The sequence below is a fragment of the Streptomyces sp. NPDC007872 genome (assembly GCF_042868165.1).
In the GTDB taxonomy this organism is placed as follows: domain Bacteria; phylum Actinomycetota; class Actinomycetes; order Streptomycetales; family Streptomycetaceae; genus Streptomyces.
This window is the reverse complement of the sequence record NZ_JBIAEA010000001.1, coordinates 111,622-214,438: the sequence shown is the minus strand read 5'-3', so window position 1 is coordinate 214,438 and position 102,817 is coordinate 111,622. Positions and strand designations below refer to the sequence as shown.

Genomic DNA, 102,817 nt, shown 5'->3' with positions numbered 1-102,817 from the left:
GCTGTGTCTCCTTGCCCCACCCCACCCCCCCCGCCGCGCCCCCCTCCGCGGCCCCCCCCCCCCGGGCCCCCCGGGGGGGGCCCGGGGGCGGGGGGGGGGGCCCCGGCGGGGGGCGGCCCCACCCCTCTCGTCCCGTTCCCGTCCCGTCCTCCGCCGTGTCCGGCGGGACGGACGCCCCTCACCGGTCCACCGTCACCGCCGCGTGGATGGTCTTGCCGTCCGGCCGGGCGTCCACGGTGACCTCCCGGCACAACCGCAGCACGATCGGCCAGCCGAAGCCGCCGGGGCGCAGCTCGTCGTGGAGCTCGTGGCGCGGCGCCTCCCCGCTGGCGTCCGCCACGGACACGGTCACGCGGTCGGGGCCGACGGCGATGCCGAAGTCGGTGACCCCGCCGCCGTGCCGGTGCGCGTTCGTGACCAGCTCCGACGTGACGAGCAGCAGGTCGTCGACCTGGCCCGGCGGCAGCGGACCGAGGGCCGCGAGCGTGTGGCAGACCAACTCCCGCGCCTGCGCGGGCGTACCGACCGGCGACGGCCCGTACGATCCGGCGCCGGGGCGGCCCGTCGGGGCCGCCGGCGTACGGGACCGGGTGTCGCTCCGAATGTTCATCACATGGTCCCTTTCTTACCGATTCCTCAACAGGTGACGGAATTCGCCTGCCCGTTCGCACAGAAGTGATGCACGCCACTCCGACCGGAGCGGAAGTCGCGTTTCGGGGAGTGCGCCCGGGAAGTGGGGGTACGAGAACCGGAACTGCTGAACGGACCGTGAGAAAGAGGAGGTTGTCGCGTGCGGACCGAGACGGCCGAAGTGATGGCGACGTACGTGACGAGCGGTACGTGCGAGGACCTGCCCGTCCTGGAGGCCCCCCACGAGGTGGCACCCCAGGACGCCCGCACCCTGACGAAGGTGTTCCTCCGCGAACTGGCGGAACGGGAGGAGGGCACCGAGGCGTACCAGTACGTCCGGAACACCCTGATCGAGATCAACATGTCGCTCGTGCGGTACGCCGCGGGGCGGTTCCGCGCGCGGGCCGACGAGATGGAGGACATCGTCCAGGTCGGCATGATCGGCCTGATCAAGGCGATCGACCGCTTCGACCTCTCGCGCGAGGTGGAGTTCGCGACCTTCGCCGTGCCGTACATCGTGGGCGAGATCAAGCGCTTCTTCCGGGACACCACCTGGGCGGTGCACGTGCCCCGCCGGCTCCAGGAGGCGCGCGTCGAGCTGGCGAAGGCGACCGACGAGCTGAGCTCGCGGCTCGGCCGGGCCCCCCGGGTCGCGGAGCTGGCGATGCTGATGGGACTTCCCGAGGAGGAGGTGGTCGAGGCCCAGATCGCCTCGAACGGATACAACTCGACCTCGCTGGACGCCGCGATCAGCGGCGGCGACGAGGAGGACGAGGCGGCCCTGGCCGACTTCATCGGCGAGGAGGACCCGGCCCTCGCGCTCTTCGAGGACTTCCACACCCTCGCCCCGCTCGTGGTGGCCCTCGACGAACGCGACCGGCTGCTGCTCCACCTCCGCTTCGTCGAGGAGCTGACGCAGGCGCAGATCGGCGAGCGGCTCGGCGTCTCCCAGATGCATGTCTCGCGGCTCCTGGCCCGCAGCCTCAACCGCCTGCGCGAGGGCATGTTCGAACAGCCGCGCGCCACTCGCTGAGCGCCCGGCGCCCACCGACGACAGGGCTCCCGCTCCGATTCCTCCGGAGCGGGAGCCCTGTTCCGTACGCGGGCGTCCGGCGGCTACGGACGCGCGGCGATGAAGGAGGGGCGCCGGACCGGGGCCGCGAAGGGCGCCTCCGGCAGGTTCTCCACGCTGTTGAAGACCAGGAACACGTTGCTCCGGGGGTACGGGGTGATGTTGTCGCCCGACCCGTGCAGGGCGTTGCAGTCGAACCAGGTGGCCGAGCCGGCGGCGCCCGTGAAGTGCCGGATGCCGCACGCCTCGGCGAAGGTGGTGAGCGCCTCGTTCGAGGGTGTCCCCGCGTCCTGCATCTGGAGCGACCTCTTGTAGTTGTCCCGGGGGGTCTCCCCGGCACAGCCCAGGAAGGTGCGGTGCGAACCGGGCATGATCATCAGGCTGCCGTTGGTGGTGAAGTTCGGCGTGAGCGCGATCGACACCGAGACCGTCCGCATCTGCGGCAGACCGTCCTCGGCGTGCCAGGTCTCGAAGTCGGAGTGCCAGTAGAAGCCGCTGGCGCCGAAGCCCGGCTTCACGTTGACCCGCGACTGGTGCACGTAGACGTCCGAGCCGAGGATCTGGCGGGCGCGGCCGACGACCCGCGGGTCCTCGGCGAGCCGGCCGAAGACCTCGCTGATCCGGTGCACCTCGAAGACGGAGCGGATCTCCTGGGAGCGGGGCTCGACGACCGCCCGCTCGTCGGCCCGGACGGCGGGGTCGGTGACGAGCCGGTCCAGCTCCGCCCGGAGCTCGCCGACCTCGTCCGGGGTGACGAGCTCGTCCACCGTGACGAACCCGTCGCGGTCGTAGTCCTCCAGCTCGCGCGCCCAGAAGGGGCCGGGTGTGCCGGGCTCGGACCACACGACGGGGTCCTTGCGGCCGATCAGCTCCTCCCCGGGGCCGCGGGTGGGGTAGAGGTCGACGGGGCGGGTGGGTGCGGAGGCCATGGGGCGGTGTGCCTTCCTTTCGTGCGTCTGGTGCGTCTGGTGCGTCTGGCGCGGGGGAGTGCGCCGGGTCAGGCGGCGTCGTCCGCGGCGTCGGCGTCGGTCGGCTCGGACTCGGGCTCGGTGAGCAGGGGGTAGACGCCGTTCTCGTCATGGTCCTCGCGCCCCGTCACGGGCGGGTTGAAGACGCACAGGCAGCGGAAGTCCCGCTTGACCTTGAGGGTGTGGCGCTCGTGCCCGTCGAGCAGGTACATCGTCCCGGGCACGATCGTGTGGGTGAGGCCCGTCTCGTGGTCGGTGAGCTCGGCTTCGCCCTCCGTGCAGACGACGGCCTCGACGTGGTGCGCGTACCACATGGACGTCTCGGTCCCGGCGTACAGCACCGTCTCGTGGAGGGAGAAGCCGACCCGCTCGCGGGCCAGGACGATGCGCTTGCTCTCCCAGGTGCCCGAGGCGGCCTTCACGTGCCGCTCGGTGTTCTCCAGCTCGTCGAAGGAACGGACGATCACGGGGATCTCCTTTCGCGGATGTCGCGGATGTCGCGGATGTCGCGTGTTTCGCGGTGTGGGGTGCAGGGCGGTCTCAGGCGGTGTGGCGGACGGAGCGGGCCAGGATGCCGAGGCCCTCGTCGAGTTCGTCGTCCGTCGCGGTCAGCGGCGGGAGCAGCTTGACCACCTCGCCGTGCGGTCCGGACGTCTCCAGGAGCAGGCCGGTCTCGAAGGCGCGCCGGCACACGGCGTCGGCACGCTCCCCGTCGGCGAACTCCAGGCCCCACACGAGGCCGCGTCCGCGCACCGCGACGCCCGACCGCTCGTCGTCCCCGCACAGGTCGAGCAGGGCGCGCTCCACCCGGTCGGCCCGGTGCAGGGTGCGCTCGCGCAGGGCGCCGTCGCGCCAGTACGCGTCGAGGGCGGCGGTGGCGGTGACGAAGGCCGGGTTGTTGCCGCGGAAGGTGCCGTTGTGCTCGCCCGGCTCCCACACGTCGAGCTCCGGGCGGAACAGGCAGAGGGCCATGGGCAGGCCGTAGCCGCTGATGGACTTGGACAGGGTGACGATGTCGGGCGTGATGCCCGCCTCCTCGAAGGAGAAGAAGTCACCGGTGCGCCCGCAGCCCATCTGGACGTCGTCCACGATCAGGAGCATGTCGTGGCGGCGGCAGAGGTCCGCGAGGGCGCGCAGCCACTCGGCGCGGGCCACGTTGATCCCGCCCTCGCCCTGAACGGTCTCGACGATGACGGCCGCCGGGTGGTCGAGGCCGGAGCCCGGGTCCTCCAGGAGCCGTTCGAACCACAGGAAGTCGGGGACCTGCCCGTCGAAGTAGTGGTCGAAGGGCATCCGGGTGGCGTGGGGGAGCGTCACGCCCGCCCCGGCCCGCTTGGCGGAGTTGCCGGTGACGGCGAGCGAGCCGAGCGACATGCCGTGGAAGGCGTTGGTGAAGGAGACGACGGTCTCCCGGCCGGTGACCTTGCGGGCGAGCTTCAGGGCCGCCTCCACCGCGTTGGTGCCGGTGGGGCCGGGGAACATCACCTTGTAGGGCAGGGCGCGGGGCTCCAGGACCGTCGAGCGGAAGGTCTCCAGGAAGTCGCGTTTGGCGGTCGTCGACATGTCGAGGCCGTGGGTGATGCCGTCGTCGGCGAGGTAGTCGAGGAGGGCGCGCTTGAGGACCGGGTTGTTGTGCCCGTAGTTCAGCGAGCCGGCTCCGGCGAAGAAGTCGAGGTACGGCCGCCCCTGCTCGTCGTACAGCCTGCTGCCGGAGGCGCGCTCGAAGACGACGGGCCAGGCGCGGCAGTAGCTGCGGACCTCCGATTCGACGGTCTCGAAGACGGAGGAGGGGGCGAGGTCGGTCAGGGTCACGGAGTCTCTTCTCCAAAGGGGGTGCGGGTGCGGGCGGGAAGGGCTGCCTGGCGGCTCAGGGGGCCGCGGAGCCCAGGGGGCCGATGCGGTAGAGCACCTCGGCCTCGTGTCCCGCCGTGGGGAAGGAGGCGGCCGGGAAGAGGATCTCGCGCGTCACCTCGGCGCCGTGACGGCGCGCGTAGGACCGGAACATCCGGTCGGACGCCAGGTTTCCCGGCGTGACGGTCGCCTCCACGCGATCGAGTCCGTGCCCGGCCGCCACGCGGGCGGACAGGGCGTCGAGCAGGGCCCCGGCTACCCCGCTTCCGCGGTGCGAATCCTCCACGGCGACCTGCCAGACGAAGAGCGTGCCCGGCGCTTCGGGCCGCAGGTATCCGGTGACGAAGCCCACCGGGCGTCCGGAGGCGTCACGGGCGACGGCGGTCGTGTCGGCGAAGTCGCGGCACCACAGCAGGTAGCTGTACGGGGAGTTGAGGTCCAGCTCTCCCGAGCCGCGGGCGATCCGCCAGAGGTGGGCGCCGTCCTCGATCCCGGCCGGACCGATGGAGAGGCCTTCGTTTCCGCACGTCGTAGGGGCGATGGTCTGAGCAGTGGTCATGGGCGCCGAAGGTACCCAGCGGATCCGAGAACTTCCTGGGGCTGGGGTGTTGTTCGAGCAAGGAGTACGTGATAGGTGCACTTACCGGGCTCGTGAGGTGAATCCCACCTTCCCCCTACGGCGAATCGACTCGAAGGCCGACAAACTGACCGTTTATAACGGATGGATAACGGCTCTGATGTTTGAGATTCACTCCCTCAAAGAGCGTGAGACGATTCCGAGTTTCGCGTTTGAAGCCGTGAAGAGCGGTGATGTGTAGGGGTCACCCCGTGCCGCGCCGTCCTCGTGACGCGGCACGGGTGATCCGGTCGGCCTACCAGATCGCCTCGACCCACTCCGGGTGGTCGACGAACGGGTTCCGGTTGCCCTGGTAGGTGCCGAAGATGAGGTCGTTGCGGCGCTTCTCGAAGGCGCTCGGCGGATCCAGCTCGTTCCACTGCTTCAGGACCGAGAGCCGGCCGTGGTACGGGACGCTGCCGTTGGACGTCGACTCGTTGGGCTCCAGGTCCGCCCAGGCGTCGCCGCCCTCGTAGCGGACGGCCATGTAGAGGAGCATCCGCGCCACGTCGCCCTTGTCCGCGTCGCGCGGCTCGAAGGAGTTGCTGTCCGTGTAGCTGCCGGGCGCGCCGCTGACCGGGCTGCCGCCGTTGTCGAAGTCCTTGTTGCCGCGGATGCCGTTGACCTGGACGTCCGCCGCCCGCAGGTGGTGCAGGTCGGTGCCGGGCCCGGCCGAGGTGCCGAAGTTGCCGTGGGACTGGGCCCAGGTGTGCTCGCGGTTCCAGTCGCCCACGTCGCCCCCGTTGAGGGACTTGCTCCGCGAGACGCCGCTGTAGAGCAGGACCACGTTGTTGGGGTTGTTCGGGTCCTGGTCGGTGGTCTTCAGCGCGTTCCAGACCGCGTCGTACGAGATCTTGCTCTGGCTGCTGATGATGGTGTGCAGCGAGGACTTGAGGGCCGGACCGGTCTTGCCGACCGCGTCCTTGTAGTACGTGCTGTCGTACGGGGAGGCCGTGGCGCTCGCGGGGGTCGCGGCGACCGCGGGGAGGGTGAGGGTGACGAGGGCGGCCGCTATGGAAGCCGCCCAGACCTTCCGACGGCGGGGCTGTGCAACGGACATGGGGGGTGCCCTTTCCCGGTGGGTCACGCGGCGGAGCGCGGCGCCCGGCTCAAGGACGCCGCGCTCTACGCGTGTTGACTTCTTGTCAGCCGGGAGCGTGGCACGGGGGAGTGGCCCACCGTGTAACCGGGAGGAGGCGTTTCCGTGACGTTCTCGCATACGCGGGCACCGAAGGGTCCCGGAGGCCGTCCGGAGCGCACCGGGAGCCTGTCCGGAGCCCCCGCCCAGGGCCCCCGTCTGGAGCGTGCCCGGGGTCCCGTCCCGAGCGTCGTCAGGCGCCCCGGACGTCCACCGGCATCCCCTTCGGCTCCTTGATCCGCTTCATGATGATCTGGGAGTTGACCTCGGTGACCCCGGTCAGCGTCGTCAGCCGCTCGATCCACAGCCGTTCGTACGCCGCCAGGTCCGCCACCGCGATCCGCAGCAGACAGCCGGGACTCCCGAAGAGCCGGTACGCCTCGATCACGTCCGGCACGTCCCGGAGCGCCTCCTCGAAGGCCTCCACCGTCTCCCGGTCCCGCCGCACCTCCACCGAGACGAGCACTTCGAAGCCCCGCCCCACCGCCTCCGGATCGATGATCGCCCGGTAGCCCCGGATCACCCCGTCCTGCTCCAACTGGCGCACCCGCCGCAGGCAGGGGGAGGGGCTGAGCCCCACCCGCTGGGCCAGCTCCTGGTTGCTCAGTCGGCCGTCGTCCTGGAGCTCGCGCAAGATGTGGAGATCGATTCGGTCCATGGCGCAACATCCTGCCACGATGAAACATTTCAGCGGCTCATTCGGCAATCGCATTGCGCACTGTTTGTCCTATCCTTGCGGACTCGGAGGCCTCCGGAGGAGCCTCCCGCGAGCCCTTCACCACGGGGGCGGAGCCCCTTTCGGTACGGAGTCGAGGACAGCAGCCATGAAGCGGACGCACGACGGGGAAGCGCGCAGGATCGTCGTCATCAGCACCGGCGGCACGATCGCCAGCCGCTGGCAGGGCACCGGCTACGCGGCCGACGCCTCCGGCAGCGACGTCCTGGCCACCGCCCCCCTCCCCGAGGACGTCACCGTCGAGGTCGTCGACCTCTTCAACGTCAACAGCTCGCGCATGACCGCGGCCCACCAGCTCGCCCTCCTGCGCACCGTCCACGAGACGCTCGCCGACCCCGGCGTCGACGGCATCGTGATCACCCACGGCACCGACACCCTGGAGGAGACGGCCTTCCTCCTGGACCTCCACCACACCGATGCCCGCCCGGTCGTCCTCACCGGCGCCCAGCGCCCCTTCGGCACCGGCGACGGCGACGGCCCCGGCAACCTCTACGACGCGCTCCAGGTCGCCTCCACCGTCCGCGACCTCGGCGTCCTCGTCGTCTTCGACGGACGCGTCCACGCGGCGCGCGGCACCGTGAAGTACCGCACCCTGGCCGCCGACGCCTTCTCCGACCCGACGGCCGAGCGCCTCGGCCGCGTCGGCTTCTCCCGCGTCGACGTCGAGCGACGGCCCGAGCGCCCGGCCCCGCTGCCCCTCCCCGCCGCCGCGCGCACGGCGGAGTCCGGCGCCGCCCCGCTGCCCCGCGTCGACATCGTGACCCACCACTCCGACGGCGACCCGTTCCTCCTGAACGCGGCCGTCGGCGCCGGCGCCCGGGGCATCGTCCTCGTCGCCACCGGCGCGGGCAACGCCACCCCGGAGATCGTCGCCGCCGTCGCGGACGCGGTGGCCCGGGGCGTCCTCGTCGCCGTCACCACCCGCGTCCCCTCGGGGCCGCTCGCCGAGATCTACACCGGCGGCGGCGCGGTCGACCTCGTCGCCGCCGGGGCCCTGCTCACCGGCACCCTCCGGGCCGCCCAGGCCCGGATCGCCGTCCTCGCCGCGCTCCTCGCCGAGGAGGGCGGCGCGGGCGACCCCGCCCGCGCCACCGCGCTCCTGCGCCGGCTCCTCGACGGCCCGGTCCGCGCGGAACCGGCCCTCGCCACCGGCGGCTCCCGCTCGGCCCCGGCCGTCCCCGCCCGCGCCTGACCGGCGGGGCACCCCCAGGACCCCGGCTCGCGGACGGCGCCCCCCAGCCCGTCCGCGAGCCGGAATCAACCCGCCGCGCGCGTCACGCCAGCCGCAGGGTCACGAACGGAACCGTGTCCCCCGGCAGGACGTACCGCTCCACCTCCACGAAGCCCCGCGCGAGCGCGAACCGCAGCCCCTCCTCGTTGGAGACCAGGACCACCGTCTCCACGCCCCCGTCGCCCAGCGTCCGCGCGTGCGCGAGACCCCGCTCGTACAGCGCCGTCCCGAAGCCCCGGCCCCGGAACCCGGGCAGCGTCCGGGCGATGACGGTTGCCGCCGCCGTCTCCCCGTCCGGCGGACGCACCGTCGAGCAGCCCACCGCCACGTCCCCGAGGTAGGCCACGTCCAGCAGGTTGCGGCCCGCGCGCTCCCGCACCTCGTCGAGCGAGAGGACGGCCGTGGGAACGACCGTGTTGTGGACGGCGCGCCAGTCCGCGAGCCCCGCCCCGCTCCGGGCCCGCTCGATGTGAAGATCGTTCATCCGGGCAGCCAACCGCCTCCCGTCCGGTCGGTCAACCGCTTTCGCGGCCCCGGGAGGGCGCGTCCGTACGGGTGAGGGCACGGGACCGACGGCAGCCCCGCCCGCCGAACGGGTACGGATCGCTGCACTGTCCCTCCGGTCAGATCGCCGCTCCGCCCCCCGGTCAGGAGGAATGCCGTCCCATGCCCGTCCGCAAGGGCGCCCCCGCGCTGCTGAGCGCCGGCACACTGTGTGCCGCCCTGCTGCTCAGCGCCTGCGGGAGTCCCGCCGCCCCGCCCGCCCCCGTCCCCACTCCGACCACCCCGGCCACCACGCCCGCGCCCGCCGACGGCGCCCACCCCGGCCCGCCGGGCAGGGCCGCCGGCAGCCCCGCCGCCGCCCCGCTCCCCGAGACGCCGCTCCCCGGCGTCGGCCCCGTCACCCGCGCCTCCGTCCCGGACGGCACCTCCCAGGCCCTCGTGGTCACCGGCACGTCCCCCGACTCCAGCACCTCCACCGCGACGCTCTACGCCCGCGACCCGGCCACCGGCTGGAAGGCCCAGGCCGGCCCCTGGCCCACCCACAACGCGCTCCGGGGCTGGACCGCCGACCACACCGCGGGCGACCTGCGCACCCCCATCGGGGTCTTCCGGCTCGGCGACGCGGGCGGCCGGCTGCCCGACCCCGGCGCCCTCCTGCCGTACGACCAGGACGAGCAGTTCGCGATCAGCGGCACCGGCTTCGTGGGCGAGCCCCTCGAAGGCTCCTTCGACCACGTCATCGCCATCGACTACAACCGGGTGCCCGGCCGCAGCCCCCTCGACAAGGAGCGCCCCCTCGGCGCCGAGAAGGGCGGCGGCGTCTGGATCCACGTCGACCACGGCGGCCCCACCCAGGCCTGCGTGACCCTGGAGCGCGAGGACCTGCGCGAACTGCTCCGCGCCCTCGACCCGGCCCGCGAACCCGTCGTGGTCATGGGCCCCGCCACCGAACTGGCCCGCTGACACCGCCCGTCCGCCACGCACGCCGAGGGGCGCCCGGCAGAGAGCCGGGCGCCCCTCGGGGTCCGTCGGGGGTCCCTCCCGTCCCCCGGTCAGCTCCCGCCGGACGCGATCGCCCCGTGGAACGACGCCGTGTGGCTGCGGACCTGATCCGGCGACAGGTACGCGTCGGTGTACTCGAAGTCCTTCAGCGTCCCCGCCTTCGAGGCCAGGAACCCGGTCCGCACGTAGTCGTCCCCGGCCAGGGCGTTGAGCACCCAGTTCGTCATCACCCGGGTCTTGGCCACGTTGGTCCGCAGCGCGCCCCAGTGGTAGGCGCGGGCCACGGCCTGCGCCGGCATCCCGTGCAGCTCGACGCCGAGCGGCTTCGACACGCCGTCCATCCCGCCGAGGTCCACCACCAGCCCCAGGTCCTTGTGCCGGTACGGGTGGAGCGGCTCGCCGCGCAGGGTCGAGACCAGGTTGTCGGCGACCGCCTTGCCCTGCCGCATCGCGTGCTGGGCCGTCGGCGGGCAGATCGCCCCCTCCTCGCCCTTGGCGAGGTCGGGCACCGCCGCCGCGTCCCCGAGCGCCCACACCCCGTCGAGCCCCGGCACCGCCATCTCGGGCGAGACCACGGCCCGGCCCTTGAGGGTCTCCGTGCCGAGCGTGCCGATCAGGGGGCTCGCCGCCACCCCGGCCGTCCAGATGAGGGTCCGGCTCGGCAGCACCCGCCCGTCCGTGAGCGTCACCGTCTTCTCGTCCACCGAGGCCACCGAGACGCCGAGCGACACCTCGATGCCGCGCCGGGTCAGGATGTCCGTCGCGGCCTTGCCCAGCTTCTCGCCCAGCTCGGGCATGAGCCTCGGCGCGATGTCCACCAGGTGCCACTTGATGAGGTCGGGGTCGAGCCGGGGATACCGCTTGACCGCGTTGTGGGTGAGCAGTTGGAGGCAGGCCGCCGTCTCCGTCCCGGCGTAGCCTCCGCCGACGACCACGAACTGCAGCCGCGCGGCCCGCTCCGCCTCGTCGTTGCTGGCGTCTGCCAGGTCCAGTTGCGCGATGACGTGGTCGCGGACGTACACGGCCTCTGCGAGCGTCTTCATCCCGCGCGCGTGCTCGGTGAGCCCCGGGATGTCGAAGGTCCGGGTCACGCTGCCGGGCGCGAGCACGAGGTGGTCGTACGGCTCGTTCACGTACTCCCCGGAGATCGTCCGCACCACGCAGACCTTCGCGGCCGTGTCGATGCCGACCACCCCGCCGGGGACGATCCGGGTCCGGTGCCGTTCGCTGCGCCGCAGCGACAGGGCGACCGACTGCGGGGTCAGCACCCCCGCCGCCACCTGGGGGAGCAGCGGCAGATAGAGCTGGTAGGAGAACGGCGAAAGGAGCGTGATGACCGCCTCCCGCTCCGCCAGCCGCCGTTCGAGCCGCCGTACGCAGGCCACTCCGGCGAAGCCGGCGCCCACCACGAGAATCCTCGGTCGCGTCACGCTGTCCGCCCTTCCGTATGAGCGTGCATGGAGCCACGGGTTGTGGCTGAGTATGACCATGTGGCAATTTTTCGCTGACTATCCGTGGTTTACCCTTTTTATCGTCATTGCTGCAGGATCGCTCTTCGGCATGGTCCGCTTCGGCCCCGTGCGGCTCGGCGCCGCCGGCGTCCTCTTCGCCGGACTGCTGCTCGGCGCGCTCGACCCGGACATCGGTCCGGCCGTCCCCGCGGGCCTCTCCGTCCTCGGCCTCGCCCTGTACGTGTACACGGTCGGCCTGGAGGCGGGGCCCGCCTTCTTCCGCGAACTCCGCCCGCAACTGGCCGTGATGACCGGAGCCGTCGTCGCCCTCGTCCTCACCGCCCTCGCCGTCGGCTTCCTCGGCAGCACCGTCTTCGGCATCGACGGCCCCTATCTGGCGGGCGGCTACGCGGGCATCGGCACGACCACTCCGGGTCTCGCCGCCGCCCAGGCCTCCTCTCCCGATCCGGCCCAGCCCGCCACCGGTTACGCCATCGGCTACCCCCTCGCGGTCGTTCTCACCATCCTTTTCGTGGCCGGCATCGCCGCCGTGCGGAACTGGCCCTCCCGCCGCGACCCCGGCAGCGGCCTCCCCGCGGAGCTGATCACCCGTACCGTCGACGTCACCCGGCCGGTCCGCTGGGCCGACGTCCCCGGCGCCGCCGACGGCCGGCTCCTCGCCAGCGCCGACCGCCCGGCGGGCGGCGCCCCCCGGGTCGCCCGCGCGCTCGACGCCCTGGCCCCGGGCGACCAGGTCGTCCTCGTCGGTGGCCCCGAGGCCGTCGCCGCCGGCGTCGAGGCCCTCGGCACCCTGGCCCCCGCCCACCTCCTCGACCGGCGCGACGTCGTCGACTACCGGCGCGTCCTGCTCACCAACCCCGACCTCGCCGGCCGCACCGTCGCCGAACTGGGCCTGGGCGACCGCTACGGGGCCAAGGCCACCCGTGTCCGCCGCGGCGACCAGGACCTCCTGGCCCACGACGACCTGCTGCTCCAGCTCGACGACCGGGTCCGCGTCGTCATGCCCCGCGAACGCACCGCCGAGGTCACCGCCTTCCTCGGCGACACCGAGGCCAGGGTCAGCGAGGTCAGCGCCGTCAGCATGGGCCTCGGCCTCGCCGCCGGCTTCCTCGTCGGCATCCCGAAGCTCACCGTCGGCTCCACGGTCCTCTCCCTCGGCACCGCCGCCGGGCCCCTCGTCATGGCGATGGTCCTCGGCCGCCTCCGCCGCACCGGCCCCCTGGTGTGGGTGCTCCCGACCCGGGCCAACCTCACGCTCCGCCAGATCGGCCTGCTGCTCTTCCTCGCCTGCGTCGGCCTCACCTCGGGCTACGCCTTCCGCCGGGAGGCCTTCTCCCTCTTCGGCCTGAAGCTCCTCGCCGTGCTCCTCGTCGGCGCCCTGCTCAGCTACGCCCTGATGGTCCTCGTCGCCCGGCTCCTCGGCCAGAGCCGGCCCCGCACCATGGGGCTCCTCGCCGGCTACGTGGGCAACCCGGCCATCACCGCGTACGCCAACAGCCGCGTCTCCGACGGCCGGGTCAACACCGGCTACGCGACCCTCTTCGCCCTCGCGATCATCGTCAAGATCATCTGCATCCAGTTGATCGTCGGCCTCTGAGCCCCGCGCCCCGCGCCGGCCCTCCGCCCGGGCCCGCCCCCGTACGGTCCGCCGGGCGGCCCCCGTCCCGCGGCGGGACGGACGACACCGGGGGCAGCCGAACGGACGATCCCGTTCCGCCCGGGGAGGGGCGCTCCGGGGGTTACGGTGGCGCGATGACCGATCTCTGGCAGGAAGCCGCCCCGGGGGTCCTGCGGCTGCCCTCCGGGCGCCTGGTGCGCGGCCGGGGCCTGCGCCGCCCGCTGCCCGAGGGTCCCGCCCCGGCGTACGCCGTCCACCTCCTCGGCCGGACGCCCCCCGAGGTGCCCTGGGAGTCCGTCTGGCTGCGCTGGCCGGACTTCCGGCTCCCCGCCGACCGGGACGCGGCCCGTACCGTTCTCGCCGAGGCCTGGGAACGCGCCGCCGGGGAACGCGTCGAGGTCGCCTGCGGCGGCGGCCGGGGCCGCACCGGCACGGCCCTGGCCGTCCTCGCCGTCCTGGACGGGGTCCCGGCCGGGGAGGCGGTCGCGTACGTGCGCCGCCACTACGACCGGCACGCCGTGGAGACCCCCTGGCAGCGCCGCTACGTGCGCCGGTTCACGGTGTGAGAAGGGTGAGGAGGGGGCCGGTCCGGCTTCACGCCGTGACGCCCCCGAGGAAGGACAGCGCCCGCTCGGCGCACAGCGCCGCCGCGTCCGGCACGTAGGACGGCGTGCCGCGCTCCGTGAACAGGTGCGCGCCGCCCGGGTACAGGAAGAGCTCCCGGTCCGCCGCGCCCGCCACCAGCTCGCGCGCCGCCGCCAGGTCCCCCTCGCCGGCGAAGTACGGGTCGTCCTCCATCCCGTGCACCTGCACGGGCACGCCCTCCGGCCAGACCGTGCCGAACACGTCCGCCGGCACGCAGGCACCGATCAGCAGGGCGCCGCGCGCCCCGGGGCGGGTCTGCGCCAGCCTCTGCGCGGGCAGCACGCCGAGCGAGAGCCCGGCGTACACGAGGTCCTCCGGCAGCCCCTCGGCCGCCCGGCCGCCGCGCTCCACGAGCGTGTCGAAGCCGATCTCCTGCGCGTGTCCGGCTCCGGCCCCGAGATCGTCGAACACGCGCCCCTCGTACAGGTCGGGCAGGTGCACCGTGTGCCCGGCGCGCCGCAGTCCGTCGGCGAACGCCCGCACGCCCTCCGTCAGCCCGAGCGCGTGGTGGAAGAGCAGAACCCCGGCCATGTCGTCATCTCCTGGTCGCCGTGCGCGGCCCGCCCCCTCGCGGCGCGAGCCGTCCCGGGAGGCAGCATGGCGCACGGCACTGACAACGCCCCGGCCCGATGCGGGGGATCGTTACCGCTGCGGCCGGTGCGCGACGACGGCACCCGCGGCCTGGCCCACGACGCCCAGGGCACCCGTGACGCCCATCGCACCGCCCGGACCACCCTGGCCCATCGGACCGCCCTGGCCCATCGGACCCCCGGCGCCCATCGGGCCACCAGGACCCATCGGGCCGCCCTGGCCCATCGGACCACCCTGCCCCATCGGGGCCCCGGCGTGCTGCGCGCCCGCGTGGGCGACGCCGCCCTGCGGCGCGGGAACGCCCTGCGGCGGAACCTGGATGACCCGGCTCAGGTCCCGCAGGACCTCCTCCGCGGTCTGGCGGACGTCACCGGGAACATCCCCCCGTTCCCGTATGAGCTCGGCGTAGATCGGTGCCGTGCCGTCCGCGTGGTTCATGGGGCTCGCTTCCTTCGTCTGCGCCGGCGTCCGTCACCGACAGGGCGACGGCGAGTCTACGGGGCACCACCGACACGGCCGGGCCCGGGAGCCCGGTCGTCACCCCGACGGGCCCCTCCCGATCCGATAATCACTGTTCTTCCCGTCCCTTCCGCCCGAGAATGGATCATCGAACACCACGGGAGGGGACCCCATGAGCCAGGACACCCTGACTCTGCACGACCTGATGCCGTCCGACGAGCTCGCCGCCGCCCTCGCCGACGGGCACGTGACGCGGAAGCCGCACCCCGAGCTGCCGCTGTCGATCTACACGTACACGCGCGCGTGCCAGTACGCCCAGCACTGGAACCGGGCCACCCTCCGCTGCCGCGGCCTCGTCGCCGACGACAGCACCGGGCGGATCGTCGGACTGCCCCTCCCCAAGTTCTTCAACCTCGCCGAGCACGCCACCGGCAGCCCCTACGCACCGCCGCTGCCCGACGAGCCCTTCGAGGTGTACGACAAGGTCGACGGCAGCCTCGCCGTGGTCTTCCACTACGCCGGCCGCTGGCACGCCGCCTCCAAGGGCTCCTTCACCAGCTCCCAGGCCGTCTGGGCGCAGCGCCGCCTCGACGCCGCCGACACCACGGGCCTGACGCCCGGCACCACCTACCTCGCCGAGATGCTCTACCCGGCCAACCGGATCGTCGTGAACTACGGCGAGCGCCGCGACCTCGTCCTGCTCGCCGCCCTCGGCCCGGACGGCACCGAGGTGCCCCTCGCCGAGGCCGCCGCCTCCTGGGCGCCCCTCGGCAGCGTCGTCCGCACCTGGTCCGTCGCCACCCTCGACGAACTCGTCGCCCTCACCGAGTCCAACACCCTCCCGGGCGGGCACCCGGCCACCGGCACCGACGCCGAGGGCTTCGTGCTCCGCTTCGCCTCCGGCCTGCGCGCCAAGGCCAAGCTGAGCGAGTACGTCCGCCTCCACAAGGTGCTCACCGGCGTCACCGAGCGGGACATCTGGCGCGGACACGGCGTCCAGCGCTTCGCCGCCCTGCCCGCCGGCCAGGTCGCCAAGGGCCTCGGCTGCTCCGTCGCCGACGTCGAGGCCTCCGGCGGCAAGCCCCTCGACGCCCTCCTGGAGCAGGTTCCCGACGAGTTCGACCAGTGGGTGCGCGGAGTGGTCGCCGGCCTGGAGACGGCCGCCGCCGACCGCGAGCGTGCCGTCGACGAGGCGTACGCCCGCCTGGCCCACCTCACGGGCGACCGGGCCGCCTTCGCCCGCGCCGCCGCCGCCCTGCCCGACAAGGGCCTGCGCGCCGCCCTCTTCCAGCGCCTCGACGGGCGCCCGACCGACCTCCTCGTCTGGCGGCAGATCCGCCCCGAGGCCACCGACCCCTTCGCCCACGACCAGGAGAACTGACCGTGCCCGTCGTCCACGTCATGACCGGACTTCCCGCCTCGGGGAAGACGACGGCCGCCCGCGCCCTCCAGGCCGACGCCGAGGGGCGCGTGCGCCGCGTCAACCTCGACGACCTGCGCACCATGCTCGACCTGCCCGACCCGGAGCGCGGCCGCTCGCACACCCACGAGCAGACCGTCCTCGCCGTCCAGGACGCCGCCGTCCGCGCGGCCGTCGACGGCGGCTTCGACGTCGTCGTCGACAACACCCACCTCACCCCGCACATCCCCAAGCGGCTCAAGGCCGCCGTCGCGGGCCTGGACGTCACCTTCGCCGTCCACGACTTCACCGGCGTCCCCGTCGACGAGTGCGTCCGCCGCGACGCCGCCCGCGAGCGGCCCGTCGGCGAGGAGATCATCCGGATCCTCGCCGACAAGCACGCCAAGGCCACCCGGGGCGGCTGGCGCCTGACCGCCGACTGGCTGAACGACCGGCCCGCCACCGAGCCCTACGTCGCGGACCCGGCCCTTCCCACCGCCGTCATGTGCGACATCGACGGCACCCTCGCCCTGCGCGTCGACCGCGGCCCGTACGACTTCACCCGCTGCGACCGCGACGCCCTCAACCTCTCCGTCCGCGACGCCCTGCGGGCCTTCCGGAGCGCCGAGCGCGACCGGATCGTCCTCCTGTCCGGCCGCAGCGAGGACCACCGGGCCCTCACCGAGGAGTGGCTCGCCCGGCACGAGGTGCCCTACGACGAACTGTGGATGCGGGCCTCCGGCGACGGCCGGGGCGACGACCTCGTCAAGGCGGAGCTCTTCGACGCCCACGTCCGCCACCGCTACGCCGTCCGCGTCTCCCTCGACGACCGCGACCGCGTCGTGGCCCTCTGGCGCCGCATGGGCCTCCCCACCTGGCAGGTCAACTACGGCGCCTTCTGACCGGCGGCCCGGGGGCGGCACCGACCGCCCCCGGCGCCGTGTCAGGATCGTGGGATGGTGGAAAAGATCATCGCGGCGTGCGACGGCGCGTCGAAGGGAAACCCCGGCCCCGCGGCCTGGGCGTGGGTCATCGGCCGGGCCGACGGTTCGGTCGACCGCTGGGAGGCGGGCCCGCTCGGCCGGGCGACCAACAACGTGGCCGAACTCACGGCCCTGGAAAGGCTCCTGGAGGTCCTCGACCCCGACGTGCCCGTCGAGGTCCGCATGGACTCGCAGTACGCCATGAAGGCGGTCACGACCTGGCTGCCCGGCTGGCGCCGCAAGGGCTGGAAGACCGCCTCCGGCAGCCCCGTCGCCAACAAGGACCTGGTGGTCCGCATCGACGCGCTGCTCACCGGCCGCGACGTCGACTTCGTCTACACCCCCGCGCACCAGGTCGACGGCGACCCCCTCAACGACGCCGCCGACCGCGCGGCCAGCCACAGCGCCCGCACCCAGGAGGCCGCGGGCTCCGACTCCGGATCCCCGCTGCCCCCGCCGGAGGCGCCCGCACGGGCCTCCGCGCCCCGCTCGCGCTCCTCCGCGCCCTCCGGCTCCCGGACCGCGTCCGGCAGCGCCTCCTCCGCCCGCCGGACACGCCCGTCCGGCGGCACGCTCAAGGCGAGATTCGCGGGCCGCTGCCGCTGCGGCAAGTCCTACGACAAGGGCGAGACCATCAGCAAGAACCCCGACGGCTGGGGCCATCCCACCTGCGTCTGAACGGCCGGGCCGTCCGACTGGCGGGCGGCCCCGTCCGTTGCTTGAGACCGCCGCGTCCGGGGCGCGCGAGAGGCTTCACCCACCCGTGTACGCGGGTTCGTCCGGGGTTCTGTTCTCCGAGCGGCCGGGGCTGCATACTGTCCTCCTCGCACCGGTGACGGACCGCTCTCACCTGCTCATTCGTCGTTCTCACGACATGGTCGGCACCGGCGAGAACCTCCCTCCCGCTGCCGCCGCGGACCCTCCGCGACGGGAGCCTCCCCTGCCCGTGAAAGACCCGAGGTTCCGTGCCAGTACCTGTTCTCCTGACCGGGCGCTCCGTGCGCCTGGAGCCGCTGGCGATGCGGCACGCCGAAGCCCTCGCCCGGGCCGGCGGGGCGGACCGATCGGCCTACGCCTTCACCCCCGTGCCCGACGGCCTCGAATCGGCCCTCGACTACATCGCCCGCGCCCTCGCGGACCAGGCGGCGGGCCGTTGCCTGCCCTTCGCCGTGGTCAGTACGGCCGACGAACGGGTCGTCGGTTCGACCCGTTTCCTCGAACTCGACTACTGGCGGGGCCCGCTGGTCTGGCCGCCGGTCCCCGGCATGCCCCACGGCGATCCCCTGACCGCCGTCCCGGACGCCGCCGAGATCGGCAACACGTGGATCGCGGGCGCCGCCCGGGGCACCGGCATCAACACCGAGGCCAAGTACCTCATGTTCCGGCACGCCTTCGAGGTCTGGGGGGTCCGGCGCATCACCCTGCGCGCCGACGCCCGCAACACCCGCTCCAGGATCGCGATCGAACGCCTCGGCGCGACCTGCGAGGGCGTCCGCCGCGCCCACTCCCGCGGCCTCGACGGAGCCGTCCGCGACACGGCCTTCTACTCGGTCCTCGACGACGAGTGGCCCGCCGTCCGCGACATCGTCGAACTCCGCCTGTCCACCCCGCGCCAGGTCCGCGTCCCCCAGGACCTGCTCCCGGCCTGAGGCCCGCGACCGCCGCCCCGGCTCCCCGGGGCGGCGGTCGCCCGCGCCCCGCCGGTACGGTGGCCGGAACAGCCAGCCGTACCGCCCGAAGGGACCGAGTGACCGTGCCGACCGGAACCGCCGACGTACTCCTCCGGACGGAGGGCCGTGCCGGGTTCGTCACCCTGAACCGGCCCCGCGCCCTCAACGCCCTCACCCACGCCATGGTCCTCGCCGTCGACGAGGCCCTCACCGCCTGGGAGCACGACCCGGCCGTGGAGACGGTCGTGATCGACGGGGCGGGCGAACGCGGCCTGTGCGCGGGCGGCGACATCCGCGCCATCCACGACGACGCCCGCGCCGGCGGAACCGCCTCCGCGGCCTTCTGGCGGGACGAGTACCGGCTCAACGCCCGGATCGCCCGCTACCCCAAGCCCTACGTGGCCCTCATGGACGGCATCGTCATGGGCGGCGGCGTCGGCGTCTCCGCCCACGGCTCCCACCGCGTCGTCACCGAACGCTCCAGGGTGGCCATGCCGGAGACCGGCATCGGCTTCGTCCCCGACGTCGGCGGCACGTACCTCCTCGGACGCGCCCCCGGCGAACTCGGCACCCACCTCGCCCTCACCGGTACCCCCGTCGGAGCCGCCGACGCGATCCTCACCGGCCTCGCCGACCGGTACGTCCCCGCCGCCGGACTCCCCGCCCTGGCCGACGACCTGACCCGCCTGCCGGCCGGGGAGGCCCTCGCCCGCCACGCCACCACGCCCCCGCCCGGCGTCCTGGCCGGACAGCGGGAGTGGATCGACGCCTGCTACGCCGCCCCGACCGTCGAGGAGATCGTCGAGCGCCTCTTCGACACAGGCCTCCCCGCTGCCAAGGAGACGGCCGCCACCCTCCTCACGAGGTCCCCGAGCGCCCTCAAGGCGACCCTGGCCGTCCTCCGCCGCTCCCGGGCCCTCGCCACCCTGGAAGAGGCCCTGGACCTGGAGTACCGCGCCTCCTGCGCCGCCCTGGCCACCCCCGACCTCGTCGAGGGCATCCGCGCCCAGGTGATCGACAAGGACCGCGACCCGCACTGGACCCCCGCCACCCTCGAAGCGGTCACGGACGCGGACGTCGCCCGCCACCTCGTCCCGCCGCCCGGCGGAGACCTGGGCCTCGCCGGCGGCGGGGAGGAGCCCGGCCGGGGCCCCGGGACCCGCGCGTGACCACGGCCACCTCCTTCCAGCCCGTGCTCGACCGCATCGCCGAGGAGGTCGCGGAGCTCGCCGACCGGGGCGCCCCCGCCGACTACATCCCCGCCCTCGCCGCCGGCGACCCGGCCGACTTCGGCATGGCCGTCGCCGAACTCGACGGCACCGTCTACGGGGTGGGGGAGTGGCGGCGCCCCTTCTCCACCCAGTCCGTCACCAAGGTCTTCACCCTCGCGCTCGCCCTCGCCGGAGAGGGCGACACCCTCTGGACCCACGTCGGCCGGGAACCCTCCGGCGACCCGTTCAACTCCCTCGTCCAACTGGAGTACGAGAACGGCATCCCGCGCAACCCGTTCATCAACGCCGGAGCCCTCGTCGTCACCGACCGCCTGCACCGCCTCACCGGCGACGCCTCCGGAAGCCTGCTCGCCTTCCTGCGCGCCGAGAGCGGCAACCCGGACCTCGCCTTCGACCCGGACGTGGCCGCCTCCGAGGCGGCCCACGGCGACCGCAACGCCGCCCTCGCCCACTTCATGGCCTCCTACGGCAACATCACGGGACCCGTCCCCGACCTGTTGCGCGAGTACTTCCGGCAGTGCTCCCTGGAAGCCTCCTGCGCCGACCTGGCGCTCGCCACCGGCTTCCTCGCCCGGCACGGCCTGCGCGCCGACGGCACCCGGCTGCTCACCCGCAGCCAGGCCAAGCAGGTCAACGCCGTCATGCTCACCTGCGGCACCTACGACGCGGCCGGCGACTTCGCCTACCGCGTCGGCCTTCCGGGCAAGAGCGGCGTCGGCGGGGCCGTCGTCGCCGTCGTCCCGGGCCGCTGCACCCTGTGCGTCTGGAGCCCCGGCCTGGACAGCCGGGGCAACTCGGTGGCGGGCGTCGCCGCCCTCGACCGGTTCACCACCATCACCGGCCTGTCCGTCTTCTGACACGGGACCGGACGGTACGCCGGAACCTCAGCGCCGACGCGCCCGCGGTGCCTCGACGGGCCTCCCGCAGACGCCGAGGGCCGCCGGCTCGCCCAGCGCCCCGGCCGCCGTCCGCCAGGCCTCGGTGACGGCCCCGTGCGCGAGCGCCGTCGCCTCCGCCACGTCGGCGGGCAGCGTCAGCGGCGCCCCGATGTGGACGTGGAGACCGGGCCTGCGGACGGGCGCCGTGAGCACTCCGGCGAGCTGCTTCGCCCGCCCGCCGGAGGTGATCCGCCGCGCCCCCGCCTGACCGATCGGCACGACCTGCGCCCCGGTGGCCAGGGCGAGCCGGGCGAGCCCGGTCCGGAACGCCTCGGGCGGGTTCTCGGCGGAGTCCCGGCGCGGCGGGATGCGCCCCTCCGCGTACAGCATCACGTGCCGCCCCGACGCGAGCGCGACCGCCGCCCGGTCGAGGGCCGCCGCCGCGTGGGCCGTGCCCCGGTGCACGGGCACGTGTCCCTCGCGGGTCAGGGCCCGGCCGAGGACCGGGACCCGCCAGAGTCCCGAGGTGGCCATCAGGACGGGCTCGACCGCGAGCCGCCGGCGGAGCGCGGCGAGCACGAGCGCCGGGTCCGCGAGCGAGGTGTGGTTCACGACCAGGATGCTGCCGGGCGCGAGGGACGCCCCCGGGTCGGCGGTGACGGTCAGTCGCCCGAAGAACGGGACGACGCGGGCGGCGATGCGGCTGAGCACGGGCGGGCCCCCTGGAGCCGAGGAGGATGGGCTGACCCCGTCATCGTCGCGGGACCGGGACGGCCCGGCATGAGCGGACGTACTCAACCCTCGTACTCAGGACGGGAGCCGGTGGCCGGGTGCGTTCCCCGCCGGTCTACGCTGAGCCCGGACGGCCCGGCACGGCGGGCCGGCACGGACGGGGGAGGTGCCGGGCGGTGGAACGTTCCGCACGACGCCTCGCGGCCCTCGTCCCCGCGCTGCTCTGCGCCCTCTGGTCCCTGATCCTGGCCCCGGCCCCCGCGTCGGCCTCGAACACGGCCACGCCTCCGGCGGTCCGTACGGCGGCGATCTCCCCGGCCCCGGCCGTGGACCCGGCAGCCCGCACCGCCCACGCCTCCCCACCGGCCCCCGCCCCCGCCCACCGGCTCGCGCCGCCCGAGCCGCATCTCGCGCCCGCCGCCGTCGTGGGGCTTCCGGCGGTCGTCGAGCACTCCGTGCGGTTCCCGGCGGCGCCCGCCGCCCCCGCGGTCGCGCCCGTCGACCTCTCCCCGCCCCCGCGCGGCCTCCTGGCCGGCGATCCCCGCCGCGAACGGGCGCCGCCCGGCGGTCCGTACGTCCCGAGGGACCCCAGGGGCCCTCCCTCCACCCGGCACCGCTGACGTTCCCCCGCGTCGCCGTCCGGGCCCCCGGCATGTCCCGGGCCGGTCGCCGACGCGCCTCCGACCGTACGCCCGGCACGGGAACGGCCCGCGCACCCCCAGGGGCCGCGCCCGCCGACCCGTGCACCGCCCGTGGAGACACCCATGTCCTCTCGTGCCACGCCGTGGCGCGCGCTCCTCGCGCTCGCCGTCGTCGCGCTCTCCCTCTGGATCGCCCTGACCACCCCGCCCCGCCTCGGACTCGACCTGCGCGGCGGCACCCGCATCGTCCTCCAGACCGAGGACGGCCCCACCACCCGCGCCGACGCCGCGGCCACCGACCGCGCCCTGGAGGTGCTCCGCAAGCGCGTCGACGGCCTCGGCGTCGCCGAACCCTCCCTCGCCCGCTCCGGCGAGCGCCGCATCGTCGTCGAACTCCCCGGCCTGCGCGACCCGCGCCAGGCCGCCGCGACCATCGGCCGCACCGCCCAGCTCACCTTCCACGCCGTCACCGGCGAGGCGAAGGGGCCGGCCGGACCGGCCGCCGCCGACGGCACCCGCGTCCTCGCCGACCCCGACGCGCCCGGCCGCTTCCTCGCCCTGGCCGCCCCCGCCCTGACCGGCGACGGCGTCGAGAACGCGGAGGCAGCCCTCGACACCACGAGCGGCCGGGGCTGGACCGTCGACCTCTCCTTCCGCGACCGGGCCGCGGGTGACTGGGCGCGGATCACCGGCGACGCCGCCTGCGCGTCCCCGGACGACCCGGCCCGCAGGGTCGCCATCGTCCTCGACGACCGGATCGTCTCCGCGCCCGGCATGCGGACGGGCGTCCCCTGCGGGGCGGGCATCGGCGGCGGCTCCGCGCAGATCACCGGCGGCTTCTCCGGCCAGGAGGCCCGCGACCTCGCCGCGCTCGTCCGGGGCGGCGCGCTGCCCGTCCCCGTGACGACGGTCGAACAGAGCACCGTCGGCCCGACGCTCGGCGCGGAGGCGATCCGGGCCAGCGCCCTGGCGGCGGTGATCGGCCTCGCCTGCACCGGCCTCTTCGTCATCGCCGTCTACCGGCTCCTCGGCCTCCTCGCCACCGTCGCCCTCCTGCTGTACGGCCTGATCTCGTACGCCGCCGTGGTCGCCCTGGGCGCCACCCTCACCCTCCCCGGCCTCGCCGGCTTCGTCCTGGCCGTCGGCATCGCCGTCGACGCCAACGTCCTGGTCTTCGAACGGGCCAGGGAGGAGTACGCGGCCCTGGGCAGGACCGCCGGGCGCGACCTGCGGCGGCCGGTGACGACGGCGTTCGGCAAGGTGTGGAGCGCGGTCGCCGACTCCCACGTCACCACCCTGCTCGCCGCCGGCCTGCTGTTCGTCTTCGCCACCGGACCGGTCAAGGGCTTCGGCGTGACGCTCGCCGTCGGCGTCGTGACCTCGCTCCTCACCGCCATGGTGGTCACCCGGCTCCTCGCCGACCTGGCGCTCCGGCTGCCCGCCGTGCGCAGGCGGCCGGCGGTGACCGGCATCGCCGGACTCGGCCGGCTGCGGACCCGGCTCACCCGCCGCGTCCCGCGCCTGACGGCCCACCGCCGCCGCTGGCTGACTGGCTGCGCCGGACTGCTCCTCGTGGCCCTCGCCGGAATCGGCGTCCGGGGCGTGGAGTTCGGCGTCGAGTTCACCGGCGGCCGGGTCGTCCAGTACGCGGCCGACCGCCCGGTGGACGCCGACGCGGCCCGCGCGGCCGTCGCGGCCGCCGGCTTCCCCGACGCCGTCGTGCAGACCACCGGCGACGGCGACGTGTCGGTCCGGGTGAAGGAGACGGGCGACGGCGAACAGCGGGAGATCGCGGAGGCGCTCACCGGGATCGCCGGACCGGTGACGGTCGAACGCGACGACCTGATCGGCCCGAGCCTGGGCAGCGAACTGCGCACCCACGCCCTGCTCGCGCTCGGCCTGGCGGTGGCGGCCCAGCTCCTCTACCTGACGGTGCGGTTCCGCTGGACGTACGCGACGGCCGCCGTCGCCGCCATGACCCAGGACGTCCTCCTGGTGATCGGCCTGTTCGCCTGGCTGGGCAAGCCGGCGGACAGCGTGTTCCTGGCCGCGCTGCTGACCGTCGTCGGCTACTCGGTCAACGACTCCGTCGTGGTCCTCGACCGGCTGCGGGAACTGCGGCGGCGCGGCGGCGGCACACCGCTGACCGACCTGGCCGACCGGGCGGTGGCCCAGACCCTCCCGCGCACGGTCAACACGGGCATGGGTGCGCTCTTCGTCCTGGTGGCGCTCGCCGTCCTGGGCGGTGACTCGCTCACGGACTTCTCGGTCGCGCTGCTCGCCGGCGTCGTCCTGGGCATGGCGTCCACGGTCTTCACCGCGATCCCGCTGGCCGTGACCCTGGAGACCCGTCACCCGGCCCCCGCCCCGGCGGCTCCCGCGCCGCGCCGCCGCACGGGCGCCGTCGTCTGACCTCCGTCCCCGTAACCGGGAATCAGCCCAGTTCGGCCTCGATCAGGTCGGCCGCGTGCCGCGTGCCGCCCTCGCGGGCCATCGATTCCTGGATCTCGCGCGCCCGGCGGGCCACCTCGGGGTCGTCGACGAGCGCGAGGACGGACTCCCGCAGCCGCTCGGGGGTCACCTCCTCCAGCGGCAGGTGCCGTGCCACCCCCAGGGACCGGAGCATGTCCGCGTTGCCGAACTGGTCGGTGGCCAGCGGCACGGCCACCATGGGGGTGGCGGTGGCCAGGCCCTCCTGGCTGCCGCCCGCGCCCGCGTGGGTGACGAAGGCGTCGGCCTGCCGCAGGATCGCCAACTGGGGCACCCAGGAGCGCACCTCCACGTTCTCCGGCAGGGCGCCGAGTCCGGCCGGGTCGACGAACTTCCCGATCTGCAGGACGACGTGCCAGCCCGGCAGGTCGCCGAACGCCTCGACGCAGGCCCGGTAGAAGCCGGGCTGCTTGGTGAAGGCGGAGCCCAGCGAGACCAGGAGCACCTTCTCGGCTCCGGCCGGCCGCTCCCACGTGCCCTGGTCGGCGCGCTCGCCCTGGCAGGCTCCGACAAAGGTGTAGACGGACTCGTCGACCCGGTCGGCCTGCGGCTGGAGGGCGCGGGGGATGAGGACGACCGCCCGGCGGGGCCGCGCGACGAACCGGTCGGGATGGGTGTCGATCCCGTGTCCGGCGAGCCACTCCCCGAACCGGGCGTAGTACGCCTTGCCGCGCGGCGAGGCCTTGAGCTCGGCGTACATCGGCTCGGCGACCTCCTCCTCGTACCCCTCCCACGGCACGAGGTTCGGCCAGAGGGAGACGGCGGGGACGCCCCACGTGTGGGCGAGGACGGGGGCCGGGTACGAGGTGATGTCGTGCAGCACCAGGTCCGGCCGGTCCCCGTCGAAGGCCTCGGCGAGCTGCGGGAGCGCCTGCACGGCGTCGGCCAGGAACGGCTCGATGTTGTCGATCAGTTCGGTGCCCCAGGCGTCCGGGTCGTCTTCGGTCGGGAGCGTCGAGGTGTAGACGACGGGGGTGGCCCCGGTCTCCGCGACCTTCGCGGCGAAGGAGGCGGGAACGGCGTAGCTGACCCGGTGGCCCCGGGCGACGAGCTCGCGGATGACCTCCAGGCTGGGGTTCACGTGGCCGTGGGCGGCGATGGAGAACATGGCGATGTGTGCGGGGGAGACGGTGGTCATGGTGATCACCTTAGGCGAGACGATACGTATCGTCTACTGTTTTTCGCGGAGGGTTCCGAGGTGCCGGTCCACCGCCCGTCGGGCGGCGTTCACCGCCGGGAGCGGTCGACGACTCCCTATATTGACGTGGCCATGCCACGATGGCGCATGCCGTGCGGAGCTCCACGACGCCGTACGCCGCACGCCCTCGCCCACCGCCGTCCGACCCAAGGGGGACGCAGTTGAAGACACCCGTGTACGCCGCCCGGGGAGCCCTCGCCCTCGCCGGCGCCCTCGCGCTGGTCATCGCCCTCCCGGGCAGCGCGTTCGCCGCACCGCCCGCCGCCCTGCCCGGCAACGCCGACACCCTGGAGCAGGCCTTCCAGCCGGCCTTCGACTACGACACGGACGGCTGCTACCCCACCGCCGCCATCGGCCCCGACGGCACCCTCAACGGCGGCCTCAACCCGTCCGGCGCCCTCAACGGCCAGTGCCGCGACGCCTCCGACCTCGCCGCCACCAACGGCTACTCCCGCGCGAAGTGCAACAACGGCTGGTGCGCCGTCCTCTACGGCCTCTACTTCGAGAAGGACCAGGCGGTGCCCGGCAGCGGCCTCGGCGGACACCGCCACGACTGGGAGCACGTCGTCGTCTGGGTGCGCGACGGCCGGGCGGAGTACGTCTCCACCTCCGCCCACGGGAACTTCGACACCTACGCCCGCGACCGGATCCGCTGGGACGGCGCCCACCCCAAGGTCGTCTACCACAAGGACGGCATCGGCACCCACTGCTTCCGCCCCGCCAACACCAACGACGAACCGCCCGAGAACCACCGCCACACCTGGCAGTTCCCCACCCTGGTCGGCTGGAACGGCTACCCCGCCGGCATCCGCGAGAAGCTCGTCGCGGCCGACTTCGGCAGCGCCCACTTCGGTCTCAAGGACGGAAGCTTCGCCGACCACCTCGCCAAGGCCAAACCCGCCGGGATCACCTTCGACCCGAACGGCTGACCCGACCCCCTCCGGCCGCCCACGAAGGGATGAATCCACGGCGATGGCGCCCCGCCGGACACGGCGGGGCGCCACGCTGCCGACGTGCGCAAAGAAGGCAACAAGGTCGTTCCCGGACCGCGGAACGCCGCACGGGGACCCGGGGCGGACCGGCCCGCGACCACCCCGTCCGCCCGGCCCCGGACGCCGTACCCCGTCCCCTCGGCGGAGGCACGCCTCTGCTACTGGTTCGACACCACCCTCGCCCGCGGCATACCGGCCCTCTGCGGCTGGCTCGCCCTCGGCTGCCTCGCGCTCGTCGTCCCCGTCAGCGCCCTCCTGGTGTGGACCGACCGGACCGCCCCCGCCACCCTCGGAGCGAGGATCGCGGCGGTCTGGCGGAGCACCGGACAGACCATGCGCCTGGGCGGCGAGGTCGGACCGCCCCTGCGCATCGTCCTGTCCGTGCTCCTCGCCCTCATCGCCCTCCTCTACGTCTCCACCCTGGTCAGCCTCATCACCACCGGCCTCACCGACCGGCTGATGGCCCTCGACCGGGGCCGGGCCACGATCCTGGAGCGCGGCCACACCGTCGTCCTCGGCTGGTCCGAACAGATCCCGACCGTCGTCTCCGAACTGGTCGCCGCCCGCACCGACCGCCGCCGCCGCGTGATCGCCGTCCTCGCCGACCGGGAGAAGTCCGCCATGGAGGAGGACCTCCACACCACCGCCCGCGCCACGGGCCGCACCCGCGTCCTGTGCCGCACCGGCCGCCCCGCCGACCCCGTCGCCCTCGCCCGCGTGAGCCCGGACACCGCGGACTGCGTCCTCGTCCTGCCGCGCGACGACCCCCGGGACGACGCCGAGACCGTCAAGACCCTGCTCTCCCTCTCGGCCGCCCTGGGGAAGGACCGGCGGGTCCGCGTCGTCGCCGCCGTGCGCGACGACCGGCACCTCACCGCCGCCCGACTGGCGGGCGGCCCCCGGGCCACCGTCCTGGACGTGGACGACATCTCGGCCCGGCTCGTCGTCGACTGCGCCCGGCAGCCCGGACTCTCCCTCGTGCACCAGGAACTCCTCGACTTCGCCGGACACGAGTTCCACACCCTGCGCGACCCCCGCCTGCCCGGCCTGACCTTCGAGGAGGCCGCCGGGGCCTGCCCGGAGTCCATCGCCGTCGGCATCGCCCACGACGACGGCACCGTGACGCTCAACCCGCCCCTGCCCGCCCGCTTCCGGGAGGACGACAGCCTCCTCGTGATCGCGCGGGACGAGCACTCCACCCGGCTGTCCGACCTCCCCGTGCCCCACGACCCGAGGGCCCTCACCCACGCGCCGTCCCCGGCCCCCGCCCCGGCCGAACGCGTCCTCCTCCTCGGCTGGAACCGCAGGGCGCCCCGGATCGTGGACCAGCTCTCACGGCGCACCCCGCCCGGCTCGACCCTCGACGTCGTGGCCGGCCCGCGCGCCGCGACGACCGCCGCCGTGCGGTCCGCCGCCCAGGCCCTCGCCCCCCGCATGCCGGTGCGCCACCATCCCGCGGACCCCGCGCTGAGGTCGACGACGGACGCCCTCGACCTCACCCGCTACGACGTCGTGATCGTGCTCGGCCCCGACCCCCGCCCCGGCCGCGGCGACCCGGACGACCGGACCCTCGTCACCCTCCTGCACCTGCGGGCCCGCGAGGAGGAGGGCGGCCGTCACGTGCCCGTCGTCACCGAGATGGCCGACGACCGCAACCGGCTGATCGCCCCCCGCCACCCCTGGGCCGACTTCGTCGTCAGCGGCAGGCTCGTCGGCCTCCTCATGACCCAGATCTCCCAGAACCCGCATCTGACCGCCGTGTTCGAGGAACTCCTCTCCCCGGCCGGCAACACCCTCCACCTCCGCCCGGCCTCCCACTACGTCACCACCGGCCGGACGACCTCCTTCGCCGCCGTCGCCGCGTCGGCCGCCCGCCGCGGCGAGTGCGCCATCGGCTACCGTTCCGCGACCGCCTCCGGCCACGGCATGCGCGTCAATCCGCCCAAGGCCCACGTACGGTACTGGCACGCGCGGGACCAGGTCGTCCTGATCGCGCCGGGCGACTGACCCCCGACCACGCCCCTGACCACGTGGGAGAACACCTATGGTGGACACGACGTCATGGCGGGTGACGCGCGCGTGAACAACGGGGGGAAGACGATGACGACGACGGCCGGTGCCGACGACGACGACTGTGCCGTGCCCGAGGACGACCTCATGCAGGTCGGACACGCGTGGGACGAGGGCGAAGGGCTCGTGGCCGAGGCCCGCGACCGCGCCACCGCCTTCCTGGAGAAGGCCCGCACCGTCTGGGGCGTGCCCGTCTCCGAGCGCGCGGAGGAGCTGACGCGGCTCGTCGTCAGCGAACTGGTCACGAACGCCCGCCGGCACGCCCCGGGCCCGGTGCTGCTGCAGTTGCGCATCGGCGCCGGGACCGTGGACGTCGTGGTGTGGGACAGCGAGCCCACGGTTCCGGCGGCCCACGCCGCCGACCCGGACCGGGTCGGTCAGCACGGCCTGGAGATCGTCCAGGCCGTCGCCCGGGAGCTCCGCGTCCGGCGGGAACCGGTCGGCAAGCGCGTCACCGCCCGCGTCGACCTGGACTGAACCCGCCCCTTCCGGACGTCAGGGGCGCGGGCGGGCGGCGGTGTCGAGGTAGAAGGCGTCGATGCTCTGGACGGCCCGCTCGAACTCCTCCAGGTTGACCGGCTTGGTCACGTAGGCGTTGGCGTGGCTGCTGTACGCCCCCGTCACGTCGTCGGGCGCCGTCGACGTGGTCAGGACGACCACGGGGATGGTCTGGAGGTCCTCGTCGGACTTGAGGACCTTCAGCAGCTCCCGGCCGTTCATCCGGGGCATGTTCAGGTCGAGGACGATGAGGTCGGGACGGGGGGCGTCCGGGGCGCGCAGGTGCTCGAGGGCGGCGACCCCGTCGGTGACCTGGACCAGGTTGCGGGCCCCGCGCTCGGAGAGTGCCTCCTCGATGAGCATGGCATCGGCGACGTCGTCCTCGACGAGCAGGACGTCGAAGGGGCGGGCGGGGGTGGTCATGATCGTTTGCTCCGTGGGTTTGTCGTGTGAGTGGTCGAAGAGCCCCGGCCAGCGGCGGCGGGCTCCCTGTCGGGTCATGCCGCAGGCCGCGCCGAGCTGCGGATAGCCGGCTCCCGCACGGGCGCCGGCCACGACCGCCTCCTGCTGGAGCCGTTCGGCGGCCTTCTGGACGTGGTCCAGGACGTGGAGCAGGGCCAGGGCCTGCGCGCGGTCGTCCGGTGCCGGTCGCGAGGGATCGTCCAGGAGCCTCCGGACGAGGCGCCGCGCGAGATCGCCGACCGCCGCTTCCGCGGCGGCGGCCGTTTCCTGCGGAGTGGTCCGCAACACGAAGTCCTTGCCTGGCACATCCGGCACTCTAGGTCCCCGGGGGGCCCGGCGACAACAACCGTTGTCGCCCATTACAGTGATCGCGCCGCACCTTCGGCGGCTGTCGCAGCAGAGGAGTCCGCACCATGACCGGCGATGGGAAGCAACCGCGTGGGCGGGGCCTGTCCGCGTGGACGACCCGGCGGTGGCTTCGCGTGGGCGCGGCCGTGTCCCTGGTCGTCCTGGCCCTGCTCGGAACGGCGGGAGGCTGGATCCTCCTGAGGACCGAGACGCTGAGCAAGGAACTCGTGGACGTGCGGTCCCCCGCGCTGACCACGGCCATCCGCCTGGAGTCGGCGGTCCTCAACCAGGAGACGGGGATCCGCGGCTACGGCCTGACCGGCACCCCCGACTTCCTCGCCCCCTACCGTGAGGGCCTCGCCGAACAGGAGACGCGGACCGCGCAGCTCTCCGAACTCCTCACCCGCGACCGGGCGGGCCTGGCCGACCTCGGGACCGTGCGGGACGCCGTGGCCGTGTGGCAGGAGCGGATCGCGCGCCCGGTCGCCGCCGCGCCGCCCGGCTCGCCCTCGCCGCTGGCAGCCGCGCGGGCGACCGAGGGCAAGGAGGCCTTCGACGCCGTGCGCGCCGCCCTGGGCGCGCAGCAGGAACGGCTGCGCGAGGAGCGCGCCCGCACGAGGGACGACCTGATGGCCATGATGGGCGTCCGGAACTGGGTCTTCGGCGCCATCGCGGTGCTCATCGCCGTACTGACCGCCCTGATCTTCGAGGGCCTGCGCCGGGGCATCAACGAGCCCCTGGACCGGCTCGGCGCGGACGCCCGGACCATCGCCGGGGGTGATTTCGATCACCCCATCACTCCCTCCGGCCCCGCCGACCTGCGGCTCCTCGGCGAGGAGATCGACTCCATGCGCCGGCGCCTCGTGCGGGAGCTGGCCTTCACGGAGGAGGCCCGCATGCGCCTCGACGCGCAGGCCGCCGACCTCCAGCGCTCCAACGCCGAGCTGGAGCAGTTCGCGTACGTGGCCTCGCACGACCTCCAGGAGCCGCTGCGCAAGGTCTCCAGCTTCACCCAGCTCCTCCAGCGGCGCTACGGAGGACAGCTCGACAGCCGGGCCGACCAGTACATCGACTTCGCCGTCGACGGGGCGAACCGCATGCAGGTCCTCATCAACGACCTGCTCGACTTCTCCCGCGTCGGACGCCTGCACAACACCCACCAGAGCGTCGACCTCGACGAGGTCCTGGAGCGGACCCTGTCCTCCCTGAGCGTCGGCATCGAGGAGGCCGGGGCGGTCATCACGCACGACCCGCTGCCGACCCTGGTCGCCGACCCCACCCAGATGGGGATGCTCTGGCAGAACCTGATCGGCAACGCCGTGAAGTTCCGCCGCCCGGACGAGGCGCCCCGGATCCGGGTCACGGCGGCCCGGGAGGGCCGGCTGTGGCGCTTCACCGTCACCGACAACGGCATCGGCATCGCCCCGGAGTACGCCGACAAGGTCTTCGTGATCTTCCAGCGGCTGCACACCAAGGACGTGTACTCGGGCAGCGGCATCGGCCTCGCGATGTGCAAGAAGATCGTCGAGTTCCACGGCGGCACCATCGCCGTCGACACCGACCACCACGACGGAGCGCGCATCACCTTCACCCTGGCGCCCGAGCCGCCGGAGATCCCCCTCCAGGCCGACGTGCCGCAGGCCGCCGCGTCCGGCACGGAGCACACGAGATGACAGCGACCGTGACCGGCGGCGGTACGTCGCCCCACGAGCCGATGTACCGCGTCCTCCTGATCGAGGACGACCTGGGCGACGCCCTGCTCGTCGAGGAACTCCTCCACGACACGGGGCTGCGGTTCGAGCTGACCACCCGGACCAGCCTGGCCGAGGCCCGCGCCGAGCTGGCCGACACGCCGATCGACTGCATCCTGCTCGACCTGCACCTGCCCGACGTGTCGGGCACCGACGCGGTCACCACGGTCCGTGCCATGGCCCCGCACACCGCGGTCATCGTCCTGACCGGGCTCGCCGAGGCGCAGGCAGGGCCCGACGCCATGGCCGCCGGAGCCCAGGACTACCTCGTCAAGGGGAAGGTCGAGGCGGACCTGCTGCACCGGACGGTCCGCTACGCCGTCTACCGCAGCAAGACCGAGCGGGCGAACTCCGAGGCCCAGGCCGCCCGGCTGCGGGCGGAGGAGAACGCGCGCCTGGAGCGCGGCCTGCTGCCCCAGCCGATCCTCGACACCTCCACCGTGCGGGTGACCTCCCGCTATCTGCCGGGCGCCACCCTGGCCCTGCTCGGGGGCGACTTCCTCGACGTGGTGGAGGGGGACGACGGGCTGCTGCACGCGGTCGTCGGCGACGTCAGCGGACACGGGCCCGACGCCGCCGCGCTCGGCGTCTGCCTGCGGATCGCCTGGCGCTCCCTCGTGCTCGGCGGCCACCGCGGCGACGACCTGCTGCACCTGATGGAGCGCATCCTGCTCGCCGAGCGCGGTGGCCAGCACATGTTCGCCACCTGCACCCTCCTCACCCTCGACCAGAAAGCCGGCACCGCCACCCTCCACCTCGCCGGCCACCACGAACCCCTGCTCACCACGCCCGCCGGGACCAGCGAGCTGGAGGCCGCCCACGGCATCGCCCTGGGCATCTTCTCCGGTCCGCACCGCTGGCCCGCGACGGTCGTCCCGCTCCCCGCCACCGGCGCCCTGACCCTCTACACCGACGGACTCACCGAGGGCCACAACGGAACGGCGGACGAGCGGCTCGGCGTCGAGGGACTGCTCGACCTGATCGCGACCCTGCCGCCGGAGGACCCGGCCGCCCACGTCGACCTCCTCATCAAGGAGACCCACCGACTGAACGCCGGCCGGCACTCCGACGACCTCGCCGTCCTGCGCCTCGACTGGGGGGTTCCGCCGACGCGCTCCTGAGCGGGGCCCGCGCCCGTCACGCGGAGGGTCGGCGCGCCTCGATCAGGGTCCGGGCGGAGTGGGCGACGAACGGCCCCTCCGCCCGGATCAGGGCGTCGAGGTCGCGCAGTCGGGACAGGTGCGCCTCGACGGTGAACCCGGGCACGATCCAGATCACCTTGCGCAGGAACCAGACGACCGCGCCGACGTCGTGGAACTCCATCCGCAGCCGCTCGGTGCGCAGGTCCACCACGTCGAGCCCGGCCGCCCGCGCCGCCGCGGCCTCGTCGTCGGGGTGCCGCGCCCGGGCCGCCTCCGGCTGCGGACCGAGGAAGTACTCCACCACCTCCCAGACGCTGGCGGGCCCGACGTGCTGGGCGAGGTAGGTGCCGCCCGGCCGCAGGACGCGGGCGATCTCCGACCACCACACGGTCGCCGGGTGCCGGCTGGTGACGAGGTCGAAGGCGGCGTCGCCGAAGGGCAGCGGCGGCTCGTCGGGATCGGCGACGAGCACCACCCCGCGCGGGTGGAGGATTTCGGTGGCCCGGGCGACGTTCGGGGGCCACGACTCGGTGGCCGCCATCGTCGGCGGCAGCGCCGGCACCCCGGCCAGGACCTCGCCGCCGCCCGTCTGGACGTCGAGCCCGGCCGAGGCAGTGGCCAGCCGCTCGGCGAGGAGCCGGTGGTAGCCCCAGGAGGGGCGCCGCTCGGTGGCCCGTCCGTCGAGCCAGGAGAAGTCCCAGCCGTCGACCGGGGCCCCGGAGGCCTCCGCGACGAGTTCTTCGAAGGTGCGTTCCATCCCTTCATCATCGTGTCCGGCCTCCGGGCCGCGCACCCGGATAAACGCGGCGCGAGCCGCTCGAAGGGCGCCGGCCCGGCGGCCCCGACGAGGACGAACGACCGCCCCGTGGTCACGGAGGCGCGCGACGGGCACCCTGGACGGCACCACGGCGGGCGCCCCGGGCGCCCGCCCCTGACGTGAAGGGACGGGCCCCATGCCCCCGCACTTCGGCGACTACCAGAACGAGATCTACTTCGAGGGCCTCTTCGGCACCGTCCCCGCGCTGCCGATGACCTTCGCCGAACTGGAGTCGAAGGCGCGGTCGGCGCTGTCGCCCTCGCTGTGGTCGTACGTGGCCGGCGGCGCCGGCGACGAGCACACCCAGGAGGCCAACGCCACGGCCTTCCGCAAGTGGGGACTCGTCCCGCGCATGATGGTGGGCGCCGCGCGACGCGACCTGTCGGTCGACCTCTTCGGCATGACGCTGCCCTCCCCGCTGTTCATGGCCCCCGTCGGCGTCATAGGCCTCTGCGCCCAGGACGGACACGGCGACCTGGCGACCGCCCGCGCCGCCGCCCGCACCGGCGTGCCCATGATCGCCTCCACGCTCACCGCCGACCCCCTGGAGCAGGTCGCCGCCGAACTCGGCGACACCCCCGGCCTCTTCCAGCTCTACACCCCCACCGACCGGGCCCTCGCGGAGAGCCTGGTGCACCGCGCCGAGGCGGCCGGCTTCCGGGGCATCGTCGTCACCCTCGACACCTGGATCACCGGCTGGCGCCCCCGCGACCTCGCCACCAGCAACTTCCCCCAGCTCCGCGGCCACTGCCTGGCCAACTACACCTCCGACCCCGTCTTCCGGGCCCGGCTCCCCAAGCCCCCGGAGGAGGACCCGCGCGCCGCCGTCGTGGAGTGGGCCGGCGTCTTCGGCAAGCCGCTCGTCTGGGACGACCTCGCCTGGCTGCGCTCCCTCACCGACCTGCCGATCCTTCTCAAGGGCATCTGCCACCCCGAGGACGTACGGCGCGCCCGGGACGGCGGGATCGACGGCGTCTACTGCTCCAACCACGGCGGACGCCAGGCCAACGGCGGCCTGCCCGCCCTCGACGCCCTGCCCGGGGTGGTCGAGGCCGCCGACGGCCTGCCCGTCCTCTTCGACTCCGGCGTCCGCACCGGGGCCGACGTCGTCAAGGCCCTGGCCCTCGGCGCCACGGCGGTCGGCGTCGGCCGCCCGTACGCGTACGGACTCGCCCTCGGCGGCACGGACGGCGTCGTCCACGTCCTGCGTTCGCTCCTCGCCGAGGCCGACCTGATCATGGCCGTCGACGGCTATCCCACCCTCGGCGACCTGCGCGCCGACGGAGCCCTGCGCCCCGTCTGACCCGCCGGGAGGAGCGCCGGGACCGTCAGGACGGGCGGCGCGCGCGGGACGCCAGGGAGACGACCTTCTGCCTGCGCGCCCTGCGCTCGCGCGTGTGCCGGTCCAGCTCCTCCATGAGGCGGCGGCCCCGGTGGCCGGGGTCCAGCTCGTTCAGGACGCGGTCGATCTCGGCGAGCAGGGCCCCGTACAACTGCCAGCGCCCCGGGTCGTCCACCGCATCCGCCCGCAGCATCCCGGCGGCCCGGTCACGGGCCTCGCGGGCCGCGTCCAACTGCTCGGCGAGGCGGTTCTCCGCCGTCTCCGCACCGGAGCTGGAATGCGAGGTGACGAGGACCGCGAAGCTCACCAGGGTGTCCCCGAGGTGCCGCACAACCTCCTGGAGGACGAGGGCCGTCTCCCGGCGGAAGAGCACCGCCCCGTCCCGCTCCCGCGCCAGGTCGGTCAGGGTGCGGGTCAGGACCCGCAGCACCACGGCGGAGATCTCCAGGGTGTCGAGGCCCGTCCGCAGCACGATCCGGTGCAGCAGCCCCTCCTTCACGCGCGGGTTCAGCCGCAGGCTGTCCTCCGCCTGCCGCAGGGCCGCGTCCACGTCGGCGACGTCGTTGTCGAGGCGCCGCGCCTCGTAGAGCCGCGCCGCCGCCAGGTCCACGGACGACGGCCCGTCGAAGTCGCCGAACGGATCGGGCTCGGCGGGGACGTCCGGGTCCGTCAGCTCCTCGCCGAGACCCAGGAGCAACTGGCGCATCCGCCGGGCCAGGTCCACGATCGAGTCCCCGGCGGTGTCCACCCAGACCGGCGGCACGAGCACCATGTTGAACACCATGCCGACGATCGCGCCGATCAGGGTCTCCAGGACGCGGTCCCAGGCCGTGTCGGCGACCTGGGTGACCCCGAGGACCAGCATCGCGCTGATCGCCACCTCGGCGACGAACTCCTCCACCCGGACGAACCGCCCCACCACCAGCGCCGCCAGGATGACCATGGCGAGGCTCCACCAGGTCAGGCCGACGAGCACGCTGAACGCGATGGCGATGAGGACGCCGACGACGACGGAGTTCACCCGCCGCAGACTCGTCACGAGCGTCGAGTACAGCGTCACCTGCACCACGAGCAGCGCCGTCAGCGGCGCGGTCAGCGGCGCCGGCTCGGAGCTGAGCCGGAGCGCGACGACGTACGAGATCGTCGCCGCCGCGGTGGAACGCAGGGTCTGGACCACGAAGGGGTCCCGCCGCTGACGCTCCCACCACTGCCACAGGCGCCACTGGCGCAGCGAGGCGAGCGATACGGAGCGGTGGGGCATGAAGTACTCCTCCTCCGGTGGGCGAGGGACGCGTCCGGGGCCGGGCGCGATCTTGTGCGCGCCTACCCGCCCGACGCCTCCGCACCGCGATGCTCCGTGGTGCCGCCCCGCGAAGCCGCGCCGACGCGCCGACGGGCCCCGACGAATCCCGGGGTGCGGACCGGCGGCGCGGGCGGCGACTGAACGGAACCGTTCCGGGTAGCCGCCGGGTGCCCGTCCCGCACCACCCCCGTGCCCCGTGAGGAGACCCCGACCATGGACCGCGACCGCGCAGCGCTCTTCGACGTCGACGGCACCCTGGCCGACACCAACCACCTGCACGCCGTCGCCTGGTGGGAGGCGCTCCGCCAGGGCGGCCACCACGTGACCATGCACGCCGTGCACCGGGCCATCGGCCTGCCGGGCGGGCGGCTCCTCGACCACCTGCTCGGACAGGACCGCGACCGGTCGGACGACGAGCGCCTGAGCACCGCGCACGACACCCTCTACGGGACGTACTTCGAGCGGCTCCAGCCCTTCGACGGGGCCGCCGACCTGCTGCGGAAGCTCGCGGGCGACAACTGGAAGGTGGTCCTGGTGACCTCGGCCAAGAGCCGCGAGCTGAAGGCCCTGCGCCGGGCGATCGACGCGGACGACGCGCTCACGGACACCGCCACCTCCGACGACGTCGACGAGGGCAAGCCCGCCCCCGACCCCGTCGAGCACGCCCTCTCCCTCGTGGACGTGCCGGCCGACCGGGCCGTGTTCGTCGGCGACAGCGTCTGGGACATGAAGGCCGCCCGTCGCGCCGGGGTGACCGTCGTCGGGCTGCTGTGCGGCGGCATCCCCGAGGCCGACCTGACCGGGGCGGGCGCCGCCGCCGTCTACGACGACCCGGCCGACCTCCTCGCCCGCCTCGACACCAGCCCCTTCACCTCCGTACCGCCCGCTTGAAACCTGTCCGGCGGCTCAGGACCGGACAGGCCCCGAGCCCCTTCGTCCCACCGTCCGGCCGGCCCGGCGAGTTCGACGCGGGAGCGGATGCCCAGCCGGGCGAAGACGTTCCGGAGGTGGTGGTCGACCGTGCGCGGGCTCAGCGCGAGCCGGCCGGCGATCTCCCGGTTGGTGGCGCCCCGCGCGGCGAGCCGGGCGATCCGCTGCTGCTGCGGCGTGAGCAGGCCCCACGCGGCCGGATCGGCGGGCCCGCCGCCCGCGCCGCCCGTGGCACGCAGCTCGGACCGGGCGTGGTCGGCCCAGTGGTCCGCCGCTGCCCGTTCGAAGGTGACGAGGGCGTCGCCCAGCGGCCCCCGCGCCGCCCCCGGACGCCGCCGGCGCCGCAGCCACGTCCCGTACGCGAGGAGGGTCCTGGCCCGCTCGAAGTCGTTGCCGCAGCCCTCGTGGCGGCGGACGGCCTCGCCGAACCAGTGCGCCGCCTCCCCGTCCTCCTCGCCCTGCGCGAGCAGCGCCCGGCAGCGGGCCAGCAGGGCCGGTGCCGCGCGGTCGACCCCCTGCGCCGCCCAGACCGCGTACTCCCCGGCCGCCGTCCGGGCCTCGGCCGCCCGCCCCGCCGCGACGGCCGCCTCCACGAAGCAGGGCACCACCAGCATCCGCAGCGCGAAGTGACCGCCCCGGGGCCCGGCGCGCACGAGCGGCACGAGGCGCGCGGCCGCCCGCGCGGCCAGACCGCTCCCCAGCTCGGCCCGGGCCAGCGCCCACTCCGCGAGCGTCGCCGCCTGGACGAGGCCGTGCGGGCGCGCCGTGTCGAGGGCGAGACCCGCGTGCTCCGCCACCGCGGGGCCGTCGCCCACCACCGAGGCCGCCAGGGCCAGGACGGCGTGCTGGTGGGCAGCCACGTTCCGCTGCCCCGTCAGCTCCGCCGCCCGCAACCCCTCCCGGGCGGTCCGCGCGGCCCTGGCGTACCGCCCGGCCCGCAGCTCGGCGTACGCGAGGTGTTCGAGGGCGCGCGGCAGCAGGGCCGTGCGGTGCTCCGCCCGGGCGCGGGCGAGCGCGCGGGCGTGGACCCGGGCCGCCGCCGCGGTGTCGCCGAGCACCAGCGCGGCCGACCCCGCCCGCAGCAGCAGCCGGGGATCGTCCTCGGCGCCGTCCCGCGCGACCACCCGTGCCAGGGACGGACGGGCCTCGTCGAGCCGTACGGCCAGGGCGGCGCCGAGCCCGTCGAGGAAGTCCCGCTCCGTCCCCCCGGCGTCCCCGCCGCAGCCCAGGGCGGCCCGGCACGCGTCGACGTCGCCGCCCGCCCAGGCGGCCTCCATCGCGAGGAACCGGGCGTCGGACGCCTCGGCCGGCGCCCGGTCCCGCAGCAGCTCCGCCGCCCGCAGCAGCGCCTCGTGCGCGTCCATGACCGGCCCGCCCGCCAGCGCCGCCAGACCGCGCACGAGGTGTGAGCGGCCCCGGACCACGGGGGCGAGGGCGTGCACGGCGGCGGGCGGTCCCAGATGGTCGGCGCGGTGGCGCTCGCCCCGGGCGAGCGCCACCGCCGTACGGGCCGGCCGGGGCGCGTCCGCCCGCCGGGCCCCGTGGTGCCCGGAGGCCGGGGCCGACGCGAGGACGGCCCGTCCGAGGAACGGGTCCTCGAAGCGGAGCAGCCCGTCGGCGCGGCGCAGCAGCCCGTCGGCGACCAGGCCGTCCAGCGGCTCGGCGGGGACGCGCGCCGCCCGCGCCGCGCCGAGGACGGCGTCGACGGCGACACCGGGAAGGCGGTGCCCGCCTTCCCGCCGGCCCTCGTCGGTACGGCCCGCGAGCGCCACCACCGTGAGCAGCCGCCGGGAGTCCGCGGGCAGGTGCGCCAGGAAGCCGCCGTACACCTCCGTGAGGACGCTCCCGCCGACCGGCGGCTCCGGGAGGGGCGCGGCGCCCGCGCGCTGGGCGGGGGTGAGGCGCCGTACCGCCGCGACGAGGACACCGGGGTGCCCCGCCGCCGCTTCGAGGAGGCGACGCACCACCGGCGGCGCCGGGGGAGGGGCGCACAGGTCGCCGAGGAGGGCCCGCGCGCCGTCCGGGCCGAGCCGCCCGAGCCGTACGGTCTCCGCCCCCGGCACCTCGGGCGGCCGGTGGTGCGGGGCGGCCGACACGAGCCAGCGGGGCCCGCCCCGGTCCGGCCCGGGACCCCGCCGCCACGCCACGGCGAGCGCGGCGCGCGCATGGGCGTCCCAGAGGTGCAGGTCGTCCAGGCAGATCAGGGCCGGGCGGTCCCCGAGGAGCCCGGACACCGCCGCCGCCAGACCGTCCTCGCCCCGCGCGGTCCGCAGCGCCCGGCGCGCGTCCGCAGCGGTGGGCGCGAGGGCGCCGAACAGGGCCCGCGCGCCGCTCCACGGCACCCGGTGGCCGGGCGCGGCGACCCGGTACGCCGCGCCCGGGAAGCCGTCGGCCGCTCGGGCGAGCAGGGCCGAGCGGCCCTCCCCGGGACCTCCGGTGACGAACAGGACCCCGCCGCCCCCGGTGGCGAGATCCGTCAGACGGGCCACCGCGGCGAGTTCGGCCGCGCGGTCGTACAGCCGGCGGCCGGGGGCGGTGCCGTGCGTCGCTCCGCTCACGACGGTCACGCTACCGACCCGTACGGAACGGCGGAAGGCTCCCGGCCCTGGGCGGTGGCCCAGAACCGGGAGCCCCGTCCTGTGACGGCGCACAGGCGGTGCGCGGACGGCGTACGGACGGCGCGGGGAGCCGTCAGGAGCCGAGCGGGCAGCTCCCCCGGTACTCCTCGATCGTGAGGTCGGGCCGCGGCAGCGGGCAGAGGAACTGCTCGTAGCGGGTGTCGTCGTCGACGAAGCGCTTGAGCCACGCGATGCCGTACTTCGCGATCGTCGTGTTCGAGGTGTTCGGGGTGAAGTGCGTGGCGCCGTTCAGCTCCAGGTACGCCTTGTCGAGCGAGCCCGGCAGGCTCTCGTAGAAGGGCTCCGAGTGGGTGGCGACGGGCGCGACCGTGTCGCCGTCCGCGCCGATGACCAGGGTGGGGGTCTTGATCTCGGGCCAGGTCTTGTCCGTGTTCCAGCCGGTGAGGGGAACGGCGGCCTTGAGGGAGGGCCGGGCCTTGGCGGCTTCGAGGGTCCCTCCGCCGCCCATGGAGTGCCCCATCACCCCGAGGCGGCCGGCGTCGATCCGGTCCCGCACGGCACTGCGCCGGGTCAGGTGGTCGAGCGCGGCGAGGAGCTGCCGGCCCCGGCTGTCGGGCTGGTCGAGCGTGGTGAGGGTGTCGATGGTGAACACCACGAACCCCTGCGAGGCGAGGCGGGGCCCGAGCCAGGCGACGGAGGACTGGTACGCGGTGAACCCCGGCGAGATCACCACCGCGCCGAAGGTGCCGTCGGCCGTGGACGTCGGGTAGTAGATGGTGCCGCCGCCGAAGCCGGTGACGGCGAGGGAGGAGACGCTCGTCTCCGAGACGGCGTAGGGGCCCCGGAGCGCCTCCACGCTCGCCCGGGTCGGCGCGGGGCCGCGCTCGTACGGATTGGCGGCGGCGCCCCCGGTGTCGGCGGCGCGGACGCCGGGAGCGAGGAGCAGGGTGAGGGAGGCGGCGGCGGTGGCTGCGGCAAGGTGTCGTCTCACGACGGAGTCGTCCTCTCGTGTCGTGCGGCGGCCGCCTTCCGACAGCGGATCGGAGAGCGGCCGGGCCTGGACCGGCCCGGCCACTCTCCGCCTCCGGCGTCCGGCCGGCATCGGCAGAACCACCGGCCTCCGCCGCCGGTTCCCCCGGACGTGGCGGACTCAGTCGAGGGTGTCGGGGTCCGGCCCGGTGCGCAGGCCGCGGTCGAGGCCCGCCACGGCCTCCATCTCCTCGGAGGAGAGGGCGAAGTCGAGCACGTCGAGGTTCTCCCGGATGCGGGCGGGGGTGACGGACTTCGGGATGACGACGTTCCCGAGCTGGAGGTGCCAGCGCAGCACCACCTGCGCGGGGGACTTCCCGTGCCGGTCCGCGATGCCGGTGATGACCGGATCGGCGAGGACGGCGCCCTGGGCGAGCGGGCTCCACGCCTCGGTGGCGATCCCGTGGGCGGCGTGCAGCGCGCGGAGCTCGCGCTGCTGGAGGCCGGGGTGGAGCTCGATCTGGTTGACGGCGGGCACGAGGTCGCTGCTGTCGAGCAGCCGCTCCAGGTGCGCGGGGGTGAAGTTGGAGACGCCGGCGGTACGGACCCGTCCGTCCGCGACCAGCGTCCCGATGGCGCGCCAGGTGTCGACGTACAGGTCGCGGGCCGGGGCGGGCCAGTGGATCAGGTACAGGTCGACGTGGTCGAGGCCGAGCTCGGCGAGGCTGTCGTCGAAGGCGCGCAGGGTGGCGTCGTACCCCTGGTCGGCGTTCCACAGCTTGGTCGTGACGTACAGCTCGTCGCGGGCGATGCCGGAGGCGGCGAGCGCCCGGCCGACGCCGGCCTCGTTGCCGTAGACGGCGGCGGTGTCCACGGAGCGGTATCCGGCGTCCAGGGCGTGGGCGACGGCGGTCGTGGTCTCGCCGTCGGGGACCTGGAAGACGCCGAAGCCGATCTGGGGGATCTCGGTGCCGTCGTTGAGGGCGACGGAGGGCACGTGGGGGAGGGACATGGAGGTGCGGCTTTCTTTCCGGAGCGGTGTGGGGTGGGGAGCGGTCAGTGGCGTACGGGGACGCGGGCGCCGGTGGTCTCGACGGCCTCGGCGGCGGGGGCGTCGGCCCCGGCCGCGGGGGTCCGGCGCTCCAGCGCGGCGGACCAGAGGGCGAGGCCGAGCGCGGCGGCGGCCAGGACGGCGCCGACCCAGTTCGGGGAGGTGTAGCCGAAGCCGGCGGCGATGACCGCGCCGCCGAGCCAGGCGGCGAGCGCGTTGCCGAGGTTGAAGGCGCCGATGTTGACGGCGGAGGCCAGGGTCGGCGCGCCGTGCGCCTGGTCGAGGACGCGCTTCTGCAGCGGCGGCACCGTGGCGAAGCCGAGCGCGCCGACGAGGAGGATGCTGATCGCGGCGAGGGCCTTGTGGTGCGCGGTCACGGTGAACAGCGCGAGGACGATCGCGAGCCCGCCGAGGGTGGCGTACAGCAGCGGCATCAGCGCGCGGTCGGCGTACCGGCCGCCGAGCAGGTTGCCGAGGAACATGCCGGTGCCGAAGAGCACGAGGAGCCAGGTGACCGCGCCGTCGGAGTAGCCGGCGACCTCGGTCATCATCGGCGCGATGTAGGTGATCGCGGCGAAGACGCCGCCGAAGCCGAGCACGGTCATGGACATCGCGAGCAGCACCTGGGGGTTGCGGAACGCCTTCAGCTCCCGGCGCAGGTGGGTGCCCTCGGGGCGGGGCATGGCGGGCACGAGCCGGGCGATGCCGAGCAGTCCGACCACGCCGAGCGCGGCGACGATCGCGAAGGTGGTGCGCCAGCCGATCGCCTGCCCGATGAAGGTGCCGAGCGGCACGCCGACGATGTTGGCGACCGTCAGACCGGTGAACATGGTGGCGATCGCGCCGGCCTTCTTGTCCGGGGCGACGAGGCCGGCGGCGACCACGGACCCGATGCCGAAGAACGAACCGTGGGCGAGCGAGGCGACGACGCGGCCGGCCAGCATCAGCCCGAAGCTCGGGGCGAGGGCGGAGAGCACGTTGCCGAGCACGAAGAGGCCCATCAGGAGCATGAGCATCCGCTTCCGGCTCACCCTGCCCCCGAGGACGGTCAGCAGCGGCGCGCCGACGACGACACCGAGCGCGTAGCCGGTGACCAGCAGACCGGCGGTGGGGATGGAGACCCCGAAGTCGGTGGCGACCTCGGGCAGCAGCCCCATGACGACGAACTCGGTCGTGCCGATCCCGAAGGCCCCGACCGCAAGAGCGAGTAGCGCGAGCGGCATGGCTCGCCCCCTTCCAGGATTGATTGAGTGATCCCTTTGCACGCTTCGACAATAGTTGCATGCGCGCTATAAGTGCAAGCGCGGGTAGATGGTGGGGTCTGGGTTATGCCGCATCCCGGCGGGGCCGGGCCGGGAGACCGTCCACGGGCCCCTCCTGTCCGCGCGGTGGGTGAATACCGGCCATTGCCGAGCGCCCTCCCGGAAAGGCGACCTGACCCCTTGTCAGGTCGACGGGTCCTTCCTAGCTTTGTGCCGCACGCCCTTGGCCCAGCGGGTTCGTCTGCCCGCGCCCCTCGCCGGCCCGCTCCGGCGCACGACAAGACATGGAGGCGTCACATGCCCGTAGCCGTGCCCGACCTTTTGCAGGACGGCGGACTCCGCGACGCGGGACCGCTGGAGATCGACGACGAGACGATCGTGTTCGAGGACGACGACCGCGGCGAACGCGAGCACACCGCGTGTCTCGCCGACCCCTGGGTGACCGCGACCACCCGCTTCGCCTGCGACCTGAACTCGTAGCGGTGCCCGGTTCCATCGCCGGCCGCGACGGCCGGTCCGACGACACGTGGTCGTACCTGGACGATCCGCGCATGCCGGCGATGGAACACGGCTGGAAACTCCACGTCTCCGCGCGTCCCGGTGACCTAGGAGCCGTGACGGAACTCGTCCTGCCGGTGCTGGACCGGTACGTCTGCCACGCCAAGTTCGTCCGGGACGCGGAGACGCTCCGCCGCATCAACTCCGGAGTGCCGAGCGGGAGCGCCGTCGGGAAGGCGGTCACCGTCTACCCCCTGGCCGGCACCGTGGTGGAGGTCGCCCGCGCCCTCGTCGCCGTGCTGCGCGACCGGGAAGGGCCGCAGGTCCTCAGCGACAGGAGGGTCGATCCGCGGGCGCCGGTCTACTACCGCTACGGCCCCTTCACGGGCGACTACAGGACCGGCCGGAGCGGACGGCTCGAATCGGTCATGACCGGACCGGACGGCCGGGTCTTCGACGGTCTGGCCGTCGGCCGCTACCGGTGCCCGCCCTGGGCCGAGGACCCCTTCGCGACCGGCTCCGGACACGGGGCCGGACGACCCGCGCCCGGCTTCGGCGGCGGCCGCTACGCGGTCACCGGCGGCATCGTGCGCGCACCGCGGGGCAACGTCTACCGTGCCGTCGACCGGACCCCGGAGCGGCCGGTGGTGGTCAAACAGGCGAGGGCCTTCGTGGGCGAGGACCCGTCGGGCGCGGACGCCCGCGACCGGCTGCGCAACGAACGCACCGTCCTCACCGCTCTCCACGGCGTGCCGGGCGTGCCCCGCGCACTGGACTACTTCGGCCACCACATGGACGAGTACCTGGTGACGAGCGACTGCGGCGACCGGAACCTGCGCCGGGAGGTCCAGGAGAGGGGGCCCTACCGTGACGACGACGTCCGGCCCGCGCGCACCCTCTCCGGCCTCGCGACCCGGCTCCTGCGCGTCCTGGACGCGATCCACCGCCGGAACGTGGTCGTTCGCGACCTCAAGCCCGACAACGTCGTGCTCGACGCCTCCGGCCACTGCCACGTGGTCGACTTCGGGATCAGCGAGCTGGACGGCACCGGTCCGGGAGGCGCCACCCCCGGGTACGGCGAGCCGGTCCTGCGCGCGACCGGACCGGCCGCGCCCGCCGACGACCACTACTCCCTCGGCGCGACCCTGTTCTTCGCCGCCACCGGCATGGACCCGGTGGTCGTCGACGCCGACCGCCGGGTCAACCGGGACCGGACCCTGGCCTGTCTGGAACGGGCACTGCCCGGACGCGTCCACCGGCGGGCCCGCTCGGCGATCGCCGGCCTGCTGAGCCTCGACCCGGCCGAGCGGACCGCCGCCGCCGACGGACTGCGCACCGGCACGACCACCGCCTCCCGCCCGCCCTCACGGCCCCGGATCGACGAGGACCTGCTCGAAGAGGTCATCGAGCACACGACCGCGTTCTGCGTCGACGAGGCGTACGGAATCGTGGATCCCGTACGGGCCGCGCACCGCAACACCCCCACGCCGACCGACGTCTACGCCGGCAGTTCGGGACTCGGCCTCGAACTCCTCCACCACCTGCACCGCCCTCGCGTACGGCCGGCCGTCACGGACCTGGCGCGGTGGACGGCACGACAGCCCGGGAACCTGCCGCCGGGCTTCTACACAGGGCACACCGGCGTCGAGCTCTTCCTCACGGCCGCGGGAACGGACGTACGGCCCGGTCGCCCCGCCCTGCCGGACCGCGCACCGGACGGCGGGCCCCCCGAAGCGGACCTGATCGCGGGCGCCGCCGGAATCGGCCTGGGCCGGCTGTCGCTCGCCCGGCACGCGCTCCGGTCCGGCCACCGGGACGTCGCGGACCGGCACCTCGCCGTCGCCGCCGACTGCGACCGGATGCTGGCGACCGGCGCGGCCCGCCTGACGCCGACCGGCTCCGGCGCGACCGGCGCCGCCGCGCTCCGCGAAGGCCTCGCGCACGGCGAGGCGGGCATCGTCTGCTTCCTGCTCGAACACGGCGGTGCGACCGGGGACCGGACCGTGATCGACCGCTCCGAAAGGGCCGCCGCCCGCCTGGCCGCCGTGACACCCGGAATCGTCTCGGCAGCCCTCGCACCCGGAGCGACACGCCGTTACGGTTCCTGGTGCCGCGGCCTGGCGGGCATCGGCACCGTACTGGTCCGGGCCGCCCGCCACCTCGGGGAACCCGAGTACCTCGCCCTCGCCCAGCGGGCCGCGCGCGCCTGCGCCGCACTGGCACCACGGATGCCGCTGGTCACCCAGTGCTGCGGTTTGGCCGGAGTGGGCGACCTGATGGTGGACGTCGCGGAGGCCTCCGGGACGGAGGAGTTCTGGGACGAGGCGGAAACCGTCGCCGTGCTCATCCTGAGCCGCAGCGGCGGCACCTGGTCCCGGCCCGTGTTCCCGGACACCGGCCTGGTCCGGTCGAACGCCACCTGGGCCGGCGGTTCGGCCGGTGTGCTCGCCTTCCTCAGACGACTGCGGGACCGGGGCGGGCCGAGGCTCGGCCTCGGCGGCTGACGGGCGCTCCCGGCGGACGGACCGCCGTGCCGCCGGGAGCGGACCCGGCGCCTCCCCTTCCGCCGGGCGGCGGGGGCTCGTGAACGGGGGTCACCGGTGGTCGTCGACCAGGCCGACGACGGCGGTGATCCGCTTGCCGAGGGGCTCGCGGCACACCGCGAAGCTCCGCGTGACCTTCATGACGATCTCCAGCCCGTGCTGGCCGATCCGAGTGGGGTCGGGCGGGAGGATCGCCGGCGGGGTGGGGTTGCCGTCCCACACGCCGACCTCGATCGTGCCGTCCTTCACCCGCAGGGTCAGCAGGCTGGGGCCGGGAGCGTACTTGCTCGCGTTGGTCATCAACTCGCTGACCACGAGCTGCACGACGTCCATCGCGGACTCGGAGACCGGCAGGCCGTGGACGGCCTGGACATCGGCGAGGAAACGGTACGTGAGGTCGCGGGCGGCGCCGATGTCCTCACTGCCCTCGAACGCCCCGGACACCGAAACGGCCTCGTCCCGGCCTGTCCGCCGGTCCCCGCGGTTCACGATCTGCTCCATGATGCCCAGTCCTCTTCCCTGCCCGACAGAAGCCCGACCCATGTACCCCCGGAATCCGATCTCAAGCACCGCCCGAGCACGCGTACCTCACGGAGGGGGTGCGGAGCGCCCGCGGATCCCGGCCCGCCCTTACGCCCCGGGGCACGGCCCGGCACCGGGAGATCCCGCGCGGGGCCCCCGCACGTGGCCGCGACCCCTATCCTGGGACGGAGCGGGGCCGCGCGTGGTCCCGCAGGTTGCGTGCCGTGGCAGAGCGGTCCATTGCAGTCGTGGCGGGAGAGGCCCCTCCCACCACGAGTGACGGGGAAGGGGCGGTCCTGCCCCCATCCTTCTCGCGGGTTCGAATCCCGTCGGCACCGCAACCGTCCGCGAATCCGACGACCCGTCCGCGAATCCGACGACGTCGATCCGGCACCGCTCCCGTACCCGACGACGTCGATCCGGAGCCGCTCCCGTACCCGCTCCGCGCCGGGCGGGAGCGCGCACGTCGGCACCGTCCGGTTCCGCCCGGCCGCCTCCCCACGGACCGTCGGTGACCCCAACCGTTCCCGTCGCACCAGTGACAGGATCCGATCGACGTCGTTCACAGAGCGTGGACGCTCTCGGGGTCGTCGTCGCACCGACACCACCGCGGGAACCGTTCTGCGGGACCGACGTGCGCGTCGGCGGGAGCGGCGACGACAGGACTCCGCTCGCGTTCCGTGCCGGCGGCACCGACGCGGCCCTCACCGGCCGGAGCCGGCCGTGTGGTGCCCGGAGCGCCACTGCGACCGGTGACGTCGGTTCTGCCGGGGCCGTCAAGCCCGACGCGTCCACGCCCGGAAGCACGGACGACGAGGAGGACCCGCGGTGACAGCGGAAGTCAGCAGGGCGAGTGCGAACGAGACGGTCGTGGAACACAGGTTGTCGTACGAGGGCTTCGCCTACGACGCGCGGGTCGTGGGATCGCCGGCCGAGCCGGGTGCCGTGCCGGTGGTGATCCTGGGAGGCTCCTCGCAGGACCGCTACACCTGGGTGAGGCACGAGACGCGGCTGACGCCGACGGCCGCGGTCATCACCGTGGACCTGCCGGGCTACGGGTCGGCCGACTTCCTGCCGGCCGCCTACGGCCTGGACTTCCTGGCCGACGCGGTCCACCACATGATCACCGGGCTCGGACATCCCGTCGTGCACCTCATGGGCGCCTGCTACGGAGGCAACGTCGCCCTGCGCTTCGCACAACGCCACCCGGAGGCCGTGAGGAGCATGATCCTGGCGGGCACGACACTGGCGGTGCCCGAGGGCTTCAAGGCGGCGGTCGCCGAATGGGAGGAGATGCTGCGACGGGGAGACCGGGCCGGCTACGCCTCCGGCATGGTGGCGGCGTTCACGGCCCCCGCGGAGCTCGGTCCCGTGCGCAAGCGCAACGTCATGGCCCGCATGCTCCACCGGCAGGGCACGAACCGCACCGCGCGCGAACTGCGCATGGACGCCGAGCACAGCGACCGCCTGCTCCGCCACGGCGTGTACGCCTCCGGACCGCTGCCCGACGTGCCGTGTCTGACCTTCACCGGCGAGTACGACACCCTCACGCCGCCCTCGCACAGCCGCCAGGTGGCGGGCCTCTTCCCCCGGGCGAGGTTCACCACGGTCAAGGAGACCGACCACCTCTCGCTCCTCGAGAGGCCGTCTGAGGTGGCCGATCTGTGGCAGCGCTTCTACACCGGTGCCCCTTTCGACGAACTGGACTTCCTGAACGACGTCGAACGGCTCGAGCGCCCCGCGGCGCCCCTGGCGGCCGTGTGAAGCACTGCGGTGGGCCTGCTCGCGAAGGTGGTCGCCGGCTGACACGGCCCGTCCGGTGCCCGTAGCCTCCCCTCCCGCAGCCCGGACGGACGGCAACCGGACGGATACGGGGACCGGCTGCCCCGGCGCGGAGCCCACCGGCGGTCCAGCCGTGGGGCGGCCCGTCGAGGAGCTCGCGACCGGGGCGGCGTGCTCCCGGTGGACCGGCTTGACGCACGGCTGGACCGCCGGTGGGCTCCGCGCCGCCGGGGATGCCGCGGCGGCGGTGGCGTCGTCGGCCGCGTCCCGGGTCGGCGTCCGGCTCGCTCCCCGCGCACCCGTCACCCCCGCCCCGGGCGTCGCCCTTCGTCACCGCGCCGTCCGGGTGGAGCGTCCACCCGTCGGGGCACACCGAACCTGACGCGCAGGCCGGGCGAGTACAACACGCTCGCGAGATCGGCCTCGGTCACACGCGTGCCGATCGCCGAACCGACCAGAGAGTCGTCCAGGGACAGGAGGGAAACCTGCCGGAACCCCCACGGCTCGTGTTCGACCGGCCAGTAGTAGGTACGGCCCCGGGCACGGGCGTGCAGGCCCCAGCGGGCGGTCAGGAAGGTGCTCAGAGCGTCTTCTACGCGGATCCGCCGGCCCGTGGCCGCCCAGACGCGTGACCGGGGTCCTTCCGGCCCTCGACGGCGCACGGTGTAGAGGAGCCTGTCGCCGAAGGTGAGACGGCGGGCTTCGGCCCAGTGGTACGGGAGTCCCCATCCGCCCCGGGCGGCCAGCGTGGGAAGGAGCATCGAGCAGTCCAGGCTGAGGAACACCACGCCCCTGCGGCCCTGGTCGTCGACGCTGTAGAGCCGGACGTTCACCTCGGTGAACCCGCCGACGACGGGGAAGGCGGGTCCCGTGCCCAGGCCCAGGTCGCGCATCTCGAAGAAGACAAGCCCCACGTAGGTGCGTCCGTCGAGTTCGTCCGGGCGCGTTCCCGGGGGGAACAGGTGTGCCACTCGGTCCGGCGGGACCGGCCAGTGCAGAAAGACCAGGTCGTGCCAGGACTGACGGAACAGGGCACGGTCCACGGCCCGGGGCGGCCCCGCGGAGGGGGGCTCGGCGGACACGTACCTTCCTGCTCGTTTCACCGTCGACCCCTTCCGCTCCGCGCGTGGACACCGGGTTTTCGGGGACGGCGCGCCATGCGGATGCACGACGGCGACGGACACCGGGACCACGCCGCACCGTACGGGTGCGGGTTCCGTGGAACCGGGAGGAGCGGGGTGGAGGGTCCTCCGGCGGTCCGGACGCCCTTCGGGTGCGTGGACCGCTCCGTTCCGGCCATTCCCCGGTTCCGCAGGACCGCCTCCACGGTCCTCCTCTCCGCCGCCGGGGCCTTCGGCTTCCGGTCCGCTCCGATCAGCGGTGCCGCCCCGTCGCCTCCATGGCGTGCAGGAGCCGATCGGCGATCCAGTCCGGCCCCAGGCGTCGCAGTTCCCTCGTCCACCGCGACATGCCCTCGGGAGGGCGGGAGCACAGACCGTCCACGGCTCTGCCCGCCTCTCCGGGATCCAGCCGGGACGGATCGAGGCACGTGGCCAACCCCGCCCGCTCGGCGTCGTGCGCGATCGAGAACTGATCGCTGGAGAAGGGAAGGACCAGAGCGGGGGTTCCCGACGCCACGCACTCGGTGAAGGAGTTGTTCCCGCCGTGGTGCACCATGACGTCGGCACGGCGCAGCAACCACCGTTGGGGCACCACTCGGGCCACGTGCACCCTCGGACCTGACAGACGGGCGAGAGCCGGAGCGCCGTCGCCGGCGGCGACCACCACCGCCGCGTCCGGGACGTGGGAGAGGACGCCTCGCACCAGGAGCTTCAGCACGTCGCTCCGGGCCGACAGGAAGGTCCCCAGGGCGATCAGCACCAACCGGCGGGCCGCCGACCTCAGCCGGCGGACGACCGCCTCCCACTCCGCGCCGGGATCCGGCTCCGCAGGGGGGACGCAATGGCCCCCGTACAGGAGTTCGGCCCCGGTCGGGGCGTGCTCCGGAAGCCACGGGAACCGCGGATAGTTGAACACCACGGCGCGGCGGGACGCGAGGGCGAAGGCCCGTCCCGGCGGACCGGCCGCGGGGGCGTGCGTCCGCGAGACCTCAGCGAACCGTTCGGTGAACGCCACGTCGTTGGCCCGAGCCGCCTGCCGCAGCTCCGCCAGCGCCCCCGCCGCGGGACGAATCGCGCGGGGCCAGGCATAAGGGACCCCGAAGAACGCGTCGGACCGGTGGGGCACGTACGTCGGGTGCCCGGGGCAGAACGTGGCGAAGGGCAGCTCCAGGCAGTGCAGAGCCAGCGTGACCGGATAGCTCAGCTGGTCGACCACGTACCAGTCGGGAGCCAGCCGTTCGTGCAGGGCCCTGAGCTCGGCCAGCACCCTTTCCGGGTCCGACAGCAGATCCTCGCCGCGATGACGCGCCTGTGCGAGGAGAGCGGCGACCGCTCCCTGCCGGGTCGAGTCCAGGAACTCCTCCAGACGCGCCGCCTCCCGCGCGTCCTGCCGCGTGCTCCGCGCGACCCCGGTGTTCGCGTTCCGGGTCACCGTCAGCGGGACGAAGCCGACGCCGGCCTCCTCGGCCATCGGGGCGAAGGAGGGTGCGCTGGCGAAGTGCACCCGGGCACCCGCCTCGGCCAGGGCCCTCGCGAGTACCGACAGGGGCTGGGCGTGCGAATGGAACGGGGGACTCACGACCACCACACGTGGTGGTCGTCCTGCCGCGCGGGTGCGAGGTGGCGAGATCATGCCGTGTTTTCGTCCTCCGCGAACACAGCGGATGCACGCCACGGAGATCATCGGCCGGCGACCGCGCCGGGCTTCCGGTTCCGCACGGATTCCCCCGGTCGCGGGCCGGTCACGGCGCACCGTGCATCCGAGCGCCGCTCCGTTGGTGAAACACCGCAGGCAGACAGCCTTAGCCGAGGAGCCCTCCCATGGAACAACCTCCGTCCGTAGCCGCCGTGCGCGACGGCAGCCGCGCTCCGGGGGGAGCGCGGAAGGAGCACGACCCGTTCGTCGAGGCCAGGACGACCTACTGGAACCGTCTGCTCGGCGGAGGGAATCCGTGCGACTCGCACGGATTCGGTTCGTACCCCCGCAGCCTGCTGGAAGAACTGGTCGGAGCTGAGTACCGCCCCGACCACCGGGCGCGGGCCCGCTTCGGGGTGACGACGTCGGGGGACCTGGTCCTGGCCGGTCTGAGGCACCGGATCCGGACGGGAGAGGTGCCGGATCCGGACGAGTGCGTGCGGTTGCTCACCGGAAGCGAATCCGTGCGGGCCGTGCTGTTCGAGAGCTGGTCGGCCACCGTACGCCGTTACGGAGCAGCGTGGACCACCGCCGCCGTGCGTTCCGGGCTCCACGTGACGCGGGATCCGAACGCGGTGGCCTTCCTGCTCGACGCGGCGGCCGCGGCGGACCTGCGTCCCCTGCCGCCGCTGGAGCTGTTGCGGTTCGCGAGCGGGCACGGGCGACGCGTCGCGCACGCCGCCCGGCGCCTCCTCGCGACGTACGGCCACCGCCCGTCCCTCGCGACCGTTGGACATGACCCCGCCGACGCCTACGAGCGGCTCCTGCTGGACGCTTTGGAGCAGCTACCCCTCACGGGGACCGGGACCGCAGGGGGCCGGCCGGGCCTGTTCGTCGCCCAGTCCATGCTCATGGGCCGCTTCGACCGCCCCGGGGAAGGGCTCAGCGGGGGGCTGGGCGTTCTGCTCGGCTCGCTCGGCGACGCCCTCGCCCGCACCGACGGCATCGCCGCCGTCGTCACGATGGTCACGGCCTGCCGCCCGGAGCTGGAGGAGGACCCGACCCTGCTGCGCCGCCGGAGTTCCGGTCACTGGATCCTCAGGCTTCCCCTCGACAGCGACCGCCCCGTACGCCCCGAGGAGATGGGGCCGCACCGGGAAGCGCTCGCCTGGTGGGCGACCCGACTGCTGGGGGCACTGCCGCGCCCGGTCGACGTCCTGCACGTCCGCTACGCCGACGACGGCTCCCTCGCCCTGGCGGAATCCGCCCGCAGGGTCGGCGCGGCCCTCGTCTTCACGGCCACGCCCGACCCTCACCGTCAGATGGGCGAACGGCACGGCGCCCCCGACGCGGACCCCGGCCACGTGCGTCATGACCTGCACCGGGTGTTCCTCGCGGACCGCCTGGTCGAGCGGGCCGACCGGGTCGTGGGGATCGCCGGACGCGCCGGCGGGACGGACGAGCTGCTGCGGCACTTCCCCCAGCTCGCCGAACAGGTCGGCGGCACGACGCCCATCGCCCTACCGGAAGGCGTCGCCCCCTACCAGCCGCCGCCCGACGAGGAGCGGCGCCGCGAGCTGCTCCTCGGCGCGGTCGACGCGGTGGCGAGCGCCTGCGCGGACCGCGTGCCCACGGTGCTGCTGAACGTGGGTCGCCTCCATCCGATCAAGCAGCAGGACGTACTGGTCCGTGCCTGGGTGGAGTCCGGGTGCTACCGCGACTCGATCCTCGTGATCGTCGGCGGCAGCCCGCGGAGGGGGGACGCGGTGGAGCGCTCGATGCACGAACGGATCGAGGAGGCGGTCGCCTCCTGCCCGGAGGCCCGTCGACGCCTGCTCCTGCTGCCCGCCCTCCCCAACCCGGAAGTGCGGCTTCTCGAACGGGCCCTCGCCCTTCCGACACGGCCTCTCCGTGCCCGCTACGTCTGCTCCAGCGCGAAGGAGGAATTCGGCCTCGCCGTCCTGGAGGCCATGGAAGCCGGTCTGGTCACGGCGGGCCCCGTGAGGGGCGGCGTCCCGCACTACCTCGAGGACGGGGAGAACGGGCTGCTGATCGACACCTCCACTTCGCGGAGCCTCGGCCGCGGACTGGAACGCCTCCTGCGGATCGGTGACGAGGAAGCCGCCGTGATGGCCTCTCGTGCCCGGCGCCTCATCCGCACCACGTACTCGGCGGCTGCCATGGCCCGGGCGATGGCCGGACAGTACGCGGACGTGACGGGCGGAGAGGGCCGGTCGGACGAGGGCGGAACCGCGGTCCTGCCCTCCCGCATCCGCATCCCGTCGTGAACCGGAAGAAGCTGACAGGACCGGCGGAGGAGTTCCGGTGAAGCCCCCGCGCGTCGGGAACACCCGAAAGGCGGAGGGCACGACCTCATCGACCTGCCCACCCCTTCTCGCGAAGACGTGGGAGACCTGCCGTGAAACTCAGGGAAGAACTACCTGTCGACCACCGCCTCGCCACAGTGCACCGCGTCGGCGCCGCAACCTGTGGCGTCATCCTGATCGTCTTCGGTTGCCTCGGATTCGCGAGCGCCCTCGATTCCTTCGACACGTCCGGAGAGCGGATCGCGGGCATGACGAGCAACACCGCGCTCAGCGTCATCTCCGACGTCGTGGGCATCGCGCTGATCACCGGAGCCGTCGTGGGAGGAAACTTCGCCTCCACGCTCAACATGACCGTCGGGAGCCTGTTCGTGCTGAGCGGGTTCTATCACCCCTTCACGTTGGAGAAGCCAGCCAACTTCCTCGACTTCGGCATGACCAACGTGATGTTCAGTTTCTTGATCGGGCTGCTGGTCCTCATATTCGGGATGTACGGGCGGGTATCCGGCAGGCTGCCCCACGACAATCCCTGTTGGAAACGGCGCCATCCTCGCGAGGCGGCTCGGGAATCGATCGCCAGGCGACGCGAGGCATGCGTGGAAAAGGTCGTGACCACGCCTTCGGCCCGTCCAGGTCCGCTCGGATCCTCCGGCAGCGGAAGCGGTGGCGGAACGAGGAAGAGGCTTCCCGGCCGGTGAGGACGCGTCGGCCTGCGGTGCGGGGCCGCCGACCACGGGCACGCGACGCATGACCGTGCCCCGGGGGCGGTGGTCACCGGCCTCGGACGGCGAACCAGGAGGGCCGCGGCCGGCCCGAGGCGGCCAGGGCACTCCGCCGGTCACCGGCGACACCGGTGTCGACTCATGTAGGCGGGACGTCGCCGTCGTCCTGACGGGTCGCGCGGAAATCTCGGGTGTCCAGTCCCGCCCCACTCACGGCCGCGAGGACCGCAGCACTCTGGACACCGTCGAGACGGGGTGTCCGCGACAGGATGAAACCGGCGTCCCGGCTGTCGTTCGTCACGACCGCCCAGTCGTACTCCGTCCCGACTCCCGCGACGACGTAGTCGGTGTCGGAACCGTGCAGATGGCCTTCCCTATCGATGAGATTCGGCAGGAGCGACACGTTCAGGCGCGCTCCGGTCCCGTCCAGGGGCTTGGCCTCACCGCGAATGCTGCTCGTGGTGCCCAGCCACGTCGTGCAGCTGTTGACGACCGGGACGGCGCCCCGTCCGGTGGCCGCTAGACGGCCTTGGTGTTCTTGGCGCACTGGACCTCGAACAACCGGGGAACGGCGGCGATCTGGTACCAGGTGCCCGTGTAGCGCTCCAGATCCACGCCGCCGACGGGGCGCCCGCCCGGCCGATCGCCGCCGACGCGGTCGTCACGCCCGGAACCAGACCGACGAGCACACTCGCTCCGAGTGCGGCAACACCATTCCGAACGGTGACGCGTAGACGTGAAAGCATCGGAAACCGCTCTCGCACCGTTTTTGACTCCGACTCACGACAGCCACTTCGGTCCGCGCCCGGAGACCGGATGCGGTGTGCGCGAGGGCACCGGGGATTCCGTCCCGCAGGAGCCCCCCGGTCGGGGGGCGTACGAGCGGGTCGTCGGAGCAAGTGCCGAACCCGGGTGCGCCCGCCGACCGTGTCGCACGTCCTCATCCGCGACAGCGTCGCTACTGTCGTGCTGCAGATCCGCGTCCGAACGGACCGACGGTGCGGTGGCGGTGGAGCGGGGAAGCCCGGGAGCGCCCCGACCCGACCGCGTCTCCATGGCTCCCTGGTCCTCCGGTGCCTCTCCCGCGTCCGAAGCGAGGGCGGAGGCGCCGCGGCCTCCCACCTCACCCACCGACCCGACCGTCGGTCCGTACCCGCGCCCCGGCGTCGCCGCCACCGGCACGCATCCAGAACCGAAGGAGGCATCACTTGTCCGAACTGATCGTCATCGGTTACGACGAACCGGCCCGAGCTGTCCAGGCCTACCAGCAGGTTCGAGACCTGAGGGGCGACCTCGTCGTCGATCTCGTGGGCCTCGCCGCCGTGCACGTCGACGAGAAGGGCGAGGTTCACGTCGACACGGCTTCCAGCCCCGTCGGCCTCTCCGTCGCGTCGGGCGCGCTGTGGGGGTCCGTACTCGGACTGCTGTTCCTCGTTCCCGGCCTGGGTCTGCTCCTGGGCGGGACGATGGGCGGGTTGGTCGGCAGGCTCAACAAGAGCGGCGTCGACGCTCGGTTCCGCAGCCAGGTCAAGGACTTCCTCGCTCCCGGCGGATCCGCTGTCGTGCTCATGGCATCGGAGGTCGCGGAGGACAAGTTCGCCGCCGCGATGCAGCCCTATGGGGGAACCGTCCTCAAGACCTCACTCAGCGACGAGGACGAACGGGCGCTCGCGCACCACCTCTGCCACAGCGACTGAACCGCGCGGAGGGGACCGACTGCCGGCCCGCCCACCGGCCCCGGGGCGGCCGACGGCCTTCCGGGACCCGGATCCGAACGCGGAGGAACGGCCCTGCCGGATCACGGGCCCCGGGCACACTGCCATGCCGAAGGGACCGAGTGCGCCGCTCCTCCGGACATCCGCCAAGGCGAAGCAAGGCTTCGAGCATCCGGTGAAACCGGCCACCCCGCGGCGACGGAACCCCTGCCGCCGTCGCCGCACCGCGGGCGGACGCGGGGGTCTCAGAGGCGGTCGTCCAGGAGCCTCCGCAGTTCGGCGGTGGTCATGGGCCCGGCGCCGTGCGCGACCGCCTCCCCCTCCTCGACGAGGACGCAGGACGGCGCCCCGGTGACCTCGTACCGCTCGGTCGCGGCCGGACAACGCGCGATGTCGGCGCGGACGACCGTCAGACGGCCCGCGTACTCGTCGGCGACGCCGCCCACGACGAGGTCCATCGCCCGGCAGGCCTCGATCGCCTTGGGCCACGTCCCGATGAAGTACGCGAGGACCGGGACTCCGCTCATCCCGAGGACGAAGTCGAACTCCGCGTCCTCGCGGGGCCGGTGAACCCGCTTCGTCATGGAGGCTCCTGTCCTCGTGATCCGTCTTCTCGTCCCCATCATCCCCCGTGCGACGAGCTCGGACGTGCGACGTCCGAGGCGCCGGGCCGGCGGGTCCGCTCAGCCGAAAGCGCGCCGGTAGGTCTGCGGGCTGACGCCGGTGGTGCGTTTGAAGCGGTCCCGGAACGTGGTGGGCGAACCGAAGCCGACCTGGGCGCCGATGCGCTCCACCGAGTGCTCCGTGGTCTCCAGGAGGTGCTGTGCCCGGCGGATGCGGGCCCGGTGGAGCCACTGGAGCGGAGTGGTGCCGGTCTGGTCGCGGAACCGGCGGATCAGGGTCCGGGTGCTGGTGCCGGACCGCGCGGCGATGTCGGCCAGCGTGAGGTCGCGGGCCAGGTTCTCCCGCAGCCAGGCGAGCAGCGCCTCCAGTTCGGAGCCCCGGGGCGTGGGGGTGTGGTCGTGGACGATGAACTGCGCCTGCCCGCCCTCGCGTTCGAGGGGCATCACCGACAGGCGGGCGGCGTCGGCGGCGACCGCCGATCCGTAGTCCCGGCGGATCATGTGCAGGCACAGGTCCAGGCCCGCGGCCGCGCCGGCCGAGGTGAGGAACCGGCCGTTGTCGACGTAGAGGACGTCCGGGTCGACGTCGACCTCCGGGTGGAGGGCGGCCAGGAGCCCGGCCGCCTGCCAGTGGGTCGTGACCCGCAGCCCGTCGAGGAGGCCGGTGGCGGCCAGGGGGAAGGTCCCCACGCAGATGGAGGCGATCCGGGTGCCCTCGGCGGCGGCCGACCGCAGCGCGTCGCGCACGGCGGGGGAGAGCGGGACCGTGGGGTCGGCGACGCCCGGCACGACGACCGTGTCCGCGCCCCGGAGGCCCTCCAGGCCCCAGGGGGCGCGCAGGGCGAAGGCCCCGGCGTCGACCTCCTCGCGCTCGGCGCAGACCCGGACCCGGTAGCCGGGCCGCCCGTCGGGCAGGCGGGTCCGCGAGAAGACCTCGATCGGGGTGGACAGGTCGAACGGGATCACCCGGTCCAGCGCGAGAACGGCGACGGTGTGCATGGCCGGAACCTACCTCCTCGCCGTACGGCGATCTCAGGGTGACCTCCCGAAACCACCATGTCAGCGCGGTTTCGAGACCTCCGTGAGCCGCTGTCACTTTCCCGTTGGAACCTGTCACTCCTGCCACTGGGCGACCGGGCCGGCGGACGGTTGACTTCGACGCGACGCAATGAGACCGACCCCGAGGAACGCCCGTGCACATCCAGATCGTCCTGTTCGACGGTTTCGACCCGCTCGACGTCGTCGCCCCCTACGAGGTGCTCCACGCCGGCGGCACGGCATCGGGCGGCGCGCTGACCGTCGAGCTGGTCTCCGCCGAGGGCCCCCGCGAGGTGATCAGCGGCACTGGGGGACTGGTGCTGCGCGCCACCGGCCTCCTCGATCCTGAGCGGGCGGACACGATCCTCGTGCCCGGTGCCTCCGGCCGCGTGGGCGAGCCCGGCGAGCTTCCCGAGGAAGAGGCGGGCGCCGGCGAGTGGAAGCGGGACGCGTTCGTCCCGGTGCTGCTCGGCCGCACGCTGACCACCGAACTCCCCGCGCTCCTCGCGCGGGCGATGGACGACCCGGACGTCACGGTCGCCGCCGTCTGCGGCGGCTCCCTCGTCCTGGCCATGGCGGGCCTGCTGGAGGGACGCCACGCCACCACCCACCACCTGGGTCTCGACCTGCTGGACGCCACCGGCGCCCACGCGGTCCGCGCCCGTGTCGTCGACGACGGCGACCTGATCACCGGCGCCGGCGTCACCTCCGGGCTCGACCTGGGCCTGTACCTGCTCGAACGCGAACTGGGCCCCCGCGTCGCCCACGCCGTCGAGGAGCTGTTCGCCCACGAACGGCGCGGCACCGTCTGGCGCGCCCGGGGCCAGGTCCCCGCCGCCCTCTGAGCCTCCCCCCCCCCGCACCGCACCGCATCGCATCGCGCCACAGCAGACCGCACCGCACAGCCTGCCCGCACAGTCAGGAAGAACACCGCATGACCGTCGAAGGCACCTGGGACCTGTCCCTCTCCACCCCCCTCGGCAGGATGAAGGCCGTGCTCGAACTCCGCGAGCGGGACGCCGTCCTGACCGGGGTCGCCCACGGAGCCGGCGAGCGGGTACCGCTCGTCGACATCGCCCTCGACGGCGACCGGCTCACCTGGAAGCAGGCCGTCACCAAGCCCCTGCGGCTGAACCTGGCGTTCGACGTGACGGTCGACGGCGACGCCCTCCGGGGCACCTCCAAGGCAGGCCGCCTCCCGGCCTCGCAGGTCACCGGCGCGCGCCGGACCGCCCCGGAGGACCGGGCGTGACCAAGTTCCTGCTGTCCCTGCACGTCCTGGCCGCCCTCGTCGCCGTCGGCCCGGTCACCGTCGCCGCGAGCATGTTCCCCGCGACGCTGCGCCGCGCCCTCGGCGACCCCGCCGACGCCGACGCCCGGACGACCCTGCGGACCCTGCACCGCATCTGCCGGGTCTACGCCGGCGTCGGCGTCGCCGTCCCCCTCACCGGCTTCTTCACGGCCGGCAGCCTCGGCGTCCTCGGCGACGCCTGGCTGATCGCCTCGATCCTGCTGACCGCGGTCGCCGCCGGCGTCCTGGCCCTGCTCGTCCTGCCCGCCCAGGACGACGCGCTGACCGGAACGGCGGGTCCCACCACGCCGCCGACCCCCTCGAACCCGAGCCGACTGGCCGTGCACACCGGCGTCTTCAACCTGCTGTGGGCCACCGTCACCGTCCTGATGATCGTCCGCCCCGGCTCCACGACGGGAGCGTGACCACGGGCTCTCGCCACCCCCGGCCGCGGTCCTCGACGCCGCCGCGGCGACCGGACGCAAGCGGCTCCGGTCGACCGCCGGCACGTGGAACGGGCCGTCGCTCCGCGTCCTGGAGAAGCTCGGGTTCGAGCGGGCCCGCGTATCCACCGAGGAGAGCGGCGAAGTGGCCCGGCTCACCCGCACGTTGCCGTGAAGCGGGTGCCGTTCCGTGAACGGGAGGACAGCTTCGTGATCATGAAGCCGACGAGCGACAGCACCACCGACCAGGCACCGGCCGATCCGGCCGCCACGGAGGACGTGCTCGCCCGGCAATCCATCGATTACTGGAGCGGCCGCGCGCACGAGGCCGTGACCCGGCACCTGCGCGACGCCATGGCCCGGGTCGACGTCACCCAGCCCCAGTACTGGGTGCTCAACCGGGTGAACGGCGGGCCCGCGGCGCCGAGCCGTGAGGAGGTGACCGCCCAACTGGCCCCTCTGGCGGGCGGACCGCACGAGAGCTCCCGCACCGTCGACCAACTGCTCCACCGGGGCTGGCTGCGGACCGGCACCGGAGGGGAGCTGCACCTCACCGATGCCGGGGAGGCGGCCGGGTCCCGGCTGCGCGGCCTGGTCACCGCACTGCGCGCCGAGGTCCACCGGGGCATCGACGACGAGGAGTACGTGGCCGCGCTCAAGGTGCTGCGCACGGTGATCGCGAACGTCGAGGGAGCGGGGGAGCCCCAGGGGGCGGACACCCCCTAGCCACTCCGTCGCGCCCTCGACGCCGGCGTCAGGCCGAGAACGACCCCGCGCCGCCCGGCACACGGGTTCCGTATCCGGGCTGGACGGTCAGCGAGGGCCCGAGACAGAACGGGTTGCCGTAGACCTTCACCGGCTTGTCGGTCCGGTTCGTCAGCACGTGCGCGACCGTGGGCAGCCGCTGACAGCCGGCCGGGTCGCGGTAGACGTCCAGCGGCTGCGCCTCGGTCGAGAAGACGACGACCTCACCGACGGCGTCGGCCGGGGCGGGCGCGGCCGTGCCCAGCATCGAACCCGCCGCGACCAGGGAGATCAGCACTGCTCGTACGCGCATGGTCATCCCCACTGTGAACCGTCCCGCCTCGGTGCGGGACCGCTCCACAGGTATCGCGCGGCCGTGCGCGGGATCCCGGCCCACTCGCCGGGTTTCACCCTCCAGGCGTAGGAACGCCCTCGGTCCGGCGGCCCCCTCCGGGCGTCCGGAGCCTCGTTCGAAACCGTGTCCGAAGCCGTTGTCAGTGGCCGGGGATAGGTTCGTCGACGTTCCGCCGGTCGGGCGTGAACACCCCCTTCGACGTGCATGGGAGAGGTACGTTGCCGGTCTGGGAGAGGTCGAGTACGGCGCGGGTGGTACCGCCCGCGCGACCGCGGAAACTCGCCAAGGTGCCGTTCGTCGAGCTGGCCGACGGACGGTTGCAGGGCGTCGTGTCCAGCGGCTCCGACACGGGACGCGTGTACGTGTCCTCCGTCGCCGCCGGGACGTACGCGTTCGCGTGCAGCACCAACAACAACCGCCCCTGCGGCGGCGCGCGCGGCGGCTTCTGCAACCACATCCGCGCGCTCGTCGGCGAGGCCGTCCTCCAGTACGGCGCCGGGCGCGTCGCCCGCTACCTGAAGGCCGACGCGCCCGGTACGGAGCCCGACGCCCCCGCGCTCGTGGCGGCGATGACCGCCGCGCGGCCCGCGCAGGGCGACACCTCGGCCGCCGCCCCGGTGTTCAGCCGGTTCCTGCGGCACCTGGCCTACCTCGAACTGGAGCCGACCACCCTGCCGGTGCCCGAGCTGCACTGGTTCCCGCCGACGAGGGCGGTGGCCTGATGCGCACGGACCTGCTCGCCGATCCCCTCGACGGCCTCGACGCGGCCCTGGACGCCGTCGACGCCTTCGACCGGGTGCTCGTCGCCGGACTGCTCCGCCCCGGGCCCGAACAGGCCGACGGACTCGCCGCCCTGGTGGACGCCGTCGCCGGGACACCACTGGCCGCACGGGTCGCCGAGGCGGCCGACAGGGCCGCGGCCGGTGCCGCCGGCGAGGACCACTCCGTCGCGCTCGCCGCCGCCCGCACCGCCCTCATGGGCTCCGTGCACGACGCCCTGACGGCCCGCGTCGCGGACGTCACCGGCCGGCCGGCCGCCGAGCCGACGGCCCCGCCGGCCACGGGGGAGGAACCCGCCGCGCACGTGCTCGCCGCCGCCCGCGCCTGGCTGTGCGACCTCGCCCGCGCCGGCTGGCGGGGCATCGACCACGACCTCGTCGGCGGCGCCGCGCCCGTCGTCTCCGCCCTGCTCCCGGTCCCGGCGCTGCGCCGGCAGGCCACGCTCCTCGACGGATTCGCGGCCGAACTCGCCGCCTCCTGCCCGGGATCCACCCTGGAACGCGTCCCGGTCCGCCGCTGGGCCGACCTGTGGTCGCGCGCCCTGCTCCTCACCCTGCCCGGCGCCGGCCGCACCGCCGCCGTCTCCACCGCGACCGGCCGCCTCCTGCCGCTCGGCGTCGACCTCCAGGAGCACGCCACCGCCGTCCAGGCCCAGGTCCACGCCGTGTTCGAGCCCGCCGACGGCACGGCACCCCGCCTCGTCCGGGCCGCGGTGTCCGCGCCCAAGCCGGACACCGTCGTCGGCGCCGGCCTGTGGCAACTGCTCCGGCCCCGCATGTCGCTGCTCGCCGCCGCGGGCGAGGGCCGTTCCGTGGAGCTGGACGCCATGCCCGTCACCGCCGAGGGCGACCTGCTCTGGGACGACGGGCGGGCCCGTACGGGAGAGCCCGCCGACCCCTTCGCCACGGCCCGGGTGATCCTCTCCGCCGCCGCCGACCCGGTGACGGCCCCGCTGGACCGCCACCCGTCCCGCATCGCCGTGCCCCTCCTCCTGGAGGGGTACGCGACGGAGCGGGCGGACGACGGCGCGCTCGCCCTCACGGTCGCGGGCCACCGGCTGGCCGTCGACACCGACCGGATCCCGGCCGCCGGACCGCTCACCCCGGAGGCGGTCGCCGCGTCCGGCGCGTGCCTGGGACTGCTCCGCTGGGACGCGGGGGAGTTCGTCCTCCAGCCGCTCGCCGTCGAGACGACCGTCCGGAAGAAGACCGCCGCCGTCCACGCGGGCGCGTGGGCCGGGGGCACCACCGACAAGGCCGGGGCCCGCGCGGAGAAGGCGGCCACGGACGCGGTCGCCGTCCTGCGCGAACGAGCCGGAAAGCTGCTGCGCACATGACCGATCCCACCACCCCGGCATCCACCGGTACGGCGCCCACGCCCATGGCCACGGCCCCGGCATCCGCCGCTCCGGCACCCACGGCCTCAACACCCGCCGTCCCCGCGCCCACCGCGCCGCGGACCGTGGGCCCCGCCGGTACGGAACCCGTCCCCGCGCCCACCGCGCCGCGGACCGTGGGCCCCGCCGGTACGGAACCCGTCCCCGACCCCGACGACAACCGTCGCCAGGTCCTCTACTGGCGTTTCCTCGCCCGGCTCTTCGACCCCGAGGAGCAGGCCTCCCTGGAGTCGGCGAGCCTCGCCGTCGTCGAGGACGTCGGCCTGCCGCCGGCCCTGCTCGACCCGGCCGCCTCCGTCGACTCCGTCGTCCAGCGCCACCCGGAGCTGGCCGGCGAGTTCGACGGCCTGATGACCCCGGAGGCCGAACCGGACGGGGCGCGCGACCGGGCCGCCGAGGTCCGGCGGGCCGCCCTCGCCTCGAAGCTGCTGCTCAACGTCTTCTCCACCGGCTCGGGCGCCGTGTCCGCCGGGCAGTTGGCCCGGTGGCAGTCGGACGCCGGGTGGCTGGAGCGCGCCCTCGGCCGCCCGCCCGGGGAACGGGGGGCCGGTGCGCCCGCCGACGGCGGCCTCGGGACCGAACTCGGCGACATCGAGGCCGGCCTCGTGAGCCGCATGCGTCTGCGCGAGGTCCTCGCCGACCCGGAGCTGGCCGCCCGGCTCACCCCCAGCATGTCCCTGATCGAGCAGTTGCTCCGCGACAAGGGCAACCTCTCCGGCGTCGCCCTCGCCAACGCCAAGTCCCTCATCCGGCGCTACGTCGACGGGGTCGCCGAAGTCCTGCGCACCCAGGTGGAGAAGGCCACCGCCGGCGAGCTCGACCGCTCGGTCCCGCCCAAGCGGGTCTTCCGCAACCTGGACCTCGACCGCACCATCTGGAAGAACCTCACCAACTGGAGCCCGGAGGAGGAACGGCTCCACGTCGACCGCCTCCACTACCGGCACACGACCCGCAGGACCACGCCCCAGCGGCTGATCGTGGTCGTGGACCAGTCCGGTTCCATGGTCGACTCGATGGTCAACTGCACCGTCCTCGCCTCGATCTTCGCCGGGCTCCCCAAGGTGGACGTCCACCTCGTCGCGTACGACACCCGCGCGATCGACCTCACCCCCTGGGTGCGCGACCCGTTCGACGTGCTCCTGCGCACCAACCTCGGCGGCGGCAACGACGGGCCCGTGGCGATGGCCATGGCCCGGCCGAAGATCGCCGAACCGAAGAACACCGTCATGGTCTGGATCTCCGACTTCTACGAGTTCGACCGCTCGCAGCCGCTGTTCGAGGGCATCGAGGCGGTCCACCGCTCCGGCGTGCGGTTCCTCCCCGTCGGCTCGGTGACCAGCTCGGGACGGCAGGAGGTCAACCCCTGGTTCCGGGAGCGCTTCAAGGCCCTCGGCACCCCGGTGATCTCCGGCCGCGTCGACAAGCTCGTGCACGAACTCAAGACCTTCCTCACCTGAGAACCCGAAAGGCCCCTCGCATGTCCGACCTGCTCCGCGCTCCCGCCGAGATCAAGTACGCCGAGGAACTCGACTGGCTGGAGTCGATCGACGACGCCCCCAAGCCGTTCTCCTGGCGCCTGTCCCCGAAGATGGTCCGCCTGTTCGTCCTGGGCTCCGAGCGCGCCGACGGCCTGGACCGGGAGGTGACGCAGAAGTGGTTCGGCGACCGCAGCTTCGTCGAGCGCTCCATCGTCACCCTCGCCTCCGACCGCGGCCTCCTCCTCATCGGCGACCCCGGCACCGGAAAGAGCTGGCTCGCGGAACTCCTCGCGGCCGCCATCAGCCGCAACTCCACGCAGGTGGTCCAGGGCACGGCCGGCACCACCGAGGACCACGTCAAGTACTCCTGGAACGTCTCCATGGTCATCGCCAAGGGGCAGTCCCGCGAGTCGATGATCCCCTCGCCGATCATGACCGCCATGGAGACCGGCACCATCGGCCGCTTCGAGGAGCTGACCCGCTCCACCAGCGACGTCCAGGACGCCCTGATCTCGATCCTCTCCGAGAAGTACGTCTCCGTCCCCGAACTCGACGGCGCCGACGGCGGGAACATCGTCTTCGCCAAGCCCGGCTTCTCGGTCATCGCCACCGCCAACAGCCGCGACCGGGGCGTCAACGACCTCTCGTCCGCGCTCAAGCGGCGGTTCAACTTCGTCCGCATCCCGGTCGTGACGAACAGGAGGAGCGAGGCCGAGATCGTCCGCTTCCGCACCGAGGAACTGCTGCGCCGGCACCGGATCGAGCTGGACGTGCCGCCCACCCTCCTCGACGTCCTCCTCCAGAGCTTCGCCGACCTGCGCGCCTCCGCCGCCGCGGCCGGCAACGACGACGAGAAGCTGGAGTCCGCGCTCTCCACCGCCGAGCAGATCGGCGTCCTGGAGGACTCGATCCTGCACGGCACCTTCTTCGGCGAGCGCGCCCTGACCGCCCGCACCCTCGCGGCCTCGCTCGTCGGCACCCTCGCCCGCCGCGAGCCCGAGGACCTCGCCATCCTCAACAAGTACCTGCACGGCGTCGTCGAGCCCCGGGGCAAGGAGGAGGGCGGCCCCTGGCCCGAGTTCCTGGAGGGCGGTCGCGAAGCGATCGCGAAGCTGGCATGAGCACGGCCCCCGAGACCCGCGCGGCACCCGCCGGGACGACCTCCGAGACCTACGCGGCCTCCACCACCGGGACGGCCGCCACCCCGACGGCCGTCCCCCCGTCCTTCGCCGCCCTGCGCGGTCAACTGCACACCGCCGCCGAGGAGTTCGCCGGAGGACCGGACGCTCTGGAGGGCATCCTCCTCGGCATGGTCGACGACGTCGACCGGGCGGTCCGCGAACCGCTGGAGATCTTCCCCGTCTGCCACCACTCGCCCGCCTCCGCCCTCGCCATGGCCCGCAGGCTGCGCGAGAAGCGGCCCAAGGTCGTGTACCTGGAGCTGTGCGAGGACATGGCCCCGCTCCTGACCGAACTGCGCACCTGCCGGCTGCCGGTCGCGGTGCAGGCCTTCGCGAGCGACATCGACGGCTTCCCGTCCGACTGGGCCCCGCTGTCCGTCGTCGCCCCGATCACGGAGGCCTCCGCCGAGTACCAGGCCGTCGCGTACGCCCTCGGCACCCCCGGCGTGGAACTCGTCCTCGTCGACCGCTCCTCCGACCACGTCTTCCAGTGGGACGCCCGCCGCCCGGCCGGCGACGACCAGGAGGAGGGGACCGGCGAGGACGGGGCCGCGCTGCACGGCGAGGCCGTCGGCGTCGAGATCGGCGACCTGCGCCCGCGCTTCGCCGAGCTGGAGGAGCACCTCCTGCGCCACGGCAAGGTGCGGCACTGGTCGGAGTGGTGGCACCAGTACGTCGAAGTACCGCTCGGCGACGGCGACCACGACACCTACCGCCAGGTCATGTTCCTCATCGGCAGCCTCTTCCGGCGGCTCGCCCCCGGTGACGGGGACCGCCTCCGCGTCGACGAGGACCGCGAGCGGTACATGTGGACCCGGATGCGCGAGCACCTGGCCGCGACCGGCACCGACCCGGCGGACTGCCTCTACGTCTGCGGCGCCTTCCACGCCGCCAGTCGCGTCGAGGAGTTCGGCGTGCACGGCGCCGACGGCTTCGCGATCTCCCCGCGCACCGCCACGACCTGGCAGTACGGTCTGATCCCGTCCAGCCACGCGGCCATCGAGACGCAGTTCGGCCTCGCTACCGGGTCCGTGTCGATCGCCGCCGCGCAGTGGACGAAGAACCTCGCGCGCACCCGCGTGCAGCCGTACCGCCTGGAGGGACAGGCCGGGACGAGGAAGGGCTCCGCGAAGACTCCCGCGAAAACCCCCGCGGAGGCCCTCGCCGACAAGACGGCGGCCCCCGTCGCGATCCCGGACCAGGATCCGGGTCCGGACCCGGGCCCGGATCCCGCCGGGGACAGGCTCTCCGGCTTCCTCCGGCGGCCGCCCGTCCTCGACACCCTGGACGAGGCCGAACTCCTCGGCTGGTCCGTGGACGTCGTCCGCGCCGCCCGCCGCAGCGGCTACCTCGCCTCCACCGCCGACGCCATCGCCGTCTTCGAGACCTCGATCCTGCTCGCGGGGATGCGGGACCGGGCCAAGCCCACCCCGTACGACTTCCAGGACGCGGCGGTCACCTGCATCGAGAAGGACGCCGTCCCCGGGCGGCGGGACGTCCGCAGGATCGTCGAGATCATGATGGGCGGCGACCGGATCGGACAGGTCGGCTACGAGGCGCTGCCGCCCCTCGCCCGCGACGTGCACGACCGGCTCGCACCGCTGGAACCGGACCTCCAGCAGCGCGGCGTACGACGGGCCCTGCTCGACATGACCTCCCGGCCGGAACTGCGGGCCTGCTCCGACGTGCTGTGGATGCTGCGCCGTCTGCTCCCGGCGGGTGCGGCCCGCCCCGTCATGGGAGAACGGCGGCTGGGCGAGCGGTCCGTCCAGGAGTCCTGGGACCTCGCGCTCGGCACCCACCAACGGGCCCTCATCGAACTGGGTTACGAGGGCGTCAGTCTCGAACAGGTCCTTGAGCAGCGCCTGCGCCGCACCGCCCACGGGCCGCGGGTGACGACGGCGGGGGTCCTCGCGGCCGTCGAGGACGCCACCCTGTACCTCGGCGGCCGTCGGCTCGCCGACGAGCTGGGCACGCGCGCCCTGGAGGTCCTCGCGGGCGAGCGGACCGTGGACGGGGCGCCGGAGGTGCTGCGCCGGGTGCGCGGCCTCCTCGCGTACTACCGCACCGCCGAACCGGTGCTGCCCCCGTGGATCGAGTCCTTCGTCCGCACCGGCTACGCGCACTACTGCACGCTGCTGCCCACGACCTTCCAGGACGAGGACGCCACCACGGGGCAGGTGGCGGCCATGCTGGGCTTCCTCTTCGGCATGGAGGGGCTGGCCCTGTCCCTGGGCTGCGACAGGACCCAGTTGGAACTGGCCGTCGCCCAGTCGCGCCCGAAGGACCCGGCGAAGACGGCGCTGCTCTGGGCGGCGCGGGTGCGGCTCGGCACGCTCTCCCGGGAGGAGCTGCGGGCCCGCTGTGACGAACTGCTCGCCAGCCCCCTGGTCGTGCCCTCCTACCCGCGCTACCTCAGCGGTTTCGTGCACGCCCTCGAACCGGTGCCCGGGCTCGCGGACGTCGTGGTGGAGGCCGTGTCGAACGCCTTCGGACGGCTGCCGGACGCCGTCCTGCTGCCCTGGCTGCCGGTCCTCGTCACGACCCTCCGCGCGAACGCCGGGGACCTCGCCCCGCTGCTCGTCCGCGAGGCGGGACGGACCTTCCCGGCCCGGCTCGCCGACCTGGACGCCTGGATCCCGCCGTGGCGCCGGCCCCCGGCCGCGCCCCGCGCCGCCCGCCCCGGCCCGGCGTCCGCCGCCCTGCGCGGCGTCGCGCTCCTGCCCGCCCACCCGGCGACCTGCGACGCGCTCGCGGAACTCCTGGGCTGCACGGAGGAGTGGGCCCCGGCCGGCGGACCGCCCCCGGGCACGGCCGGTGCGGCGCTCCTGTCCGCGCACCCGGACACCTGCGACGCGCCGGCGCGGCTCCTGGGCTGCGACGAGCCCTGGGCCCCGGCCGACGCGGTCCTCCGCCCGCCGTCCCTGACGGACCGCCACCCGGCCACCGCCCACGCGGTCGCGGCCCTCCTCGCGGAGCGGTGACCTCCGGGCCGGCCCCGTCCACCCACGGGGCCGGTTCACTCGTCACGGTGATACGGGCCGCGCCGCCTCCCCGTCCCGTACGGGCTCGGGCAGCGTGGCCCCATGCACGCCCGCCGCACCCCGTACCTCCTGATCGCCGCGCTCCTCACGAGCGGCTGCGTGGCCGTCCCGCACGGCCCCGCCCCGGGCCCGCCGGACCGCCCCGCCGCCCTCGCCCCGGCCGCCGAACGACCCCCTTCGCCGCTGCCGACCTGGCCGGATCCCCCGCAGGGAACCCCGCGCGAGGCGCTCGTCACCACGGAACCCCGGACCGAACCCGCCCGAACGCCGTCCTCCCGCCGGCCGGCGGCGGAGAAGAGCGGTACGGGAGCCGTCTCCCGTACCCCGAGGACGACGAAGAAGCGGGAAACGACCGAGAAGAAGGAGACGAAGAAGAACCGGACGCGGGCCGCCCCCCGCCCCTCGAAGAAGAAGCAACCCCTCCGGACCCGCCATCACCCGTCCACCACCACCGCCGGGCAGCCCGAACTGCGCCGGCTCTGCCGTCAGGCCCAGCGGATCGACGCCCCGATGGGCGCGGCCGGCCTCTGCCGCCAGATGTACGGCCGTTGAGCGCACGCCTCCGGGAGGACGGGCTTCAGGCCCCGCGGAAGGGCCAGGACTCGATGTCGCGGTAGCGGATCGGTCCCGGGCCGCGCCCGAAGTCGCTGCCGACCAGGTGCAGCCGCCCGGCCCGCCACCGGCGCCCGGTGAACCCGGCGAGTCCGGCGGCGGCCTCGACCACGGAGGCGGTGTCGTTGCGGCGGGCGCGGGCCAGCGTCAGGTGCGGGCGCAACGGCCGGGCCTCGAAGGGGATCCCGCACTCCCCGACCACGGCGCGCACCTCGGCCGCGAGCCCGTGCAGCCCCTCCAGGTCCCCGTCGATCCCGCTCCACAGCACCCGGTCGTCGAAGTGCCCGCCGCCGCGCAGCGCCAGCTCGACCGGCCGGTGCGAGGCCGCGAGGTCCGCGAGCGGCGGCCGGAGGAGCGGAACGGTCGCGACCGGGAGCTCACCGAGGAACGCCAGCGTGACGTGCCAGTCCTCGATGCGGTTCCACCGCATGCGCGGGTACGCCGCGTAGGCCGGGGCCAGCGCGTCGGCCAGCTCGTCCTTCGCGTCGTCGGGCGGCGCGAGCGCGATGAACACGCGTGCGGTCGCGGACCGCGCCCGTACGTTCCCGCCGGTCCCACCGGGCTCGCCGACCCCGCCGGTCCCACCGGGCTCGCCGGACGCACCAGATCCACCGGGTCCGGACCCCTCGCCCATGTTCCGTTCCCCGCTCACCGTTCGCCGTGCCGCTCCGAGGCGAGGGTACGCGGCCGGCGCGCCACGACCGGCACCGGCCCCGGCACCGGCCCCGGGGGCCCGGCCGGGGCGCGGCCCGCGGGCTCACGTCCCCGGGTCACCGCCGGAGCCGTCGAGGGTGATCGCCTGTACGGGGCAGGCGCGGGCGGCCTCGCGGACCAGCGTCCCGCGGCCGTCCTCCCGGCCCGGCACGACCGTCCCGAACCCGTCGTCGTCCTGGGTGAAGACGTCCGGCGAGGTCAGGGCGCACTGCCCGGCGCCGATGCAGACGTCCCCGTCGATCGAGACATGCACGCGTGTCGCCCCCTTCACCAGGTCACGGGGAGTTCGAGCATCCCCTGGATCGTGTCGCCCGGCTTGAAGGGGACCTCCTCGGCGGGGACGGCGAGCCGCAGCCCCGGCAGCCGGCGCAGGAGCGTCCCGAGCGCGATCTCCAGCTCCGCGCGGGCCAGGTTCTGCCCCAGGCACTGGTGGATGCCGAAGCCGAACGCCACGTGGTGGCGGGCCGGGCGCTCCCAGTCGAGGACGTCCGGGTCGCCGTAGGCGGCGGCGTCCCGGTTGATGACGGACGTCGAGAACACCACGCCCTCGCCCGCCCGGATCACCGTCCCGGCGACGTCGATGTCCTCGCGGGCGACCCGCAACAGCCCGTCCGCGATGGACAGGAACCGCAGCAGCTCCTCCACGGCGGTGGGCACGAGCCCGGGATCGGCCCGCAGCTCGGCGAGGCGTTCCGGGTGGCGCAGCAGCGTGAACGTGCCGAGGGAGATCATGTTCGCCGTGGTCTCGTGCCCCGCGACGAGGAGGATCGTGGCGAGCTGCACCAGCTCCTGCCGGTCGGGCCCGCCGTCCCCGGCCGCCGCGCGCGCCACCAGGTCGTCGAGGACGCCCTCGCCGGGCTCCCTCCGCTTCCGGTCGAGCAGGTCGCCGAGGTAGCCCTCCAGCCGGGCGAGCGCGTCCTCGGTGTCCGCGCCCGTCGGCCCGCGCAGCAGCCGCCGCGACTGCTCCTCGAAGAAGTCGTGGTCCGCGTACGGCACGCCGAGCAGGTCGCAGATGACGATCGACGGCACCGGCAGCGCGAACGCGCTCACCAGCTCGGCCGGCGGCCCCTGGGCCTCCATCGCGTCGAGCAGCCGGTCCACGGTCTCCTGGATGCGGGGCCGCAGGCGCTCGGCGCGCTTGAGGGTGAAGCTCGGGATCAGCATCCGGCGCTGGACGTTGTGCTCGGGGTCGTCCCAGCCGAGCAGCGCCGCGCGCCGCCGCCTGCGCAGGCCCGCCACCCGCTCGGTCGGCAGCGGGAAGTCGTCCCGCGTGGAGTCGGTCGACAGGCGCTGGTCCGCGAGCAGCGCCCGGGCGGTCGCGTGCCCGGAGACGAGCCACACCTCCCGCCCGTCCCAGAGGGTCACCCGCGACAGCGGGCCCCCGTCGTCGACGCGGGGGTAGGCGGCGGGCGGGTGGTAGGGACAGGTACGGCTCTGGGGGAACGCCACGGGCTGCGTCGCGGGCTGCGGCACGGGCTGTGCCGGGGGCTCCGCCCCGGACCGTGTCTCGGAGCGTGTCACGGGTTGCGTCATGGGGGCCTCGCTAGGGGCGAATCGGTGGCTCTGACGTCGCTTCCGTCACCACTACATGCCTCAGGCACCTATCCGGTCTACGCACAGTTCGGCCAATCCACCGGAATGGCCCCGTACCTTCCGTCTTCCCCGTGTCCCTGCGGGTTCGCGGCGCTCGAACGGGGGCGGGAGGCGTCCGATCGGTCGGTGGAAACCCCGCCTGACCCGATGTCAGGAGTGGCCGGTAATCCGCCCCGCCGTGCCTCCCGGGTCCCGGTCCGCCCGTCCCGGAGGGGATCTCCCCTCCGGGACGGGCGGGTCCGGGATCAGTGCCGGCCGGGGGTCCGGCGGCGGCGGGTGAGCACCAGGATCACGGCGCCGGCGGCGGCGAGGACTCCGGCGGCCACCGCGTACGGGGTGAACTGCGCCCCGGTGGTCGCGAGCGAGCCGTCACCGTCGTCGGTCGCGGACGGCGAGGGCGCCGTCGTGCCGGGTGCGGCGGGGGCGGAGGTGTCCTCCGCGGGCGGCGCGGAGGGCTCGGAGATTCCCGGGGCCGTCGTCTCCGGGGCGCCGGGAGCGGTGCCCCCGCCGGTGGGAGGCGTGGTGGAGGGCGCCGGGCCGGAGGGCTCGGTCCCGGGCCGTGTCGGCGTCGGCGCGGGCGTGGTGCCCGGACCGTCCGGCGTCGGCTTGCAGCCGAAGGTCGAAGAGCCGTTCCACGGGTAGTTGTGGGCCTCGTTGCCCGATCCGTGGGTCCGCAGGTCGCCGCCGACGTAGACGCGGCCGTTCGTGCCGGCCGTCAGGTCCGCGGACGCCCTGGGGGCGAGGATCGAGCCCATGAAGTTTCCGCCGCCGCCGAGGGTGATCGACGGGGACGCCTCGAAGTTGTAGAGGATCCGGGACGCGGCCTCGCCGAAGTGCGCGGAGGCGTAGGCGTCCACGCGGTCGCCGTTGAAGCCGACGGACAGGGGCGAGAGGGCGACCGGGTGGCCGCCCGTCACGTTCACCACGACCGGGGCGCTTCCGGGGATCGACCGGAAGTCGAAGGAGGAGGCCCCGTCGAGCTTCTCGGCGGAGATCTCGAACACCTGCGGGCTGCTGGAGCCGCCGCCCTCGAAGGTGACGGTGTCGCCCGAGCGCACGCTCGTGCCGGTGGGCTCCAGCGCCCCCAGGGACGTCGATTCGCCCCGTACGGTGTCGCCGAAGGTGTCGTACGGGGTGAGGGCGCCCCGCGCGCCCAGACCCGAGGAGCGGCTGCCGCCGTTCGTCTCCAGCTCGCCCTTCTCGTCGATCTTCCCGCCGACGCGGACGGCGCCGCCGTAGCGGGGGCCGGCCGTGAGGCCGTGGCCGACGTCGACCCGCGTGCCCCCGGCGATCGTCAGGTCCCCGCCGACGGAGAGCATGACCGCTCCGGAGTCCGGCAGGATGCCCGAACCGGCGCCGACGCGGCCCACGTTGAAGGTGCCGCCGGACGCCTTGGCGAAGGTGGCGTCGCCGCCGACGACGAGCAGGCCCTCGGCCTCGGCGGTCGCGCCGTCGGCGGTGTAGTTGCCGCCGGCGTAGAGGGCGACGTTGGCGTCGAGGAACCGCGGCTCGTGACCGATGCCGGGCTCCGCCCCGGGGGCCGGACAGGTCCGGGCGGCCCCCGGGGCGGGGGTGAAGGGCGCGGCCGGGGCGTTGCCCGCGGTGGTGAGGCCGAGGACGAGCCCGACGGCCACGGCGCTGCTCAGCCGCGTGCGCGCTCTTCCGGTGTTGCTCATGTGCGTGAACCTTTCCGATGTCCTGTGAGGAGTACGAGGGAGGGGGAGGGACAGGGGGTCTCAGTCGGTCTCGGCCCGCAGGACGGCGCGGGTGAGCGGACCGTAGGCGCCGTTCTCCTGGGGGATGTTCCGCGCCACCTGGTAGCGGCGCAGGGCCGCCTCCACGGACTCGCCGAAGACCCCGTCGGCGGGGCCGGGGTACAACTGGAGCTGCTGGAGCCGCCGCTGGAGGTCGACGACTTCGGGCCCGGTGCTTCCCCGCCCGACCTCACCCCGTCTTCCCTCGCCCCGCCCGTCCCCGTTCCGCCCGTCCTCGTCCCGGCCGGAGCGTGGGGGACGGTGGCGGTGCGAGGACGAAGGGCTGGGCGTCGGGACGGTCGCGGCGGCCTGAGAGGCCGTGACGGCGGGGGAGGCCGTGGACGGGGCGGAGACGGGGGTGGTGCCGGGGGTCGGGGCCCCGGACGCCGAGGGGGTCGTCGGGGACGGGACGGACGGCGTCGTCCGCGCGGTGCCCGTCCCGGAGGACGGGGGCGCGTCGGAGGCGGCGCGCCGGACGGGGGGCGGGGCGGGCGTGACGAGGCCGGGGAGCGAGACGGACGGGTGCGACGCCGGTACGGAGTCGGGCCCGGCGGAGAGCCACACCGCCACCGCGGCGCCGAGCCCCGCGGACAGGGCGCCCGCGAGCATCAGGGGGAGCGGCATGGACCGCCACGCGGGAGCCGCCGCGCGGGCGCGCCGGGTCCGCCGTGACGCGCGGGCGGGCCTCGCGGCCTGCGGTGACACCTTCGGCAGGGAGATGGTCGCGTCGAAGAGCTCGATGTCCTGTCCCCGCGCCCCCGTGCCGTCCCGGTCCGGTCCGGCGACCTTCCCGAAGACGCGGTCGCCCCGGTGTTCCGCGCCCGTTGCTTCACGAGTGACGGACGTGACCGGTGTGGTCGGGGCAGCCCTGTTGCGCATCAAGTGCTCCAGAAGAGGGGAAGCCGGGGGAGGTGTGGCGAAGCCGTGGAGATATTGACCGTCGTTCAAAGCAAGCGTCAACTATTAATAGAACAGGGCAAATTGGGCTTTCCGAGACCTTGTTTCTTAAAGGACTTTTAACGCGTGACGCAGGTCACACGGGAAAGCGGTGCCGGAGACGCCTCCGGGCCGGGTGACGCAAGCCGATCCGGCGGCGAGGAGGGCGAGGGTCTCGTCGTGGTTCAGCCCGTCAACTCGGTCCGGGGCGTTGTCAGACCCATGGGCAAGGATGCTCCCATGACGAACGTTTCCGCCGTTGAGGCGTCTTTCAGCATGTCCGGCCGCGCCGAGTACGAGGCGGCCGTCCAGCGTCTGCGCGACGCCTCCCGCGCCTATTACGGCGCGGGCTACGGCCTCATGGACGACACCGCGTACGACCGGCTGCGCCTGGCGGTGCTGAACTGGGAGGCGGAGCACCCCGACGAGACCGCACCGGACTCGCCCACGGACCAGGTCGCCGACGGCGCCGCCCCCGCCGGCGACGTCGCCCACACCTCGCGCCTCCTCAGCCTCGACAACGTCTTCGCCCCCGAACAGCTCGTGGCCTGGGGCGCGTCGCTCCGCCGCCGCCTGGGACACGAACCGGCGGGCGGGTTCACCGTCGAGCCGAAGATGGACGGCGCGGCCGTCGCCGCCCGCTACCGCGACGGCCGGCTCGTGCAGATCGTCACGCGCGGCGACGGCACCCACGGCGAGGACGTCAGCCACGTCATCGGCACCGTCGTGGGCCTCCCCGAGCGGCTTCCCGTGTCCGCCACCTTCGAGGCCCGGGGCGAAGTCCTCTTCACCCAGGAGCAGTTCGAGGCGGCGAACGAGACGCGCGCCGCGCACGGCGCCGCCGTCTTCGCCAATCCCCGCAACGGCACGGCCGGCACGCTGCGGGCGAAGGACCGCCCGTACCGGCTCGCCATGACCTTCTGGGCGTACGGCGCCGTCGAACTGGACGGCGTGCCCTTCCTCCCCGTTGGAACCGGCCATGCCGAGACCCTCGCCGCCGTCGCGCGGGCCGGGGTGCGGACCACGGCGGACACCCCGGCCGGGCTGCACGTGGTCGCCACGCTCGACGAGGCGCAGGAGAGGATCGACGCGATCGCCGCGCTGCGGGCGAGCCTGCCGTTCGGCATCGACGGCGTCGTCGTCAAGGCCGACAGCGCCACCGAACAGGCGACGGCCGGCTTCGGCACCCGCTTCCCCCACTGGGCCGTCGCCTACAAGCTCCCCGCCGTCGAACGGCAGACCGTCCTCCGGGACGTGTTCTGGGAGGTCGGCCGCACGGGCGTGCTCGCCCCCACCGCGGTGCTCGCCCCGGTGGAGCTCGACGGCTCCACGGTCACCCGCGCCACCCTCCACAACCCGGCCGACATCCTCCGCCGCGACCTCCACATCGGCGACACCGTGACCGTCCACAAGGCCGGCGACATCATCCCCCGCGTCCGGGCCGCCGTCGTCGAGCTCCGCCCGCGCGACGCCGTCCCCGTCCCGCTGCCCCACGAGTGCCCCCACTGCGGCGGCGCGATCGACAGGAGCCAGGAGCGGTGGCGCTGCGCGAAGGGCACCGCCTGCGCGCTCGCCCCGCTCATCGAGTACGCCGCCGGGCGCGACATCCTCGACATCGACGGCCTCGGCAGGAAGTACGTCGACGCGCTGATCGCCTCCGGAGACGTCGGTGACGTCGCCGACCTGTTCACCCTCACCGAGGAGCAGCTCACCACCGCCTCCGGCAGCGCCAAGCGCGGCGCCAGACTGGCCGAGCAGATCCGCCTCGCCAAGGCCCGCCCGCTGAGCCGCGTCTTCTGCGCCCTCGGCATCCCCGGCACCGGCCGCAGCATGTCCCGGCGCATCGCCGCCCACTTCGGCACGATGGAGGCCATCCGCACGGCCGACGCCGACACCCTCCAGGACGTCGAGGGCATAGGCCCGGAGAAGGCCCCGGTCGTCGTCGGGCAGGTCGCCGCGCTCGCCCCCGTCATCGACAAGCTGATCGCGGCCGGCGTCACCATGACCGAGCCGCGGCCGGAGCGGGCGGAGGGCGCCGTCGAGGGGCCGCTGAGCGGGAGGACCGTCGTCGTGACCGGGAAGATGACCGGCCCCCTGGAGGGCTGGGGACGCTCCGGGATGGGCGCCCTCATCGAGAAGGCCGGCGGCCGCATGGGCAGCGGGGTCAACTCCCGGACCGCCTTCCTGGTCGCCGCCCCGACGGCCGGCGGCAAGCCCGGCTCCAAGGCGGTCAAGGCGCAGGAGGCGGGCGTCGAGGTCCTCACCCCGGAGGACTTCGCGGTCCTGGTCGCCGACTACCTGGAGTAGGCCCGGGGGCCGCCCCTCCCCGCGCACGTCACTCGCCGTGCGGGCGGCCCGGGGGGCGCATAGGGTCGCGGTGCCGTCGCGACCGGACCGGAGGCACGACGCGGGGGAGGGGCACGGCCCGGCCGACCGGAGGAGACCCGTGTCAGGACAGTTCGAAGCGACGACCGAGATCGACCGGCCGATCGAGGACGTGTTCGCGTACCTCGCCGACGGGCGCAACGACCCGCAGTTCAGCCCCCGGGTCCTGCGGATCGACCGGGTCCCCGACGGCCCGACCGCCGTGGGCACGGTCTTCCGGAGCACCGTCAAGGACGCCGGGATGAGGTCCGCGCGGGAGTTCCGCGTCACCGCCCTCGAAACCCCGACCCGGATCCGGTGGGCCGAGGTCTCGAAGAACAGCGTGACGGCCCGCGAGGGCGGCTACGACCTGCGGCCGCTCCCGAACGGCGGGACGCGGGTCCGCATCTTCAACGTCCTGGAGGGCCACGGGATCGGCAAGCTCCTCGTCGGCCTCGCGCTCGCCGCCGCCCGCAAGGACGCCGACGCCTTCGGCACCCGGATCAAGGCGGCGGCCGAGGCGGCGATCCCTCCCCGCTGACGGCCTCGCCCCCGCCGGACCTGGGGCGCGGCGCGTCCGCCCGCCCCCGGCCGTCAGCGCGGCTCCGGACCCGGCCACGCGCGCGGGTACGGCACCCGCAGCGACCCGGCCGGTACGGGGGTGTGGTCGGCGGACGCGTGCAGACGCCCGTCCCGCAGGGCGACCGCGCCGCTGCCGAGCATGGACGCGACCAGCTCGGCGGCCAGCGCCTCCGGCGCGAGGCCCAGGAGGCGGGCCGCGTCGGTCAGCCAGGCCCGCGCGAGCAGACAGGGCTCGACCTCACCGGCCGGGACGCCCCCGCGGATCACCAGGGCGAACGCGAAGATCCGGCGGGCGCCGTACCAGACGGCCCCGGCGGGGTCGTCGACGAGGCGCTGCGCCCGGCGCAGGGCGGCGGCGAAGGCGGCGGCCGGGTCGGCGGGGACCGGACCGTGGGACGGCAGGACCACGCGCGGGCCGAGGTCGGCCATCCGCTCGAGGGAGGCCAGCGCGGTGGCGGCCGCGTCCGGACCGTCGAGGGCGAGGTTCACCCAGCCGACGTCGTAGTCCGACAGCGCGTCCCCGACCACGAGCAGCCCCTCGTCCGGCTGCCACAGGGCCAGGTGGCCCGGCGTGTGACCGGGCGTGCGGACGACCTCCCACTCGGCGTCGCCGAGCCGGAGCACCTGTCCGTCGTCGAGCGACACGTCGACCGTGTACGGGGCCACCGGCTGGTCCAGGTACTCCGCCGCGCAGCAGCCCGGGTCCCGGCGCGCGATCGCCTCCGCCTCCGGCGCCCCGGCGGCGACGCCCGCGCCCCGCGCCTGGAGGAGGGCGTTGCCGCCGACGTGGTCGGAGTGCCAGTGGGTGTTCACGACGAGTTCGACCTCCCCGGCCCGCTCGCGGACCCAGGCGGCGGTCTCCTCGGCGTGCCCCGTGAAACCGGAGTCGACCAGGGCCGGCCGCCGCCCGTGGAGCAGCAGCGTGTTGGCGTCGGGGAAGGGCCGCTGCCACCAGGTGACCCAGGAGGGCAGCGGGGGCGGGACCTGCCGCGCGTTCACCGTCCGGCCCCTTCCGGCCGTATCCGGTCTTCCACGTGCTCTCCTCCGCTATCGGCCGACGGACGTCACGGACGGCGGGTGCGCGGCGGTACGGGCCCACCGGCCGCGGCCTCCCACCCGTGACGATCATCATGTCACCGGACCTCACCGGACCTCACCGGACCTCACCGGGTCCGGGCCTTCGGGGACCCCGGCCCATTCGCCCCCACCCGCCTTGTTGCACATATATTGCAGGTGCGGAAAGAGTGCAGAAGGAGTGAAGCGGTGGGCGGACCAGTAGTCCTCGGGATCGAGTCCTCGTGCGACGAGACCGGGGCGGGGATCGTGCGGGACGGGCAACTGCTCGCGCACGTCGTGGCGACCAGCATGGACGAGCACGCACGGTTCGGCGGGGTCGTGCCCGAGATCGCCGCGCGGGCGCACCTGCACTCCTTCAACCCCGTCGTGCGGGAGGCCCTCGACCGGGCCGGGCTGCGGCTGAACCAGATCGACGCGGTCGCCGTCACCACCGGGCCCGGCCTCTCCGGCGCCCTCCAGGTCGGCCTCGCCGGAGCGAAGACGCTCGCCTACGCCGCCGGGATCCCGCTGTACGGCGTGCACCACCTCGCCGGACACGTCGCCGCCGACATCCTGGAGCACGGCCCGCTGCCCAGCCCCTGCGTCGTCCTGATCGTCTCCGGCGGCCACACCTCCCTGCTCCTGGTCCGGGACCTGGTCCGCGAGCCGATCCTGCACCTGGGCGACACCCTCGACGACGCGGCGGGGGAGTGCTTCGACAAGGTGGCCCGCATCCTCGGGCTGCCCTACCCCGGCGGGCCCGCTATCGACCGGGCCGCCCGGGACGGCGACCCGCGCGCCGTGGACTTCCCCCGGCCGCTGACCCGCGGCGGGGACGACCCGTACGCCTTCTCCTTCTCCGGACTCAAGACCGCCGCCGCCCGCTGGGTCGAGAAGCACCGCCTCCAGGGCCTGGACGTGCCCGTCGCCGACGGCGCCGCCGCCCTCCAGGAGGCCGTCGCCGACGTCCTCAGCCGCAAGGCCCTCGCCGCCTGCGCGGCCCACGACGTCAAGACGCTGATCGTGGTCGGCGGCGTCGCCGCGAACTCCCGCGTCCGCGCCCTCACCGAGCGGCGCTGCGCCGCCGCCGGGGTCGAGCTGCGCGTCCCGCCCATGACGCTGTGCACCGACAACGGCGCCATGATCGCCGCCGTCGGCGACCTCCTCGTACGGTCGGGAGCGCAGCCCGCCCCGCTGGACGTGTCGATCGATCCGTCCGCGCCCCTGGAGTACGCCTCCCTCACCCCGCTCCCCGCCCCCTCCGTCCGGGCCGCCTGACCGTCGCCCTCCACCGGAAACCGACCGTCCCCCTCCACCGGAAGCAGTGAGAACCTTGCGCACCGCCGACATCCGCCAGCGCTTCCTCGATTACTTCGCCGCCCGGGGACACGCCGTCGTGCCCAGCGCGCCGCTGCCCACCCCCGACCCCACCCTGCTGTTCGTCAACGCCGGCATGGTCCCCTTCAAGCCGTACTTCACCGGCGAGGCGACCCCCCTGTGGCAGCGGGCCACGAGCGTGCAGAAGTGCGTGCGGACCCTGGACATCGAGGAGGTCGGGAAGACCACCCGGCACGGCTCCTTCTTCCAGATGAACGGCAACTTCTCCTTCGGGGACTACTTCAAGGAGGAGGCCATCGCCTTCGCCTGGGACCTGTCCACGAAGCCGTGGGCCGAGGGCGGCTACGGGCTCGACCCCGAGAAGATCTGGGTGACCGTGCACCACTCCGACACCGACGCCCGCGGCATCTGGCGCGAGGTCGCCGGCCTGCCCGACGAGCGGATCGTGGCGCGCGGCGACGAGGACAACTTCTGGTCCATGGGCGTCCCCGGCCCCTGCGGACCCTGCTCCGAGCTGTACTACGACCGCGGCCCGGCCCTCGGCCGCGAGGGCGGACCCGCCGTCGACGAGGACCGGTACATGGAGTTCTGGAACCTCGTCTTCATGCAGTACGAGCGCGGCGGGGGCCCCGGCAAGAGCGGCTACCCGATCCTCGGCGAACTGCCCCGCCGCAACATCGACACCGGCATGGGCCTGGAGCGGATGGCCACCCTCCTCCAGGGCGTCGACAACCTCTACGAGATCGACGAGACCCGTCCCGTCCTCGACCGGGCCGCCGCCCTCGCCGGCGTCCGCTACGGCGACGACGAGCAGGCCGACGTACGGCTCCGCGTGGTCGCCGACCACGTCCGCACCGCGCTCATGCTCCTCGCCGACGGCACCGCCCCCGGAAACGAGGGACGCGGCTACGTCCTGCGCCGCATCCTGCGCCGCTCGGTCCGCTCCATGCGCCAGCTCGGCTTCCAGGACCCCGCCCTGCCCGAACTGCTGCCCGTCGCCCGCGACTGCATGGCCCCCGGCCGTCCCGAGGTCGTCGAGTCCTACGCCCGCGTCTCCGACCAGGCGTACGGCGAGGAGGACGCCTTCCGCGCCACCCTCAAGCAGGGCACCACCGTCCTCGACACCGCCGTCGCCAAGGTCAAGGAGGGCGGCGGACGCTCCCTGCCCGGCGCCCAGGCGTTCCTGCTCCACGACACCTACGGCTTCCCCGTCGACCTCACCCTGGAGATGGCCGCCGAACAGGGCGTCGAGGTCGACCGCGAGGGCTTCACCGCCCTCATGAACGAGCAGCGCGAACGGGCCCGCGCCGACGCCCGCGCCCGCAAGTCCGGCGGCACGGCGGACACCACCGACCTCCGCACCGTCCTGGACGCCCACGGCCCCACCGACTGGCGGGCCTGGGACACCCTCACCACCGAGTCCCGCGTCCTCGCCCTCCTCGGCACCGAAGGTCCCGTCCCGGTGGCCCGCACCGGCGACCTCGTCACCGTCGTCCTCGACCGCACCCCCTTCTACGCCGAGTCCGGCGGCCAGGACAGCGACGCGGGCCTGCTCTCCGGGACCTCGGCCGAGGCCGAGGTCGTCGACGTCCAGCGGCCCCTGCCCGGTCTCGTCGTCCACCGGGTCAGGATCACGGCGGGCGAACTGGCCGTCGACGACACCGTGCACGCCGCCGTCGATCCCGAGTGGCGCCTCGGCGCCCGCCAGGCCCACTCCGGCACCCACGTCCTGCACGCGGCCCTGCGCGAGGTCCTCGGGCCCACCGCCCTCCAGTCCGGCTCCTACAACCGGCCCGGCTACCTCCGCCTCGACTTCCCCTGGCGCGGCGCCCTCTCCCCGGCCGTCCGGAGCGAGGTCGAGGAGGCCGCCAACCGGGCCCTGCGCCGCGACCTGCCCGTCACCGTCCGCTGGACGACCCTGCCCGAGGCCAAGGAGCTCGGCGCGCTCGCCCTCTTCGACGAGACGTACGGCGAGAAGGTGCGGGTCGTCGAGATCGGCGGCCCCTGGTCGCGCGAGCTGTGCGGCGGCACCCACGTCGACCACGCCTCCCAGATCGGCACGGTCGCCCTCACCGCCGAGTCCTCCGTCGGCGCCGGCATGCGCCGCCTGGAGGCGGCCGTCGGCATCGAGGGCTTCGGCTACCTCGCCCGCGAGCGCGACCTCGTGGGCCGGATCGCCGAGCAATTGAACGCGCCCCGCGCCGAACTGCCCGAGAGGATCGCCGGCCTCCTCGACCGCCTCAAGGCCGCCGACCGGGAGAACGCCCGCCTCAAGGCCCGGGCCACGGCCGCCCACGCCGCCGAACTCGCCGCGGGGGCCGTCGAGGCGGGGGACGCGCTGGTCGTCACCGCGACCGTCGACGGCGCCGCCGACGAGGCCCGCGCCCTCGCCCTCGCGGTCCGCGACCGCCTCCCGCACGCCCGCCCCGGCCTGGTCGCCGTCGCCACCTCGTCGGGCGGACTCGTCCTCACCGTCAACGCCCCGGCCCGCGAGGCCGGCCGGAACGCCTCCGCGACCGTCAAGCAGCTCCTCGGCGGCCGGGGCGGCGGCTCCCCGGAGATCGCCCAGGGCGGAGGCGTCCCCGCCGGGGACCTGACCGCGATCCTCGCGGACCTGCCCCGGGTCGTGGCCGGGGCCTGAACCGGTGGTCCCGCTCTCCGTGCCCGTGTGACCCGCCCCGGGCGCGGAAGCGGGGACCGGGCGACCCTTCGTACGGGCTCGTACGGGCGTGCACGAGCTCGTACGGGCTTGCACGGGCGTGTACGGGCTCGCGCGGGCGACCCTTTACGCGGGCGACCCCCTCCGCGAAGGCCGTGTACGATCCGGCTGCTTTCAGAGCCAGTTGCGCGTCCACGCCACCGGCCAGCAGGGCGTTGGCGGCCAGGTTCAGGTCCTCGGCCATCAGGGGCGCCGCGAAGCCCGGCCGGTAGTCGCGGTCGGCCGGATCCCGCCGATCCCCCTGCGGCCGGCCGGACCTCCGTCGCGCACGGGGTCTCCCGGGGCGTCCGGGTCTTCCCCCGCTCCCAAGGCCTGTCCGGCGGATCAGGGCCGTCGGCGTGCCCGGAAATTCCCGGTCGCGTCCTCGAACGACCGGGCAGAATCGCGGCATGACCGCCCCGCACCTCGACGAGGAACCGCCCGAGCACCGGAGGTTCGCCCGGTACCTGGAGGCGCTGGAAGCCGTACCGGAGGAGGCCGAGGCCGCGCTGGTGTCCGCCGTCCTGCGCGACCGGGACGCGACGACGGCCGGCAGCGCGGTGGTCCGTCACCTGGACCGCAGGGCCGCCGGCCTCCTGGCCGGCCCGCACTTCACGGAATGGGCCCGGCGCCTCGCCGGGACCGTCGCGGCCCACGACTTCCCCGCCCGCCGCCTGCGCGAGTGGTCCCTGCTCCACGCCCTCGTACGGGGCGAGGCCCGGCCCCCCGGAGAGCTCCTCGACGCGTCCGACTGGCTCCAGCGCACGGCCGCGTCCCGGCGCTTCGCGACGCCGCCCACCGCCCTCGCGCTCCTGGCCGAACGGGGACGCACCCGCCGCGTCCGGAACGAGGCGGGCCGGACGCTGCGGCACGGGCCGGTCCTTCGCGGCCGGTCGTCGGCGCACGAGCCGCCGGTCTGAGCGGGCGGACCCGCGCGGGTCGTTCGACACCGCCCCGTACGCGGAGCGTGCCGCCGTCCACCGCCTCGCCCTCGTCGCCCCGTCCGGGCGCGCGGCGGCTCAGGCCGCCTTGCCCGATTCCTCGGGAGCGGGGGCGGTGACGACCCGGGGGAGGGCGCCCGGGTGCTCCCGTGCCAGCCAGCGCACGAGTTCCTCGCGTACGGCGCACCGGGTCGTCCACAGGTCGTCGGCGTCCTTGGCGGTCACGATCGCGCGGACCGTGATGGAGGTCGGCGACGTGTCCGTGACGGCCAGGTCCCAGCCGCGCCCGTCCCAGGACGGACAGGCGGCGAGGAACTCCCGCAGGTGCGCCCGCATGAGCGCGACGGGGGTGGAGTGGTCGCAGTGGAGGAAGACCGAGCCCGTCATCTGGGCACCGCCCCGCGACCAGTTCTCGAACGGACGCGAGGTGAAGTACGAGACGGGCAGCGTCACCCGGCGCTCGTCCCAGGTCCTGACCGTGAGGAAGGTCAGCGTCACCTCCTCCACCATGCCCCACTCGCCGTCGACGACGACCGTGTCCCCGATGCGGACCATGTCGCCGAAGGCGATCTGGAAGCCGGCGAAGAGGTTGCCGAGCGTCGACTGCGCCGCCACGCCGGCCACGATGCCGATGATCCCGGCCGAGGCCAGCAGCGACGTGCCGAGGGTGCGGAAGGAGGGGAAGGTGACGAGGGCGACGGCGGCCGCGAGCACCCCGACGGCGACCGACACCACCCGCATGATCAGCGTGACCTGCGTACGGACCCGGCGCAGCCGCGCGGCGTCCCGCGCACGCCCGGCGTAGCGCGCGTACGAGGACTCGACGACGGCCGAGGCCGCCCGGATCGCCAGCCAGGCGCCGCCGCCTATCAGGGACAGCAGCAGCACGTGGCTCACCACCTGGGCGTGCTCGTCCAGGAGGGACGCGGCCGACGCCGGATAGGTCCAGCGGAGCAGCGCGGTCAGCAGGACGACGAACAGCGGCGTACGGCAGCGGCGCAGCAACCCCCACAGTGGTGTCTCGTGGTGGCGCGCGTCCGCGTGACGGGCCAATAGGTCCGCCAGGCGGACCACGACGAACGCCACGAGGGCCGAGCCGCCGACGGATGCCGCCAGCCGAAGAACGCTCTCCATGTGCTCCCCAGTCGATGAGACGAACAGGTTCGACGACTACGCCTGACCGTCGACCGGCACCCCAAACATCCCGCCGGACCGCCGCCGGCGGCCCGGACTCACCTCACCTGCGCCTTCAGCGCCCCGTCGCCGCCGCGCCACCACGCGAGCGTGACGAGGGACACGGCCAGGACGAGACCGGCGACCACGCGGAAGCCGAAGGACATCGCGGTGGAGAAGACCTCCGAGCCGTGGGAGGAGAGCGCCGTCCCCATGACGGCGACGCCCAGCGCGCTGCCGATCTCGCGGGTCGCGCCGTTCAGCCCCGACCCCAGACCGGCCCGGTCCTGCGGGAGGGAGGTCATGACGGCGGCCGACAGGACGGGGACGCACAGGCCCATGCCCAGGGAGAGGAGCACGAGGAAGAGGGCGTAGGGGGGGTACGGGGTGGAGGCGGTGGCGAAGGACATCAGGACCAGACCGGCGACGATGGCGGCCAGGCCGACGGCGACGACGCCGTCGCCGAAGCGGGCGGCCAGCCGGATGCTGTGGCGCGAGGCGATCATCATGCCGATCGCGAGGGGGGCGATCGCGCAGCCCGCGACCAGCGGCGAGTACCCCTTGGCGTACTGGAGGTACTGGGCGTTGACGTAGAAGAGGGAGAACAGGCCGAAGAACGCCGTCCCGACGCCGAGGGCACCGGCCCGCAGCCTGCGGACGCGGAAGACGCGCGGGTCGAGCAGCGGACGCTCCGCGCGCAGCGAGCGCGTCACGAACAGGGCGAGCAGGGCGGCCGACAGGAGCAGCCCGCCGATCACCCGCCCGGACGCCCAGCCGGACGAGGGCCCCTCGATGATCCCGTACAGCAGGGCGCCGACGCCCGCGACGAGCAGGGCCGAGCCCGGCAGGTCCAGGGTCGCGGGCCGCCGCCCGCCGCGCGGCGCGAAGCGGGCCGCCAGCAGGCCGAGGACGGCGGCCGGCGGCGCGACCGACAGGAACAGGCCCTGCCACGGCAGGTACTGGAGGGCCAGGCCCCCGCCGATGTTCCCGACGACACCGGCGATGCCGGTCGCGGCCGTCCAGACGGCGACCGCCTGCGGCCGCCCGGCCGGTTCGGTCACCTCCAGCATCAGCGACAGGGTGGTCGGCATGACGAGCGCCGCCCCCGCGCCGGTGACGGCCCGGCCGGCGATCAGGACGGCCACGCCGGGAGCGGCCGCCGACACGAGCGCGCCGGCCGCGACCAGGGCGAGCCCGGTCAGGAGCGCGCCCTTGCGGCCGTACCGGTCGCCGAGCGCGCCCGCGGGGATCAGCAGACAGCCGAAGACCAGCACGTAGGTGTCGACGATCCACAGCAACTGGCCGGGGGAGGGCGCGAGCGCGCTCGCCGCCAGTTTCGGGATCGCCAGGTTGACCGCCGCCACGAGCGACACCACCAGCACGGAGCACGCCGCCATGACGGCGTACACGGCCCGCAGGCCGACGGGGCGCGGCGCGGGACGCACTTCATCCAGGAGCATGGGAAGGATCTTTCGTTCGAAGAGACCGAAGGAGGGGGCCGGCCGGCCGTGCTGCCACGGTAGGCTCGCACCGGACTTGCCTTCAAATGCAACTTCGCGAAGAGATAAGTGCATGCCATGCAACTGAATCTGGACCTGAACCTGCTGGTCGCCCTGGACGCCCTCCTGGAGGAGGGCAGCGTCGGCGGCGCCGCCGACCGGCTCAACCTGTCCTCGCCCGCGATGAGCCGGACCCTCGGCCGCATCCGGCGCGCCCTCGGCGATCCCGTACTGGTCCGGTCCGGGCGGGCCATGGTCCCCACCCCGCGCGCCCTCGCCGTACGGGCCGAGGTCCACGAACTGGTCGTACGGGCCCGCGCCGTCTTCGCACCGGCCGGCGAGATCGACCCGGCCCGTCTCGAACGGGTCTTCACCCTCCAGGCGGACGAGTCCCTGGTCGTCCGCCTGGGCGCACCGCTCCTGACCCGGATGCGGGCCGAAGCCCCGGGCGTCTCCCTCCGGTTCCTGGGGGAGGGCCCGCAGGACGTGCAGTTCCTCCGCGAGGACCTGGCCGACCTGGAGATCGGCAACGTCACCGGCACCGGCCCCGAGACCCGGATCGAACCGCTCCTGGAGGACCGCTTCGTGGGCGTCGCCCGTGCCGGGCACCCCCTCCTGGACGGCGGGGCCACCCCCGCCGGGTTCGCCGCCGCCGACCACCTCAACTACTCGCGCCGGGGCCGGTTCACCGGCCCGATCGACACGGCCCTCGCCGAACACGGCCTGACGCGGCGGGTCGTGGCCGTCTACCCGACCTTCGCCTCGGCCCTCCTCGCCCTCCTCGACACCGACTTCGTCGGCATCCTCGGGGACCGCGTCCACTCGGCCACGGCCCGCCGCTTCGGCCTGGCCACCTTCCCGATCCCCCTCGACCTCCCCTCCCTCCACCTCTCCCTCGCCTGGCACCCCCGCTACGAGGCCGACCCCGCCCACGCCTGGTTGCGCGGCCTGGTGGGAGAGGTCGTCAGGACCGAACTGGGCGACGGGCCGGAGTGAGCCCGCACCGGCCGCAGCAGATCACGGCCCCACTGTCGACACGGATCCGACACTCCCGGCCCGCCCGGCGGCGACGCCCACCCCGCGGGCCCCCACCCGGCGACGCCCGCCGGATGGGGGCCGTACCGGTGACCGAAAGCCCGTCCATGGTGACCGCCGGGGCGGCGAATCGTTCTGCCGGACGTGAAGAAGATGCTCCTGGCGGCCCTCGCGGCCGCCTCCGCCACCGCCCTGATCGCTCCTGCCGTCGCCACCGCGGCCCCGGAGACCGCCGACGCCACCGCCACCGCGGTCCCCGCCGTCCTCGACGCGACCGCCCTGCCCGGCGCCCGTACGACGGATCCCACCGGGACGAGGACCCAGTGGCCCGAGACCCTCGGACTGCCGAAGGCCTGGGCCGAGAAGGTGATCCTGCGGGACCGGCCGGACCTGCGGGTCGTCCACGTCCCCGAGGGCGCCCTGGTCACCATGGAGTACGACGAGAACCGCGTCCGGATCGTCCACGATGCCTTCGGCCTCGTCACCCAGGTCCCCACCATCGGCTAGGGCCGCCTTCCGGATCACGGCCGGTCCGGTTCACGCGTCCGGCCAGTCCAGGCACTCCTCGTGGAACCTCCCGGCGAAGGCGTTCCGCGCGTGGGCCCGCATCCGCGGGCCGTACACGGGATCGGCGGCGAGCGAGGAGTAGCCGCCCTCCGGCCGCGCGACGAGGCCCGCCGTGTCCGCCAGGCAGACGTCGAGGCCCGGGTACATCAGCTCGACGCACGGCAGGTCGTCCACGTCGAGCGCGAACACCGGGTACTCGCCGTACGCGTCCGGCTCGCCCGTGGCGAGGACCCGGCGGGAGTCGGAACCACCGGGCAGGAGGAAGCACTCGTCGAAGCGCTCCGACAGCGCCTCGAAGGGTGCTCCCCAGCCGTCGCCGAACTCGTCGCGGCCGATCCGCCCGAGCGTCCGCGGGGTGAAGCGCGCCCCGGAGCCGAACCAGCCGAACCGGCGCAGCAGACCGCTGTCGAACGCCAGCCACCGGCGCAGACCGGGCGGCAGCGGGCGCCCGCTCGGGAACACGGCCCCCGCGAGCACGTCGTCGGCCAGCGGCTCCGCCGCTCCCGCCACCCAGGGCCCCGCCCACGCGTCGTACTCCAGCACCGGCCGCCCGGGATCGGCGCGGACGGAGGCCACGACGCGGTCGGTCAGCGGAACGCCGTGCTCGGCGGAGGGGTTCCCCATGATGCGGATCGTCCTGTTCGCGGTGTGCTGACGGTCGGTGCTCGGTCGGCCCCAACCTACGGCCCCCCACCGACACACGGCACGGCCTCCCGGTTCACCCGATCGCCCGCACAGATGTCGTCACCACCGCCGTGCGGTGACGATGATCGCGAACGGCACCGAAAGGGCACCGAGGAGACGGGCGTCGAGACGGCGTGCGTCCGGAAGACGAAGGCGTCGCATGGTCCAGGGATTTTCCAGAGAGCCGGGGACCCGCGGTCCGCTCACCGAGGTCGCGCCGGAGGGCATACGGAGGATCACCCTCTGGGCCGCCGCGATCGCGCTGGGCGGCTTCCTGTTCGGCTTCGACACCGGCGTCGTCTCCGGCGCGCTGCTCTACATCAAGGAGGACTTCGACCTCAACTCCTTCGAACAGGGCAGCGTGGTCAGCGTCCTGCTCATCGGCGCCGTGGTCGGCGCCACCTCGGCGGGCCGCCTCGCCGACCTGCTCGGCAGACGCAAGGCCCTGCGCCTCATCGGCGTCGTGTTCGTCGTCGGCACCGCGATCGCCGCCCTGGCGAACGGCTACCTGACCCTCATGGCGGGCCGGATCGTGCTCGGACTCTCCGTCGGAGCCGCCTCCGCGACGGTGCCGGTCTACCTCTCGGAGATCTCGCCGACGAGGATCCGCGGCCGGCTGCTCACCATGAACCAGCTCATGATCACGATCGGCATCCTCGTCGCGTACCTCGTCAACCTCGCCTTCGCGAGCAGCGAGGCGTGGCGGGCGATGTTCGCCGTCGGTGCGGTTCCCGCCCTGCTCATGATCGCCGCCACGCTGTGGCTGCTGCCCGAGTCGCCGCAGTGGCTGATCTCCCACGGGCAGGAGGACGCGGCACGCCGGGGGATCGCCGCCCTGACCGACGGGCCGACGGCCGACGAACTGGTCCGGCGGTCCCGGCGGCGCATGGCCGAGGACCGCGAGAAGCAGGAGCGCGACGAGGCGGCGGGCGCGAAGGGGACCCGGCGGCTGCTGGCCCCCGACGTGCGGCCGGCCCTGATCGTCGGACTCACCCTCGCCGCCGTCCAGCAGTTCGGCGGCATCAACACGATCATCTACTACGCGCCGACCATCATCCAGCAGACCGGACTCGACGCCTCGAACGCCATCCTCTACTCGGTCTTCATCGGCCTCATCAACCTCGTCATGACCCTGGTGGCGATCAAGCTGGTGGACCGGGTCGGACGACGGCCCATGGTCCTTGTCTCGCTCGGCCTGATGGCGGTCTCGATCTTCCTGCTGGGCCTGGCGTTCGTCGTGGACATGAACGCGGAACTGACCCTGATGTTCATGGTGATCTACATCGCCGCCTTCGCGGGAGGCCTCGGACCCGTCTTCTGGACCCTGATCGGGGAGATCTTCCCGCCGTCCGTCCGGGCCGAGGGATCGAGTCTCTCCACCGCCGTCAACTGGGTGTCCAACTTCGTCGTCAGCCTCGCCTTCCTGCCCCTGGCCGGCCTCGTCGGCCAGGGCGAGACCTTCTGGATCTTCGCGGGGATCTGCCTGCTCGCGTTCCTCTTCGTCAGCCGGTACCTGCCCGAGACCCGCGGCCGCGACCCCGAGCAGATCGAAGAGGCCCTCGACGCCCGCTTCCCGCACGGGCCGGACCACCGGGACCGCTCCGGCGACCCCGACGGGACGGCATCCCCGCAGAAAGGACGCTCGCGATGAGCGACACCCTCCTCGGCCCCGACGACCTCGAGACCGCCGACGCCCTCGTACTCTTCGGCATCACCGGCGACCTCGCCAAGAAGATGCTGCTGCCCGCCCTGTACCGCCTCACCGAGGACGACAGGCTCACCGTCCCCGTCATCGGCGTCGCCGCCGGGGACTGGGACGACGAGGCGCTGCGCCGGCACGCCCGGGAGGCGGTCGCCGCCGCCGTCCCCGACCTCGACGAGGAGGTCTTCGCCCGGCTCGCGGCGAACCTGTCCATCGTCACCGGCGACTTCACCGACACGGCCACCTTCGACCGGCTCCGCGAGGCCGTCGACGGGCACCGCTTCGTCACCCACTACCTGGCGATCCCGCCGTCCCTGTTCACCACCGTCGCCCGCGCCCTCGCCGAAGCGGGCCTGAACCGCGACGCCCGCCTGGTGGTCGAGAAGCCGTTCGGGCACGACACGGACTCCGCGCGCAAGCTCCAGGAGGAACTGAACGCCTGCTTCGACGACCGCCACCTGCTGCGGGTCGACCACTTCCTCGGCAACACCGCCGTGGAGAGCCTGATGGTCGCCCGCTTCGCCAACACCCTCCTCGCCCCGATCTGGCACCGCTCCTACGTCGACAACGTCCAGATCACCCTCGCGGAGGACTTCGACGTCGCCGACCGCGGCTCCTTCTACGACGCCGTCGGCTGTCTGCGCGACGTCGTCCAGAACCACCTGCTCCAGGTCCTCGCCTTCCTCGCGATGGACCCGCCCAGCGTCTCCAACGCCCGCGCCCAGGGCCTGGAGAAGTGGCGGGTCCTGCACGCCACCCGCACCATGGACCCCGCCGCCACCGTCCGGGGCCAGTACGGGGGCTACCTCGGGGTCGAAGGCGTCCGGCCGGACTCCACCACCGAGACGTACTTCGCCACCCGCCTGTTCATCGACAACTGGCGCTGGGCCGGAGTCCCCTTCTACCTGCGCAGCGGCAAGGCGCTGGCCGTCACCGCCACCGAGGTGATCGTCCAGCTCCGCACCCCTCCCCTCGAACTCTTCGGCGGCGACGCGGCGGAGACCCCGCCCAACCTCATCCGCTTCCGCATCGACGGGGACACCGGCATCCGGGCCGACCTGATGCTCCGCAAGCCTGGGGAAGGCGTGGAACGCCCGGTGACCGTGCCCATCGGCGTCGACTTCGCGAAGGTCCTCGGACGCCAGGAACTGCCGTACGAGAACATCCTCCGGGGCGCCGTCGTCGGCGACCCCGAGACCTTCGCCTTCTTCCCCACGATCCTGGAGTGCTGGCGGATCGTCGGGCCCGTCCTCGATCCCGTCGGGCCGCCCCTGCCGTACGAACCCGGCACCTGGGGACCGGAGGCGGCCGACCGGCTCCCCGACCTGGAGTACTGGCACCAGCCGGGACGCCGCCTCTTCGAGGACGTCGGCTGACGGGGAACGGGCGGAAGGGGGACGATGGCCAGGGTCCGAAAGCGCGTGGGGGACAACCTGTGGCCGGTGCTCCAGCAGGCCGTGGCCGCCGCCCTGTCCTGGTGGATCGCGGACGACCTCATCGACCACCACGTCCCCCTGTTCGCCCCGATCGCCACGCTCGTCGCCCTCAACACCCCTCTGGGCGGGCGCGGCACCAACACCGTGCGGGTCCTGGTCGGCGTCATCAGCGGCGTCGTCGTCGGACAGCTCGCCTTCGACCTCCTCGGCCACGGGGCCGTCACCGTCGGCGCGGCCGTGCTGTGCGCGCTCCTCGTCGCGCTCGTCCTCGACGGCGAGCGCATCACCATGGCCCAGGCCGCCGTCGGCGCCGTCATCTGCGTCGCCGCCGGACGGCAGGCCGGCAGCGACCGCGTCCTGGACGCGCTCGTCGGCGGCGCCGTCGCCCTCGTCTTCAGCCAGCTCCTCTTCCCCGCGCGCCCCCTCGCCCTGCTGAGGAAGGCCGAGTCCACCACCCTGTCCGGCCTGGCGGACGCCCTCGGCCTCACGGCGCGCGAGATGGACGCCGGGGACGACGAACGGACCTTCCGGACCTGGGACGAGGTGCGCGCGGTCTACGCGCTGCTCGACGACCTGGGCCGGGCGCGCACCGACAGCGCCGCCGTCGCCGGCCGCACCCTCCACCGGCGCGGCGGCAGGGAGCACCTCACCCGGGAGACGGTCACCGCGCTGCACCTGGACCTGCTCGGCAACAGTTGCTTCACCCTCGTCCGCCGAGCCCTCGCCCTGGACACCCGGCACCGCCAGGAGTTCGCCCCCGTGCTGCGGGCCCTGGCGGGCGCCCTGGACGCGCTCGCGGCGGCGCCCGGAAGCCGCGCGGTCCGCCGGCACGCGACCCGCCGGATCCTCGACGCCGTCCGGAACGCCCCGGACGCCGGACCCGCCCCCACGGTCACCGTGTGGGAGAGCGTACGGCTGGTCGCCCGGGACGTCCTGGTCTTCGCGGGCGTCGACGACGACACGGCCGAACGGGCCGTCCACGAGGGCGCCGTCGAGGTTCCCGTACCGGACCCGCCGCAGCGGCACCGGATCCTGCCGGCGCGCCGGCGCCGTCCATGACCGCGGCCGGGGGCGGGTCGCCCGACCCGGTCGCCCGGCCCACCGTCCGGTTCCGCTACCGCCCCGCGTCCACCTCGTCCGGGATCTCCTGCTCCGCCCAGATCGTCTTGCCGTGCCGCGTGTAGCGGCAGCCCCACCGGGTGGTGAGCTGGGCGACCAGGTACAGGCCCCGGCCGCCCTCGTCGGTGAGCAGCGCGCGGCGCATGCGGGGCTGGGTGGCGCTCGGGTCGGAGACCTCGCAGACCAGGCGGCCCGCCCGGATCAGCCGCACCTCGACCGGGCCGCCGGCGTAGCGGATGGCGTTGGTGACCAGCTCGCTCAGGACCAGCTCGGTGGTGAAGGCCAGCTCCGTGAGGCCCCAGTCGTCCAACTGCCGGGCCGCGGCCCCGCGCACCTCCGCCACGGCGGCCGGGTCGGCGGCCACCGGCCAGACGACGTGGTCGTACGACGGCACCGCGCGCGTACGGGCGAGCAGCAGGGTGATGTCGTCGGTGAGGTGGTCGGCGGGGCGGCCCGCGACGATCTCGCGCCCCAGCCTCCGCAGCGGCGTGTCGAAGACCCCCGGCGCCGCGAGGTGGCGGGCCAGGTCGGCCATGCCCTCGTCGACGTCGCGCTCGCGGCTCTCGATCAGGCCGTCGGTGTAGAGGGCGAGGATGCTCCCCGGCTCCACGTCGACCTCGGCGATCTCGAAGGGCAGCCCGCTCACGCCCAGCGGCGGCCCGGGATTCACGGGGACGAAGGCGACGGTCCCGTCCGGGGCCGCCACGGCCGGCGGCGGATGCCCGGCGGAGGCCATGGCGAGCCGCCGGGAGACCGGGTCGTAGATCGCGTACAGGCAGGTCGCGCCGATCGGGTCGGTCCGGGACCGTGCGGGCCCCGTCGCGTCGTCGGACTCGTCGCTCCCGTCGGTCTCCACGCCGAGCTGGGAGACCAGGTCGTCGAGGTGCACGAGCAGCTCGTCCGGCTCCAGGTCGAGGTCGGCGAGGGTGCGGACCGCGGTCCGCAGCCGGCCCATCATCGCCGTCGCCGCGAGGCCGTGGCCGACGACGTCGCCGGCGACCAGGGCGACCCGGGCCGACGAGAGCGGGATGACGTCGAACCAGTCGCCGCCGACGCCGGTGCCGGTGTCGGCGGGCAGATAGACCCCGGCGGTGGTCACGGCGACGTTCTCGGCCTCCGAGGGCGGCAGCAGACTGCGCTGGAGCCCCACCGACGCGCGGTGCTCGCGGGTGTAGCGGCGGGCGTTGTCCAGGGCGAGCGCGGCGTGCCCGGCGATCTCGTGCAGCAGGTGCAGGTCGGCCGCCTCGTACGGCGGCTTCCCGGCGTCGCGGTGGACGGTCACGCGTCCGAGGACGCTGCCCCGGGCGCGCAGCGCGACGGTCATCGAGGTGAGCGGGTCGGCGGGCTTCGCGGGGGCGTCGGGCCTGGCCAGGACGACGTGGTCGAGCGGTGCCTCCGCCGTCCTGTGCCCGGCCACGGCGGTCCGGCGCAGCGGCATGCTGCCGTCCGGGGCGGGGGTGGGCTCCTCGCCGGTGAACACCTCCTCCGCGATCTCCACCACGGAGAGGTCGCCCACCGCCGGCACGAGCGCCGCCGCCAGGTCCTCGGCGGTGCCGACGACCGACAGCGAGCCGCCGACGGCCGCGGTCACGCGGTGCAGCACGGACAGCCGCTCACTGGTGCGGCGCAGCTCGGTGACGTCCGTGAACAGCGCGGTCACCCCGAAGACCTGCCCGTCGGGCGCCTGCAGCCGGAACGCCGAGATGGCCATCACCGCCCCGCCCCCGGGCTCCTCCAGGGTGCGGACCGTCTCCTCCGCCCGTACCAGCGGCAGCCCCGTCCGCAGCACCTCGCGCAGTCGCCGTTCGACGGCCGCGGCGTCCTCGGCGTACAGGAAGTCCATGAGCCGCCGGCCGCGCAGGTCCGGCGCGAGCCCGGTGTACGGGAGGAGGTGGGTGTTGGTCCTGACCAGCCGCAGGTCCACGTCGAAGACGGCCAGGCCGAGCCGGTCCTGGAGGAACAGCTCCGTGGTGAAGGCCTGGTCCTGCCGCCACCGGGCCGCCGTCCCCTCGGGGGCCGCCAGGACGAAGTACCGGGGCGCCCCGGCGCACGCGCCGGCGTCCGTGAGCGGCAGGACCTGGAAGTCGACCCTCAGCTCCCCGCCGGCGCCCGTGAGCGCCACGGCCACGCCGGACCAGGCCTCGGGCCACCGGTCGGACGGCGGCACGTGCCGGGTGTCCGGATCCTTGAGCAGTTCCCCGATGTGCCGCCCGCAGGCCCGGTCGGCGGACAGGGAGAGCAGGTCCTCCGCCGCGCGCGTCCAGCCGATGATCCGGCCCTCGGAGTCCAGCAGCGCCCCCGCGGCCTCACCGGCGAAGGGCAGCCCCCGGTACTCCGGTGCGAAGGGCGGGATCTCGTCGTCCACCTCGTGCTCTGCCTCCCTCACACGACACGGCACCCCCGCGCGGGCCCGCCTTGAGCGTTTCCTCCATGTCACACCGGGCCCCCTGCCGCGCGGGGCCGGAACTCCATCATCCCCCCGCGGGCCCCGCCCGCCAGTCGGCCGGGGCGGCCCACTGGGCCGAAAGGGCCGCGAGGGCCGCGAGGGCCGTGCCGGAGGCGCCTAGAGCCGCTTCGCGCTGCGCAGGGCCTTGGCGTAGTAGCCGTTGCCGTCGAGCCGGGAGACGCCGCCGATGTCGCCGATGGTGGGGCCGTTGACCTCCTCGCGGCTGGAGACGAAGATCAGGTGCCCCTCCGTGTCGTGGCCGAGGACCATGCCGACGTGGTCGAGGCGCTGCCCGGTCCGCCCGTCGAGCTTGAAGAAGACGAGGTCGCCCGGCTGGAGCTGGTCGACGGCGGTGGAGCGGTGCTGCGCCGTGACGCCGGTCAGCGGCAGGACGTCCACGCCCTGGCGGGACCGCGCCATCCCGTTGGCCGTGCGCGGCAGGCCGTCGCCCGACTTGTCCGAGGACATCAGCGGGTAGCGGGCGCGGTAGCCGAAGACCATCCGCATGTAGCCGGAGCAGTCCAGGGACCGGGCGCGCATGGCCTCCGGCGTTCCGACGGTCCCGTCCCGGAAGGGGTACGGCGTGCCCAGGTAGTCGTAGAAGTCCGACTGTTCGAGGCGCAGGTCGCCGCCCTCGGCGCCGGTGGTGTTCAGCGGCCCGAAGTTCGCGTCGCCCGCGATGGCGAGGCCCTTGGCGTCCTTCCGCTGCGACGCCCCCGCCACGTACTGGAAGGCGAAGGCGAAGACGTCGTCCTCCTCGCTCCCGGCGTACTCCGCGTACCAGTCCTTGAACCACTTCTCCTTCTCGGCGCCCTTGGTCCAGGGCTCGGGCATGATCCGCACCCAGTCCGTCGTGGAGACCTTGGACGCCGTGGAGGCCGGCTCGGCGAAGGTCCGGGCCGGGCCGGTCAGCTTCGCGGTGCGCGTGCCGTCGGTCAGGACCGCCACGACCTGGCCGTCGGCGCCGCGCAGCACGCTGCGCGCGGGGTTGTCCAGGCGGGACCACCGCTGCCCGGTCTTCTGCCGGTCCGCGCCGGCCTGCTTCCCGGCCCCGTCGAGCACGCCGACGTTGCGCACCTCGGTGACGCCCCGCTCCTCGCGCTCGCGCAGCTCCAGGGTGAGGTAGCCCGAGGCCGCGACGAGCCCGAGGACCGCGAGGCCCGAGAGGAGCGGGCGTGACTTCTTCTTCCCTGCCATGGGTGGTGTTCCTCGTTTCTGGGGGTGCCGGGGACGGTCAGGCGACGGGCATGACGCCGAGCAGCAGACCGGCGGCGACGACGATGTAGGCCATGAGCGAGACGGAGGCCGTGGCGAGGAGGGTGGGGCCCTTGGGCTGGCGGACCAACTGGTAGGCGATGAGACCGGGCACGATGAAGCCGAGGGTCTGGTTGCCGTACATCAGCGGGAACTCGAGCGAGAGCACGATCATCACCGTGGCCTGCAGCAGCACCCCGAGGAGGACCACCGCGGCGAACAGCCGCTTGCCGTACAGGATCACCAGCCGCTGCATGACCTTGGTGCCCGCGTACGTGAGGGCGGTGACGCCGACGACCATGGCCGCCCGCTGGAGGTCCTCGATGAGGGTGAGGGCGAGCCACCCCGGTGTGATCATCCCGCCGGGGGAGAGGTTGGTGGTGAGGTAGCACAGCAGGGAGAAGAGCAGGCCGATGGCGATGCCCAGGGCGGCCATCTCGGGGGTCAGGGCAGCGGTGGTCAACGGGGGCTCCGGGCGCGTGTACGGGTGGTGAGGCGGGACGGCGGTCAGGGACGCGGGGACGGGGGCTCGTCCTCATGGGCCGGCTGGTGGAACCAGCCGAAGGACTCCTCGCCGCCGTCTCCGTGCGGAGCCCGGACCGGTCCGTGCTCGTGGTGCGGTTCCGCGCGGTGGGAACCGGCGTGGTGCGGCTCTTCGTGGTGCGGTCCCGCGTGGTGGTATCCGGCGTGGTGCGGCTCTTCGTGGTGCGGTGCGGGGCGGTAGTACTCCGGCGGGATCCGCACGAGGGGGATCTCCTGGGTCTGGCTGACCTGGTACCGCTCCTCGTAGGCCTGGGGGTACGAGGCGTACGGGTCGAGGTGCATCGGCTGCGGGGCGACGGCCGCGGGCGTGTCCGGGCCGGTCGGGGCGCCGCTCTCGTCCGCCGGCAGTTCGGCGAGGTATTCGAGCAGCTCCTCGCCCTGTCCGTGGATGTTGCCGATGGCGACGAGCGAGGAGCCGTCGGGCATCCGGTCGAACATGGCCGGCATGAACTCCTCGGCCGCCCGCCGCTCGCCGCCGAGGTCGACCGCCCGGTCCCGCCACTCGGCGGGAATGGCGTCGATGGCGCTCTTCGAGGGGTGCCCGATGACGAAGACGTTGTCCGGGCGCAGATCGGGGATGATCTCGCCCATCTGCCCGTTGCGCTCGACGCGGTCGGGCCGGCAGTTGATCACGACGTTCAGCGGGCGGCTGACGGCCCCGAGGTCGAGCAGTTGGTTGACGTTCATCAGGGTCGACTCGGGGTCGTTCGCGGCGAAGACGTTGGCGAAGGCGAGCCGCTTGTCCCCGGGGGCCACGTAGCGCTCCACCGAGAGGACGCCGGGGTCCGGCGGGGCGTCGTACATGCCCTGGAGGGCGACCTGCCGCTCGACGCCGAGCAGCTCCGCCACGGCCAGGGCGATCGCCACGTTCTCCTTGAAGGTGAACCAACTGAAACCACGCAGCTCGGCGTCGCTGACCGTCTCGGGGTCGGCGTAGACCAGCTTGCAGTCCCGGGCGTCCGCCTCCTCCTGGAGGATGTGGAACCGCTCCTTCTCCGCGGTCACGCAGATCCCGCCCTCCGGCATGGAGCGGCACAGCGACCGGGCCACGTCGTCCAGGGTGGGGCCCATCTCGGCGAGGTGGTCCTCGCGGACGTTGCACAGCACGCCGATGGTGGAGCGGATCAGCTTGCTCTGGTTGACCTCCTGCAGGGCCGGCATGACGGCCATGCACTCGATGACGAGCGCGTGGGGCCGGTACGCGGCGGCCCGGCGCACGATGCCGATCTGCTCCACCACGTTGGCGATGCCGAACTTGCGGTAGACCGGCTCCTCGGTGGCGTCGGGGTGGATGAAGCGCGCCGCCGTGCCCGTCGTCTTGGCGACGGTGACGAGGTCGCCGCCGCGCAGCGCCCCCGCGCACAGCCGCGTGATGGAGGACTTGCCCCGGATGCCGTTGACGAGCACCCGGGCGGGGATGACGTGCAGGGCGGCGTAGTGCCTGCGCTGTTCCACGATGCCCGCGACCAGCAGGGACACCCCGCTGATCAGCAGGACGAAGTAGAGGTAGAGCACGGCCTTGTCACCTTCCGTCCGGCCGGGGCTCCGCGGACCGGCGCGCCTGGTTGTGTCGATGGGCCTGCGCCTGCTGGCGCAGGAGTTCGAGGCTGCGGACGACGGCGCCCACCTCGTCCTGGTAGCGGGGGTACAGCACGGTCTTGAGGTCGCCGTCGGCGAGGTTCTCGGCGCTGGTGGCCAGCGCCCGCAGGGGGCGCACGACCACCAGGTGGATCCAGCCGAGGGAGAGGATGATCGCGGCCAGCCCCAGCATTCCGGCGAGGACGCTGCGGTCCTCGCGCTCGTACGCGGCGATCTGGAAGCGCGCGGCGTCCTGCCAACTGACGACGGTCCAGCCGATGTCGGCCGTGACGCCGCCGCCGGAGAACGGGGCGGCCGCGGCGACGGTGACGCCCTTCCCCTCCCGGATGAGCAGGCCGTTCTCGACGGGGCCCGCCCCGACCCGCATCCCGCCCGCCCGGACGAGGTCGGTCAGGGTCTCGCGGGGCAGTTCCTCGAAGGCCAGGAAGCCGCCGCTGGAGGCGAGGGTCAGACCCTCGGAGTCCACCACCCGGACCTCCCCGAGGCCCGGCCGGGTCAGCAGGGAGTTGAGGAACTCGACCCGGATCTCGCCGACCAGGGTGCCGCCCTTCCCTCCCTTCACCGGCTTCACCGGGGCGCCGGCCTGGATGACCGGCACCTTGCCGCCCTTCCCGGACACCCGCACCAGCGGCAGGTCCTCGTCGCGGCTCCAGTCGTGGGGGTCGGCGCCCGCGCGGGCACCGACGCGCCCGTCGGCGTCGACGACGTACAGGGCCCGGTAGCGGGAGTGCTTGACCAGGGCCTCTTCGAGGAGGCGGTCCGCGGCCCCGGCGTCGGCGGCGCCGATCAGGTGGGAGGTGGAGACGAGGTCCGCCTGCGCCTCGTTGAGCGCCCTGCGCAGCCGGTCGGCGATCAGGTCGGTGCGGTCCCGCTGGTCGTTGACCATGCTGGTCGGAATGCTGACCGAGTCGTCCGTGCGGTTGAGCAGCAGGCCGACGGGCACGCACCACACCAGCAGCAGGGCTCCGGTCAGGAGGAGAGGGCCGCGCCCACCGATCCGGACCTTCCGGCGCGGGGCGCCACCGGACCCCGCCCCGCCGTCGCCGTCGTCGTCGTGGGCCAGACGCCTGCGCAGTCGTTCGAGCGCGGCTCCGATGCGGGCGGCCTCGCCCCGGCGGGGCACCGTGACGGGCCGGGTCAGGTCGCCGCGGGCGAGCCGCCGCGACTCCAGGAACAGGCGCAGCAGGGGACGCTGCACGGTCGCCCAGAGGACGGCCGCCGCGAGCAGCCCGAGCAGGACGAGGACGCCGGCCGCCGCCAAGCCGTACAGCGCGCGGTCCTGGTCGGAGCCGTGCTGCTCCACCACGGGCAGCAGGGCCACGACCGTCAGACCGAGACCGGCGGCCACGCTCTTCTTGTCCTCCGGGTCGGAGGAGGCGAGCGAGGCGTATCCGGCGGTGCTCACACGGCCGTTGTACGCGTCACCGACGAGGGAGCCGCTGACGCCGGGGTAGCCGCGCGAACCGGGCTCCTTCGCGCTCACGGGATGCTGCTCGGTCCGCTTCGCCGCGACGTCGGCCAGTCGGCTCATCTCCTTGTGGAGGAAGGCCAGCTCCTTGCGCTCCTCGTCGGAGTTGAGCGCCTCGGCCTGCTCGAAGCCCGCCGTGGCCAGGATCTCGCCCTTCTCGGTCACCACCGCCATGCTGCGGAACGGGCCGAGGTTGATGGCGGGTACGGAGAGGCTGCTCGACGCGATCAGGAGCTGCTGCGGGCGGTCCCGCCAGTCCAGGACGGCCATGGTCATCAGGCGGACGTCACCGGTCTTCAACCGCACCATGCGGGGCGTCAGGGCCTGTCCGCCGGTGAGGACGTCCTTGTCCAGCCAGGCGAGGGGAATCGTCTCCCCCCGTGCGGCGACCACGTCTCCGCTCTCCAGGTCGAAGACGGTGGTGCCGGTCCACTTCTGGTACGTCCGACTCAGGTCCGACAGGACGCGCTCGGGCTTCACCGAGCGTCCCTCGCTCAGTGCCGCGGTGGTGCGCTCCAGGTCCGCGACCCGCTCGTCGACGGAGGCGCGCAGGGCGATGGCGCCGTCCTCCGCGAAGTGCTGCTGGGAGGAGAGCACCGCCTTCGGCACGATCGTCTCCTTGCCGGGACCCAGCACCTTGGCCGTCAGGCCGGCCAGCGCGAGGACCAGCACGCACAGGACCGCGATCGGCGGACGGATGCCGCCCAGAAGCGGCATGTCCGCGCGTCGGCGGTTCCGTCGCCGTCCTCCCCGCGCGGAGTACGCGGCATTACTCGATGTCACTGCTGCTCTTTCCTGGTTCCTGTGGACGCCCTGCCGGAAGGGGGCCGCTCCTCGCACGGGTCGTCACGCGGGTGCGCGCGAAGCGGTTCGTCGTGCGGGCTCAGTCCTTCAGGGAGAGTTCGGCCAGGCCGTCGCCTCCCGGGGCTCCCCGGTTGAAGAGGAACCCGCGCGTGCGTTCCGCCGCGAGGCGGTAGCGGGCGAGTCGTTCCGGTGTCAGGTCGCCCGGCTCGTCGAGCGCCTGCCGGACGTCGACGAGCCGGTGCTCCTCGACGGCGCCCGCGGAGAGCTTCTCACCCGGCTCGGTCTCGGGCGGGACGTCCACCAGGGTGGTGCGGTACCGGGCGGAGACGTTCCAGCCGGAGGCCGTCTCCCGGAACTCGAACCAGCCGATCGCGCCCTCCTCGGTGAGCCCCGAGGGGGAGGAGTGCCGGGCCACCTGGTTCCCCAGGCCGAAGGCGACCCAGGTCCCGTTGATCTTCTGGATCGGCTGCACCACGTGCGCGTGGTGGCCGATCACGAGGTCGACCCCGGTCTGCTCGGTGATCCGCTCGGCCAGCTCGATCTGGGGCACGCTCGGTTCGTTGTAGTGCTCCAGGCCCCAGTGGAGGGAGAGGATCACCACCTCGGCGCCCTGCTGCCGGGCCCGTGCCTCGGCCTTCTTGACGGCGTCCGTGCTGACCCGGTTGAAGGCCCAGCGCTCCTTCTGGGGCGTGGGGTTGAGGAAGGACTCCCACGAGTACGCGAGGTGGGCCACCTTCACCCCCCGGACGTCGCGGATGTTGATCTTCTCCGCCTCCTCGGGGGTGCGGGCCGAGCCGGCGTGGCCGAGCCCCACCCGGTCCATGGTGTCCAGGGTGCGGCGGACGGCCTTCAGGCCGTGGTCGTAGGTGTGGTTCGAGGCGGTCGAGCAGGTGTCGTAGCCCACGTCCTTCAAGGTCGTGAGGATCTGCGGCGGCACCAGGAACTCCGGATACCCCTGGAAGGGGCCCCGGGGCTTGCCCACAGGGGTCTCCATGTGGCAGATGGCGAGGTCGGCCTTGCTGATCACCGGCTTCACACCGGCCATCAGCGGACCGAAGTCCAGCCCCGCCTGGCCCTTGCCGGTCCGCTCCGCGTCCTCGGCCGCCTGCTCGACGAGCTCGGGATGGATGAGAACATCTCCCGCGGCGGCGACGGTGAACGACCGCCCGCCCGGCTTGTCCTGTGACTCCGGAGGGGTCGACGCGCAACCGGCGGTGAGCAGGGCGAAGGCCGCCGTCACCACCAGGGCGCGACCGAAGGGGAGAGAATCACAGAATGTCACCGGACGATCTTCACACGAGTACCAAGATCAACCGCCCACGAGGCATCACGGGATCATCACTTTCTCTTCACGTTCTCGCTCTGCTCGTCGCCGTGTCGACGCTGGTCGGCTGCCAGACGGCACCGTGGAACGCCGCGGAGGGCAAGCGGCCGCCGGCCAGTGAACTCGTGGACCTGGAGGACCGGATCACCGAGTACGCCGGGCGGGCCAAGGAGCGCGAACCCTACACGCCCCTCGACGACGACCGGCGGGAGCGCCTCGCGCACGGCGTCGGGGCGCTCCTGGGCGGCGACCTCGAAGGGGCCGGGAAGCACTTCTCCGGCATCGGCTTCCGTGTGACCACGCTCACGGACGCCGTCTCGGGCCGGCGCTACCACGAGGTCGCCGCCCGGGGGTCGGGCGTCGAGTCGCGGTGGGGACGGCTGTACGTCAGCGCCGACGCCGCGGTCCGATGGAGCGTCCAGGTGCCGCACCCGGTCTCCGACCGCGGCACCGAGACCCTCGGGGCCCGCCTCCTGGAGAGCGCCCCGGGCGGCGCGCTCGTCGTGGCCGGTGCCCACCGCACCTCCGGGGAGGAGGGGGCGGCGGACGTGGCGCACCGCACCGACAGCGCGTTCCACGTCGTCATCACGGAACTCCAGAAGCGGGGCGTCCCCGGCGTCCAGGTCCACGGCTTCGCGAAGGACTCCGACCGCCCCTACGACGCCATCGTCTCCACCGGCGCCGCGCGGACGGCCCCGGCGGACGCCGGAAGGCTGGCCGCCCTCATGGAGGACCGCCGCTTCCGCGTCTGCGAGGGCTGGTCCGACCGGTGTCCCCTGGAGGGCACCACGAACGTCCAGGGCCGGACGGCGAAACACCTCGACGCGACCTTCCTGCACGTGGAACTCGCCCCGGCCCTCAGGGGCGACGACGCCAAGGGCGTCCGGGCGCGGGAGGCCCTCGCCGAACTCCTCAGGGGGTGGGCCGGGACCGACCGGTGACGGCGGCCCCGGCCTCCGGGGACCGCTTCGTTCACGAGGACGCCGGACGTGCGGGCCGGCCCTTGCCGGGCTTCACGGCCGGGTCGTGGGGGTCGCAGGAGAAGCGCGCCGCCGCCAGGGCCGGATC

At 74.1% G+C, this 102,817-nt stretch carries 91 protein-coding genes and 2 pseudogenes (1 of these 93 cut by a window edge); 48 read left to right on the top strand and 45 right to left on the bottom strand.

Translation table 11 applies throughout. From position 1 onward, the window contains the following. Nucleotides 1–178: 178 nt before the first annotated feature. The gene (locus ACFYNX_RS00915) at nt 179–610 is read right to left on the bottom strand and encodes an ATP-binding protein (protein WP_388656192.1); all 432 of its coding nucleotides are present in this window, start codon (nt 608–610) and stop codon (nt 179–181) included. Between the two features lie 204 nt (nt 611–814). Between ACFYNX_RS00915 and ACFYNX_RS00910 the strand changes: the two genes are divergently transcribed. Beyond that, nucleotides 815–1,663, top strand: coding sequence for an RNA polymerase sigma factor SigF (locus tag ACFYNX_RS00910; protein WP_125668177.1), 849 nt, complete (start codon nt 815–817; stop codon nt 1,661–1,663). Between the two features lie 83 nt (nt 1,664–1,746). Here ACFYNX_RS00910 and thpD read toward each other — a convergent pair whose 3' ends face one another. The 6 genes from thpD to ACFYNX_RS00880 all read right to left on the bottom strand — a co-directional run bounded on the left by thpD (nt 1,747) and on the right by ACFYNX_RS00880 (nt 6,933). After that, nucleotides 1,747–2,631, bottom strand: a complete 885-nt coding sequence (thpD, locus tag ACFYNX_RS00905; RefSeq protein ID WP_365545486.1) for an ectoine hydroxylase — start codon at nt 2,629–2,631, stop codon at nt 1,747–1,749. 68 nt (nt 2,632–2,699) lie between these two features. Next, nucleotides 2,700–3,137: an ectoine synthase gene (locus ACFYNX_RS00900; protein ID WP_365545489.1), complete on the bottom strand. Its 438-nt coding sequence runs from the start codon at nt 3,135–3,137 to the stop codon at nt 2,700–2,702. Between the two features lie 73 nt (nt 3,138–3,210). Continuing rightward, the gene (ectB, locus tag ACFYNX_RS00895; protein ID WP_388657787.1) at nt 3,211–4,476 is read right to left on the bottom strand and encodes a diaminobutyrate--2-oxoglutarate transaminase; all 1,266 of its coding nucleotides are present in this window, start codon (nt 4,474–4,476) and stop codon (nt 3,211–3,213) included. A 61-nt stretch (nt 4,477–4,537) separates the two neighbouring features. Continuing rightward, the gene (gene ectA / locus ACFYNX_RS00890; protein ID WP_365545495.1) at nt 4,538–5,080 is read right to left on the bottom strand and encodes a diaminobutyrate acetyltransferase; all 543 of its coding nucleotides are present in this window, start codon (nt 5,078–5,080) and stop codon (nt 4,538–4,540) included. A gap of 313 nt (nt 5,081–5,393) precedes the next feature. Further along, entirely contained in the window at nt 5,394–6,197 is an 804-nt protein-coding gene (locus tag ACFYNX_RS00885; RefSeq protein ID WP_388656188.1) for an endonuclease I family protein, read from the bottom strand. Nucleotides 6,198–6,468: 271 nt separating this feature from the next. Further along, nucleotides 6,469–6,933 (bottom strand): Lrp/AsnC family transcriptional regulator, encoded by a 465-nt coding sequence (locus ACFYNX_RS00880; protein ID WP_365545501.1) that lies wholly within the window; start codon nt 6,931–6,933, stop codon nt 6,469–6,471. Between the two features lie 166 nt (nt 6,934–7,099). Here ACFYNX_RS00880 and ACFYNX_RS00875 point away from each other — a divergent pair, with 166 nt between their 5' ends. Then, nucleotides 7,100–8,203 (top strand): asparaginase, encoded by a 1,104-nt coding sequence (locus ACFYNX_RS00875; protein WP_388656185.1) that lies wholly within the window; start codon nt 7,100–7,102, stop codon nt 8,201–8,203. Between the two features lie 82 nt (nt 8,204–8,285). Here the strand turns inward: ACFYNX_RS00875 and ACFYNX_RS00870 are convergent, their stop codons facing one another. Continuing rightward, nucleotides 8,286–8,726 (bottom strand): GNAT family N-acetyltransferase, encoded by a 441-nt coding sequence (locus ACFYNX_RS00870; RefSeq protein WP_388656183.1) that lies wholly within the window; start codon nt 8,724–8,726, stop codon nt 8,286–8,288. 182 nt (nt 8,727–8,908) lie between these two features. On the opposite strand from ACFYNX_RS00870, the gene ACFYNX_RS00865 reads away from it, so the two are divergent. Next, nucleotides 8,909–9,709 (top strand): hypothetical protein, encoded by an 801-nt coding sequence (locus tag ACFYNX_RS00865; protein WP_365545510.1) that lies wholly within the window; start codon nt 8,909–8,911, stop codon nt 9,707–9,709. Nucleotides 9,710–9,798: 89 nt separating this feature from the next. Here the strand turns inward: ACFYNX_RS00865 and ACFYNX_RS00860 are convergent, their stop codons facing one another. After that, entirely contained in the window at nt 9,799–11,178 is a 1,380-nt protein-coding gene (locus ACFYNX_RS00860; RefSeq protein ID WP_388656180.1) for an NAD(P)/FAD-dependent oxidoreductase, read from the bottom strand. Nucleotides 11,179–11,230: 52 nt separating this feature from the next. On the opposite strand from ACFYNX_RS00860, the gene ACFYNX_RS00855 reads away from it, so the two are divergent. Both ACFYNX_RS00855 and ACFYNX_RS00850 read left to right on the top strand, forming a co-directional pair. Continuing rightward, nucleotides 11,231–12,817: an aspartate:alanine exchanger family transporter gene (locus tag ACFYNX_RS00855; protein WP_388656177.1), complete on the top strand. Its 1,587-nt coding sequence runs from the start codon at nt 11,231–11,233 to the stop codon at nt 12,815–12,817. A gap of 155 nt (nt 12,818–12,972) precedes the next feature. Further along, nucleotides 12,973–13,404, top strand: a complete 432-nt coding sequence (locus tag ACFYNX_RS00850; protein ID WP_388656174.1) for a protein phosphatase — start codon at nt 12,973–12,975, stop codon at nt 13,402–13,404. A 28-nt stretch (nt 13,405–13,432) separates the two neighbouring features. Here the strand turns inward: ACFYNX_RS00850 and ACFYNX_RS00845 are convergent, their stop codons facing one another. Together ACFYNX_RS00845 and ACFYNX_RS00840 are read right to left on the bottom strand one after the other, a co-directional pair. Next, nucleotides 13,433–14,014 carry a dienelactone hydrolase family protein gene (locus ACFYNX_RS00845; protein ID WP_388656171.1) on the bottom strand — a complete coding sequence of 194 codons (582 nt, stop codon included), beginning with the start codon at nt 14,012–14,014 and terminating at the stop codon, nt 13,433–13,435. Between the two features lie 111 nt (nt 14,015–14,125). After that, nucleotides 14,126–14,512 (bottom strand): hypothetical protein, encoded by a 387-nt coding sequence (locus ACFYNX_RS00840; RefSeq protein WP_388656168.1) that lies wholly within the window; start codon nt 14,510–14,512, stop codon nt 14,126–14,128. Nucleotides 14,513–14,705: 193 nt separating this feature from the next. Between ACFYNX_RS00840 and ACFYNX_RS00835 the strand changes: the two genes are divergently transcribed. From ACFYNX_RS00835 to ACFYNX_RS00810, 6 genes are all read left to right on the top strand, one after another. Further along, nucleotides 14,706–15,914, top strand: a complete 1,209-nt coding sequence (locus ACFYNX_RS00835) for an RNA ligase (protein WP_388656165.1) — start codon at nt 14,706–14,708, stop codon at nt 15,912–15,914. 2 nt (nt 15,915–15,916) lie between these two features. After that, entirely contained in the window at nt 15,917–16,834 is a 918-nt protein-coding gene (locus ACFYNX_RS00830) for an AAA family ATPase (protein WP_388656162.1), read from the top strand. Nucleotides 16,835–16,888: 54 nt separating this feature from the next. Beyond that, the gene (locus ACFYNX_RS00825; RefSeq protein WP_388656160.1) at nt 16,889–17,593 is read left to right on the top strand and encodes an RNase H family protein; all 705 of its coding nucleotides are present in this window, start codon (nt 16,889–16,891) and stop codon (nt 17,591–17,593) included. 287 nt (nt 17,594–17,880) lie between these two features. After that, the gene (locus ACFYNX_RS00820; protein ID WP_365545529.1) at nt 17,881–18,564 is read left to right on the top strand and encodes a GNAT family protein; all 684 of its coding nucleotides are present in this window, start codon (nt 17,881–17,883) and stop codon (nt 18,562–18,564) included. 98 nt (nt 18,565–18,662) lie between these two features. After that, nucleotides 18,663–19,754 (top strand): enoyl-CoA hydratase/isomerase family protein, encoded by a 1,092-nt coding sequence (locus tag ACFYNX_RS00815; protein ID WP_388656157.1) that lies wholly within the window; start codon nt 18,663–18,665, stop codon nt 19,752–19,754. Continuing rightward, entirely contained in the window at nt 19,751–20,674 is a 924-nt protein-coding gene (locus ACFYNX_RS00810) for a glutaminase (protein WP_388656154.1), read from the top strand. The genes ACFYNX_RS00815 and ACFYNX_RS00810 overlap by 4 nt, the downstream gene beginning before the upstream one ends. Nucleotides 20,675–20,701: 27 nt before the next feature. On the opposite strand, the gene ACFYNX_RS00805 is transcribed toward ACFYNX_RS00810, so the two are convergent. Next, nucleotides 20,702–21,406: a lysophospholipid acyltransferase family protein gene (locus ACFYNX_RS00805; RefSeq protein WP_365545539.1), complete on the bottom strand. Its 705-nt coding sequence runs from the start codon at nt 21,404–21,406 to the stop codon at nt 20,702–20,704. A 197-nt stretch (nt 21,407–21,603) separates the two neighbouring features. Between ACFYNX_RS00805 and ACFYNX_RS00800 the strand changes: the two genes are divergently transcribed. Together ACFYNX_RS00800 and secD are read left to right on the top strand one after the other, a co-directional pair. Next, nucleotides 21,604–22,047 carry a hypothetical protein gene (locus tag ACFYNX_RS00800; protein WP_388656149.1) on the top strand — a complete coding sequence of 148 codons (444 nt, stop codon included), beginning with the start codon at nt 21,604–21,606 and terminating at the stop codon, nt 22,045–22,047. Between the two features lie 144 nt (nt 22,048–22,191). Then, the gene (gene secD, locus ACFYNX_RS00795) at nt 22,192–24,480 is read left to right on the top strand and encodes a protein translocase subunit SecD (protein ID WP_388656146.1); all 2,289 of its coding nucleotides are present in this window, start codon (nt 22,192–22,194) and stop codon (nt 24,478–24,480) included. 22 nt (nt 24,481–24,502) lie between these two features. On the opposite strand, the gene mgt is transcribed toward secD, so the two are convergent. Further along, nucleotides 24,503–25,696: a macrolide-inactivating glycosyltransferase gene (gene mgt, locus ACFYNX_RS00790; protein WP_388656143.1), complete on the bottom strand. Its 1,194-nt coding sequence runs from the start codon at nt 25,694–25,696 to the stop codon at nt 24,503–24,505. 140 nt (nt 25,697–25,836) lie between these two features. Here mgt and ACFYNX_RS00785 point away from each other — a divergent pair, with 140 nt between their 5' ends. The 3 genes from ACFYNX_RS00785 to ACFYNX_RS00775 all read left to right on the top strand — a co-directional run bounded on the left by ACFYNX_RS00785 (nt 25,837) and on the right by ACFYNX_RS00775 (nt 29,295). Beyond that, the gene (locus ACFYNX_RS00785; RefSeq protein ID WP_388656140.1) at nt 25,837–26,685 is read left to right on the top strand and encodes an NPP1 family protein; all 849 of its coding nucleotides are present in this window, start codon (nt 25,837–25,839) and stop codon (nt 26,683–26,685) included. Nucleotides 26,686–26,769: 84 nt separating this feature from the next. Next, on the top strand, nt 26,770–28,755 hold the full coding sequence (locus ACFYNX_RS00780) for an NAD-binding lipoprotein (protein WP_388656137.1): 1,986 nt from the start codon (nt 26,770–26,772) through the stop codon (nt 28,753–28,755). 93 nt (nt 28,756–28,848) lie between these two features. Further along, a complete protein-coding gene (locus tag ACFYNX_RS00775) occupies nt 28,849–29,295 on the top strand; it encodes an ATP-binding protein (RefSeq protein WP_388656134.1) in 447 nt (148 codons plus the stop codon). An 18-nt stretch (nt 29,296–29,313) separates the two neighbouring features. Here ACFYNX_RS00775 and ACFYNX_RS00770 read toward each other — a convergent pair whose 3' ends face one another. Continuing rightward, nucleotides 29,314–30,084, bottom strand: coding sequence for a response regulator (locus ACFYNX_RS00770; RefSeq protein ID WP_365545558.1), 771 nt, complete (start codon nt 30,082–30,084; stop codon nt 29,314–29,316). Nucleotides 30,085–30,191: 107 nt separating this feature from the next. On the opposite strand from ACFYNX_RS00770, the gene ACFYNX_RS00765 reads away from it, so the two are divergent. After that, the gene (locus tag ACFYNX_RS00765; protein WP_388656131.1) at nt 30,192–31,799 is read left to right on the top strand and encodes a CHASE3 domain-containing protein; all 1,608 of its coding nucleotides are present in this window, start codon (nt 30,192–30,194) and stop codon (nt 31,797–31,799) included. After that, entirely contained in the window at nt 31,796–32,998 is a 1,203-nt protein-coding gene (locus tag ACFYNX_RS00760) for a fused response regulator/phosphatase (protein WP_365545564.1), read from the top strand. The genes ACFYNX_RS00765 and ACFYNX_RS00760 overlap by 4 nt, the downstream gene beginning before the upstream one ends. Before the next feature lie 16 nt (nt 32,999–33,014). On the opposite strand, the gene ACFYNX_RS00755 is transcribed toward ACFYNX_RS00760, so the two are convergent. Further along, a complete protein-coding gene (locus tag ACFYNX_RS00755) occupies nt 33,015–33,776 on the bottom strand; it encodes a class I SAM-dependent methyltransferase (RefSeq protein ID WP_365545567.1) in 762 nt (253 codons plus the stop codon). A gap of 196 nt (nt 33,777–33,972) precedes the next feature. On the opposite strand from ACFYNX_RS00755, the gene ACFYNX_RS00750 reads away from it, so the two are divergent. After that, the gene (locus ACFYNX_RS00750) at nt 33,973–35,139 is read left to right on the top strand and encodes an alpha-hydroxy-acid oxidizing protein (protein WP_365545570.1); all 1,167 of its coding nucleotides are present in this window, start codon (nt 33,973–33,975) and stop codon (nt 35,137–35,139) included. Between the two features lie 25 nt (nt 35,140–35,164). Here ACFYNX_RS00750 and ACFYNX_RS00745 read toward each other — a convergent pair whose 3' ends face one another. Continuing rightward, nucleotides 35,165–36,439, bottom strand: coding sequence for an aromatic acid exporter family protein (locus tag ACFYNX_RS00745; RefSeq protein WP_388656126.1), 1,275 nt, complete (start codon nt 36,437–36,439; stop codon nt 35,165–35,167). 255 nt (nt 36,440–36,694) lie between these two features. Between ACFYNX_RS00745 and ACFYNX_RS00740 the strand changes: the two genes are divergently transcribed. Continuing rightward, a complete protein-coding gene (locus ACFYNX_RS00740; RefSeq protein ID WP_388656124.1) occupies nt 36,695–37,372 on the top strand; it encodes an HAD family hydrolase in 678 nt (225 codons plus the stop codon). Here ACFYNX_RS00740 and ACFYNX_RS00735 read toward each other — a convergent pair. From ACFYNX_RS00735 to ACFYNX_RS00720, 4 genes are all read right to left on the bottom strand, one after another. Beyond that, nucleotides 37,303–39,969 (bottom strand): LuxR C-terminal-related transcriptional regulator, encoded by a 2,667-nt coding sequence (locus ACFYNX_RS00735; protein WP_388656121.1) that lies wholly within the window; start codon nt 39,967–39,969, stop codon nt 37,303–37,305. The two genes, ACFYNX_RS00740 and ACFYNX_RS00735, sit on opposite strands and share 70 nt — an antisense overlap. 133 nt (nt 39,970–40,102) lie before the next feature. Beyond that, nucleotides 40,103–41,092 carry an alpha/beta hydrolase family protein gene (locus ACFYNX_RS00730; protein ID WP_388656118.1) on the bottom strand — a complete coding sequence of 330 codons (990 nt, stop codon included), beginning with the start codon at nt 41,090–41,092 and terminating at the stop codon, nt 40,103–40,105. A 48-nt stretch (nt 41,093–41,140) separates the two neighbouring features. Next, nucleotides 41,141–41,971 carry an aldo/keto reductase gene (locus tag ACFYNX_RS00725; RefSeq protein ID WP_388656115.1) on the bottom strand — a complete coding sequence of 277 codons (831 nt, stop codon included), beginning with the start codon at nt 41,969–41,971 and terminating at the stop codon, nt 41,141–41,143. A gap of 44 nt (nt 41,972–42,015) precedes the next feature. Continuing rightward, nucleotides 42,016–43,233 (bottom strand): MFS transporter, encoded by a 1,218-nt coding sequence (locus ACFYNX_RS00720; protein WP_388656113.1) that lies wholly within the window; start codon nt 43,231–43,233, stop codon nt 42,016–42,018. Nucleotides 43,234–43,569: 336 nt separating this feature from the next. Between ACFYNX_RS00720 and ACFYNX_RS00715 the strand changes: the two genes are divergently transcribed. Beyond that, nucleotides 43,570–43,752 carry an SflA family class IV lanthipeptide gene (locus tag ACFYNX_RS00715; protein WP_365545589.1) on the top strand — a complete coding sequence of 61 codons (183 nt, stop codon included), beginning with the start codon at nt 43,570–43,572 and terminating at the stop codon, nt 43,750–43,752. A 2-nt stretch (nt 43,753–43,754) separates the two neighbouring features. Continuing rightward, a complete protein-coding gene (gene lanL / locus ACFYNX_RS00710; RefSeq protein WP_388656109.1) occupies nt 43,755–46,274 on the top strand; it encodes a class IV lanthionine synthetase LanL in 2,520 nt (839 codons plus the stop codon). Between the two features lie 90 nt (nt 46,275–46,364). Here the strand turns inward: lanL and ACFYNX_RS00705 are convergent, their stop codons facing one another. Then, a complete protein-coding gene (locus ACFYNX_RS00705) occupies nt 46,365–46,814 on the bottom strand; it encodes an ATP-binding protein (RefSeq protein WP_365545594.1) in 450 nt (149 codons plus the stop codon). Between the two features lie 891 nt (nt 46,815–47,705). On the opposite strand from ACFYNX_RS00705, the gene ACFYNX_RS00700 reads away from it, so the two are divergent. Further along, entirely contained in the window at nt 47,706–48,599 is an 894-nt protein-coding gene (locus ACFYNX_RS00700) for an alpha/beta hydrolase (protein ID WP_365545597.1), read from the top strand. Between the two features lie 320 nt (nt 48,600–48,919). Here the strand turns inward: ACFYNX_RS00700 and ACFYNX_RS00695 are convergent, their stop codons facing one another. After that, a complete protein-coding gene (locus ACFYNX_RS00695; protein WP_388656105.1) occupies nt 48,920–49,699 on the bottom strand; it encodes a YqjF family protein in 780 nt (259 codons plus the stop codon). Between the two features lie 292 nt (nt 49,700–49,991). Then, nucleotides 49,992–51,242, bottom strand: a complete 1,251-nt coding sequence (locus ACFYNX_RS00690; protein ID WP_388656102.1) for a glycosyltransferase — start codon at nt 51,240–51,242, stop codon at nt 49,992–49,994. 317 nt (nt 51,243–51,559) lie between these two features. Between ACFYNX_RS00690 and ACFYNX_RS00685 the strand changes: the two genes are divergently transcribed. Beyond that, nucleotides 51,560–53,662 (top strand): glycosyltransferase family 4 protein, encoded by a 2,103-nt coding sequence (locus ACFYNX_RS00685; protein ID WP_388656099.1) that lies wholly within the window; start codon nt 51,560–51,562, stop codon nt 53,660–53,662. A gap of 131 nt (nt 53,663–53,793) precedes the next feature. After that, nucleotides 53,794–54,396: a DUF4383 domain-containing protein gene (locus ACFYNX_RS00680; RefSeq protein WP_388656096.1), complete on the top strand. Its 603-nt coding sequence runs from the start codon at nt 53,794–53,796 to the stop codon at nt 54,394–54,396. 163 nt (nt 54,397–54,559) lie between these two features. On the opposite strand, the gene ACFYNX_RS00675 is transcribed toward ACFYNX_RS00680, so the two are convergent. Together ACFYNX_RS00675 and ACFYNX_RS00670 are read right to left on the bottom strand one after the other, a co-directional pair. Further along, nucleotides 54,560–54,967: a lipocalin family protein gene (locus ACFYNX_RS00675; protein WP_388656093.1), complete on the bottom strand. Its 408-nt coding sequence runs from the start codon at nt 54,965–54,967 to the stop codon at nt 54,560–54,562. Further along, the gene (locus ACFYNX_RS00670) at nt 54,940–55,035 is read right to left on the bottom strand and encodes a lipocalin family protein (protein ID WP_365545615.1); all 96 of its coding nucleotides are present in this window, start codon (nt 55,033–55,035) and stop codon (nt 54,940–54,942) included. The genes ACFYNX_RS00675 and ACFYNX_RS00670 overlap by 28 nt, the downstream gene beginning before the upstream one ends. A 593-nt stretch (nt 55,036–55,628) precedes the next feature. Here ACFYNX_RS00670 and ACFYNX_RS00665 point away from each other — a divergent pair. After that, complete coding sequence (locus ACFYNX_RS00665; protein ID WP_365545618.1) at nt 55,629–56,117, top strand: DUF1269 domain-containing protein; 489 nt, start codon at nt 55,629–55,631, stop codon at nt 56,115–56,117. A gap of 263 nt (nt 56,118–56,380) precedes the next feature. Here the strand turns inward: ACFYNX_RS00665 and ACFYNX_RS00660 are convergent, their stop codons facing one another. After that, a complete protein-coding gene (locus ACFYNX_RS00660; RefSeq protein ID WP_365545620.1) occupies nt 56,381–56,719 on the bottom strand; it encodes a thioredoxin family protein in 339 nt (112 codons plus the stop codon). A 99-nt stretch (nt 56,720–56,818) separates the two neighbouring features. Beyond that, a complete protein-coding gene (locus ACFYNX_RS00655) occupies nt 56,819–57,757 on the bottom strand; it encodes a helix-turn-helix domain-containing protein (protein WP_365545624.1) in 939 nt (312 codons plus the stop codon). 194 nt (nt 57,758–57,951) lie between these two features. Here ACFYNX_RS00655 and ACFYNX_RS00650 point away from each other — a divergent pair, with 194 nt between their 5' ends. From ACFYNX_RS00650 to ACFYNX_RS00630, 5 genes and pseudogenes are all read left to right on the top strand, one after another. After that, nucleotides 57,952–58,641, top strand: a complete 690-nt coding sequence (locus tag ACFYNX_RS00650; RefSeq protein ID WP_365545627.1) for a DJ-1/PfpI family protein — start codon at nt 57,952–57,954, stop codon at nt 58,639–58,641. An 89-nt stretch (nt 58,642–58,730) separates the two neighbouring features. Continuing rightward, the gene (locus ACFYNX_RS00645; protein ID WP_365545630.1) at nt 58,731–59,048 is read left to right on the top strand and encodes a hypothetical protein; all 318 of its coding nucleotides are present in this window, start codon (nt 58,731–58,733) and stop codon (nt 59,046–59,048) included. Next, entirely contained in the window at nt 59,045–59,512 is a 468-nt protein-coding gene (locus tag ACFYNX_RS00640) for a DUF2269 family protein (protein ID WP_365545633.1), read from the top strand. The genes ACFYNX_RS00645 and ACFYNX_RS00640 overlap by 4 nt, the downstream gene beginning before the upstream one ends. Nucleotides 59,513–59,534: 22 nt before the next feature. After that, a pseudogene (locus ACFYNX_RS00635) lies at nt 59,535–59,705 on the top strand (GNAT family N-acetyltransferase); the annotation flags it as partial. 41 nt (nt 59,706–59,746) lie between these two features. Then, nucleotides 59,747–60,256 (top strand): MarR family winged helix-turn-helix transcriptional regulator, encoded by a 510-nt coding sequence (locus ACFYNX_RS00630; protein ID WP_388656086.1) that lies wholly within the window; start codon nt 59,747–59,749, stop codon nt 60,254–60,256. A 28-nt stretch (nt 60,257–60,284) separates the two neighbouring features. Here the strand turns inward: ACFYNX_RS00630 and ACFYNX_RS00625 are convergent, their stop codons facing one another. Continuing rightward, nucleotides 60,285–60,587, bottom strand: coding sequence for a hypothetical protein (locus tag ACFYNX_RS00625; protein WP_388656083.1), 303 nt, complete (start codon nt 60,585–60,587; stop codon nt 60,285–60,287). 260 nt (nt 60,588–60,847) lie between these two features. Between ACFYNX_RS00625 and ACFYNX_RS00620 the strand changes: the two genes are divergently transcribed. The 6 genes from ACFYNX_RS00620 (at nt 60,848) to ACFYNX_RS00595 (ending at nt 69,060) form a co-directional block, all read left to right on the top strand. Then, on the top strand, nt 60,848–61,351 hold the full coding sequence (locus ACFYNX_RS00620; protein ID WP_365545642.1) for a hypothetical protein: 504 nt from the start codon (nt 60,848–60,850) through the stop codon (nt 61,349–61,351). Continuing rightward, nucleotides 61,321–62,745 carry a hypothetical protein gene (locus ACFYNX_RS00615; protein ID WP_388657784.1) on the top strand — a complete coding sequence of 475 codons (1,425 nt, stop codon included), beginning with the start codon at nt 61,321–61,323 and terminating at the stop codon, nt 62,743–62,745. Before ACFYNX_RS00620 ends, ACFYNX_RS00615 begins: the two co-directional genes overlap by 31 nt. After that, nucleotides 62,742–64,262 (top strand): VWA domain-containing protein, encoded by a 1,521-nt coding sequence (locus ACFYNX_RS00610; RefSeq protein WP_388656080.1) that lies wholly within the window; start codon nt 62,742–62,744, stop codon nt 64,260–64,262. Before ACFYNX_RS00615 ends, ACFYNX_RS00610 begins: the two co-directional genes overlap by 4 nt. Nucleotides 64,263–64,282: 20 nt before the next feature. Then, entirely contained in the window at nt 64,283–65,404 is a 1,122-nt protein-coding gene (locus ACFYNX_RS00605; protein WP_388656077.1) for an AAA family ATPase, read from the top strand. Continuing rightward, nucleotides 65,401–68,448 (top strand): hypothetical protein, encoded by a 3,048-nt coding sequence (locus tag ACFYNX_RS00600; RefSeq protein WP_388656074.1) that lies wholly within the window; start codon nt 65,401–65,403, stop codon nt 68,446–68,448. Before ACFYNX_RS00605 ends, ACFYNX_RS00600 begins: the two co-directional genes overlap by 4 nt. 102 nt (nt 68,449–68,550) lie before the next feature. Beyond that, nucleotides 68,551–69,060: a hypothetical protein gene (locus tag ACFYNX_RS00595; RefSeq protein ID WP_388656072.1), complete on the top strand. Its 510-nt coding sequence runs from the start codon at nt 68,551–68,553 to the stop codon at nt 69,058–69,060. A 25-nt stretch (nt 69,061–69,085) separates the two neighbouring features. On the opposite strand, the gene thpR is transcribed toward ACFYNX_RS00595, so the two are convergent. The 5 genes from thpR to ACFYNX_RS00570 all read right to left on the bottom strand — a co-directional run bounded on the left by thpR (nt 69,086) and on the right by ACFYNX_RS00570 (nt 74,060). Then, the gene (gene thpR / locus ACFYNX_RS00590; protein ID WP_388656069.1) at nt 69,086–69,634 is read right to left on the bottom strand and encodes an RNA 2',3'-cyclic phosphodiesterase; all 549 of its coding nucleotides are present in this window, start codon (nt 69,632–69,634) and stop codon (nt 69,086–69,088) included. Nucleotides 69,635–69,877: 243 nt separating this feature from the next. Further along, a complete protein-coding gene (locus ACFYNX_RS00585) occupies nt 69,878–70,087 on the bottom strand; it encodes a ferredoxin (RefSeq protein WP_365545661.1) in 210 nt (69 codons plus the stop codon). A 14-nt stretch (nt 70,088–70,101) separates the two neighbouring features. Then, nucleotides 70,102–71,367, bottom strand: coding sequence for a cytochrome P450 (locus tag ACFYNX_RS00580; protein ID WP_388656066.1), 1,266 nt, complete (start codon nt 71,365–71,367; stop codon nt 70,102–70,104). Between the two features lie 305 nt (nt 71,368–71,672). Next, nucleotides 71,673–73,103 (bottom strand): choice-of-anchor A family protein, encoded by a 1,431-nt coding sequence (locus ACFYNX_RS00575; protein ID WP_388656063.1) that lies wholly within the window; start codon nt 73,101–73,103, stop codon nt 71,673–71,675. A 60-nt stretch (nt 73,104–73,163) separates the two neighbouring features. Continuing rightward, complete coding sequence (locus ACFYNX_RS00570) at nt 73,164–74,060, bottom strand: peptidoglycan-binding protein (protein ID WP_388656060.1); 897 nt, start codon at nt 74,058–74,060, stop codon at nt 73,164–73,166. Nucleotides 74,061–74,357: 297 nt separating this feature from the next. On the opposite strand from ACFYNX_RS00570, the gene ligA reads away from it, so the two are divergent. Both ligA and ACFYNX_RS00560 read left to right on the top strand, forming a co-directional pair. Continuing rightward, nucleotides 74,358–76,424: an NAD-dependent DNA ligase LigA gene (ligA, locus tag ACFYNX_RS00565; RefSeq protein WP_388656057.1), complete on the top strand. Its 2,067-nt coding sequence runs from the start codon at nt 74,358–74,360 to the stop codon at nt 76,422–76,424. Nucleotides 76,425–76,563: 139 nt separating this feature from the next. Beyond that, nucleotides 76,564–77,022: an SRPBCC family protein gene (locus ACFYNX_RS00560; protein WP_388656055.1), complete on the top strand. Its 459-nt coding sequence runs from the start codon at nt 76,564–76,566 to the stop codon at nt 77,020–77,022. 53 nt (nt 77,023–77,075) lie between these two features. On the opposite strand, the gene ACFYNX_RS00555 is transcribed toward ACFYNX_RS00560, so the two are convergent. Further along, a complete protein-coding gene (locus tag ACFYNX_RS00555; RefSeq protein WP_388656052.1) occupies nt 77,076–78,062 on the bottom strand; it encodes an MBL fold metallo-hydrolase in 987 nt (328 codons plus the stop codon). A gap of 264 nt (nt 78,063–78,326) precedes the next feature. Here ACFYNX_RS00555 and tsaD point away from each other — a divergent pair, with 264 nt between their 5' ends. Next, on the top strand, nt 78,327–79,397 hold the full coding sequence (tsaD, locus tag ACFYNX_RS00550; protein ID WP_388656049.1) for a tRNA (adenosine(37)-N6)-threonylcarbamoyltransferase complex transferase subunit TsaD: 1,071 nt from the start codon (nt 78,327–78,329) through the stop codon (nt 79,395–79,397). A 55-nt stretch (nt 79,398–79,452) separates the two neighbouring features. Next, nucleotides 79,453–82,098 (top strand): alanine--tRNA ligase, encoded by a 2,646-nt coding sequence (gene alaS / locus ACFYNX_RS00545; RefSeq protein ID WP_388656046.1) that lies wholly within the window; start codon nt 79,453–79,455, stop codon nt 82,096–82,098. A 157-nt stretch (nt 82,099–82,255) separates the two neighbouring features. On the opposite strand, the pseudogene ACFYNX_RS00540 reads toward alaS, so the two are convergent. Further along, a pseudogene (locus tag ACFYNX_RS00540) lies at nt 82,256–82,402 on the bottom strand (3-hydroxyisobutyrate dehydrogenase); the annotation flags it as partial. A gap of 163 nt (nt 82,403–82,565) precedes the next feature. Here ACFYNX_RS00540 and ACFYNX_RS00535 point away from each other — a divergent pair. Beyond that, nucleotides 82,566–83,075 carry a hypothetical protein gene (locus ACFYNX_RS00535; protein WP_388656043.1) on the top strand — a complete coding sequence of 170 codons (510 nt, stop codon included), beginning with the start codon at nt 82,566–82,568 and terminating at the stop codon, nt 83,073–83,075. 99 nt (nt 83,076–83,174) lie between these two features. Here ACFYNX_RS00535 and ACFYNX_RS00530 read toward each other — a convergent pair whose 3' ends face one another. Beyond that, the gene (locus ACFYNX_RS00530; RefSeq protein WP_388656040.1) at nt 83,175–84,230 is read right to left on the bottom strand and encodes a mechanosensitive ion channel family protein; all 1,056 of its coding nucleotides are present in this window, start codon (nt 84,228–84,230) and stop codon (nt 83,175–83,177) included. A gap of 98 nt (nt 84,231–84,328) precedes the next feature. Continuing rightward, a complete protein-coding gene (locus ACFYNX_RS00525; protein WP_388656037.1) occupies nt 84,329–85,729 on the bottom strand; it encodes an MFS transporter in 1,401 nt (466 codons plus the stop codon). Between the two features lie 117 nt (nt 85,730–85,846). Between ACFYNX_RS00525 and ACFYNX_RS00520 the strand changes: the two genes are divergently transcribed. Both ACFYNX_RS00520 and ACFYNX_RS00515 read left to right on the top strand, forming a co-directional pair. Further along, complete coding sequence (locus tag ACFYNX_RS00520) at nt 85,847–86,764, top strand: LysR family transcriptional regulator (RefSeq protein ID WP_365545696.1); 918 nt, start codon at nt 85,847–85,849, stop codon at nt 86,762–86,764. Nucleotides 86,765–86,956: 192 nt separating this feature from the next. Continuing rightward, complete coding sequence (locus tag ACFYNX_RS00515) at nt 86,957–87,310, top strand: serine protease inhibitor (protein ID WP_388657781.1); 354 nt, start codon at nt 86,957–86,959, stop codon at nt 87,308–87,310. Nucleotides 87,311–87,340: 30 nt separating this feature from the next. Here the strand turns inward: ACFYNX_RS00515 and ACFYNX_RS00510 are convergent, their stop codons facing one another. Further along, nucleotides 87,341–87,994, bottom strand: coding sequence for a hypothetical protein (locus ACFYNX_RS00510; RefSeq protein WP_388656034.1), 654 nt, complete (start codon nt 87,992–87,994; stop codon nt 87,341–87,343). A 220-nt stretch (nt 87,995–88,214) separates the two neighbouring features. Here ACFYNX_RS00510 and ACFYNX_RS00505 point away from each other — a divergent pair, with 220 nt between their 5' ends. From ACFYNX_RS00505 to ACFYNX_RS00495, 3 genes are read left to right on the top strand one after another with little or no spacing between them, the layout of a single operon-like run. Further along, a complete protein-coding gene (locus tag ACFYNX_RS00505; RefSeq protein ID WP_388656031.1) occupies nt 88,215–89,705 on the top strand; it encodes a sugar porter family MFS transporter in 1,491 nt (496 codons plus the stop codon). After that, nucleotides 89,702–91,132, top strand: a complete 1,431-nt coding sequence (zwf, locus tag ACFYNX_RS00500; protein ID WP_388656028.1) for a glucose-6-phosphate dehydrogenase — start codon at nt 89,702–89,704, stop codon at nt 91,130–91,132. Before ACFYNX_RS00505 ends, zwf begins: the two co-directional genes overlap by 4 nt. A gap of 24 nt (nt 91,133–91,156) precedes the next feature. Further along, complete coding sequence (locus ACFYNX_RS00495) at nt 91,157–92,251, top strand: FUSC family protein (RefSeq protein ID WP_365545707.1); 1,095 nt, start codon at nt 91,157–91,159, stop codon at nt 92,249–92,251. A gap of 55 nt (nt 92,252–92,306) precedes the next feature. Here the strand turns inward: ACFYNX_RS00495 and ACFYNX_RS00490 are convergent, their stop codons facing one another. The 6 genes from ACFYNX_RS00490 to ACFYNX_RS00465 form a co-directional block, all read right to left on the bottom strand. Beyond that, complete coding sequence (locus ACFYNX_RS00490) at nt 92,307–94,697, bottom strand: SpoIIE family protein phosphatase (protein ID WP_388656025.1); 2,391 nt, start codon at nt 94,695–94,697, stop codon at nt 92,307–92,309. A gap of 177 nt (nt 94,698–94,874) precedes the next feature. Next, entirely contained in the window at nt 94,875–95,954 is a 1,080-nt protein-coding gene (locus ACFYNX_RS00485) for a C40 family peptidase (protein ID WP_388656022.1), read from the bottom strand. Between the two features lie 37 nt (nt 95,955–95,991). After that, nucleotides 95,992–96,474 (bottom strand): poly-gamma-glutamate biosynthesis protein PgsC/CapC, encoded by a 483-nt coding sequence (locus tag ACFYNX_RS00480; protein ID WP_125664275.1) that lies wholly within the window; start codon nt 96,472–96,474, stop codon nt 95,992–95,994. Between the two features lie 44 nt (nt 96,475–96,518). Further along, the gene (gene pgsB, locus ACFYNX_RS00475) at nt 96,519–98,069 is read right to left on the bottom strand and encodes a poly-gamma-glutamate synthase PgsB (RefSeq protein WP_388656019.1); all 1,551 of its coding nucleotides are present in this window, start codon (nt 98,067–98,069) and stop codon (nt 96,519–96,521) included. A gap of 7 nt (nt 98,070–98,076) precedes the next feature. Next, nucleotides 98,077–100,338 (bottom strand): HAMP domain-containing protein, encoded by a 2,262-nt coding sequence (locus tag ACFYNX_RS00470; protein WP_388656016.1) that lies wholly within the window; start codon nt 100,336–100,338, stop codon nt 98,077–98,079. 166 nt (nt 100,339–100,504) lie between these two features. Continuing rightward, complete coding sequence (locus ACFYNX_RS00465) at nt 100,505–101,671, bottom strand: CapA family protein (RefSeq protein ID WP_388657778.1); 1,167 nt, start codon at nt 101,669–101,671, stop codon at nt 100,505–100,507. 128 nt (nt 101,672–101,799) lie between these two features. Between ACFYNX_RS00465 and ACFYNX_RS00460 the strand changes: the two genes are divergently transcribed. After that, nucleotides 101,800–102,690 carry a hypothetical protein gene (locus tag ACFYNX_RS00460; RefSeq protein WP_388656013.1) on the top strand — a complete coding sequence of 297 codons (891 nt, stop codon included), beginning with the start codon at nt 101,800–101,802 and terminating at the stop codon, nt 102,688–102,690. 31 nt (nt 102,691–102,721) lie between these two features. Here ACFYNX_RS00460 and ACFYNX_RS00455 read toward each other — a convergent pair whose 3' ends face one another. Next, nucleotides 102,722–102,817, bottom strand: partial view of a hypothetical protein gene (locus ACFYNX_RS00455; RefSeq protein ID WP_388656010.1) — the end only. 570 nt of this gene lie beyond the right edge of the window; 96 of the gene's 666 nt are visible here — the last part of the coding sequence; the start codon falls outside the window, past its right edge — the gene reads right to left on this strand; it ends in the stop codon at nt 102,722–102,724.

What these genes read in the sequence shown, in the direction of transcription:
- ACFYNX_RS00875 (WP_388656185.1), top strand. Translation starts at nt 7,100, where the DNA reads ATGAAGCGGACGCACGACGGGGAAGCGCGCAGGATCGTCGTCATCAGC.
- ACFYNX_RS00470 (WP_388656016.1), bottom strand. Translation starts at nt 100,338, where the DNA reads ATGCCGCTTCTGGGCGGCATCCGTCCGCCGATCGCGGTCCTGTGCGTG.
- ACFYNX_RS00855 (WP_388656177.1), top strand. Translation starts at nt 11,231, where the DNA reads ATGACCATGTGGCAATTTTTCGCTGACTATCCGTGGTTTACCCTTTTT.
- ACFYNX_RS00915 (WP_388656192.1), bottom strand. Translation starts at nt 610, where the DNA reads ATGAACATTCGGAGCGACACCCGGTCCCGTACGCCGGCGGCCCCGACG.
- ACFYNX_RS00605 (WP_388656077.1), top strand. Translation starts at nt 64,283, where the DNA reads ATGTCCGACCTGCTCCGCGCTCCCGCCGAGATCAAGTACGCCGAGGAA.
- ACFYNX_RS00535 (WP_388656043.1), top strand. Translation starts at nt 82,566, where the DNA reads ATGACCGCCCCGCACCTCGACGAGGAACCGCCCGAGCACCGGAGGTTC.
- ligA (WP_388656057.1), top strand. Translation starts at nt 74,358, where the DNA reads ATGACGAACGTTTCCGCCGTTGAGGCGTCTTTCAGCATGTCCGGCCGC.
- ACFYNX_RS00765 (WP_388656131.1), top strand. Translation starts at nt 30,192, where the DNA reads ATGACCGGCGATGGGAAGCAACCGCGTGGGCGGGGCCTGTCCGCGTGG.
- ACFYNX_RS00750 (WP_365545570.1), top strand. Translation starts at nt 33,973, where the DNA reads ATGCCCCCGCACTTCGGCGACTACCAGAACGAGATCTACTTCGAGGGC.
- ACFYNX_RS00505 (WP_388656031.1), top strand. Translation starts at nt 88,215, where the DNA reads ATGGTCCAGGGATTTTCCAGAGAGCCGGGGACCCGCGGTCCGCTCACC.
- ACFYNX_RS00705 (WP_365545594.1), bottom strand. Translation starts at nt 46,814, where the DNA reads ATGGAGCAGATCGTGAACCGCGGGGACCGGCGGACAGGCCGGGACGAG.
- ACFYNX_RS00845 (WP_388656171.1), bottom strand. Translation starts at nt 14,014, where the DNA reads ATGGCCGGGGTTCTGCTCTTCCACCACGCGCTCGGGCTGACGGAGGGC.
- ACFYNX_RS00870 (WP_388656183.1), bottom strand. Translation starts at nt 8,726, where the DNA reads ATGAACGATCTTCACATCGAGCGGGCCCGGAGCGGGGCGGGGCTCGCG.
- ACFYNX_RS00510 (WP_388656034.1), bottom strand. Translation starts at nt 87,994, where the DNA reads ATGGGGAACCCCTCCGCCGAGCACGGCGTTCCGCTGACCGACCGCGTC.
- ACFYNX_RS00775 (WP_388656134.1), top strand. Translation starts at nt 28,849, where the DNA reads ATGACGACGACGGCCGGTGCCGACGACGACGACTGTGCCGTGCCCGAG.
- ACFYNX_RS00600 (WP_388656074.1), top strand. Translation starts at nt 65,401, where the DNA reads ATGAGCACGGCCCCCGAGACCCGCGCGGCACCCGCCGGGACGACCTCC.
- ACFYNX_RS00885 (WP_388656188.1), bottom strand. Translation starts at nt 6,197, where the DNA reads ATGTCCGTTGCACAGCCCCGCCGTCGGAAGGTCTGGGCGGCTTCCATA.
- ACFYNX_RS00580 (WP_388656066.1), bottom strand. Translation starts at nt 71,367, where the DNA reads ATGACGCAACCCGTGACACGCTCCGAGACACGGTCCGGGGCGGAGCCC.
- ACFYNX_RS00515 (WP_388657781.1), top strand. Translation starts at nt 86,957, where the DNA reads ATGCTCCTGGCGGCCCTCGCGGCCGCCTCCGCCACCGCCCTGATCGCT.
- ACFYNX_RS00495 (WP_365545707.1), top strand. Translation starts at nt 91,157, where the DNA reads ATGGCCAGGGTCCGAAAGCGCGTGGGGGACAACCTGTGGCCGGTGCTC.
- ACFYNX_RS00740 (WP_388656124.1), top strand. Translation starts at nt 36,695, where the DNA reads ATGGACCGCGACCGCGCAGCGCTCTTCGACGTCGACGGCACCCTGGCC.
- ACFYNX_RS00595 (WP_388656072.1), top strand. Translation starts at nt 68,551, where the DNA reads ATGCACGCCCGCCGCACCCCGTACCTCCTGATCGCCGCGCTCCTCACG.
- ACFYNX_RS00910 (WP_125668177.1), top strand. Translation starts at nt 815, where the DNA reads ATGGCGACGTACGTGACGAGCGGTACGTGCGAGGACCTGCCCGTCCTG.
- ACFYNX_RS00835 (WP_388656165.1), top strand. Translation starts at nt 14,706, where the DNA reads ATGAGCCAGGACACCCTGACTCTGCACGACCTGATGCCGTCCGACGAG.
- ACFYNX_RS00570 (WP_388656060.1), bottom strand. Translation starts at nt 74,060, where the DNA reads ATGCGCAACAGGGCTGCCCCGACCACACCGGTCACGTCCGTCACTCGT.
- ACFYNX_RS00840 (WP_388656168.1), bottom strand. Translation starts at nt 14,512, where the DNA reads ATGAACCACGCGGACGGCACGGCACCGATCTACGCCGAGCTCATACGG.
- ACFYNX_RS00760 (WP_365545564.1), top strand. Translation starts at nt 31,796, where the DNA reads ATGACAGCGACCGTGACCGGCGGCGGTACGTCGCCCCACGAGCCGATG.
- ACFYNX_RS00745 (WP_388656126.1), bottom strand. Translation starts at nt 36,439, where the DNA reads ATGCCCCACCGCTCCGTATCGCTCGCCTCGCTGCGCCAGTGGCGCCTG.
- ACFYNX_RS00715 (WP_365545589.1), top strand. Translation starts at nt 43,570, where the DNA reads ATGCCCGTAGCCGTGCCCGACCTTTTGCAGGACGGCGGACTCCGCGAC.
- ACFYNX_RS00530 (WP_388656040.1), bottom strand. Translation starts at nt 84,230, where the DNA reads ATGGAGAGCGTTCTTCGGCTGGCGGCATCCGTCGGCGGCTCGGCCCTC.
- ACFYNX_RS00525 (WP_388656037.1), bottom strand. Translation starts at nt 85,729, where the DNA reads ATGCTCCTGGATGAAGTGCGTCCCGCGCCGCGCCCCGTCGGCCTGCGG.
- ACFYNX_RS00625 (WP_388656083.1), bottom strand. Translation starts at nt 60,587, where the DNA reads ATGCGCGTACGAGCAGTGCTGATCTCCCTGGTCGCGGCGGGTTCGATG.
- secD (WP_388656146.1), top strand. Translation starts at nt 22,192, where the DNA reads ATGTCCTCTCGTGCCACGCCGTGGCGCGCGCTCCTCGCGCTCGCCGTC.
- ectA (WP_365545495.1), bottom strand. Translation starts at nt 5,080, where the DNA reads ATGACCACTGCTCAGACCATCGCCCCTACGACGTGCGGAAACGAAGGC.
- ACFYNX_RS00630 (WP_388656086.1), top strand. Translation starts at nt 59,747, where the DNA reads ATGAAGCCGACGAGCGACAGCACCACCGACCAGGCACCGGCCGATCCG.
- ACFYNX_RS00645 (WP_365545630.1), top strand. Translation starts at nt 58,731, where the DNA reads ATGACCGTCGAAGGCACCTGGGACCTGTCCCTCTCCACCCCCCTCGGC.
- ACFYNX_RS00720 (WP_388656113.1), bottom strand. Translation starts at nt 43,233, where the DNA reads ATGCCGCTCGCGCTACTCGCTCTTGCGGTCGGGGCCTTCGGGATCGGC.
- ACFYNX_RS00660 (WP_365545620.1), bottom strand. Translation starts at nt 56,719, where the DNA reads ATGACGAAGCGGGTTCACCGGCCCCGCGAGGACGCGGAGTTCGACTTC.
- ACFYNX_RS00725 (WP_388656115.1), bottom strand. Translation starts at nt 41,971, where the DNA reads ATGTCCCTCCCCCACGTGCCCTCCGTCGCCCTCAACGACGGCACCGAG.
- ACFYNX_RS00865 (WP_365545510.1), top strand. Translation starts at nt 8,909, where the DNA reads ATGCCCGTCCGCAAGGGCGCCCCCGCGCTGCTGAGCGCCGGCACACTG.
- ACFYNX_RS00785 (WP_388656140.1), top strand. Translation starts at nt 25,837, where the DNA reads ATGGCGCATGCCGTGCGGAGCTCCACGACGCCGTACGCCGCACGCCCT.
- ACFYNX_RS00485 (WP_388656022.1), bottom strand. Translation starts at nt 95,954, where the DNA reads ATGGCAGGGAAGAAGAAGTCACGCCCGCTCCTCTCGGGCCTCGCGGTC.
- ACFYNX_RS00655 (WP_365545624.1), bottom strand. Translation starts at nt 57,757, where the DNA reads ATGCACACCGTCGCCGTTCTCGCGCTGGACCGGGTGATCCCGTTCGAC.
- ACFYNX_RS00685 (WP_388656099.1), top strand. Translation starts at nt 51,560, where the DNA reads ATGGAACAACCTCCGTCCGTAGCCGCCGTGCGCGACGGCAGCCGCGCT.
- mgt (WP_388656143.1), bottom strand. Translation starts at nt 25,696, where the DNA reads ATGACCACCGTCTCCCCCGCACACATCGCCATGTTCTCCATCGCCGCC.
- ACFYNX_RS00520 (WP_365545696.1), top strand. Translation starts at nt 85,847, where the DNA reads ATGCAACTGAATCTGGACCTGAACCTGCTGGTCGCCCTGGACGCCCTC.
- ACFYNX_RS00575 (WP_388656063.1), bottom strand. Translation starts at nt 73,103, where the DNA reads ATGAGCAACACCGGAAGAGCGCGCACGCGGCTGAGCAGCGCCGTGGCC.
- ACFYNX_RS00825 (WP_388656160.1), top strand. Translation starts at nt 16,889, where the DNA reads ATGGTGGAAAAGATCATCGCGGCGTGCGACGGCGCGTCGAAGGGAAAC.
- ACFYNX_RS00730 (WP_388656118.1), bottom strand. Translation starts at nt 41,092, where the DNA reads ATGCCGGCCGGACGCCGGAGGCGGAGAGTGGCCGGGCCGGTCCAGGCC.
- thpD (WP_365545486.1), bottom strand. Translation starts at nt 2,631, where the DNA reads ATGGCCTCCGCACCCACCCGCCCCGTCGACCTCTACCCCACCCGCGGC.
- ACFYNX_RS00880 (WP_365545501.1), bottom strand. Translation starts at nt 6,933, where the DNA reads ATGGACCGAATCGATCTCCACATCTTGCGCGAGCTCCAGGACGACGGC.
- ACFYNX_RS00610 (WP_388656080.1), top strand. Translation starts at nt 62,742, where the DNA reads ATGACCGATCCCACCACCCCGGCATCCACCGGTACGGCGCCCACGCCC.
- ACFYNX_RS00850 (WP_388656174.1), top strand. Translation starts at nt 12,973, where the DNA reads ATGACCGATCTCTGGCAGGAAGCCGCCCCGGGGGTCCTGCGGCTGCCC.
- zwf (WP_388656028.1), top strand. Translation starts at nt 89,702, where the DNA reads ATGAGCGACACCCTCCTCGGCCCCGACGACCTCGAGACCGCCGACGCC.
- ACFYNX_RS00755 (WP_365545567.1), bottom strand. Translation starts at nt 33,776, where the DNA reads ATGGAACGCACCTTCGAAGAACTCGTCGCGGAGGCCTCCGGGGCCCCG.